Raw genomic sequence first — 115343 nt, 5'->3', positions numbered from 1 at the left:
CGCTGGTTTTAGACGTCGCCAGCACGATATTGTTGCCGTGATTGTCTGTTTCTAAAGGCAGCTCAGCCGGGATGTCAAACTCATTCTCAGGATAAAATTGGTCTGCAACTTCTTTGGCACCGGGTAAATTATTGGCTATGGCATTTTGAACTTCACGCTCATGAAGGTAGTGACCAATAGATTCGTAAGTGCCAGAGGCTATATCTGTTGCAAGGAGGTGTTTTTCGTTGGTGGGAAGTGAAGCATAGTGTCTATCGAATGACTCAGAAATTAAAGTGCTTTCAGTTGCGGATTTATCATTCCCTGAATAGGCGTCGTAAAGTTTTCCAACCTCCATTGGCGTGAGTAAATACAGTGGGTCATTGGCTAGCACGGGTTCCTCTTCTTGCGCATAGGAAGGCTGCCCGCAGGCGCTCACAAATTCAGAGGCAAGAGACATAGTGCTTGACGATAATTCATTATTTCCAACCAGAGCGAGCCAGCTTTCCTGGTTGATGGCATTAATTAGCCCATCGGCAATGAGATTTATTTTTGTTGCCACGCTCTCGCCTGAGTGGCCTTCAATATACTGATTAAGCCTATCTTCATTAGTAATCAATTCAGATATCTGATCGATATCTAAAGTTGCCATGTCGGGGTTGATCGTTTTTAAATTATCGACAACTGAGTGATGCTGACTAGAAGAGTGCTGAAGCCAGGCTTCGATTGCTGCATCTCGATCAACAAACCCGGCAATATTGCCTGATACTGCTTTAAGCAACTCTTTCGGTGATTTAAACGTTCCAATAAGATTATTTTCACCATCCTCAATTTTTCTAAGGTTCCATCTAGCTCCTTCTCTGGACGCGATTTGTGTCTTTCCATCGGTATCGATAACCCCCGCATAGCCGTACTTGTCCATCCATCTTTCTAGAGGTCCAAGTACCGAATATATGGCGTCAATGGATACTGGGCGTAGATCATTTTGAAGAAGATGAGATGATTCAATGGGCACTGGGGTGGCTATGACTTCCGAGGTATATTTCGCGTAATGCGTTATATGCGGAGGTAAGGTAGGCTCTTGATTTGATGGGTTTGCGCGTAGTGCATACCTATTCGTATACCGACTAGCAGACTTATCGTTTTCCTCATAATTATCTGAGAATACTAAAGCTGATTTTCTTGCGGTATCAACACCGATAACTTTTGCTTTATCGTCAGGCAACTCAGCTAATACAGTTCTTTCGATCGGGGCTATATCACTTACAAGTCCGATAGCAATCTCGACATTATTTCTGAGCTGAGAAGCACTTGCTAGCTCGATGGCTTTGTTGGCCGAATCAAGGAAGTCACACTCATTGTTTATAAACTGAGAAATTGCTCTATGTGCGTAGTTAGGAAGCGTTAGCCCTTTGGCTTCTAGATTGAGCGCTGTATATATGTAGCTATATTGTGCAATGCGAAGTTTAGATATTGCTCTTAAGTCTTCGATGTGGCCGACCAAGCGATTATCTTTTTCCCTTTTCGAACCACCTCCAGATACACCCAAATCACTCAACGCCTGGGTGACCTCCGCCTCACCTAAATCAGATATCTCGGGCTTGGTTAATGAGGCGAGCTGTGATCTAACATTCCACTGGGACTTAATTTGTGCAGCAAGCCCAGCTTCTGAAATATTGGGGTCAACCGATAACCCATGCACGTCGGCAAGCATTAATAGCGTGTCTTTACCATATCTGTCAGAAAGCTCATCCGAAGATATCGTATTGATATCTTCTTTTAAGATCGGGTGCATTACATTGTATGCATCAAGGGAGGAAACCCAGTCATTAAATGGGGGTAGATTTTCGGGTGTCTGCGTATCGTCACTGGAAAACAGTTTTTCGATGCTTTCAAATTGTGGACGTAAAGGCTGGGTTGCGTCAAACTCATTGGGGATGTAGCCGCCAACTCTACCTAAGGATAGTTGGGTGCTTGATTTGTGGTGTATCGTTTCAAATATATTCTCATAAAACTGTGCGAGCGATTGATAGCCCGCGGCTCTAACATCAACAAACGCACCGTGCCGATCTACCTGGTTTGTTTTGGGGTTCCAATAAGGATTATCCTCAACTAAATGGCCATCAGTTCGAAAAAGCTCATCCACATATTCATCGTAGGTGAGTTCACTTTTTGCTAGTCGCACTGTTACTTCCTGTAAGTCAGTGTATCGTTTGTCGGGGTCTTTTTGTTTCAATTCCTCATCAGAGCCAAGCTTACTAATAAGTTTGTCGTATTGAGAGCGAACATTATTTAAGCTGCTATCTGGTAAAGCTACGCCTAACTCTGTCTTTAGAAGAGTTATCATGCCCTCGAACGGTTCGCCTCGTTTGGCCCACTCTTTTATCCTTTCTCCAACGTCATGGGATCTTGGATCGTTCTCTTCAGGTGAATCCATTGGTTCGCTACCACCTGATAGAGGAGTGAACAATTGCTTCCTAGAGTTAAAATCATTCTGAAAGGCCTCTGCCGCGTCTTGGTAGGTCAAATAGGTTCCAAGGTTCCTAATAGTATCGGCGCCGGGTTGAGATTCAATCTCGTGAATCTGAAAAAATGTATGTGGCCCAGTATCAATCTCTCTCATCTGCAGAGCATTGCGATTTCCTTTTTCTTCAGCAATAAGTGATGTAGAAACTGCGCCTTTGGTTCCTTGAGGGTATAGGTTGTCATCGAGGCCGTGACGATCCAATATGTATTGGAATTTATCAAGAGCTACATCTTTGAAGATGTTAAAATCATGATGAAGCGTCTCTAAGTGACCGGCGTTATCTTTTTGAATAACCAATTCATAAACTGCATTTCCGTTAATATCGTATGCGTTGACAACTCCATGAACGTCATCTCTTGAAGATTCTACAACTACTTCTTTTGAGACGGAGCCCCCCGAGTCTAGATGATGCTCTTCAGCTCCTGAAAATAGTTCATCTTGTGGGCTATCGCTGTTTACTTGTTCGAATACATCAGAAACGCCGCGATAAAATTCATGAATTGAGCTGTAATTTGTTAGGTACTCAAGATCTTTGGAAATGACATCATAGTCAACTTCGCCTTCCATTAGATATGGATTTTCACGTTCTCCGTCAAAAGATTGTTTTCCTGAAAAATATTTCTCGAATGTTTTCCAGTGCGTGACTCCATTGGCCCCAAAATACGCGTCCATATAATCTTCCAATTTCCCTATGCGCTCTCGCGCCACGTCACCATATATAGCGTAGAACAATTGGCTAGTAGAATTTATTGATGTAGGTTTCCATCCTGGGATTACTACATCATCTGACATGTATTTTAAGTCTTGCCTATACTGAACATCATTAAATGTTCCTCGAGACAAATCATGGTAAGGGCTACCCTTCTGGGTGATAAATAGATCGTAAAGATTTTCCTCATCAAATCCCTTTTCCACTACAAGTTTTGTAATTTCTAAAAGCTTTATGATGCGATCGACTTGGGCAGAATCTTTTCTCTCTGGCTCCACGTCGTCTGGCGTAATGACACCACTGGGAGCCGCGACTTCGATCGGTGCTTCTAAATCTTCATCGTCCGTGTTATTTAGATCTTGTGCTATCTCAGAGAGAATATTCTGATATACGCTTAACGCTTCACTACGGTCGATATCTTTTTGTCCGGGCTCGCCCAATATAATTGGGAAAAGTGAAGCTATATCGGCGCCCAGTTTTTCCGCAGACGTTTCCAGGGCAGTTCTTTCTTGATCAGATAAGTCCTTATAGCTATCGATTGGAGCACGATGTAGAGAAAATTCTAAATGGGTAACCAATTCGTTTAGACGCTGAACGGTTTCATGCGAAACTGATGTGCTGGCAATTCCCGCGTCCAGCATTGCACGTATTGAAGTGCATGCTTCCTCAAGTGCTTTCGTATGGCGTACGTCGGGTTCTAAGTGGGAAAATGCCTTGTTTACGCGGCTATACACGGAAGAGAATGCATAGTCATTTTCTAAAAATATGTTGCCTGAATCTTGGAATTGTAATGCTACATGAGTAAGAACTATTTCCCCACGACTTTGCCCTGAGAGTCGCATAGCTTCATCGATGGCACCATGGTTTAGTTCTGGCTCTGGTATCTCTGGTTGTTTTATTGCAAGTTCCAAATCCTTGTTTGAGGTCAGGTATGGCTTTAACGATTCCCTTATGTATGGCATTGCCCGTGAGTCGGGTATAACTAACCCAAATTGAGACTTCTTGTAAGTAGGTTGAGCATATTGAATTGTTTTCGATACTTTTTGGAGTAAATCGTTGTCGGTAAAATCACCTCGCACCACAAAAAGTGTCCCTGAATCTTTACCTCTTGATTGTCCGATATATAATTGTGGAGCTCCAGTTAAATCATGAAGATATGTATTAAGCAGGCGCATGATAGGGTAGGGGGCTACCCAACCCCCTAAATGTGAGTTGTACGGAAGATGACGGTCACCTACTATCTTCTTTAAGGCCTCTTCGATTATTAATGAGTTATCTCCTCGAGAGTCAACAACCAGACAGGACTTTTTTCCAGACGCACCCACATGCTCCTTTAATGATACAGGGTACTTAATATTTTCCTTGCTATTCTCATTGGTGTTGTTTGATGAAATAGAATCTGGAATATCTTGTGCAAGATTATCTTTAATTACTTTAGATACATTATCTGATCCGTAAGCGGAAACTGCCTGTGCAACTAGCTGTGCTCGAATTCGATCTTTATCGACACCGTGATTACCATGAGAAATAATTTCATCAGTAGCTGCTTCTATATGAGAACTAAGCTTATCTAGCCCAATGACTTGTGTTTTAATCTTGTGGAATTCGAATATATCTGCTGGTGGAACACGTATGTTCCGGAACTGGCTTCGAACCACATCAAGTCCAGCCAATTTCTCAAGATCATTAAAATCAGTCGGCTGAGCTTCAATATTCAACCCGCTAAACGATGGTACGGTATATTCAGCACGGTGATCTCGAGCAGCATCCAAAGCAGCTGCGAAACCTACATTACCCTTGCTAGGGTTATAAAAATCGTTATCGGATGCAATAATCAAACGAGTATTCGGATATTTTTGTCGATATAGCCCAACTACATGATAAAGGTTGCCCTTATTTAGACAGATAGCTACTGGCAAGCCTGTAGCTGCATGATCGGTTCCGGAGTCAGCCACTCCCTCGCAGAATATTATCGGTTTTGAGGGATCTATATTGCCGATGAGCTTGTGCGTGCCGTATGGCAAATCAGTTGCATCGTCTTTAAACAGTGTGCCTTGAATAAAATTCTTATTAGTTTTCTTACCCTTATCGTCGCTCCAGTGGTTTTCATATATTCGTTGCGCGCCAGTGAAATTAAAATTCATGTCGTGAACGGAAATTATTGAGTAGCGACCATTTTTATCTTCCCCAGAATGGGCTCCTAATAGAGGTAGTAGATGCAATATTCCTTTGTTCGTAAAGTACTGATTTTTGCCATCTTCCGGAGGCATGGTCGGTATTTTCCTAGCCCAATAATTACGAGAGTTTTGGTCGCTTTGTGCCTGAGTTTCCGCGTCTCTTTTTGCTTTTTCTCGCCGGTCTTCATTTTTTTTCTTAACGGCCTCCAATTCATTTTGGCTCGTGTTTGGTAGTACTCCATTTTTACTATCGCGAAGATACTCGTCGTGAAGGTAAGAGTAAGCATCAAATGTTATTACGTCGTCTTTAAGGGTTTTTTTATTGAAGAAATTAATCTTAAACCAAACAATCGAGTCATCATTTCCGCCAGTGCCCTTTTTTTCATATACATGGGCGGCCATGGCAACGCTACCTCGGTGTGATTTATCGATAGGGCGAACTGTTGATGATTTTACAAGTTTACCTTTTTGGTTCGGTGCTCCTAGGTCGATGGCATCTCTGGCACTACTCCAATCAATGCCGGCTTGCTCGGCAAATTCGCTAATATATCCGTCAAGAGAATCCATTATTGAATATGGGTCTTTACGGAATTTCGCTTGTTGCCATTCGGAAAAAGTAACACGCTTTGGTGTTGTCGTACGATTTGGCGTGGCTTTAGGTTGAGTCACGCTCACGGGAGCAGGATTACCTACGCTTTCGGTTGCTAAATTATTTAATCCCTGGACATTGGATGCTTCTAGTATCCCAGTGAGCCCCTTAACAAGAGAAGCACGGCTTCGTTCTGGTACGAGCATCTGGCCATTTACAACCTCAGCGCCGACACGCTTGTAAAGTGAATCAAGTTGGTCTCGAAATTGAGAGTTAGATGTTTCACCACTTACTGTCAAATATTGACCGGATTGAGTGGTGATTTTCTGGACATAAAGAGGAGCCGATCCAGTTAGGTTTGAAAGCGATGATTCAACATCTTTCTTATATCTAAGTGGAAAAGAATAGGCTAACTCTCCCCGAACTCGGAATGGTTTAACACTGCTGACGGCACTTTCAATTTGATTTTGATACTTATCTAGTGCTTCCTTTGAGCCCCATACACGAAATGATTTGACCTCGCCGTCTCCGTTAACATGGTCCTTTATCGTTAACGGATATATTGTTTCCAGTTCTCGTTTATCAATCGAATTGACTTGGTTAGATACGGCATTGCTAGCTTCCAAGATTGGCTTTATTGCCACGGGCATTCGCACTCCTGGCACGTGGTTTCCTAGAACGCCGGAGGGATGGTTAACAATTTTATTTCTAGGAAGGGGAACCTGGTTTTTTATTATTCTATTGTTAGCCATTTTCTCGACAGTTATAGCAGCTAACGAATAGGATGCGATCGTGTTATTTTGCTTATCGGTTGTTTTGTAATTGGTAAGTGCCGCAAGATCAGCAACGCGTTTAGGGTCTCCAAAATCGTTGATTAAAGTTCGTGAACAACCGACTATTTCTACATATGAATTTGGATCGCTAAAGGCCGTTTGCGCTGCGGTGAGGACTGCTTGCAGTAGATTTTTCTGGCGGCCGGGCAAAGCTTTCTGATTCCAATAGAAATTCCACGTCTGTTCCGGCGTATTGTCACTCCTACCGAAAAATTCCCAACTGGAGGCACCAAGTGAACCATCCGGTGCTGTATGGCCAATTCTGATCATAAAGCCGCGACTACCATCAAGGCCCAGAGCTGTCTTAGAGCGCTTATCTAGCATGGAAAGTGCGGTATCACGCATGTCTTGAACTGAACGCACTTCAATCGGTCGCTGATCTAAAACGATGGCATCTACATACGTTTGCTTTCCGGAGCGTTGATTTCTAATTTGCTTTGGTACAGGCGACACTTTAATAGGTGTCACATATACGTCTTCTTGCCCAAGATCTTTGGAGATAGGGGTTGCCCATGATGCTATAGTAAAACCTGATTTTTCATCTTTCTCTTCGGCGCCGTATACCGCGATAATCGACTGAGGAGGAGTATATGTACGGTCCCTTTCATTCGATAAAGATTTAACCCAATCGCGGCTAACATTATGCTTTTTCGCAACGATGACACCTTTACCGTCGGGGTGTCGGTTACCATAAATATAGCCCTTTTCTTTGTCATAACCTCGTACTGTTACTAACATCCAATCATAGGTAGTTTTTTTTTGAGTCATTGTTCTACCTTCTATACCTTTAGTGTATTTTGCTTAGGTGAGGGAATATCCGATGCGCCGGATAGAGATTTTGCGTTAACCAAATTTGACTGCGATAATTGTTCGTTCACACCCTTAATCAGTTCAGTGGCAGAGTCTCGAATATCCGAAATAGCTTCGTGGATAGGGCCTCTTGTTTTTGGGTTTACAATGACCTTCATTTGCCTTGTGTAGAAAGCTGAAAGATCTAATCCAATGTCTTCTGCGACTGTTTCAATAGCTTTTTTATCGGCCGATCCACTTTCATAAAATTGATTGATATCACCTCCCATTCGTTCAAAGGCTTTACCAAGAAGTTCAACATTCAGCTCTGGCTTTCTTAAGTGTGCCGGATCGATTCCCATATTTTTCTGCAGGTATGAGGCCGCTGATTCAGCATCGAAATGGTCGTACTTTCTTAATAAAGCACCTAAATGAGGTGGAGAATAATTGTCCGATATATCGTACCCACGCATTGACTCGACAAATTTATTGATGGATTGTTTTCTCAGCTCCTCAGCCGCTTTTACAGTTTGGGCGGCGGCTATAAATTCTTTAGCGTTTTCAATATAGGTTTCTCTTTTTTCATCATTTAAAACAAGGGGGGGGTCTTGATGTTGCATTGGTTCGCCATTTTTAAGAACAGCTCCCCAATGGCGTTGACCTGAGGCAATTATTTCTTTGTAGATTTCTGGCTGCTTATCTACTTGATGCACTTCTATATGAAATTGATCTCTCGGCAAGCTCTCAAAGTTTTTTACGATATCTGTTAATGACTTTTCAGCCGATTTCGATAGGCCAGCAAGAGCGACAAGTGTTTCTGCCATATTTGGGCTAATGTGCACCTTTGCTAAATTCAGTTGATGAGGCGCACGTCCGACATTATTAGCGACTAAATCGTAATAATGCAGTCTGATTTGATCTGCTTGGGATATCTCGTTCGGGGAGTCGCTGAATTGTATGTCGAATAATAGCGATTCGTTTCCTAGTCTACCTACTAGGGCTGGCTTTCCAACTAACCACTCGGCTTTACCACCAAGACTTGGTTTTGCCATGAGGCCTTCAGTATCTAAGTCACGATCAAGACCATACCGTTGCTGAAGTACTATGCGAGCTATACTTGTAAGAATCCTTTCCTTTTCTGACTCCGGCCCATTGGGCGGAGTTATAGTTTTTAATCGCTTACGATCATAAACCTCATTGGCGGAATCTGTAGGGAAATATTCTTGTCTGTCGTCCGCAATAAGAGTGCGCATATCTTTTGCACCAAAACCCGAGACCTGATTAAGTAATCTCTCAACTGCCGTATCAGGGTACAGCTTCGATGCGACTTCAAGCCATTTCATCGCATCATCTGGCTTTACCGCACCTGAGCGAACAGACGACAAGCTAAGAGCATGTTCTTTATAGTTTTCGACAGTCTGTTGCCAGTTTTCGATGACTGGGGTGATATTGCTTTTTTCGACGACTATACGTTCCATAACTCAAGACCAGTATTCAATACGGATTGCCATATATTTAATCTATCAACTCCCAAAATAAAAGCGAATAGACTTAAGTGATCATTGCTCTATATATGCAGCAGCATCACTCATCTAGGTTTTGGATAACCTGTCTAAGTTGCTCTCGACTAGTTAAAACAGAGATCTGAGCAACCCCCTTGATCTTGTAGGCGAATGTAGGTGTGGCGACGCGTTGAGTAGAAACTAAGATATTCAAGTTGCTAAGAGCGGCACTATGCCCTCGTTTTTGTGCGTCTTCTGGTGCTGGCGGTATACCTTTGACTAATTCGTTGACGGGACCACGGCTTGATAATAATTTCAGAAATTTAAGACGCGAATCATTTTTGGTGGGCATTAAAGTTAGTGATGCTCTGATTAGGGCATCGGGACCCAGGGCGCCTACCGGAAGATACCTGACTTGTAATTCGCCGGAGTTTATATATTCATCTAAGTACCCATGAACCTCTAAACATGCGCTACAAGTTAAATCATAAAACACATAAATAATGTTATTGCTCGTCCCGTCGCTAATCCAATCAGCATTTTCAATGCGGTTAAAAATGGCCTCTTTATCTACCACTGTATTGTTACGAGGCAGAGCGGCTGTCTGAGGCAAAGTATCGTCACCAATAGTTGCAGCTAGCAATTTATTGTGATCCCGTTTTGCAGCGGATGTTTTTTCCACTCTAGTGCTAACAGCATTCTGAGTTGCCGCTTTTATGTCTTCGGAGCTTCCCCCGGCTCTAATCGCACTTGATATTTTCTCACGCATTTCATCTCTTGATAAGGAAACCTTTGAAGTCATAGATGCTCTAGAAGCAGCAATATTGCTATGCGACTTCGTAATTTGAGATCGTGTCATGTGAGGTGAATACAGGGTGCCTTCGATTATGTGCTGCTGGTCGGGTAGCATAAAAAGATTCTTCAATTCTCCATCATTTTGGGATCTCGCAATTATCACCAGCGATCCGGCGGGTCCATGTTCAGTTTTTTCAATCACCATGTCACCGCCAAAGTAATGAACAAGCAGCGCCGCGGCTTTCTTTTGCTCAGTAGAATGTATAGAGCGCGATAGCTCTGATTGCGGTATCTGAATTGGTGTAGTTTTGGTCTTGCTATCACACGACATAAGAACTGCGGATGATAGGAAAAAAATAGGAACCAGAAAAATAAACTTAACTGTGGATTTTGTTAGTTTCAAAATAAATATCCTCATGATGCGTTTGAGCTGCATGTATGACAGCTATGCAGAACCGTTATGTAGATAATAAATAAGAGAAAGGCATGTGACGCATATAAAAATGTCGAAAAGTGCAGTTTTTTATTGCCGCCAGGGGTTGTGTTCTAAATAATCTTTGTCATCTACAAGATGCTGAGAGATTTACATGACTGACGTAACCTTAAATGAATTTTCATTTGCTCTTCCTTCAGTGATAAAGATTACTAAAACGGGATTGATGCCAACTATTGACTATCCGCATGAGTTTTTCGGTATGTCTGATAAAGAACAGGTGTCAGTACTCAATGGTGTTCTATGTGCTATCCAGCGGCATGTAGGAAAAAATATAGATATGAACTCGTCAAATTGTTACGGGAATAAGGGGTTGGTACCAGGGTCCACAGTCGTTATTGGTTTGGCCGTCACACTTATAAAATCTGACGCAATGCGAATCGAATGTCAGATCGTTTTTCCTCAAGATTGGTTGGAGTACAGCAAGGAAAGTAATCGAGAGATACTTCAATGTGTATCGTATTTACTTCAAGGAAGTGCCGTGACGATAGTTAGGCGCTCCGAACGATTGGAGGTTTCGAATGGAAGATAGTTTAAGTCTGCAATATAGCGAAGAGGAAATATCGGAGATACAAAATCAAAATGTAGAAACGGCGAAGCGAATTCGACTGTATTTACTTGGTACGGCGAGTCTTGGTTTTTATACCGCACTGATTGCTTTGTATTTATTTGTTAAGGCTTCAGGTTCCTTCGAGCTAGTCACTTTTTTGAACGACCACAACGGCTCAACAGAACGCATTACTCCTTATCGAAATCCAGATGTAACTGATCGGCAGGCAATGCATTGGGCTCGCGATAAAGCAAGCGAGCTCTTATCGTTGAGTTTTAATAGCTATGCAGATCAGATTCGCCGACGGAAGCAATACTTTGTTGGTGACGGTTGGATGAAGTACCAGCTTTCCCTAATCGAAAATAAGGTTACAGAAACTCTGCGAGAAGAAGGCCTTATTATCACTGCTATAAATCAAGATACACCGAGATTACTGCAGAGTTACTCGTTAAACGGAAATAAGAATTGGAGAATAGAAATGCCGATACTCCAAACAATACAAGGGGCTTCCGACACGCCTAAAACTGTTAAGAAGATTGTATCCATAACGGTTGAGCAGACGAGACGAGACGAGGCTATAGAAGGTTTGAAAATACGTGTATTTGGTGTAATCCAATAGAGGGGATATAGATGTCCGAAAATATTATTGATGCTAAAGAAAAGCATGCGGAAAAACGAGATAAAATTGAAGAGGGAATACGAGCAACCGCTCCGAGAGGAATCCCAAAGTGTACAGCACCGTCTTCGTCACATGTGGTGCTAGACAACAAAGAGTGGTATCGAAGCTTTGCGAAAATATCGCTATATGCTCTTCTTTTTTCAACAGTTTGTGCTGCTTCGGTATCTTTTGCGTTGGCGTATGTTATGGCGCGACCGCCGGAGGCTCTAAGCTATCTAATGGATGAAGATGGGCGTGTAGTAAAACTGGAATCTATCAGAAAGCCATCTCTTACCAATACAGAAGTTTCAAATTGGGCTGCAGATAAAATACTTGATATTCATAGCCTGACATTTACCGACTATGACGACCACATCCAAACACTCCGATCGAATTTTACAATCAACGCCTTTAATGAATATCAAAAAGCACTCAAGTCTTCCAAGAGTTTAGAGAAAATCCGCTCTGATAGATTGGTTATGTGGGCAGAACCAAAAGAGGCGCCAAAAATAGTTAGCGCCAAAGAAACCGGAGGCAAATTCACATGGGTGGTTGAAATGAAAATCACTCAGTTTGTGGGTGGCGGCGAATATATTGCCAACGGTACAGAAATGCTTGCAACGATTGTTATCGAGCGGACATCTCGAACTCGAAATCTTTCGGGCGTCGTAATTTCCAAATATTTGGCCAAAGAATTGGGCTCCGAGTGAGGAAGGTTGCAAACATGAATAAACAGATAAAATATTTAGCGTTGGGTTGTTTATTGGTCGTGAATATTTCCACAGCAGAAGAAGGTGGCCAAGGATACGATGATTTGCACAAGATTACATCTGGCAAAACAGCAGCAGACGATGTGCCAACTGCAAAGCTATCTGAACGGGCATTTGAAGCTCTAATTGAAGAGATGTATCCAACAACTCCAAATCAGCTAAAAAGGCTTCAAGAAACAAAAAAAGCCTTGGACAACGTGCTTTACGACAATAAGCAGCCCACGGCGTTAACCGATATTATTCCTGTGTCGACTAAACCAGGAGCGAAACCAATTGTAATTAGAGTAGCTCCTTTCCATACCTCTACAATTAACGTAATTGATTCGACAGGACAACCTTGGCCGATAACATCAATCATGCATGGAAATGACACCGATTATGCCGTTGCAAAGGTCGATGGTCATGCCTACGCAAATATCGTGAGAGTTGATGCAAAACGTGAAGTCGGCACCACTAACTTAAATATCTCTTTAGCGGACCTTTCGACAACAATTACTGTAACTATGCAGAATAACACTGACGAGTATCACCCTTCCCCAATTTTGCAAATTGATAAGGAGGGTCCGCAAGCCAAGGCACAGCCGGTATTTACAATTGATAATGTCGCGTCCGATTCGGTTCTAAAGGATATTGTTTTAGGTATAGCTCCCGAAAACTACGAGAAAATGGAAACTTCAGATTCTAATGTTGAGGCATGGCGTTTTAAAGAGAGTTTATTTATCCGAACTATTTACAGCCCGTCGTCGCCTCTGCCTAGAGGGATACATCATGGCCCCTCTGGATACACTGCATATCGACTAAATGATATGCCAATTTTAGTTATGACATCTTCTGATGGATATGAAAAGAAAATTACGATTAAACGGGGAGTGAAGTAATGAGCGATGAACCAATCAAGCAAAAAACAGTAAAAAGACGCGGAATAAGTTCTCCAGAAGCACGCGGTCCGATTCTTGTTGGCGTGACAATACTTGTTATTGTGGCTGTAGGGATATTTCTTACATATGGGTATCTGAAGCCAAATACCGAGGTCAAAATCTCTACGGGTGTCGTTGATGCATCCTCTGTGCAGGTTGAAACTGATGCAAAAACATCAGAAGTATACAAAGCTGCAAAGCGATCAGAGAATAAGCAGCGATATGACCAAGCACAATCTAAGGACGGTGGGGTAGCAATACCATTTACTTTTGATGAAGAGCCGAAGGCCGGCGAAGCAGGAAAGGATATTGAAAACTGTGGGTGCACAATTGATGAAAAGCAATTGGAAGACGCAATACGCCGCATTGGATTAGTTTCCGGTGATAAGTCAGCGCGTGATTTACTTCGTGTAGAAAAATCAGATATCTATATATCCACAAGCGGACAATTAATGGGCGAAAACGGAAAGCCTTTAGTTTTTCGTTCTAGCCCGATACACATGGATACGACCGGAGCTCTGCTTGATGAGAAAGGTATCGCATTTTTAACGAAGGATAAAGAACCACTGTACTTATCAAGTGCTGGTGAAATGATTGATCGTAAGACACAGAAAATACCTCTTCTAGGAGACCTAACTATGTCTTCAGGTGAATTATATATGTCTGACGGACGGCTAGCTATTCGTCCTGGAAATATGCAGCGAGTTGCTCGTTCAGATATCTACATCACCTCTGAAGGCCAGCTAGTAACCATGGATGGAAAGCCAATTCGCCATTCCGGCGCATATGTGTATCAAAATGATGAAAGGAAACTTTTAAATCGCAACGCGATGGATGTGGCTTGGGAGCAGCAAACTGTTTATCAAAATACAAATGGGCATCTTGTAAATGTCTCAGGTCAACAATTTAAGCAGCCCGGGGTATTGTTTTCCTATGAAGGCATCATGATTGACAATGAGGGGAAATTAACACGCCCGTTAGTAAATATTGAAAAAATTGGGAACAGTGACATTTTTAGAACCAAATCCAACTACTTGGTAGATGGGCATGGTTTACCCATAACACACTACGGTTCAGAAGTGAGAGTTGGACCGGGACAAAAGCTGCTAACTAAGTCTGGCCAGCCAGTTTTTAACCGAAGCCGAGCTGAGGTGTATTTAACAGAGAAGGGAGCGCTAAGGGTAGATGTAGGTAAAGGCGGTATTCAATCTGGAGTGTTAAAAACGTCAGAAGGTGTTGCGCTAGATCGTCATGCACAGATGATTACACGACGAGGTCGCTTAGAGCGTCGCGGAATGTCAGACATATATCTGACATCAGATGGATTACTATCCGATAAGGACGGTAAGCCCATCATGTTCAATAAAAAAGATACGTTTTTAGATTTCGGATCAGTGCAAAATAATGGAAGTCAGGGGCTGGAAACTTACGATCGTATTAAGGTTACAGACCAATACGGTAATCGGATTTTTCTAACCTTAGAAGGAAGGCTTGTAGATTCTCAAGGGAATGCCGTAAAAGATGTTGGGATCCTATCATCATCCGATGGTGTTTTGCTTACGTCTTCAGGGAAAAAGATAGTCGAAGAGCAAGATATGGAGCGGGTTGTTACCAAAGATGGCCAACCAGTAACGTTTAATGGTAAGGACGTCTTCAAAGGGAAAGATGGGCGTCTATATGATGCAGACGGAAACCCAATTCTTGCACCCGATGGCCGAGCTGTATTTATGGACGACAACGGGAATATCGTCGATGAGACTGGTCGTGCGATTGATAACGTTGACCTAATGGCTGGCGAGCGCGTAGTTAAAAACGGTGAGCTTGCCACTAGAAAGAAACTCACCACCAATAATGGCGAGCGAATCCATTCATAATGGAAAAGAGGTTTATGTTGATTCTAGTGGGCGTGTCATAGATGCCGACGGAAATGCTGTTCTCACAAGCGATGGGCGTGAGGTTTTTATCGATGAAAATGGAAATCTTGTTAATAAAGATGGGGCAATGATCGATGAAAAACTGTTAGATAAAATTGAAGTACGAAAAGTCAGAGATGGTGAAGTTTCTTCAATAAATCAGCTGACGGACGCCAATGGGCAGGCGGTATTTACAATTGATAATGTCGCGTCCGATTCGGTTCTAAAGGATATTGTTTTAGGTATAGCTCCCGAAAACTACGAGAAAATGGAAACTTCAGATTCTAATGTTGAGGCATGGCGTTTTAAAGAGAGTTTATTTATCCGAACTATTTACAGCCCGTCGTCGCCTCTGCCTAGAGGGATACATCATGGCCCCTCTGGATACACTGCATATCGACTAAATGATATGCCAATTTTAGTTATGACATCTTCTGATGGATATGAAAAGAAAATTACGATTAAACGGGGAGTGAAGTAATGAGCGATGAACCAATCAAGCAAAAAACAGTAAAAAGACGCGGAATAAGTTCTCCAGAAGCACGCGGTCCGATTCTTGTTGGCGTGACAATACTTGTTATTGTGGCTGTAGGGATATTTCTTACATATGGGTATCTGAAGCCAAATACCGAGGTCAAAATCTCTACGGGTGTCGTTGATGCATCCTCTGTGCAGGTTGAAGCTGATGCAAAAACATCAGAAGTATACAAAGCTGCAAAGCGATCAGAGAATAAGCAGCGATATGACCAAGCACAATCTAAGGACGGTGGGGTAGCAATACCATTTACTTTTGATGAAGAGCCGAAGGCCGGCGAAGCAGGAAAGGATATTGAAAACTGTGGGTGCACAATTGATGAAAAGCAATTGGAAGACGCAATACGCCGCATTGGATTAGTTTCCGGTGATAAGTCATCGCGTGATTTACTTCGTGTAGAAAAATCAGATATTTATATATCCACAAGCGGACAATTAATGGGCGAAAACGGAAAGCCTTTAGTTTTTCGTTCTAGCCCGATACACATGGATACGACCGGAGCTCTGCTTGATGAGAAAGGTATCGCATTTTTAACGAAGGATAAAGAACCACTGTACTTATCAAGTGCTGGTGAAATGATTGATCGTAAGACACAGAAAATACCTCTTCTAGGAGACCTAACTATGTCTTCAGGTGAATTATATATGTCTGACGGACGGTTAGCTATTCGTCCTGGAAATATGCAGCGAGTTGCTCGTTCAGATATCTACATCACCTCTGAAGGCCAGCTAGTAACCATGGATGGAAAGCCAATTCGCCATTCCGGCGCATATGTGTATCAAAATGATGAAAGGAAACTTTTAAATCGCAACGCGATGGATGTGGCTTGGGAGCAGCAAACTGTTTATCAAAATACAAATGGGCATCTTGTAAATGTCTCAGGTCAACAATTTAAGCAGCCCGGGGTATTGTTTTCCTATGAAGGCATCATGATTGACAATGAGGGGAAATTAACACGCCCGTTAGTAAATATTGAAAAAATTGGGAACAGTGACATTTTTAGAACCAAATCCAACTACTTGGTAGATGGGCATGGTTTACCCATAACACACTACGGTTCAGAAGTGAGAGTTGGACCGGGACAAAAGCTGCTAACTAAGTCTGGCCAGCCAGTTTTTAACCGAAGCCGAGCTGAGGTGTATTTAACAGAGAAGGGAGCGCTAAGGGTAGATGTAGGTAAAGGCGGTATTCAATCTGGAGTGTTAAAAACGTCAGAAGGTGTTGCGCTAGATCGTCATGCACAGATGATTACACGACGAGGTCGCTTAGAGCGTCGCGGAATGTCAGACATATATCTGACATCAGATGGATTACTATCCGATAAGGACGGTAAGCCCATCATGTTCAATAAAAAAGATACGTTTTTAGATTTCGGATCAGTGCAAAATAATGGAAGTCAGGGGCTGGAAACTTACGATCGTATTAAGGTTACAGACCAATACGGTAATCGGATTTTTCTAACCTTAGAAGGAAGGCTTGTAGATTCTCAAGGGAATGCCGTAAAAAATGTTGGGATCCTATCATCATCCGATGGTGTTTTGCTTACGTCTTCAGGGAAAAAGATAGTCGAAGAGCAAGATATGGAGCGGGTTGTTACCAAAGATGGCCAACCAGTAACGTTTAATGGTAAGGACGTCTTCAAAGGGAAAGATGGGCGTCTATATGATGCAGACGGAAACCCAATTCTTGCACCCGATGGCCGAGCTGTATTTATGGACGACAACGGGAATATCGTCGATGAGACTGGTCGTGCGATTGATAACGTTGACCTAATGGCTGGCGAGCGCGTAGTTAAAAACGGTGAGCTTGCCACTAGAAAGAAACTCACCACCAATAATGGCGAGCGAATTCTTCATAATGGAAAAGAGGTTTATGTTGATTCTAGTGGGCGTGTCATAGATGCCGACGGAAATGCTGTTCTCACAAGCGATGGGCGTGAGGTTTTTATCGATGAAAATGGAAATCTTATTGATCAAAACGGCAACGTAGTGACCGAAGAGCTACTTAAAACGGAAACAGGTAGAGCCGTCTCGTCAAGTATTGTAGCTGGTAGGGAGCAGGTTGTTACAAAAAATGGCAAAGCAGTTAAATTTAATGGACGAGATGTGTTTAAAGGTCACGATGGCGCTCTATATGATGAGAATGGTAATGCCATCACCACAAAGGATGGAAGACGTGTATTTATGGACGATGAAGGAAATATGGTGGATGAAAGTGGGAATATTGTTGAGGAAGATCTTCTAACAGTGGCAGGCGAGCGTTACGTAAAGAGCGGCGATCTTCTTACCAGAAAGCAGCTTACCGATAGTTCTGGTAATTCCATTCAATATCAAGGGAAGGACGTTTTCATTTCTGATGATGGAAAATTGGTAGACGAAAATGGAGTTTCGATACGTACTGCGGACGGCCGAGATGTTTATGTGAACAAAAATGGAGACCTTGTTGACGAAGATGGAAATCTCATTACTGAGGACCTTCTTACGACTACTACCAAGAGTAAATATGATAACGGTAAGACTGAAGTTGTTCGTCAAGTTACCGCTGCTGATGGAAGTCCGCTGCTGTTCAATGGCAAAGAAGTCTTCTCGGATGATAAAGGGCGCCTTTTAGATGAGGATGGAAATGTGATACGCACCTCTGATGGGCGTGAAGTCTATATGGATAAGAATGGAAATCTTGTTGATAAAGATGGGGCAATGATCGATGAAAAACTGTTAGATAAAATTGAAGTACGAAAAGTCAGAGATGGTGAAGTTTCTTCAATAAATCAGCTGACGGACGCCAATGGGCAGGCGGTCTTTTATGAAGGAAAAGAAGTCTTTACTGATAGCACTGGACGGTTAGTCGATAAGAACGGCAATGTTATCAAAACGAGCGATGGGAGAGATATCTTTCTCGACGCTGATGGAAATATTGTTGACAAGAGTGGAAAGAAAATTACGGAGGCAATACTGACGGACTCCTCCGGTAAAGTAATTAGCGAAGGCCTAAAAAAAGGTCGAGAAAAGCTAGTAACTAAAGATGGAAAAATCATTAAGCATAACGGTAAGGACGTTTACAAATCAAAAGACGGCTCTCTAGTTGACGCGAATGGCAATCAGTTGCTGACTGAAGATGGAAAACGTATTTACGTAGATGACCAGGGTAATTTAGTTGATGAAGATGGTAAGCGCGTTGATGACCAAGGATTTACAGCTGAATCAATAACTAAGGTGAACTCCGGTCTTAAAAAAGGTAAGGAAGCATCCCTTACTACCGGAGGTGTCACTTCAATTAAACAGCTCACCGCCAATGATGGATCACCACTAACTGTTGATGGTAAATCTGTCTATATAGATGAACATGGTCGTGTTGTAGATGAGGATGGCAAGGTAATTACCACCTCTGACGGACGTGAGGTGTTTATTGATGAACATGGAAATCTAGTTGATGAAAATGGAAATAGAATTGACGAAGATATTTTGTCCAAAGTAGAGGCAAGAGGCTTAAAGCAAGGGGAAGTTTCCAGCGTTCGTCAGATGACAGATAGTAATGGGAATGCGATTTTCTTCGATGGGAAAGAGGTTTTTCAGGATTCTGAAGGCCGGCTAGTTGATGAAAATGGAAATGCCATAACAACAGCAGATGGTAGGGATGTGTATGTTGACAAAAATGGCAATCTCGTGGACAAGAACGGAAACCGGATAAAAGAAAACCTACTAACAGATGTGACGGGTGAGTCCATCAGCTCAGGGATAAAGTCCGGCCGTGAAAAACTAGTATCGAAAGACGGATCTGCAATTACCTACAACGGCAAAGATGTATTTAAGGCAGCTGATGGTTCATTAGTAGATAAAGATGGAAATCAAATTCTTTCAGCTGATGGCAAAAAAATATTTGTTAATGATGACGGAGATCTTGTTGACGAGAATGGCGTTGTTGTTACTGATGATTCATTCGTGGTGGAAGAGCGTACATATGTTAAAGAAGGTTTAAAAACCGGAGCCGAGAAGGTTGTTACCAAAGACGGGAAAGACCTACTTTTCAACGGAAGCAAGGTATTTAAAGATGCTGATGGGTATCTGACTGATGCTCAAGGTAGAAAAATACTAACTCCTGACGGAAAGCGCATTCTTGTTGACTCAAAAGGTCGCCTGATTGACGAAGATGGAAAGCTGGTAGATGACCCGAGGTTTGAATCTGTTAAGACTGAGAATATTAATTCTGGTTTTACTGCTGGCCTTGATCAAATAACAACTAAGGACGGAAAATCTGTCAAATACAAAGGTAAGAATGTATTTAAAAAGGCAGATGGTTCGCTTGTTGACGAAAGCGGTAACGAAATTACCACTTCGGATGGACGCAAAGTTTATATGAACGAGGATGGAGAGCTCGTTGATATTGATGGAAATATCATAAATGAGGATTTGCTGACGGCTGATAGTAAACCTGTAACCCAAGGCCAGCTGACGAGCGTTCCTGCAACAGAGATGAAACGAGTAGGTGATACAGATTTATTTGTGTCCCGTGACGGAACCCTACTAGACGAAAGCGGAAAAGCCATTACCTTCAATGGGAAGAAAGTAAAAGTTGGGAAGAATGGTCAGTTGTTTGATGAGAATGGGAACGCCGTGACAGACAGAAATGGTAAACCCGTTTTTATCAATGCTAAGGGTGAACTCGTCGATAACAAAGGAGAGTTAATTAATGACTCGTTATTAGCGAACGGTAATGGTGTGTTAATTGACTCCACAGGTAAATCGGTTGCTAAATCGATACGCCAAGTTGGCGATTCCGATATTTACCAGACTGAAGATGGAAGGCTCGTGGATAAGGAGGGTAAGGCGATTAAGTTCAACGGCGAAGATGTCTATGTAGGTGACGACGGCCGCTTGTATTACGAGAATGGTAAACCTGTGACTGATAGCGAAGGAAACAGTGTCTATATGGATCCAACAACGGGAAATATCGTTGATAGGAACGGAAATGAAATCAAGGGGAGTGTGTTAGCAAATAGTGACGGCACACTAATTGATTCAAGTGGTGAGCTTGTGAACTCAGGAGGAAAATTAAAACGGATACCAGGAACAGATCTTTATAGAACCGAAGATGGACAGGTAGTAGATAGTGACGGGAAGCCAGTGAAGGTGAATGGTGAACCTGTCTTTGTTGATGATGAAGGAAAATTGGTTAATAAATATGGTAACGCAATTAAATTTAAAGGTAAGGAAGTTTATACGTCTGAAGATGGTAGGTTAGTTGATCGAAATGGACAGCCTTTAATTGATGATGAGAATCGAGCTATCCATTTATCTGAAGACGGCGGCTTTGTAAATGAAGACGGCGAATCAGTTGATAAAACAACTGGTAAGGTTGGAGATAAGCCAAAAACAAACCGTTCGGGGTTTAGTAAGACGGTTAATGGAAATGATCAAAAGCCCACTATTAACCAGGCTGTGGCTGCGAAGCCAAAGGCTAGTGAAGCATCCCCACCTCCAAAGCCTGGCACGTCGACTGGTAAAAAGCCGAACGAACAGGGTGGCGGTATTCGCTTGGATGCGGCTTCAGCCGAGCGCTTACAAAGACGTTACGCGATGATTAAGGCTGGCATGAAAAATCAAGTTACCCAGTCACTACAAGTAATTGGAAGAGATGTTAATCCTGGTTATGTTGGGGTGGGAGGGACATCAACTTCTGGTCTCTCAGAGCAGGAAATTGCTTCATTGACTGGTGGCGGTGCATCACAAGGTAATCCTGAATCCGATGAAGGAAAGCCAGGAAAGCCAGAAAACTCTGTCGCTTATCAGAAGGCGGGCACCATGTTGTATGCAGTTACTTCCTATCAGATTAATAGTGATTTTATTAAGGAAGTAGTAGTTGATATTGTTGGGTTGCCGCCTAAACATCCTTTATATAACTCCTCCGCGATGGGTAAATTTGAACTGGTCTATGACCGAATGGTCATCACGTTCGACAAGGTTTGCCCTAGGAACGCCGAGTGCGTCCCAATGAAGGGTGTAGCACTCGATCCGGCAACATCCGCTGCGGCAATGGCTTCTGACGTTGATCATCACTATTGGTATCGATATGGAGGACTTTTCCTTTCTTCGTTGTTGGAGGGAACATCTGAAGCTATGAGTGAATCTGGCACTAGAGAAGAATCAACCTCCATTACTGGTTCCAAGGTTACAACAACCGGGTTAGATGGAGATAAATTAGTATTAAGATCATTTGGTAAAGTAGGTGAACGTTTTGCTGATGCATTCGCAGATAATATCAATAGGCCTGCGACAGCTTGGTTAGATCCTGGAGAGGAGATGGCTATCATGCTGTTCGACGACATATTGGGCAGTGACAAGTAGTTCTAAACATGAAAATCTCTACTTTTTTATATTATTTTGTTGATAGAGCGTGACCTCGTTGCGCATTATCACTATGTAATATTTTCTAATTAACAAATATTGGTGCCGACATGACTAATCCAGATATTGGTGAATCAGGTTTCGAAAAATCGGGAAGTAAAGTAACCCGAATAAAAAATGAAGCAACTTCAAATAATCAAGAGCAGGATCATATTCCACAAAGCTCAAAATCATCTTCATTTGGTGGCGGGAGCGAATACTTTACTAAACGCAATTTAATTGGTGGTGGCGGGTTAACGCTAATTGTTGCTTTACTTATTTTTGGGTATCAATTCAGCCAAACCAGCTCCCAGAAAGTGGAGACCAATCCTCTTGTGGCTAAAACTGAAGTACAAAGCCCATTCGGTGATTCTGTGGCTCAGAAATCAGTGCCAATTAATCAGGAGATATCAGGAGACTTGCAGCGTGACAAGCTCGCTACATTGCTTCTGGAAAACTATCCAACCAAAAGTGAAGTCGAGTCCAAACTCGATCAAATACGAGGCGCAGATGTATCTCAAGAAGAGCTGGATGTTTTTCTTTTGGCAGTAAAAAATAATTCTGACTCTATTAAAAGATTGGAAAATGTATCGCCTGCGGCAATTAATCGCATGAATCAAGCTTTGTCTGATGTTAAGTCTACTCTTGCGGTCATGAAGAAAGACGTAAGTGAGTTGAACGAGTCCATATCCGAGCACGGTTCGAAATTGGATAAGTTAGAGAAGAATTCTGGTTGGTACCACAACAGAATCAGCTCTCTAGAGGGAAATCCAGTCGTATCTAATAAACCAGATCGATCAGTAAAAAACGAATCAAAGCCCATTTCATCGAGACGGCTAGAAATGACTACCGAGTCGTCTTGGCTTGTTAATGGAGCTTCTGCAAATTTGGCATTCATCTCTAATATCGAATCGGGAAAAAAGCTGAGAGTAACACGTGGATTTGATATTCCTGGTTGCGGACAAGTAACAGACATAGACCCTAGCAACCAAAAGGTTACGACAACATCCTGCGTAATTAAAAACTAAAAGGATATTCGAGATATGGAGGACTTAGTAACTTACCTAACCACCGCTGCTGCGAACCTACCCGGTATACAGGGAGCGATATTCTTAGTCGCAGGCTTGGCCGGGCTGGTTTCGGTTGGGTTGTCGTTGCTTCACCAGGTTACGGCTGGTCGACGCGGGCAAGGTCCATTACCTGCCACTATTGCAGGACTTATTTTTGGGAGCCTTTTGCTTTCATTATCTACTGTGGTCAATATATTTTCTGTCTCAATATTTGGGGCGGTAGCGGACCCGAAAATTATTAGTAGTTATACGCCTGTAACAGGCGATAACACTCGTATTGCAATCCAAGCGATCGTAGCGATAGTTAATGTGATCGGTTGGGTGGCAGCCGCCAGGGGCTTATGGCGCTGGCGTGTCGGACCCAAATACGACCAGCCCGGCTGGTTTGGTTCGGGTCTGACATTTGTGTTGGCTGGTTCAATCGCGACTAATCTTTATGTTTTCGCTGATGTGCTAGCTGTTTCAGTAGGTGCTATTCCGATAGGGACGAACTATTTTAGTTTCTAGCTACGGTATTGCACCGCCCTCTGGGGTTAAATTTCTATAATCAATGAAGGAAGTCGCTTTGAAAGAGCTCTTAAACTCATCAAAGCAAATTGTTACAAAAGTAAAAACCGCATACTTTGATATCGGTTGTCGCGCTCACGTGGCGCTTCTTACCGTTACGGGCATGCTCTTCTCCGCATTTCCGGAGTTGGCCGAGGCTACTCCGACTATCGGGGATCTTGGGAATAATGTTGGTGATCAAACAACGGGGCTATCGAGTGGTGCTATTCGGCTGTTCGGTTTTGTCGGACTTGTGATGGTCGGCGTTGCATTTATGAAAGGTCGTACTGCGAAGAGTCAAGGCGAAAGTATAGGTGGTTATATCGCCATGGGTATTATCGGTGCGATACTATTTTCAATCGTTACTATCGTTTCAATCGTTAACGTTTCTGTTATTGGTTCTGATGCTTCGACAACAGTTCAAGGTCAAATCATAAAATAAACAACACGGAGATAGAGAGAGGGGCCCGTGCCTCTCTCTTGTTTGAATGATGCTATGTTCACTATAAAAGCAATAGATTTTCCTACTCTCGCACCTGACAAGAGGGATTCCTTAAACTGGAAGCCATCTCCAGAACAAAAGTCAATATTAGAGAGCGGTAGCTACCTGTGCCAGTGTTGCGGCTTACAGTCTAGACCGCATCGTGAGTATCCTTCAGGTTACGTTGAGGTTGTAATTATAGATGGTGTAAGGCATTTACTGTGTACGATGTGTGCACAATCACAGTATTTGAGTCGTCCAGTAAATGGTAAGAAAAACCATGGGCTCGTAATCTATTGCCCAAGCTTGTCGCAGGGCCAAATAATTAAATGCGCACAATGGGCCTATATCGCGAAATATCGGCACAACAAATATGAAAAGAATGCAAACGCTCTTATTGGAATGATCACAAAAGATCTTATCGCTCCAGTTGAGAAAATTATTCCAGGATTTACCTCTGGGGATGTTATTGAGTTTGCAGATATCTATAAAAATATGTCTCCGTTACTTAAGAATAATTCTGATCGACTCTTTAAAGATCTACGATACTGGCCAAATGAAGTTGTATTCGAAAAACAGATAAAGTTTTGGAATGTTGCTGCGTTCCATGAATTAACCGATGACTTGGAGGCTTCATGCAAAGTGGGAAGCTCAAACAAAAAGTCGGCGTAGTATTATTTGATAATCAGGACGAACCTTCAGCGGCCTGGGCATGTTCTGAAGCGGAAAAGCCTCATTATATTAGCGGACCAAATGACCTTAACCTTAATACTATTTGGATTTCTAACCTGACATATCGAATATCACAACGGTACTCTGTATCGTCTGGGGTAACTCTATATTCAAATGAATATATTTCAGTGTCGCTATCAGAAATATATAGTGAATTAGATCTTTCATCACTATCTATACATCGGGCAATCAATGTTTTAACCAACATATGTAATGCCGTCTCAAACTTCTTTTCTATCTATAGTGGAAACTCCACGCTACCACCTGCATCTTTGTATAGTGGAATAAAAGGCTTTTCAGGCATTAACCGACATCCATACTCACGTTCGATATCCAAGCATTTGTCCAGCGCCCATGACTCTCTTCTGCATGGAATTAGCAGCGGAGATCAAGCAGGTGGAGTGTCGTTGATATTTCATCGGTTTGAATATGCAAGGAATGTATTGAATAAAAGAATCCCTTTGGGACGCTGGAATGATGTTTCTAATCTAGTTACCACGATGTCAGCGAAACAGTTTGATAGGTGGATAGGCCAACTTCAGCGCCCAGCATTGATTTGTTTAAGTTACGACGAAAACCTAACTGATAGTCTTTTCAGGAAATTCTATTCATCCACTCTATGGATGTCTCAAGAGGAGTTTCAGGTCCATGGGTGTAACCGCCAGGCCACGATAAAACATGTTTTGGTGTGTGATGGATACGGGAAAAACCCTATCACATTACCTAAGTGGGGACGCTTTTCAGAGAGCTCATATTCTTTTGGCGTGTTCTGTCAAAACCTTTGGGCCTCGCTGTTAGTTGGAGGCAAGGGGGATCCCCTATCTGTTTGGATGCTGTGTATAAATCGCCTCAATTGTTATCAAAAAGCATGCGAGCTAGAAGGGCAAAGTCAGCATAACGTGATTGGATATGGATTAGGGCGATTAACTCTTGATTCTAGGTCTTCATTAACAGGGAATTCAGTTGATCTAGCATTGAAGCTCAATCTTATATCTAGCATGTCTGCTAGTGGGTCTGGATTTATAAGGCCGGTTCCTGACGCCCCTACAAATATTGAGATTATGCAGATAGCCATGGAGCGCGGTGCTTTAGATTTTTTACAAGAAACAGATGTAGCTGCGGTTGTAAAAGCTCAAGACTCTTTTGATTCAGAAACATCATACATATACCAAAAACCGAAAAGCGGTTTTTTGATTTGAGGAAATATAATGCGTTATTCACAGCCCGATACCTTTACCGATAAATTATTTTATCTTTTTGATTCGTCTTTTCAATGGGCGAACCGAATGATTAAGTCGAGTCCGCGCTCTTTTATCGATATTGAAACGATAGAAGATAATGAAACTATAGTCATGAATGATGGTTCGCTAGTTACTGCTGTAACAATTGATGGAGTATCAAAATGCGTTCTCGAAGATGAGTTTGAAGAAATTCTTGATGAGGCAGAGCGAAAGCTTATGGCCTATATGTCCGACGGATGTCATTACCCATCGTTCTATTTTATGCGGGATACGGATGGAATTGATACAGAATTAGAGACTATTTATGGCCCGGTAAAGCGAGCGACCAAATCCATTGGCCTTGAAATGGATGATCTTATTGACGAGCAAATGCATGTTCTAAAACGATATTGCCAGAAGGAGAGAGCTATATTATTGCTTTGGACTAATATGAATGGCCTTTCGAAAGATGAAAAGAGGGTAGCAGGACGTGTTAAAAAATCTGAAAGAAAGGGAATGCCACTTGCTAATGACGCTCAAGATCTTGGTATGGGTGCGGGTGTTATGTTGACACGACATAAGTCGTTTGTATCTGAATTCTGTCAGGATCTTAAAAACGTAAATGTTTCTACTGACGTGATGGATGTGCACGATTTCCTGAGGGAAATTCGAATGAGCATCGATGCGCAATGGACTTCCGATGATTGGCAGCCATCATTGCCGGGTGACCCAATCCCGCTTAGGCTTGATGGAAAGTACAAGCCAGATGTCAGCGGTATGCTTTGGCCCAGATTAACTGATCAGTTATTCCCTCGCGGTGCTGAACATTTAGATCATGCAACTGTAAAAGTAGGAGACACTGCGTTTGCACCAATTACCATTGAAATGATGCCCAAGTCACCAGAACCATTTCAGTCCTTATTCAAACGTTTAAATAATGAAAAAATACCATGGAGAATGAATATTTTAACCAGAAGTGATGGAATGAGCGTTCTCGGTTTTAAAGAGCTTTTAGCGTCGTACATGCAATTCACACCTGGTGCGCCGGAGAATGAAGATATAGTTGATGTAAAACGAAAGCTTTTAAAGATTCGTAAAGGTGGTGAAGAAATAGTTAAGCTTCAAATCTCATTGTGCACATGGGCTCCTTCTGAAGATAAAGATCTGCTTGATATGAGGCGAGCGGTGCTTGCTAGGTGTGTTCAAGGCTGGGGGACGTGCGATGTTGCGCCGGCCGAAGGCGATCCCCTCGAAACGATGATGTCGTCGACTCCTGGGGCAGTTATGGGCTCTGTTGCGAATACAGCAGCAGCCCCACTGTACGATGCACTTAAAATGGCCCCTCTCACAAGGCCGGCAAGCCCTTGGAAAACAGGATCCCAACCACTACGAACTCCTGATGGTAAGATCATGCCGTATCAACCTTACTCAAAACTGCAGTCTGCATGGACTACCTTGATATTCGCTCCTATGGGATACGGTAAATCTATGTTTATGAATTACAGTAATATTTCTCTCATTCTCAGCCCTGATAATACGGAGCTTCCATTTATTTCTATTCTTGATATTGGGCCTTCAAGCCGGGGGTTAATATCATTATTGCGTGGTGCATTGCCGAAAGAGAAACGGCATTTGGCAATGTATGAAAGATTGCTTAATACGCGAGATTACGCAGTAAATGTATTTGACACTCGATTAGGTTTGCGTAATCCGTTGTCAAACCAGAAGGCTTTTTTGGTTAACTTTCTTAGCTATCTTGGAACACCTGATGATAGTTTATTGCCACCAGATGGTGTTTTGGGTATGGCAGACAAACTAGTTGACGAAGCTTATAAGCAGTTTGCTGATAGAAAATCGGCAAAGATTTATCAAGCTCAGATTCTTCCCCAGATAGATGAGTTACTGGATACCCTAGGGTTTAAGCACACTAAAGGTAAAACAAAATGGTGGGATGTCGTTGATTTTCTGTATTCTAAAAAATACACACATGAAGCTACGCTTGCGCAGCGATATGCTGTACCGAATTTACGTGATATAGCTCAAACCACTAAAGATCAAAAGATTGTTTCAATCTATGGCAAGGCAAGCGTAGCTTCAACCGGCGAATCCTTACCCCAATTCTTCTGGAGAAAGATTACTGAGGCCATCAGTAAGTACCCCGTTATTTCTGAAGAAACTAAATTCGATTTAGGTGAAGCTCGTATTGTAAGTTTGGATCTCGATGAAGTCGCAAAGGGGCAAGGTGCGGATGCGAAACGAAGAACTGGACTCATGTATATGGTCGCTTACTATGTTTTAACTAACCGCTTCTTTACGGGGAAAGAACATTTAGGTGAAATGGACGGCGAAGTCGGATTGTATAAAGTAGATTACCGCCCCTATCACAAGCGCTATGTAGAGAGCATCAAAAAGATGCCGAAACGTTTCTGTATAGATGAAAAACATCGTGTCCGTGGCCTAGGGATGGTCGAGGCTCAGCTCGACGAATCTATTAGGGAAGGTCGTAAGTGGAAGGTTGAAATTATGCAGGCGAGTCAGTTACCGGATGACTTTTCTGAAGAATCTGTTCGCTTGGCCACCAATATATTTATTCTAGGTGGTGGTAATAAAGCAAACTGCGAAAAAGTTGCAAATACTTTTAAGTTATCGCCAACAATGACGCAGCATTTGTATGAATCGCTAAGGAAACCAAATAAGCATGGTGCAACATTACTGAGCATCTTGGAAACAGAGAAGGGTAGCTTCGAACAGTTACTCATGAGTACTCAGGGACCCACATTTTTGTGGGCGTGCAACAGTTCCTCTGACGACGCATTTGTTCGTGATACTTTGAGTGCAGAGATTGGAGATATCGAAGCACGATCGTTACTTGTCGAAAAATACCCGGCAGGAAATTTGGATGAAGAAATTGAGAAGCGGAAAGTTATAGTAGGGCTCTCTCAAAGGAAAAAAGCGTATCAAGGAGAAGATCTAAGTAATCGCGAAATGGATTCTGATGAAACTCCCAAGGGAATTTTAAGTGATATCATTCAAGACTTGCTCGCCTTGCATCACGCGAGAAATGAACGTGTTGTGGCATAAATCTATAACTAAACTACTTAGATAATTATTAGAGGGGCCTATCAATAAAGATGGCCCCTCTAATTCGTCTTGCTTCAATATAAATTGATTGGTGATCTGCAGGCGTTAGATTAGATTGCTAGTTTGCGCTCAAGTAATTCATAGGCCTTAATTACTCCGGGTAGATTGGTTATACCGGGGTCAATACATTCATCAAGGTATCTTTTAACAATATGCCTTTCATCGACTTCTAGTGGCTGTAGTTGATTCATTATACGTACGGTAGCAATTGTCCAGTCAGTCTTTAAAGACGTTAGCGCGCTAGCCGCACTTTCATATATAAACTGCTTTAGTTCTATATTATTTTTACTGTCTAGGCGTGTAATCCATTTTGTTAAGTCTTCTACAACCTGGTCGTTCCACCCTAGCGCATCATAGTTTTCCCAGTTGCGGGAACTATCAATAAACACGCATACACTTGCTAGTGTATGAATCAAAGATTTAGATAGAGTTGTCATGTATGGCCCCTTTGCGAACTCTCCATCGAGGAATTCCACTCGATTTAAGTTCTCGTAAATATGTTCGAGCTTTCTTCCATTCTCGTGGTCTCGCTCGGTTTGTGATTAATACGCAGTTTTCAAGTATTCTGTTTCGTTTTTCTAAGCAGAAGAACAAGGTGAATCCACCGTTATGATGAACAACAACGGGATCTTTAATTCTCCCTTCTTGCGCGTATCTTCTCACGTCGTTTAGCTGAAACCCGTGTTCGAATCTAAGCATTTAAGAATCTCAATTGATGGTGAACTAGATGTGCTTAATAGGCAAAACATACGTCGGTTGTTACTCAATGTCTAAAACTATTGTTTAAAAAGTCAAGATTGTCTGATATTCGCGCATTCAAACAAATCGTGAAGTGTAGGCTCCGTGTAAATCTGCGTGGTTAGTATTTTTGTGTGGCCAAGAAAGGCTTGAACGACGCGAATATCGTGTTTTTCAAGAAACAACATATGCCTAGCCCGTGTGTGCCTGATTGTATGAAGGGTTGAGGAGCTAAAGTTAATTGCTGTTTTCGTCACTTCTGTTGAATACTGGCCTTTCATGCGGTTTTCGGCTCGTTTAAATAAGGTTTTAATCCATTCGTCGGCCGATCGTTCGGTTATTGGAGGTAGAGCCTCAACTAGCTCTCCCGCGGAATTTCTTATAAATGGTTTATAGGGTGGAAACAACGGTAACACGTCATAATCTATGTGTGAGTTTGAGTTAGGAGTTCGAGGTAACTCTGGGAGGCCGTGAAAGGCCCGATATTTTTTTAGTGCAGATAGAAGCTCGTGGTGCACTGGGATTTCACGCTTTTTAGCTCCTTTTCCGTATATAACTAACTTCCAACAATTAAACCTTTGGTCGAACTTAAATGCCTTATGGCTATGAGTGCGAGCTTCCTCGCTTCTGAGGCCCGCATAGTAAAGCAGCTTAATTACAAATTCTGCCCTGTAGTATTTCATGTTTTGTGCAGAGCTTTTACGAGGCATCGCGTCTATTGTTTCTAAAAGGCACTTCCACTGAGTTTCACTTAACCCTTCGGGTATCTCGGCCGGTCTACACGGGTAATTGTCTGATGAATTTACGGAGCGTAAGTCAGCCTTCGCAGCCTTGGATGCCATAACGCTAGGACGGAACTCACCCGAAATAGAAGCGGTTGGATCTCCCCGAAGATAGCCTTGCTTAACTAAAAACGAGAAAAAGCTCTTTAGGATAGAGGAAGCGTTTTGTATTGTATTGACCGATGGCTTAGTGCCAAAGCGGCTATTAGAATTTATTGAAGGTCGTTTTTTGAAAGGACGCCATTCCGGGTCATAAATCTTGGTGTTTCCTCCGCTATTGCCACACCATGAAACTGGCGGGGCGATACAAAAACTAAGATAGGACTCGATATCTGTGGGTGTGACAGACTTAATGCCTTGCTTTTTTGCGTGGTAGAGCCACAAATAGAACCTAAAGAGCTCTCTAGCGTACCGTCTTTCCGTTGATGGTGAGCCGCTTTTTCTTTGTAGAAAGGAGTTATACGCATCCCTATCATTATTGGGTGTCCAGGGTAGTTCATTGCTACCTGAATTAGATGAGTCTCCAGCCGGCTGTATCTTTAGCTCTGTCGCTAGTTGGGTTTTGAGTTCGCTATTCCAGCCCACCATACTTTTCAAACACGCTTCTCCCCACGCTCGTAATTAGAACCCAAATGGGTCTATGTGTTGTTGGCTCCATAGTTTGGCCGCTTTGGCCAATGTATGGTGTCAAATCACGGCCAAACTATGGTGTTCAGAACATTCAGTACACTTTGCGGCCATTACATGGCGCTAACCGCCACCTAAGGCGAGTGGTCGCGCATAAGATGTAAATGATAGCAAAACTACTGAATCACATCAATAAACCCGCTGTTAAGTACCATTAACAGCGGGTAAATTACTTATTACCCATTTATAGTATGGAAAACATACCAGTATATTCATACCGTGTATTATACTTGTTGAATAAGTAGAGGCCTAGCCGGCAAAGCTGCTGCGGACATATAAAAAAGGTCGATAATTGTGTGCCCACTGATAACTACGTTGCCGGGGGGATCATAATCTGACTAGGAATGCTAGTGGGAGCCCACTAGGGCAAGATAAAAATATATTGGATCGGGAGAGGGTGCGATGTTTGAATTTGATGAGGTGGAGGGCGTTGTTCAAGCTCTACGCGAGATGGCAATGGCCGTTCCGTGGTGGTTTTGGGCAATCCCTGTATTGCTATTGATAGTATGGGTTACCTCCAAGCCTGTGAAGCATGCATGGAGAATACGAAAAGCCTCGTGGGTATTACGTGTTCTTTGCGAAATAGGGTTAAGCAAGGGGCCGGGGGCCCAGTTTGGTTTTCTGAGATCCCGAGCTGTCGACCCCTATACCTTTGAGGAGGCTATTTTAACGGCACTACAGGAACGAGGCGTCAAAATTAGACGTAATAGTCGATATACCGGTGATGGCGGGATTGATGGTCAGGCATGGATCAATGGGCGGCGGGTTTTAATACAGGCAAAGCTTTATAAGGGCCATATTAACCCTGCGCATGTAGAGGAGTTTGTCATTCTTTGTAAGAAAAATAAATCTTTAGGGCTCTTTGTTCACTCAGGAAAAACAGGGCCTGCCAGCAGACGTAATTCGTCCGAGTCCATCGATATAGTTAGTGGAGACCGCCTTTTAAAGCTTTTGTCTAAAGACCGTATGCAATTGCTCCCAAAGAGTTTGAAGTTTGATCTGTAATAGCTAACAAAATTAAGAGACCCATATGAAAGCCACCGAAGATTCCATTTTTTCAGCATGCGACCAATATATAGCTACTAAACACCGTCATCCAACTGCGGATGAACTAGTGAAAGAAGTTGGCGGAGGGAAAAAAGAAGTATTAGCTCTCCTTAATAAATGGAAAGCTATGCGTTATCTCCAGGAGCACGGGCTGAACGTGCCTGTGCGTTGGATTTCTCTACTATCCGATTTTTTTAAGTCTATCAATGAAGACGTAGACGCGGAGCGGTCCAAGGCAAAAGAGGAAGCGATTCTTCCGATTAAGCAGCTTTCAAATGAGCTGAGCCAAGAGAAAGCATGTCATAACGAAACCGCGACCAAGCTTGGAGAGGCGCGGGCCGAAGTGGAGGTGCTCACCTCACTAGCTTCAGATCTTAATAGCACCATAGGTGCCCTTAAGCAGCAGATAGAAGATTTAGGGGATCAGAAAACGCAACTAAATGCCGAAATCTCCGAAAAATCCTTGCAAGTACGCCTTCAAATAGATCAGATTAATGACCTAAAGAAAGAGAATGAAAAGACGATCGGTCGATACGAAGTCCGCTTATCTGAACAGAAAGATGAATTGCGAGATTTGTTAGAAGTTGGCAAGAAAAGTGATGCTGTCAATGCAGAACTTAAAGAAGAATTAAAAGATGCTCTTGCAGCTGAAAAGGAAAAATATGGTCGCTTATATCGTGAATGTGAAGAGCTTCGTGAAAGCGTGTCTGTTACCCGAAAGAAGAATGAGCAGTTAGAGTTTCACAGGGGCGAGCAGGAAAAACTACTGCAAGACAAAACAAAGCTTGCTGATCGCGTACCTTTGCTCGAGCAGAAAATTGAAAGCCTTGAGGCGCTTATTGTCAAAGAGAGAAGCGCGGCAGAGAAGGGTGTCAATGATCAAATGAAACAAATGGCCGATCAGATCAAAATGTTGACTGAAGGCATAGCTAAGAAATTAGAGGATAAAAATGAGCGAATTGAAAATGAAAGCGACAAGTCAAATTGACTTTCCTGAGTCTTTGCTTGAGGAACTTGTCTCTGCGAAACGAATATTTCTATCAGTATCTCCCGTGATTCTCTATTCTGAAATAGTATCGTCCCTCGACGAGTATATGGCGAACCGAGGGACGCCTTTAGAAATAATCTCATTCGAGAATTTAGAAAAGTTGGAAGGTATAAATGATCTCCCCGCGCTCATAGCATGCGGTGATATATCGTTGAAGCAACTGCCTTCATATGTGAGAGGTTTGGTCACAGAAAAGAATAAGCTTCATCTGGCGAAAGTCATATCTACGACTCCTTGGTTAGCACTTCGTGTTTCATCTCCAATGTCTGCAACGTCTTTTGATTTTGAGTTCCTATCTAGCGAAACCCTTCCACCTGAGGGAATTGATCTCTGTGATGTTTCATGGACCGGCACAAATGAAATGAAAATGCGATTCGAAAATGCTGTTTATTGTAGCGAAAATACTGCTGTCAAAAGAAGTTATCCTGTGGATAGAGATAGTGACAATCTAGAATTTATCGAATAGGTTTCATCATGAATAAAACTGTATTGATATTTGTAATGTCCATTTCTTGCCTAGTAGTGCCAGCGTACGCGGAGGAGCATAAAGATAGTGATAGTAAATATCCTGCGCCAGTTACACTTGAGACGCTATCCGAAAACGAAAAAAAAGACCCTAGTAAAGTCGGAGAGGCACTGGCAAATACATTTCTTCAGATGATGGAGGTGAAAACCTACTCAGATGAAGATTTGCAGCGGTCTAGTCGGGTCCTTACCATGATGACCTGTATTCAATTCAATAGAAAAGAACAGTTAGATTCAAACGATCCAAATAATTCTATCTGGAGAGTTACTGCAGAGTGGCTTTCACCTGATGAAATTAAAAAACATGAGGTTCTTGAAATAACCGCAATTAATCGTGATTTAGCCTCTGGTTATGCCCTTTGCTCTTTGTGGGAATCAAAGCATATCCCTATTAACCGCTTTACTGGATTTAGTGTCGACCGGATTCAGCCGCCAAATAAAGGCGATAACGAAATACCACAATGAATAATCCTTATTTATATCCGATGCCTGTTAGATAGTGCGAAAATTTAGGAACTATAAACTATGAAAACGTTGATTTTATTTGGGTTATTTTTTGCAAATAACGTATTTGCTGGCCCCTTAGAATGTGGAAGTCACCTGGAATATGGTGTTCCTCATAAATCCGATCAGCTCATATGTCGAGACGGCTATGCGGTAGGATTTAATTACAAAACAAAGTCGCCGGGATGGGTATCATATAACCTGACTAGAGACTCCGTTGCCACAAATGTGGTAGAGCGACGCCCGCTTTTTTCCGAAGATCGTGATATTCCAGAGCAATATAGGGCGATACTTCAAGACTACAAAGGAAGTGGATATGATCGGGGCCAACTAGCTCCGGCTAGCTCTCTCGATTATTCCTATGATGCGATGAAAGAGTCTTTCTTGTTGTCGAATGTTGTTCCCCAATTGTCAGGGTTGAATAGATATTCAGCGGGCCATTATGGCGCATGGGCAGCACTAGAAGAGTTCGTTAGAAGTTGGGCAATAGAGCGTGGTGATATTCATGTTATTTCAGGCCCAGTGTACATCAGCGCCAAAGCGGCAACTTCATTCATCGGACGCGGGGTAAGGGTTCCATCGCACTTTTTTAAGATCGTATATGATGCAGAGTACAAAAGTGTAATAGCATTCTTGGTGCCTCATATTGCTAATACGGCAAGTCGACTATCCACGTATATTACGAATGTAGACTGTATTGAGCATGTTACAGGCTTTGACTTTTTGTCTGGGCTTGACTCTAAGATTGAGGACGATATAGAGAATGGTAGAGCTTATGACTTTAAACACTGGGTAATGAGAGACAACAAAAATGAACCTGGGACTTGTACAGACGCCATAAACAAACTGAAAGCTCGCTCATTTTGAACTTTGCATTTTCTGTAAGGGTGAGCCGTGAAGCGCCTTCGTTAAAAGGAGGGTCAGCAGTTCACCGAGACCATATCAATAACGGAGATGCCAATCTTGGCTGAGCCAGAGTTCGATATAGGCGAGTGGCGTCAATTCAATAACGCATATTGGCAAGCCGACCCTTATCTATTTTCAACGGAAATAGACTCTCTATCAATCTGTAATAGTTTTATAGAAAGTCATGTTAATAAAATCGAGACGCCATTCAGATTAATAGATTCCTACCGCTCATATTTGATTCAATCTATTAAAGATGTTGACTATCAGGTAAATGCGTTGCTGAAGGGGCGCAACCAGTTTGAGCAACAGATAACGTACTCGATTGATTCGTCTATCACTAAAGCCCAACCTTGGCGATTTACTTGTTATCTTCAAAAATATATCAACAGCCAAATGAGTGAAGAGATAATTCACAGTATTGACCCTTGTCGTGTCTGGCCTATTGTTGAATCCATGTTGGAGCAGGCTTTTGAAAATGGCGCGTTATTTAGAATTGAGAAGTATATTAAAGTCGCCCACGTGCTGATGGATATTTCATTTGATATTGGGTGGGACTCGATTTACTCGAAGGCATCATCCTTGAAGCATATTGAGGGTTTGACAACGAATCCTGAAAGAGCTGCAACTCTTCGTGAGATTTCTCTTTTTATTGGTAGAAACTTTTGGAGTCGAAACTTCTTCGAAGCGGCCGAACAGATTATCTATATAGGGTTTCCGGATATTCCCCACGTGGTTGGGAATATAGAAAAAGGTGAGTTAGAGAGGATTTTGACAAAAATGAATTCGAAGGAGGCTGTTCAAACGCTATTTAGCGCACAGATGGCTCATTCGAGTAAGAGCACTAGTTGCAACCAAATTGTAGAAGGGGCCTTGCGAATCATCGGAGGTCGAAGAACTGTGTAAATTGCATCATATTAAATGCGTTTCTGCAGATACGAGCAACTTATCATTGATATTTGAGAGTGTAACACCGAACCTTATACTGGTGATTAAAAACTAAGGGGATTTCATTATGGCAGAAGTAGTTGAGCACCAAGACTCTAAAAAAGATTCGATAGATATTAGAAATAAAGCAATAAAAAGCTACGAAGAAGCATACCGATCTGCCCTAGAGCTACGCAATAGTTTTTCTAAAAAATCCGGCTATGTTCGAGAAAAGCAGCCTGATGAGAAAGCGTTTCATAAGGCTAAGGAATCCTTTGGCGAGTTCAGGCCGTTCAATCGCGATGTCATGGAGAAGAACACGAACAACGGTCAGGGGGCTGATGTCGTACTTCCTAACGGACAAAAGATCCACCTAGAGAATCAGGCGCAACTCTACGATAAGATCGTTGCGTTCAATAAAGAGCGAGGTGAGTTCTATGACGAAAGCCATATTTCAGCTACAAATAAAAGCGATTATCAGCGTTTAGTCACCGTCAATACTGATTTAGATAAGGCCCGAGAAGATGTCCTTGGATCTTTTGAAAAGCGAGCATATGCATTTAAACGATTATCTGCGGTAGAGGACTCACTACGATCGGAAATGTTTAAAACCCCAAAGCCGGATGAGCTAAAGAATAGCAAGGCTAAAGTTTCTGAATCAATAGAAAATAAACCACTAGTTGAGTCGGCAGTATCTGAACGTAAAACCGAAATTGCAAATCCAGACCCTGACCCGGCTCCTAACCCCACAGCAATAAAACTGGATATTGAGGACGGCACTAGAGTCGCAATTGCGGATCTGGTTTACCAGGATTCAATACCCATTGATTGGGCCAAAACCCAAAATGAAACCGCCATTTCTCACATGCGACACACCATTGCCTTATCTTTTTTGCAAGAAGATCGCTTTAGCGTAGAGCGAGATCATTTTTATAATGAAATTCATAAGCGTTCAGGAAAGCAAATTGAAACTAGCGAAGAAGCGGCTAATTATCTATCTACAGTACTCGATTCCAAGGAAAGCGCATCGATTTTGCGTGATGCGGCACCTGGAGCTCTCACAGCTACAAATGAGTATATCAACAACGTTGATATAGATAGATCACTTCAAGATGCGGGCTACCCGACCAATCGAGTCACTCCTGGTTTCCGCGATGATATGATGGTTGTTCAGGCTTTTTCCAGTCGCATAGGGGGGGAGGAGGGCGAAAGAAGCTTCTTGGCGACATTAAAGGATCAGAAGGATAACTACTTAAAGGCGTTGGGAGACCCTAAGGTCGGATTGGCTATTTCCGGCACTATGCTTGGGATAGGTATTGTCGCTGGTAGTGGGCCTGCCGCGCTCGCTTTTGGAGGGGCAAAACTGGCGATACAGTTCACCAACCATCTTTTAGATACGGAGAAGGGGAGAGAATTTCAAAAAGCTGTCTATGGGACGGCGACTAAATTCTTAGAAAGTGTAGGGGTTAAGCCTGAGGTCATACAGGGTGTGACAGATTCGATTAAGGATCTTTGGGAGAAAACAACCGGTAATCGTTGGGCAAAACTTGCGATGATGGGAGCTGCGGCAGCAGCATTTGTAACATTCGGGCCATCAGCATCTGAGTTGCACGCGGTTGCAGCCCCAGGGGTAGCAGATATTGCAAATCAATTACCCGACGCATCAACTAGTATCGAGAGCGTTGCCACGGTAGACACTTTTGAACCCGGGAGTCATACCGGGGAGTCGATACAAACGGGACCTTCAACTGAACCGTCAGTTGATTTACCGCCGGTTGTGGATCTTTACCAAATTAAGTCCGGCGATACCCTCTGGGATATCGCCAAAGATTCATATATGTCTCAGCATGCAGGGCAGTCTCCAAATGATATTCAGTTGATAAATATGGTCAACGAAATAGCAAGCCACAACAATATCGACAATCCAAACTTGATCAGTTCTGGGGCAACACTTGAAATACCTCAGGGATCTACGCCTTCACCTGAAGTGGTTAGTGGCCCCACTGAATGGCTTAAGGAAAGCGGTCCGGCGGTATCCAATCGCCTGGATGGTATGAGCGATCGACTTAAGGATTGGAAACCCGAAGGGCATGACGAAGGGCATGACGCAGAGCCCGCTCCATTACCACGAGGGTCAATGAGAGTTTGATTTTCCGATGCACTTTGCATCGGTTATAAATAATTAGTGATGGGCAATAAGATGAGTAATCAGCTTCAGGCGGAAGTATTACACACATTAATGGAGTCGAATGATCTCGAGACTCGGTTGGTATATGCGGAAGAACCTGGTATTGATAGTGATGTTGTTGAATTAGGAGAGTGGGCGTATGTTGAGGTACGCCCGGATACTATGAATGTTTGGCTCATGGACCAAAATTTGAAGTTTAAGCTCGCCCACCAGCTCGATTCTTATCAGGCTGTTATTGATGTATTTCATTCACCAGATTCTTTTTGTCTCTAGCGGGACAAGTCCGCTGGCACTTCTATTACCCCATCTGAAATTCCTTGTGCAAGAGACTCCAGCAGCTTTGCATACCTATAAAACCCAGGAAACTGAAGGGTAAGATAGTCCATTTGTGGCGCAGTAGTGCTATCCATCAACATCTTGAAGGCTTCCATATAGTCGTAGACTGTAACGAGTAACTGCTCGTCACCAACGGACGTGGCCGGGAACTTATTCACATGGTCATCAATAAGTTGTGCAAGATGTCTTTGCTCTGCAGTAAGGTTCATCGCAGACATTACATTACTCCTCGCTGTTAATTTAGAAAACAAAGCTCAATTAAACATATTACCGCAGATTCGGCATATTTTACCGTAACTAGAGGATCAACAGTCTCAGCTCCCGCATAAAGTTGCCGGACTTCCGGTATTTTATCTGTTCCGAGAAAAAGCAATATATTTCTATTTATAACTTGCCTTTCTGGAAGTATATTTCCATTATTGTACTTTCTGGGCGCTATGTTGGTGCTCGCATAAACGTAAATACACAAGGTGTGGTGGATTTGGATGGCAAGAAGAAAGTCTGAGGCGCCACCTAGGAACGATTTTGAGGTTCCAATGGTGATAAAGGAGCTCGATTCTAAGTACTTGGCTAATCGCTGGTCGAAAACCGAGCGCAGAATTGATCAGCTGCGCGAATCTCCTAAGCAGCTCCATATTGATGCTATTTCTGGCATCCCAAGTAGGCGGAAGCGGACAGCGGTCTATGAGCAAGCGGACATTGATATTGCGTTTGAGTTCGAAACGACAATGACTGAAAAGCGAATAAGCCCGGAGTTCTTGGCGGAACGATGGGACCTAACAGTTCGTCGAATCAACCAAATACGAAAAAGCCCCGAACTTATGCATCTAGATGCGATGAGAGGGATACCCAAGTATCGAAAGCGCACCGAATCCAGCGAAGAGGGGATATGAGCATTGAAAATATTTTTGAAGAAAGTTTTGTATGCAATATTTGGGTTGTTCTTACTGCTCATAGCAATAGGGATCATTGGAAGCTACAGCACGGATTGGGCGGCTATTGTTTTAGTTGTTGGGTTTCCCGCGGTATTGATTATCGTGTTTAAATCTAAGCTTGGCGCAAAAACACCTCAAGCAGAGGACGAAGAGATCTCGCATACATCTGTGACGGTATCTGTTGCACAGACCCAATACACAATTCCTCAAAGAAATAAATCAAAGTGCCGATTTCTATCAAAAGGAGAGTCCATAGTTATTCATGGCCATGACATTGAAGGATTGGTTTATGTCGGTTCAACCTCTGGGCCTATGGAAGAGCCGGCCGTAATTAATCCAAAGCTGGTAGTCCAGAAAGCGAAGGTCACCGATCCCCTTGGATATTGGCCGGGTTATTCCTCAATTTCACCCACACAGCGTTTTAGATACTTAGAGTGGTTGTCTGGAGATCGGGGGAACAATGAGACTCTTGGAGAGGAAATGGGATATGTTTTTCTCTATTTTTACGGGTTTGAACGGTATGTACTTCGAGATGCCAAAAACGACTCAGACAAAGATCAAAACTTACATGACGTTGTTGTTGAAATAAAACGTCTGAGAGGGCTTTTCGCTGGCAATCGCAGCTTCGATAGTTACTCAAACCAACTATTAGACACGATCTATATTCTATTCTGGCCCGATCGCATCAACGAACGAAAAGTGGCCTTTCCTCCAACTAATCCACTTGCTGCAAAATATGCGATCGCAAAAGTGGGAAACAACTCGGAGTCTGGCCCTCTTGACGCCGATTGGGCTCTGCACTGGCTTCTTGGGTATGGTCCTGTAAGCCGAACGAAGACAGTTCGCGAGCACTACCCAATTTTACGCTCATTATTCAGGGCAGTTTACGATACGGCTACAAAAGGCGGCGTGACGGTTCCGTCATGCAAAACTAAGCTGAGCCTGACGATAACTCCGGCGTCAAATGAGCTTCATGATGTTGCGGAACTTCCGGTACCGGCCGAGTGGTGTGACCCAACGGGATTGAAGAGACCGATGACGGCCTTGGTTGCCATCTATGAGGAAGTTATTCCGTCATTGCGATTACTAGCAAAGTCCGTTGCTAAAAAAGATACAGCAGGAATACTGGCCGCATGGCCTCCGGGAATTCCAACTGACTCGGTTCCCAAACTCAAAAAGCTGGTTCAAAGCATTACCGCTTTCTTTGAAAAGCACAACATGCCTGAATTGGGAGCAATCGCATCCCTTATGGGCATTGAACTTAACGATAAAGCAACAAAATCGCAATTGAAGCAAATCGCGTCAGCACTTGAAACCTGCGGGTTTAGTATGGCGCCTGATCCATTGATCAATTCAGTGACCCTAAAGTATGCCGATAGAGTGGCTGTGTACAAGTCTTCACGTATTGAATCTCTTTCACCTGAAGGCCTTTGGGTTGCTCTTTGTGTTCAGTTGGGGAGTTTACTTGCTATGGCTGATGGTGAGGTTCATACACGTGAAAAAGCCATATTAGTTAAGGTTATCAATGCGCATCCAAACGCCTCTGAAAGAATCTATCTTATTAATTACTTAGAGTGGCGGTTAAGCCACCCGCCAAGTACGGCTGGACTTAAAAAACAAATCGATCAATTAAGTGATGCTCAGCGCGATGAACTTGCGAAAACCCTCATAAGTTTGGCTTTGGCTGATGATCATCTTTCTAAATCCGAAATAAAACAACTTGAAAAACTCTTTAGTCAGCTCGGTCTAGAGCCAGAGCTAGTGAGTGGCATGCTTCACTCATCTTCCTCTAGTAGCGTGAATAATATCGCTCAAATATCAGCCCCAACAGTAAATGAAAAGGCGCCACCTGCAGGTGTTGTACTTGATGAGGCTGCGCTAAAGGCACATAGCGAATCCACACAGGAAATTCAAAGCGTACTAAGCAAGATATTTGTTGAAGAGGAAGACCAAGATAGCGATACCGAAGTATTGGGCAAACAGTCGAATGATGGTAATGGTCATTGGTATGGAAAATTGCTAGATCACAAACACCAAGCCTTGATGGCCTGGCTATTAACCAGTGATGAGTGGCCAATGAGCACTGTTAAGACTAAATGCCAAGAATTAGAGCTCCTATCAGATGGGGCCCTTGAAACAATAAATAACGCTGCCTTCGATGCTTTAGGGGATGGCTTATTAGAGATTGGAGAAACTGTCGAGATTTATCACGACGTTTTACCAGCCTAAATTTACGGGGAAGAGCAGCATGTCAGCACCAAAAATTCGTCCGAAAGTCAGAGACGGTATCCTCCGCGCATTGAGTGCCGGAGTCGTCCCCTCCCAAGGAATTCAATATATCCAGGTTGGGCGCGCGCCAGAGATTAAAGCAATGATTCGCAGTATCGAATCAATCGCTGATGGGTCGTCTGTTTTCAAGATGGTGGTAGGTGATTATGGTTCGGGTAAAACCTTCTTCATGCACCTGGTAAGAAAACTTGGCTTTGAAAAGAAGCTGGTAACAATGCATGCAGATTTTTCTCCGGAGAGGCGGTTAGTTGCGAGCGGCGGGCAAGCTAGAAATTTGTACTCTGAATTGGTGAGTAATCTATCTACCCGTAGTAGACCTGACGGGGGTGCTCTACCTGCGATCATTGACATGTTCGTCGGGGATTCTCTCGCCGAGGCATCGGAGGAGGGGGTAGATGTCGAAACACTTATCGATCAGAAATTGTCGCCACTAAGAGAACTCGTTGCTGGCTATGACTTTGCTCGGGTTATTGGTCATTACTGTCGGGCTCATGAACAGGGAAATGATGCCCTTAAACAATCAGCATTACGTTGGTTGAAAGGGGAATTTTCAGCGAAAACGGATGCAAGAAACGAGTTAGGAGATGTCCGCACGATTATTGAAGACAAAACAATTTACGATGCCATTAAGCTGCTTTCCAAGTTTTTGCGAATTGCTGGGCAAGGTGGACTTTTGGTTATGCTGGACGAAGCCGTCAACTTGTTCAAAATTACACACGCACAGTCACGCACCTCAAACTATGAGCTTGTACTGACAATCCTCAATGATACTTTACAGTCGAACTCCAGCACTGAGGGTTTGGGGGTATTGATTGGCATTACTCCAGAAGCGTTATTTGATCCGAGGAGAGGGCTATGTTCCTACGACGCTCTTGCCTCGCGACTGTCACCAAATCGATTCGCGGAGCAATCAGGCTTGGTTGATTACAATCAGCCCACTATTCATCTTCAAAACCTCACCCCCGAGGAGCTCTATTTATTACTCTCCAATATTCGGAATGTTTTTGCTGCAGGTGAACAATCCACACATTTGATCACCGATGAGGGGCTTAAGGCATTTATGGATCATTGCCAGAAAACGATCGGGTCAGCCTACTTCAAAACACCACGGGAAACGATTAGAGGGTTTGTAAACTTATTATCCATGCTTGATCAATATCCAGATAAGAGCTGGACTGATTTTATTGATCAAATACAGATAGATGCTGATCCGGGTGATGATACGACTGACTCAGATGACCTAAAGAGTTTTACGTTGTAAGGCTATGGGTGATTCAAGCAGTTTTGACTTATTGAGCACCGGGGTTCAGCGCTGGGTTTACAAGCAGGGATGGAACTCCCTGAGAGCTGTCCAGGAGCAAGCCACACCAATCATTCTTCAGGGCGAAGGCGATCTTCTTATAACTGCTCCTACGGCCGGCGGCAAAACTGAAGCTGCTTTTTTACCAATCGTGAGTTGGCTGCAGGACTCTCATTCGGATGCCGGTTTCGGAGCGCTCTGTTTGAGTCCGTTAAAAGCCTTGATTAACGATCAGTACAACCGTCTCTCCCTGCTCTGTGAGAGCGCACGCACATCTATTACTCCATGGCATGGGGATGTTAGTCAAAGCGTAAAGAAGCGTGCTTGGAAAGCTCCTGATGGCATATTGCTTATCACCCCAGAATCTCTGGAGGCGATGTTCGTCAATAAGCCACATGAACTCAAATCAAAGATAGGCCATTTACAGTTCATTGTTATAGATGAGTTCCATGCCTTTATTGGTACCGAGAGAGGAATGCAGTTACTGAGCCTGATTACTCGTCTTGAGGAATGTCTGGGTAAGTCACTCCGCAGAATTGCATTATCAGCGACCATTGGTGATCCGAATATGGCATTGAAGTACTTAAGGCCTGATGGATCGGTCGAGGGTATTCACTTGGATGTCACTGGTGAAGGACTAAATCTAAAATTACAGATCAAATCCTACCTCCCCAAAAAAGGTGATTTGCCTGCTATACATGAAATGTCATTGGATCTTTTCAAGTGGTTGCGCGGTACTAATAACCTTGTGTTTGGCAATAGTCGTCGAACCGTAGAAGAGGTGACCGATTTGTTAGCCAAGGCGTGCGAAACCTCCAGCCTACCGGTAGAGTTTTTTGCCCATCACGGCTCTTTAAGTCGTGATGCAAGGCATTTCATTGAACGACGTCTCAAAGAAGGGGGGAAGCCCACCACGGCAGTGGCCACATCTACGCTCGAACTAGGTCTGGACATAGGTGATGTTGTTTCAGTCTCACAGATGGGGGCTCCGTCAAACGCTAGCAGTGTTCGACAAAGACTTGGCCGGTCTGGAAGGCGCGAAGGTTCCCCATCGATACTTCGTGTACTTATTGAATCTCATAGTAGAAAGAAAAACCCGTGTCCCGTTGACCTATTAGAAATAGAGCTGTTCCAAGCGGTTGCAGTCATTGGGCTTATGCTGGAGCGATGGATCGAACCTCCCGATCAATCAGCATTACATCTTTCAACGCTCATCCAACAACTTCTATCTATGATCGCGTTTACCGGTGGGATTACAGCTTCAGTCGCATACAAGGTTTTGTGTAAAAAGGGGCCATGGAAGGGGATGGATGCTTCTGATTTCGCTCAAATACTTCGAGATCTAGGGGAGGCGGATGTTCTTAACCAATTAGCTGATGGCGAGCTGATTGTTGGTTTAGAGGGGGAAAAGATTGTTAGCAGTCATACTTTTTACACTGCGTTTGAGGTTCCAGAAGAATATAGATTAGTTGCTGAGGGTAAAACGCTTGGTACATTACCTGTTACTACTCCCTATGTCGTTGGGCAGCTTCTTTTATTCGGTGGTCGTCGCTGGTCAGTACAGTCCATCGATGTAAGTACAAACACTATGATGCTCTCAAGGGCACGAAAAGGACAAGCTCCTACTTTCGGGGGTGAGCCTGCACCGGTCCATCGGGTTATTCGGCAAAGAATGTTTCATCTGTACCAAAATAAAGAGGTTCCTGCGTATTGCGATGACATATCTGCGGAGCTTATGGGGGCGGCCCGCACATATTTTGAAACTAAGTCGATTAATACCACCTGCCTGGTTGAAGATGGAGAGTATGGTTATTGGTTTATTTGGGAAAATGACCGAATACTTGAAACTATCAAGGTTTGTTTAAGCCTCACAGGGCGAGCTGCCGATCGAATGGGGCCGTGCGTGGTCCTAGAAAGGCCCACAGAATTAAAAGTTTTATCATTAGAGTTGCTCGAACTCTTAAATTCTCCAGATGGCATTACCGAACAAATTGAATGCCAGCCGCTTGGTAAATTTGATTGTCATTTGAGCGACCCCACAATTAGGCATGCATTTGTCACCGAAAAGCTAGATGTCCTTAATGCCTCACGATATTTACAATCCCTTATAGATGAACCTAAGAAATAAGGCATAAAGGTGCATATAGTTTATGAATGATTGGGTAAGGCGTAATTTAAAGCGTGGACTTGAATGGTCTGATGAAGACACATATATAAAAATCTCCCACACCCATTCGGGTGTAGATGTTCGCTTATTTCCTGATAGGCAAAAACAATCATCAATCCCACTACTGACAAGTTAAGGCTTCGATCATATTCATATATGCGATCTGCAGGGGCAGGCGTTAACTCGGAGTGGCATGATAAAAAATATGGGACTTTGCTCGTAAATCTACTTATTCAGGCATACAAACTTATTTTCCCTGTAGCGGAACATCACAAAATACGTGTGTACGGAGAAACACATTGTGATCTAAGGGAGGATGATCCTTTGGTCCTAGAGGATTGTAAGCGGAGAAGTCATTTCTGGGGTCGATTTGGGCTTAATGTCGAATCTCCGGAAATGCGTAAATCACCTATGTCTTGTACTTTAGCTGATTTGAACATAGTGGAACGGGATATCTATCCTGGACTTAAAACGTCATTACCACTCGATAATTTTCGGCTTGAGATTCACACTCCAATTTTTCTAGAGGATGATATCCAAAAACTCCACAAGCTTGATATCCATGATTATGACGTGAAGCGAGTGATGAAAAGCCGGGCAGAGGTTAATTCTCATAGCAAGACAATGTATAAGGAGTTTAGGTTTGCTACTTGCTTTGTCTCCGCCATTTTTTCCTACGGACTTATCCAATTAACCCCTAGTGACCAGCTCTTAGTGGTTAAAACCATTTCTTTTTTTCTATTTGTATTTATAGGATATTTTATAGGGCTACAATTTACGCCGACGTCCTGGCTTCGCTTTATGCCTGCAGCTATTTCTGTTCGTAAGGCCGAGCGAGATAAACAAGATGCCTTGGAGTACTTGTCTTCAAAGCTGACGGTGTTATTGAATGGTGATAACCGTTTTATCGACAGACTTTACCGAGCATTAAAAGATCAATTAGATGGTTTCCCGAAAGATCAATCATTGTCTCACGTAATATACAGTATGGATGGAGGGAAGATTGATGATCATGATTCCCCCGCGGTTGCCAGTATTGTTTTGTACATTGAAAAATCAATTAAAGAATTGAATCAGCTTAAATCTACAGAGCATGTTACCAAGGGAGATTTTCTATTTGGCGACGTGTCCTCTATGAGCGTTAATGATTTAAATTATTACAATGGTCGCCTAGGTCAACAGTTTGGCCATCATATCAATCGCTTACTATCTTTAAGGGACGGAAACCACTTAACTATATACGGGACGCCTGACAAATCGATCGATGAGGTTTGGCTTACCTTGAGAGATCAAATAGCCTACATCGTTCTTTATGCTTGCGACCTGTCGGATGGCAACAAGAGGGTGGGAGTGAAGGTATACCTTCAGGATGGACTGCTTGATATTTCTCGAGTTTGGTGCACAAGGAAAGAAGAATACTTTACCTATGCAATGCGTGCTCTCAGTCCTCTTTTAACTGTTAAAGATAGTGCAGGGCATTTACTGATTTCGAAAACATACGTTTCTTGGTCATCCTCGTCGTTTGATAAGCCCGCGGCAGCCAGTCAAATTTTGGTAGAGTTTGCAGCTGAAGTCTCGGACTTATCTGGGTCACGGTTTAGTGACCAAGAGATTGAATCATGCACGATGGGTATTCAGAAACGCCTAATAGGTAATACGCCTGCAACTGAAGAGTATTCTTTGTGACACTGATAGAAACAGTCCAGCCAACCCTTGATAAGGTGTATAAACGTTTGGCAAAGGAGGGGCTGCGTGATTTAACGTTACTTGAGTATGATCGCTATCTTAATGCATCGCTCTGGGGGAAAATAAAAAAGTGGGTTTTTGAGCGCGATCAGCGGACATGCAAAATATGCACAGCGAACGGTAAGCGTATCGAAATGGACGTCCATCATCGTAGCTATGATTTGGAGGTCCTAGAGGGTAAGAACGAAAAGATGTTGGTTACGCTGTGCCGGCGGTGCCATAACCTTGTAGAAAAATACCCTGATGGCCGTAAGCGCTATGATTTGGATGAAAAGGATTTCGAATATCTGCGCTTAATAGATGTTCATTCGATTATGCTTAAAGAAGGGATTCCGCTGAGGCTTGAGTCCAAAGTTACAAAACAGTATCAACAAATATCCTTGTTACACGATCCACGTGAAGCGTTGTTGTTTAGGACGTTGGATTCCTGCTTAGAGGAGTATCAGCGATTTCCGATAAGTTCATATTTCGTGGGTATTTTCTTGACCTTATTGATCAATTCCTATACATATAGGAATTGATGCTTTAAAAGGTTATTTCCGTTATGAGAGAAAAGCGGTATTTTCCCGCACCACGAGGTGAAGATGGCGCGCCAGCCTTCACAAAACCACATCTAAAGCATGCAGTTATGGTTGCTAAAGGTTCAGGTCGAACACCAGAAAGAGACGCAGCATTGATATTGTGCTCTGCAACGACAGGGTTACGCGTTTCCGAAATCGCAAATATTGAAGTGAGGCACATAATTGCGGAAGATGGATCATATTTATTAGAGGGTTGGATACCTGGTGAATTCACCAAATCTGGAAGATCAGGAGCAATCTTTCCGAGAAACAAAAAGTTTCAAGAGGCGCTTGATAATTACTTCGAGTATCGGCTTAAAAAGAAACATATGATTACTGATGATTTAAATAAATATAAAGGCCTAAAACCTAATAGTAAGGTGTTTTTGACGGAAACCGGAAGAAGGTTTGCGATGAGCATTAAGAAGAGGACTAAAGGGGAAGGCAAGAACAAGGTAACGACTGAATACAAGGCATGTGATGTTTTGGAGAGAGCTTTTAAGCGATTTTACAAAAGAGCATTTGGTGAGGACACTGACTACAGTTCACATAGTGGGCGGAAATACTTTGCCAACGAACTAGCAAATATTCTTGATAGGAAGGCTGAAGAGCATGAATTCTATGATGATATTGTAGAGCTAATGCGTAGCCAGAATTTAACATCTATTCAGCCCTATTTGATGCCAACCAAAGCTGAGGTTATTAACGCTTCTAAGAAAATGTATTAGGGTTCAAATTAAATGAGTAAAGATAAAAATTACGATTACACAGCTAAAGACAGAATGAAAACTCGTGAACAGAGAATTCGTGATGCTGGCCTGTCGAATCTTAAAGTAGTGATGCATAAAGATGATGCTGTCGAGGTGCGCAACCTAGCAAAAAAACTTTATGAAAAAAGAGGCATCAAATTCAACACGTAGGTTGTCACCGTAAGCGCTTACGGTATAATTGGACCCATGTTAACTTAATGGGTAATTCACCGTGAAAGAAACGTTATTCACAAAATATATGCGCGGCTCAGTCAATAGCTATTTGTCAAAAACCGCCAACGGAATTTGTTTCGATGGTATATTTCAAGGGGCGTGTATAGGGCAAAATATTACAGGGTACATATTTGGTGCTACTCCAAGATTTGCAGATGGCGATTGGGTAGAAACATCTGAAGTGGTTTGGGTAAGTAATATTTTATCATGTGGTTGGTATGCAGAAACAAAAACCGGCAGCCGGTATTTATTGTCTTCAGTTGAGTACAACCCGACTCTGCCGGAATCATCTAGATCCGTTGAAGCAGCAATGGAGCAAAAGCGAAAACACATCATGATGAATGAGCAGTATTTCAGACCGTTGATTTGGAGTGCTGGCAGCTAAGCAGAGATACGACATCTTAGATGCGGCTTAAACTTAAAGGAAATTAGGGAAAGAAAAAAATGTCTATCTCATCTACGTTAGAGGCCGATCAAATATTTTGTAGCACCAGAACAAAAATGTTTATGAGGCTTGAAGACCCAGAAAATACATTTGATATTTTTTTGAGGCAGAATGCTAAACAGCTCTATTCAGCTTTGTTGCCTCGTTATCCTGCACGGTACGAATATATGATAGATCATTATATGATAGATAGAAGAAACAAATCTCCATGCGGTATAGAGAAGCTGTGTCGTTTTAAACCCACCACTAGGAAAATAACTAACGGAAAGTAGGTATGGTAAATAAACAAAAATCATGGCTCATTGTAGTAGTGTTGGCACTATTCCTTGTACCTATTGCAATTTATATAGGGAATTAGAATGTTACGAAAACAGCTATCAATTTTCTTTCCGGCGTCCGCAGCTAGCGGTGTCGGGTTTAGCCCTTTCGCGAGAAATAAGTATTTAGAAATTTTAGAGAGAAACGGAATCGACGCACACTACTACCTTCCGAGTGTTGGCAGTAGAGGTAATGATGAGCTTTGTGAAGCGCTTGATGCATTAGCGCATGCGGGTTACATAATGACAGACTCTTCTGGTTATATAGTCGGTACCGTAGCCAAGGCAAGGCTATCTAATAATGAGAAGGCGAAGCAGTGAAGAGCTGAATTTAAAGTAATCGAATAGATAGGAAAGAACGGTAACAGGCAGGGATTGGAATTTTATTCAAACGAATGGGTTTTTCAAGAAAGCCCTGAATCCGTGATTAATTTAGATAATAAATTGTACTCTGCTCGAATCGAAGCGGTACCAGAGTATAAATGGGAACCTAAAACGCAGATAAGATAACGGAAACCATTATAGATAACAAAGAAACGAAAGCTCGCGACCTATTGTTAGGCTTAGTTCAGTGGAGTGAAAAACCAAAATTTAGCGGTGTCCAGGTTCGCGCAATGAAGGCTGGCATGCCAGTTTTACTGGGTAAGAACGCGGCCTTTCGTGAGTGGCAGCGTCAGTTGAGGCGCGGAGACAAACTTCCCCGAGGAAAGTTTTTCAAGGGTAAGGTGGCAGGAAAAAAAAGAATCGTCTTCGATGAAGCCCACCGAGCTATAAAATCGTACAGAGTTAAATCTTAATTTGGAGTTGTGGGAATAATAATGACTATGTTTACCGATGTTTCGCTCAGGTTAAAAAAAGAAATATACCTTCATTTCCATAGCGAACGTAAAGGTGCAGGGGTGTGTCTTAGCAACGCTATGATTAGCCCTGAAGAGAACACAAAAGTCATCAAGGCATCAACTAGAATTGCTAGAATTGCGCTAAGGGCAATTGATTTTCTTGAGCAGTCTGAATACGGACAAGAAATCAAAGATATTGACGACATCAATTCCTTATATGACATCTTGAGGCATGACTTCGTTTTCAGGCTGCCGACATCAAGCCTAGCCAAGCGCGTTATGCTTTCGTCTCGCGATGATGTAGAGCGTCAAATGAAGGATCTTGGTTTTGCAGCTGGCATTATTCGCCACCACCTATGTAAAGCTCTTAAGATCGATCCGTGCATGACTAAGCATGCGGTTAACAAAATAGCTGACAAACAAATGAAGTTGGCCGCAGAAAGCGTTATGTCTGCGACGGCACAGAAGGTATCTGCCTCTCCTATGAATGCTTATTTTCTGGAAAGAGCAAGGGATATAAAAATAGGCTTCTTGTCTTTATTGGATGCCAGTCAGAATCTGGGCGAAGCCAAAATGAAACCCCGCTGCCTATTTGATGCGATTGAATATAGACGTGACGCTAAGCTCAAGGGCGGTGATCGGTTTGAACCGCTGATTGACCGTTTTGTCTCTATCTATAGGCCAAACAACGAATCGACTGATATGGACAAAATCATATATAAGGCGGCTCTAGTTGAGGCTGTACAACTGGCAGAAAATTTATAGGAAACTAGTTAAAGGAAAATAACAATGCCTAATATTACAGATGAAGTGCCACAGCAAAAAAACGAAGATGTCGGGTTTAGCTTAGCGCAAAAGATTTCGATCGGAATATCCTTAACAGCCATCGGAATGTCCTTAACAGCCATTTTGATCAGTGTAATCAGCCTCCTTATTCTGCTTTAGCACTTAAAGGAAAAATATGTCTTGTACAGGAACATTAAGTGTTTATATGAAGTCTAGCGATCAGTATGCTTGCATATATATGCATCATATTGAAAAGAACAGAAACTTCTATATTGACACGCTTAGCATTCTGAAAAGTGATTATTCCAAATATACTCAGGCTATACAGCTACTTTCTTGTGGTGACAGGAGTACGCTTGACGCACCTTATGAGAAAACTTCGAGCCCCGCTTTATTTGATAGTTTTGGTGAGCTAAAAGAATTTTCTAGCGGACTTGGATCAACTCACTATTTGTTCGCGAACAATACGTGGATTCGACAAGAGGGCTGGCGATGAAATACTATGGAAGCGTGGTTCTCGATAAGAATCCAATCGATAATCTTTGCAAGCTTCATCGGGGTATGCCCGACAGCTTTAAAGAATACTTAGCTCTATATATTAACCCAAGGCCCGCGGGGGTCGTTCTAATGGGAACCACACCTAAAGAGCATCAATTCCCATGGGCGGGCGTGCAGAATAGTGCTCTAAAGGTTGAGGCTAAGTATAACAGTGGTAATTATATTGCGGTGCTGCTCAGGCATCCAGCTGTGGCCACAAGCCCAGATTTTATATCGATATTTGATCGTGTAGAGGTCGAGTACAAGGCTATCCTAAAAAGAGCAAAGTGGTTATCGCCATTTGCTTCTAACGAAAAGCTACCGATAAAGGCAGTTCAAAAAATCGCTCCAGCGCTTGAAGAGCTTGAAGAGCGCTTTTCAGATTGGTTTGTTTCTAACCGTAATTTGGTTGTTGCTGTCCTATCAAAGATAGCTGAGCAAGATATATGGAGAAACGGCAACGCCAAAAAAGACCTGGAAAGAAACTCTATTAGTTTTGAATAAGTCCAGCATATAAAAATAATAACCACCTTAGAAGGAGGGTAATCTCAGCGACTGAGGCTGCATTGATTGGAATGTTGTACCCGAACACCCAGCTTTTTGATATTACAACTTGAAGGAAAATAGTAATGAGAAAAGTGGTTGGAATAACTCAGTCAATCAATGATTTTAGCGGCACCAAGAATAAGTTATACAAGCCAGCATTCAGGGAATGGCAGTATAAATTAAACCGCAATGATCAATTGCCACGCGGAAAATGGTTTAAGGATAAGAAAGCCGGTAAGCCTATTATGATCATGGATGAGGCGCACTTGTTATTGGGTAAAGGCGCTCGCATTAATCCGATGATGTCTAGTTATAACCTATAGGAATTTAGGGAAAGAAAAAAATGTCTATCTCATCTACGTTAGAGGCCGATCAAATATTTTGTAGCACCAGAACAAAAATGTTTATGAGGCTTGAAGACCCAGAAAATACATTTGATATTTTTTTGAGGCAGAATGCTAAACAGCTCTATTCAGCTTTGTTGCCTCGTTATCCTGCACGGTACGAATATATGATAGATCATTATATGATAGATAGAAGAAACAAATCTCCATGCGGTATAGAGAAGCTGTGTCGTTTTAAACCCACCACTAGGAAAATAACTAACGGAAAGTAGGTATGGTAAATAAACAAAAATCATGGCTCATTGTAGTAGTGTTGGCACTATTCCTTGTACCTATTGCAATTTATATAGGGAATTTGAATGTTACGAAAACTGCTATCAATTTTCTTTCCGGCGTCCGCAGCTAGCGGTGTCGGGTTTAGCCCTTTCGCGAGAAATAAGTATTTAGACATTTTAGAGAGAAACGGAATCGACGCACACTACTACCTTCCGAGTGTTGGCAGTAGAGGTAATGATGAGCTTTGTGAAGCGCTTGATGCATTAGCGCATGCGGGTTACATAATGACAGACTCTTCTGGTTATATAGTCGGTACCGTAGCCAAGGCAAGGCTATCTAATGATGAGAAGGCGAAGCAGCGAAGAGCTGAATTTAAAGTAATCGAATAGATAGGAAAGAATGTAATGAAGATAGATTAAATTTTAAAAAAGCATTTTATATGTCGCTTATCTTTCAGATGTACTTGTTTGGCGTTACGGGATTAGTTTTTATATTATCATTAATTCCGCATATATTACTTAGGTTAATAGATCTTCCTACATCCATCAATTCTCGGTCAGTTAGCTCATTGATCGCTCGAGTGATCGTCATTGGAGTGTAACCTAATATATTGGCGAGTTCTTTGGCCGGTAAACCCGAGCAATCATTGCGTAGAATCTCTCTAAGTATCACTGCTTGCGCAGGTCCGCTCAATTTTGTTTTTTCGGCGAGCTTGGAAGGCTTGAAGTATTCACGCAGATCGAGACCTAGCATTGGAATGTAAAGCTGATTCCCCGGTATTAGGAACGGAACCCTATGCTCTATTAGTCTCTTGCGGTTATAGGAGCTAACCACTTCAACCAGATAGATCACGTCACCCTTATAGTGTTTGCTCACAGCAAGCCAATGCTTACGTACTACCGCTGGAGTTTCACCCTCTTGCGTATTGCTCATCAGCAAGCAAGAATGATTAAACAGGTCCAGCTCATAGTACTGATAGGAGCTCTGTAGGAAAAACGGTAGGTGGTCAGCGTTCGTCCACAGCTTAGGTTCTGCAATGGTGCCAGAGCCTATTGTGTCCTGCAGATACTGCCTAGTTTTTATGAGAATATTGTCCGTAGCCATGAGATGTAGGGGGCTCCGGTTAATAACCTTGATATTGCACGATAACTCGGGCAATGTTACTGTACAATTGTAGTGTTATTATTGTCGTTTGGCTAGCCCCTTTAAATGGACTGAACGCATTCAAGCTTCCCGTCGGTTATTCCCTTTCGGCACAGTTCAAAACGGGTTGAGTTTGACGCAACCCCTATCCACATGTCATCTCCCCAGTCTCCCAAGACCGCACGTATACGAAGATTATTGCTTGAATGAATTTTAGGGCGGTGTGTGTGACCCATGATAATCAGCCCTGCCTCAGGGTGACGCTCAAATGTATCATCCACTAATCTTTCAGAAGCATCGAGCAGGGTAGAAGTCTTATTGGCCTGGCTTTTTTGGCTTGCCATCCTCATTGAATCGGCAATGTTCAGTCTCAGCGATCGCGGCAGGCGCCGAAAGCACCACTGTACAAACGCATTGCGAGTGATCGCACGAAATCGACGATAGCCTTTGTCGTGGGTACAGAATATATCCCCATGAGTAAGTAAACATTTTTCCCCGTTGGGGAGTTTCCAGAGGCAAGGATCTGGGAGTAGGGTAGCGCCCGAACGTGCCGCAAACCGCTTTCCAACGAGAAAGTCGCGGTTCCCAGCCATGAAATATACGGTTATTCCACGAGTTACGAGGTCTTTTAGTGCAGTTTCCGTCTTATTCGACACTTCAGTAACCACATCATCACCCACCCAAACCTCGAAGATGTCTCCAAGTAACATCAAGGTGTCACCTCGCTGCGGGGTAGCCGCACACCAAGACAGGAAGCACTGAGTATGTGCCGGCCGTGACTCGCAGAAATGAGTATCTGAAATGAAGTAGTGCATTCCCCGTAACCTAAGTCTGATACTTTGTTGTGAATTTACAATATTGTACTTTTGGGCCCACGATAATAAATCGTGTACACTAATTCTAATGTTCATGACTTCCTAGCTAGGGGTTCTACGGATAATCCGTCCAAAAACGACAAATATCGCAGCATACTTCAGTCGCAGCGTGCGACCGCGGCAAGCGACGGAAGCACCATTGCACGAGGACATTGCGCGTGATCGCCGGTAGTCGGCATCATGGATGCAAAACACGTCCCCGTGCGTCAACAAACAGGACTCACCATTGGGAAGCGTCCAAGGACTGGGGTCGGGGAGTAGGGTTGTTCCGGTACGTGCCGCAAACCGCTTACCAACCAAAAATCACGGTTACCAGCCATGAAATACACAGGTATATTGCGCTGAACCAGGCCTTTTATTGCGGTTCCGTCCTTTTGGATGCTTCGGTGGCCACGTCAGCGCCCACCTAGACCTCAAATATATCGCCCAGCAGCAAGACAGTGTCGCCGGCGCGAGGTACATCGGCGCACCAGGACTCAAAACCCTGCAAGTGAGCCGGTCTTGATACGCAAAAGTGCGTGTCCGAGATGAAGTAGTGCATCTGAAGACCCCAAATCAATTAGTGTTCACAATTCATTATTTCAGCCAACTTTGAAAAACATGCCCAATATACCATATGTTTGGGCATGTATCATGCTAAGATATGGCCATCAAGTCCGTGCCGCCTTCCTTTTCCCTTGACCCATACATCCTCCTTACCGGAAAGCCCTTAATCCCTGATTAAGTTAAGGGGCAATATTAAACCTTCTTTTCCACTTAATGCCTTTCGTAGCGCGCTTGCGCGCGGAGAATATTTTTCGCGCGCGCCCTCACACACCGCGCAGATGCCCAGGCAAATGCACGGATAAAGAACAACTAATTGACATATGGTCGGAGGTCGAAGCATGATACATGCCCAAGCTTTTAAAGAAAAAGGGTTAACCAGTAGGTGGAGGATCTTCTTCGGTTGAATTTCTATGCAAATCGACAAGCTCTTATCGTCTGCTAACCTAGGCTAAACCATTTAACTCAATAGGGGAATACTTATGGATCCCAACACATCCTCTGAAAACCGCGTCATAGACTATGCCGATTACTACCAGTTAATCGCCGTACTCCAAAAACTAAAGGAGGCGATGGCCAACGTAAGGCGATCTACTCTCCAAGATGCGGAGAAAGGGTATCCGGCCATCACGTACATCCCACCAATAGACACCTTGCATGAAGAGGTGAGGTACTGTCACCCGTGGCTAGAACTCGGTAGTTTCAATACGTCTTTTAAAGAACATGAAATAGCCCTGCTCGGAATTGAGAATGTTTGGTTTGACGATCGCGCAAATAGCCGGCGTACTTTCGACTTCCCCGGGCTTATCATTTGTAGCCAATCCACCATCGATGAAGTTAAACATCTCAACGACGCTAAAAACGAGTTTAAGTCTTGCGTGCTCGCACTAAAAGAAAAGTACAGTGACTTAACTGACACCGATGTTGAGGAAGAGTTGTTTTACCGAGAAAGAGAATGGGCTGCGCTTGACTCAGTGAAGAAGGTGTTTCAAAAAGCACAGATTGCGCGGATCTTGATTAAGCATGTTTACCGGAATGTGCACACCATCACCGGCGGAAAATTGCTCCGCGCCAAACCCTATTACAATCCAAAACAAACCACCCGTGCGCGCACAGTGGAAAAACAAATCGCTCTGCTCGAGAAAAAAGCCAAGGCGAAAACCAAAGAAGGTGAGCCCGTGTCCCAGAAGCTCATTGAAACGATCGAAGCACTCAAAGAACTTGATCCCACCATCGAGATATCAGAACGTCACGAACCTTATGAAGTCATTACATTAAACTACAAAATTCTGCCTCCAGACAGCGACAAAGGTACCTGGTCAAAACTGTATGCCCAGCTGCCCGTATTCTGCCTAGGCGAACCGTCCACTAAGCTGGAGTCATTGGTGGATTTTTCATCGCTAGCAACCCCCTATGATAAGCGTGAGAGTGATCGTAAAGAAAAGTCACATCGAGCAGACAAAGTATGGTGGAATGAGGAGCCTTTCAGCGACGCATTTAATCTCTACCTGCCGCTACCCGATCGAGAGCAGAAGAAAAAAGACAGGGAGGAGAAAAAACAACTAAAGGCAAAGCTAGCATCAAATCAAGTTCCCTAAACCTCATACGTGCAACTACCTTGCGCGTATGAAGGGAAAACTTTCAAAAAGTTCACTTTTTCATTGCATGCCATCGTAAAGATTCCTATGTTGGGGAGAATATAGACATTTCTCCTACACAGGTAAACGACACCAATGAAATCTCTTCTATTTTTTATAGCCGCCTCTTTCTTCACTATCTATGCGCAAGCTCAAGATAGTTATGTAGATCTCCGCTCTCCCAATATTAGCGGTAAGGTCATAGACGTCCCGGCGCCAAATGTACTTCAAGTGAGGACAAAAAAAGACGGCGAATATAAGACATTCTTTGTCGAAATTATCCATGTGGATTTTGGAGATCAAAAGAATCTTAGTTGTCGGTCCCATAAGAAAAATTCTTCTGTTCTGCATAAGCAAGGCTTTCGAACTACTGAATACATCAACCCGGATATCAAGAAGGCCTGCGCCCAAATGGACGGATGGCTCGATGGTAAAGATGTTCACATTGAAATTACGGAGTGGTCCCAGCCAATAACCAAAGGATTTATTTTCGTTGGATCCACCAATATTAATTATGAGCTTATTGCGCGCGGATGGTACCGAGCTGATTACACGCAATCACGTGACGCCTCTCTGGTTCTGTTAGAAAAACAGGCTCGATGTCAACGTGTCGGGATCTGGGGGTCGAAAATGGGCATACCAGAAGAAGATATGAAGTGTCAGGATTAAGGGATTTTCATAGCTTCTATGGAAACGCCATATCGTCAATCACTCATCAATATGCTTCGTCCGGAATGTACCGATATTCAGGCGCCGGTTAACGCATTGAAACGTGAAATTGCCAGTCTCAACTGCGCATTACAGAAACGCGCTCGGCTGCATATCTATTGGCTAGGCGCTTTCGTATCATTTCTTCTATTTGTTGTTTTATCTTGGATATCTGTGCCCACATTTGCCGCTCTCGTAGCGGCTTTTTTTCCTATTTTCTTTGCGCATATGATTGCCCCTCAAAGATTCAGTAAAACATTTATCGGATACATATCACGTCGTCAAGAATTTACAAATCTCCACGATGCTATTCAACGGAACGCTCTTGAAATTGAACGACTAATAAGCTGCGCCAAACGCTATCAGGTTAAGATGGAGCCCGAGGGAACGCCAGGGCTATTGGCAATCTATTCCGATATCATCAACAAGCCATATTTTAAGTGCTCAGTGCCACGACCCGATCGTTCCGCTGCGGTATCTCTATCCATTAAAGGTAAGGGGAACGAAATAGATATTATGCTCTACGGTGCAGTCCTCAATAGTTTGAAACAGTTCGACTTTGAACGATATATAAAAAGTAAAACATTGGTTGGTATAGATTTCCTCCGCGCGGGATCACGCTCATCTATTGCAATTCAATGCACTTATCTGATTGCCGAGCATGTCCTTGGAAACTCAAAACCATCTTCCGAAACCGTGAAAAAGGCCATTATCGTCGGGAAAAATGCTTTTTTATCCGCTTCTGACTCGGGTTTACCAAGCAGCTGGACAACCCCTCAATCAAAAATATTTAACTGCGCGGGACGGTTTCTAGACAGCCTAAATAAAAATCATATCAATACGAATGCGCTTGCTACCGAGTACCTTGGTTTGTTTCAACGAGCGATCACTTTAGATAAAACTCTCGCTAATCTCATTCCGGATATTCCCGAAGTAGCGTAATTAATTGGAGAATCTCTATGCACGGCCGATGGTTTAAAAGCGTAATCTGTATGCGTTACACATCAAAAGAAGAAGTATCTCAAGCAAAATGGGAGGGCAAGCTAAAAAAGCTACAGCATCGCCCAATCAAACCGGCACAGCGGGATTCTGTTGGTTTTTCTTCTGTCTTTGGATATTTATCGCCAGAAATGATGAGTCACGAGCTCCAACATTTTTTGTTCATTTCATTGACCATCGAAGAAAAAAAGCTACCTAAAAATAAAGTCAAACGTGCTGTAGAGATTAAGATTCGAGAAATGGAGAAAAAGGAAGATAAGACCTTATCCAAAGAGGAAAAAGCATCGATTAAGGACCATGTTGAATCCGAAATGCTAAAGGACATCGTTGCCGATGAATCGTATATCAACGCTTTTCTAGACACGAAAAATGACCTCATCTTTATCGACGCCGGTAGTGACGCAAAGGCAAAAAGACTCAATGAGTTCCTATCAAAGGTCGATGACGGTTTTGAAGCTAGCGACTATTTCCAGGCGTCGCTACATGTCTATTTAACAAATTGGCTATATAAACCTGGTGAATGCATGCCTAGTGATGTCCATCTTAACGACGAAGCTACTCTTAAGCATGATAAAGAAAAGTCTCAGGCCGTTTTTTCAAAGCAGGACCTTGAGAGTGAAGAAATAATAACGCTCATCAATCACGATAAAACCGTAGTTCAAGTTTCTCTTGTCTATCAACACAAGCTTGCCTTTAAGCTCAATGCCAAAGGGCAATTAAAAAAATTAAGAGCTACAGACCTACTCAAAGGTGAAATAGAAAAACCTGAGAATATTACATCCATTATTCAGGAGTACGAAGCCGATTGGATAATGATGGCCAATCAGCTTATGAAGCTCTACCAATGGTTTGAGAAGGTTTTTGAAGTTAACAACGATGGCAATAATTCCAATAATGGCCGCGACCAAAAACAAGAGTCCGCGGTCGCCACTCTTTCTAAGTCAGATCTAGAAAAAGAGAGCATCGAGCAAATGAGCAGTTTGAAATCAGCTTAATTACCGGATCCTACACCGAGGAGTGATCTATGATGCAAGAACAACAGTCACCACTAATGTTAAAACGTTTACGGTGGTATGACTCACTGGAAAATGAAGGTAAAAGCTCACTGGCCTTCGAGCTTGACGATAAGCTAGATAAGGCTTTGAAAAATAGCGGGCTTATTTCAGGGGCCGGCTGGGGCAAGGTAAAAGTTACGTCAGCTGGCAAGTCCTACCTTGCCAGCCAGCGAAAGCCACAGCTGTATACAGCAGCAAAAACAATTTCGAGCATCTCAACAATCGCTCTAAAACAACCGCAGCGCCCCCCGGTTAAAGTGCACTCATTGGCAACCGAGTAACCGCTAGTTCTCTATTGGTTTTCTTTGCTGCAGGAGTGTGGTCAATGTCTGCTGATTTGCACGTATTTGTTTTGATACCACCTTTCCTTTAGGTGGCGCTTCACCGGGCTCCACAGTATTCATCATTTGAAGGATGACCTGGCTAGATAAGGCAGTACAAAGCTTCACCCAATCGTCAAATGTCCGGCATCGTTTCATTGAAGGGCTCTGTTTTGATTTATCCTCAAACTGAGCCTTCATTTCTACCATATCGTTGTCTTTGTTTGGCAGTGTAGGAACACACCCCAACCACCCAATCGAACCTATATTAGCCTGAATCATGATTTCCTCCTGAACAGGAAAGATGCTGGTTTAATACAGCGTAACATGTTACGCTGTATTTGTAAAACTGTAGAAAACCGCATTTTTTTGTAGGAAGTGAGGCTCCCAGCAATTTAAAATGAATTTTATTATCAATTACGAGCCATTTAAGTTATCTCTAGATTGGAAATGACCATGCCACGACCAAAACCTGATCCCAAAGTTGCCTTAGAACGAAATCGCAAGCAAGCGCGGAACCGTGTGAGTAACGCCAGGGACGAAAACCTTGAACGTGGGGGCGAGAACCTTTCCGGTCCCATAGATGCAGATACTGCTGAAGATCTAAATTATATCGTCCAGCAACAAAAAAAAACCAATGCTCAAGCGAGTAAAATTGGTGCGGTTAGGTGGGCGATCAGGAAAGCCGCTGAAATTCTTCGCACAGAAAAAGCAAAGGTTGAGGATGATTCAAATGATTAAGAGCAAGAACCTAAAGACAATTGTCTTTTTCATTGGCTTGTCTATCGCTATGTCCGCTTATCTCGCATTGATGGGTAAATCAAGTAATAGAGCCACTGCAGTTGCTATGCACGATTTTACTCTAAATGCTCTAAGCAACTGGCACCACATTGCTGACACCTTAAACATCCCGTTATCCAATACCAAGCCGGATATGCTGCATCCAGTGGTGCGAAAAGGCTTCTCTGCATTAGATCTCGTTATCTATGGCCATGAGATTGTTGAACCCGAATATCAAAAGTACTACCAGGAACTTTCAATGCCACAAATGATTGGCCAGCTTTTCATTCCTAACGATGAGAATGGAAAGCTCCGCTATATGGTCGGCGGCGTGCAGCTGCTCAGTATTCAAGCAGGTAAAGAAGACGCCGCTTTTTTCATAGATGTACCAACGCAAGTAATCAATGAGGCAAGCTTACTTTACGACAGCATTCCTATTTCAGGTGGAAGAGATGGGTCAGGAGTTGTGAGATATGATCGCCTTGATGATGGACGTTATGTTATGGGTTTCTTCATAAATCAAACTAATGTCGATAATCGAGTAGCAAAATATGACGGCTAGATTATTCGTATCAACATACGTACCTATTATTATCATATCCGCTCGTTCTTTTAATTAGAAATGGCAATCATTTACAAAGAAAATAATGCCGTCGAACCTTAAAGGAAAGTATTTTATGTCAATTGAATCTTGCATAACGGGAACGCTAATAATTCTATGGATGGTTATCGATCAGCTGCTCTTATCAGTTGGATTAGTTTTATTTCTTTCGGCTTTGCTAGTCATAGTCTTCACAATATATGGCGTGTCATATGCAATTAAGTATTGGGAGACCAGTTCAATTAGTAACATCGAAAGTTAAAGGAACATCTCTATGAAATTACCGAAAGATCTACCTGGCGGATGGAAATTCAAAAATACGTTTGCGCCTAAACCGCTTGAATCTGGCCAAGTATGGCGCAAAACCGGTCCTATTGATGCTATCAAGATAGTTCGGGTTATGATGCCAGGGCATCAAGAACATGACGGCGGAGCTAATGGTGTAAGTGTTAGAAGTACCATCATTGGTAAAGCGGGCGTTAACTGGGCTCGTAAAACATGGTTTTGGATGGGAACAGAATCGCAGATCCTTGAGCGCTTTAAAGAGCATGGGTACGCGCCAGCCTTTTAAATGAGTTAATTAGAAGGAACATTGTTGTGAAATTGGTAGCCTTTTTATTTCTAACCATCCCCACGCTTGCAATAGCGCACGGCGGTAGTGTAGATAATAATGGTGGCCATAATGACCATAAAAATGGTGGATATCACTGTCATCGCGCGTCCTGTGCTGAACAGTTTAAAAGATCAGATGCGGCGGTTGAAGAAGCTACCAATGCAGAACGTAATTTTTCGTATATATACAGAAGGGAAGACTGGAAGCATTGGTCAGACGTGGACAACGACTGTATGAATACACGACACGAAGTTCTTAAAGATCAAGCTGATGGACAAATTAAACTGTCGCCAGACGGCTGTTATGTTTCTATGGGTGTATGGAATGATCCTTTTAGCGGCAAGACGTTTACTCGCGCTAGTGACCTAGACGTCGATCATATTATTCCGTTGAAATGGGCTAATGATCATGGAGGCGGCGAGTGGCCGAAAGCGAAAAAAGAAGAGTTTGCAAACGATCCGATCAATTTACTTGCTGTCGACGATGGTCTAAACAAATCTAAGGGAGCCAAAGGCCCAAATGAATGGATGCCGCCTAACTATGCATTTAGGTGCGAATATCTCAGGCTTTGGCTTGATGTTTTAACAAAGTACTCAGAGTTGCAGATGGCAAGCTCAGAAAAGCGAGTGTTTGATCGTCAATTAGGTGCCTGTAAATATTAAAGGCAAATAACTGTGGATAAAGTTAATTTTGCAAAAAATATAATTTCCGAAAAATAGTATTATTTACTAGTCCGATTGTTAGTGTACTCGCATTTATCTCAATAATTATTTGTATAGTTAAGCCGTATGTTTTGGATGTTACATTACTTTTTGTAATGATCTTTCTGTTTCCAACTGTAGCGCATATATATGTAAGAAGGCTTGAGCCAAATAGTCTTGAATTTCAGCAAAGTAAACCCCAAAAGATAATAGAACACTACGGTTGTAAATATCGAAATGATTGGAGAATTACATCTCTTCTAGGGACACCAAACCTCGATTGCGTAGGTTTTATGAAGACCAATTGTAACGGCCATTACAACCTTAAGTAATGACCATTAAAAAGAGATAAGCTAATTTGAACTCGGAACTACCGGTTTTTTCTTTTCGATACTTAGTTTATAGTTTTTTAGCATTACTTGTTTCGCCCGACCAAACTCTTCATCTAATCGTTTCTCAGCATATTTAATTGCTTCAGCTTGATCATCATCTCCAAGCACATCTTCTATGTACATATTTGCGTTATCAATTGTAGATGCAAACCACTTCATGCTGGTATCGAACGTTGCGTCGAAAACACTTTGTTTAGAAGACCAATAATCAACTCGCCATTTGCCATCAACCGGAACAATAATGGTCTTCAGTGGAATCGATGCAACCTTACCATCGCGGCTAAGCTGTAACGTCGTGTCTATAAAGTAATAGCCTCCTTGCTGCTCTACGGCCCCTAAGAGGGCGGTATCACTCTCAGACTGACCGATAATACCTATTTTAATTTTATCGCCATCAACCATAAAAGGTTTTGCCGATGCAGGATTACTACCAAGTGCAGCCGTCCAAAACGCACGTGCAACCGAGACTGGATCGTTTTCGTCCAAAACATCATTGCACGCAGTTAACAACATCGTCGATATAATAAGTAGGATCATGAACACATTTTTCATTGCTTTTCTTCCCAAGGAGACAGATTAATATTTACTCCATGTTGGTCTTTGCGGTCCAGGTAAAGCAATAAAAATCTTACGAAAAATGGAGTTTTTAAGTTATCCCGTGATTTTTCTAGAAAAGCGTAAAAGTGCCGCCATCGCAGGCTTATGATTTTTATGCTCTTCTTCTATCTGCATATTCACTCTATCTAATTCTCGTGCCAGCTGTTCCCGCTTCAAGAGGAGTCTCCCGAAAGATGTTGGGATAAAGTGGCCAACGGGGTCTTGCTCTAATAATCGAAGCTCACAGAGCTTCATCGCGCTCGGATAATGCGACGCCACAACAGTCTGAGCTTCATCATTGTCTCCTTCTGGAGCCTCAATCAGCGCAGACATCACCGCGATTTGCGTACTGGATAACTTAAGCATTTAGCCCCCTGAGTGCTCAAAACCATTTATCTTGCCCTGTGCTAGTCTTTTTTAAAAGGACAAACTGGCGATTTTATGTTTGATTGCTGTTTATTAACCTCAAATATCGTTTATGATTGATTTGCATTTAATTGATTTAACAATTTTGGCTCATCTTCGAGTACCATATAGCGCTTGATTCTTCATAGACATTAAGTGTCAAAAGGAGACTCTTAATAGATACTCTCAGCTCAGTGCGGAGCTACTTTGGTTATGCCTTATAAGTCCCTTATCTATAGTGTAGCGTCTATTTTACTGACTCTATCCTCTATCAGTGTTTTTGCCAGCACCCCTATAGAGATTCCATTCTCTAATACGCACACCAAAATAGAAAACCACCTTCTATATCGAATAGACAACCCTTATAACCTAAAGGAATTAGACGCTTTCGTAGATTCGAAGGATTGGGCCTCTTACTCAGAGATGTCGGAGCAAAAACACGATCGTAAAAAGGCTATATGGCTAAAAGTAGATTTGTCTCCAAAAGAACATACGCACCCCCACAATTTACTCCTTGTCGTAGAGAGTTCCTACATAGACAAAATCGATATCTTTCTCTTTTCCGGTAATGACAACATTGTAAAGCGCTCCGCGGGTGCAAATGTTCCACCCGAACAAAGGTCAATTAAGAACCGCTATATTCTCCAGCCACTAATATTGGAGCCTTCTCAATCATACAGCTTGCTGATCAGGACTACAGGGGCATTTGTAAGTGAGCTTATTGATACAACAGCCATTTGGGTACCTGAGCATTACTATCTAACCAAACATACACAACAAGCACTCAATTTTGGCTGGCAGGCAGGAGTCCTCGGGATTTTAGCCCTACTGCATGCTATAGCCGTGTTTACTTACCGAAAGTCACTTTGGCTCTACAGCTTCACATTCATTTTTAGCGCGCTTACAGTGTTAGCGTTTAGAGATGGATATGTCTTTACGCTGTTTAATATATCCGCAGGAAAATGGGCTTATAAGGGGATTTGGGCGTTTATGATCATCCACTCCATAGCTGCAATCATGATGTCCAGACGGATACTTTGCCCCTCGAAAGCGGGACCACTTTTATGCAGCAGAGTACTAATGGGTGCTGTTGTTTTGAACTTACTGGCCATTCCCCCAATTTTGATAACTACCTATGAGGGAATATCTCAAATTGGGAATATCCTCTCGGGGTTTAACCTTATTATTTTTACTTTGTTACTATTTTTTGCGACCTACCAGTGCAGAAAAAAGAAACCTGGATTAGGAGGGTACCTAATTGCTTGGAGTGTATTCACCTTTACATGTTGGGCCACATCTCCGTTTTTCCATCACGGGCTTAATGCTCTCCCAATACATGCATCAAACATGGTTGTTGTAAGCATTGTGGCTATTTCAATTTGGCTCTACTTATATGCTGTTGGGTCCACTATTAGAAAGCACAATTCCTTACTACATACTCAAGAGCATATCGCTAATCACCTGAATTTCATTTCATACCTTACCAACGAGGTTCGCGCCGCCCTAAACGGGGTAATAGGAACTTCTGACATCCTAAGAGGGCAACTGTCGCCGGCCAACCAGGACTTGGTATCCACCATCCAGCGCTCCGGAAGAAGACTTCACCACCTAACTAACAATATTCAGGATTTCACAATACTCGGGCGATACAGTGTTAAGGCTGAAAGCTCTCCATTTCAATTAGACAGACTACTTACTCGGCTTACACATGAAAATCACGGCGTGAACATAGAGCTTCGTTACGCCAGTAACACAATTTTTAATCTTATTGGCGACTCAACTAGATGGATACATACGTTCGACACATTGATGGACTGTTCTACCTCTACCAAGAGTATTAAGCATATCGAGATAGACGTATCCATGGCCGATGTTATCGATCGCAATACAGCCGTTCTAAATATTCAATGGATAGCCACGTCCAATATTAATTATTCACCTAAGCTACTCGAGATCTCATCACTTGGTGTGATTTCTCAGAACAATAATGACCAAAGCAGTTATGGGCTCCAGTTAGCGCTATTTCTCTGCAAAACCTTTATCCAGTCAATGTCCGGATCATTCACTCCTAGCTATCGAACAACGGAGAACACACTAGTATTCGATATTCAATGTAGGGTAGATATCGATGCCGAAGAGAATTCGCGCCTTCGCGATGAGATAAAGAAAATTAGGGAGCACCGCATTGCTTTATTGAATGATATTTCGACTACTCCACTTTCGTACATATCCAGTAAATTGGTGACCGCAGAAAATGGTGATGAATCTGACTTGCAGTTACTTGATGGCGAGAAGCTCACGGCCAATGAAATCCGGGAGTTTTCCTCTAGCTCAACTTACCATAATCTAATGGTGTTAAACCATCGAGGCAATAATGATCCTATTCAGGGTCAGGATAATGCTATTTTCGTTGGGCCCGGCACTTCCGTTCGAGATATAGTCTCGCTTATTTCTAGAGCGCTTTCTGACAAGCTCAAGCTAATTGGCAAGGCAAAAACTCTGCGCGCCCTAGTAGTTGAAGACGATAACGTCTGCCGGCAGATCATGGTAGCTATCCTCGAAGACAAACTTTCTATAAATGTGGATTGTGCTACAGATGGGCTCCGCGGCTTAGAGATGTCTACGAAGAATGAATACGACCTGATTTTCTTAGATTGCGTGTTGCCACTGCTTAACGGTATAGCGTTGACGAAAAAGATACGGGAGCCTTTAAATCCCAATTTCACTAAACCAATCATCGCCGTCACTGCACATAGGAAAAATGAAGTTGAACAAGAACTTTCAGAGGCGGGCACGACTGATATTATCTATAAACCAATAGACATAAACACTATGACGGATCTTGTGGACAGGCTATCCGCAAATATTCGAAGGTCCTAGCTAGTAAGCCGTTCCACGCCACATCTTCTTTTGTTCTGATGGCGGCGCTATATCTACCGTTCTCTTCGATCGAGTGCTGTCTTTGGGAATAACAGATCCTCGATACGTTTGAAGCGACGTTGCCTTTTTCTGAGGAGTATATTCAATACCAAACTGTGAAAACTTCTCAGAGGCTTCCGCCGGTAAGATGTCTAAGAAATCCGTTGTCTTTCGGAATAGATCTTGGTCGGAACTATGAAGTGAGTTCTTTACCATTTCGTATATTTCATTCGCACTTTTCCTCCACTTCACCTGCTTTCCTGTCACTAACTCATATTTAAGCGCAAGAGCAAGAAGGGCACTCTCAGATGCCCCGAACAGCCCCAACGCATTATGTTGAGTATTCATAACTGCCTCCAGTTTTAGTTGCCAAAGAATGTGGGCTCTCTACCAAACTGTATTTAGGCGTCATATCTTGGAATATGAAAGGTATAACTGCTGAAATCTATACTTTACCAATCCAACCTAGTTGATTTGCCCCCTTCGTGCTTTCGGGCTGCACCTTGCAGAAAGTTTCTCTAGTTTTCAGAGTTTTTTTGTTGCGCGAATAAATCTTCACGCGCGATCATTTGCAATAGGCAGATATTTACAGAAATAGACCAACTATGAGGGGAGTGATCGATGCCACCAGCAATCGAGCAAAAAGAACAGGCAGTGGATGATCAACGATCCTTAGAGCGAGAACGATTCATCAAAGAGCAGCGGAGGAAACCAAGCTATTTGATTTCTTTGGTGTTCTCCGTGATGAAATATTCGCTAAAGATGGCTTTTTTCACCATCGCCGTCATACCACCAGCACTCTTTTATTGGTTTTCACTTATAGCCAGCCAATACCAGCTGACCTCAATTAAAGATATTTTGACTCATGTGGCGCTAGGCCTTCCTGTTGATAGCCCTGTTAGCAGTATCGATGGCATAGGGATAGCTATATGGGTTCTACTTGCGTCCCTGCTCACAACAATAGGATGGTTTATTTTCAGTTTCAAATCTCCGCTCCATAAATCGGCTGACAACCACATGATGAGGTGGGATACCCCTACACCTGAAGAACCTAGACCCATCATCGAAGTGCCGCACAAAGAGAGTACACCATCTGACGATGATGCTTTAGATCAGGCGCCCAGAGCCGCTGCCCCTAGCCGCTGCCCCTAGCGATTAGCTGTATGCAATACATGGTCTACGTTGATTAACGATCGCCATAGCATTTCAAAAACGTCTTAAATGGCGTTATTTAACATCGGATATAATCGGGCTGGCTTGCACAACGGCAACTCTTTTTGAAGATGACATGCGGTCTACCGCAATAAACGAAAGTAGATATTGTAGAAATCTAACCAATGTACACAAGGTAGCTTTATGATCGAAATATTTACAATGCTGTTGGCAATATTAGGGATTTCTAGTGTTGTAATTTTTCATGAGCTTGGTCATTTTTTGTTCGCTAAGTTGTTTTCGATGCCTATCAAATCATTCAGTATAGGGTTCGGTGCGAGCAAGTCATGGTTAAAAGGCGGCATCGAATACCGTCTAGGCTCTATCCCATTAGGGGGTTATATTTCCTTTCTCTCACGCGACGAAATGACAAAACGAGGGTTTCCAAACACAGTCAAAACGTTTAATGAGTACATCTTGTGGAAGCGTATTGTCGTACTCGCAGCGGGCCCATTAGTGAATTTGCTGTTAGGAGCCATTCTGCTCTTTTCACTCCTCCCAAGTGAAACCACTAGGCTAGTTCCTAAAATTGCTAACGTTTCACCATCCTCCTATGCTGAGTCGCATGGTATTACACCTGGTGATACCGTACTGGCCGTCAACGGACATGATATTAAGACACGTGACGACGTAATCACGCAGATCAAACTTAGCTATATGGACAAAGATATTAGCTTTGTTATTTTGTCTGCAGTTACCGAAGAATCATACTCTCTAACCGCACCAACTAGCTTGTGGAAAGGGGAGGGGAGCAAGGGTTTAGGGATAACATTTATCTCCAAAAACGATACCAATGGCGACCCTGCTTTAATAATCCATAAAAAATTGACCGTATTCGATCGCATGGTGTGGACGAGCGAATATGCAGAAATGATTTTCTCAACACTAATCAAAACAATAATCCAGTTACCAACAAATTCGGAGGCTCGAGATCAACTTGGTAGCCTAGTAATGCTTGGAGCCGAAGGTACCGAAGCCGCTAAACGAAGTTGGCCTGAATATTTGTTATTTCTAGCCGGGGCCAATTTCATGATTGGACTTGTAAACCTACTACCGTTCCCATTTCTGGATGGTTCACAAATACTTCTTAGTACTATACAAGGTATTACTCGAAAACCACTCCCTGCTGTTTTTGAGAAAACATATTATTTCATTGGAGGAGTTGCTCTAGCGTCGCTCTTCATCATCGGATTCTTGAACGATATCAATAGATACTTTCTTGGGTAATCATCGTGACAATATTACCGTCACATTTAAAACTTAATATTTATGTACGCGTTTTTATAAACGTATATAAAAGGAAAATCATATGTACCGGATGCTATTACTGATTAGCTTCTTAGTTATTGGAAGCTCAGCACACGCAAGAATATTTTCAGGCTTTTCAGAGGCTGATATCACGCCCACCGATTCAGAGGGAATGTCATCATGCATGGGAGGGTATGGCGCTCCATTCCAACGATGCGGCATATCACAAAGCTCTAGCTCAATTATGATTGGAGCTCTATCCATCATCGACTATAACGATATAATAATATTGGTTTCTATCGACTCTGTAGGAATAGGGCACTCTCTAAAAAGTGACATTATTCAAGCTGCTCGAGAGATCTCTCAGGGCAGACTATGGCATGCTAATATCCTTATATCCGCAACACATTCACACTCAGGACCCGACTTTCAGGGGCTTTGGGGAGGAGTCGACCCTGGTTACCGGGAACGTGTAGTGAGGACTGCAGCGAGAGCTATCCTACAGTCATACCTCAATAGAACAAAGACAGAAATCGATTTTTGGACATCAGACGCCAATATAGAGAATCGACGGGGCTTAGATGTTGTTGACAGCACAGTCGAAATTTTAGACTTTAGATCAGCTAAATTTGGACATCGAATCGCGACATTGGTTAATATGAGCGCGCACCCGACTATCGTGGATGAAACTAATTTCACATGGAACTCGGATTATGTTGGCCACTTAAGGGCAACTGTAAATCGCAATTTGAATACAAACACCATATTCTTTAATGGGATACTCGGTGATGCACAGCCAGCAATAAACGGCAATCGTGGCCTAATAGAATCGGAAGCCTATGGTCGCTCCACGGGAGAACAAATCTCTAATTCCGCCGGCATGGCCCAAAAGTTATCTGCACACGATATTTCATACTCGGAAACAAGCTTCTTACACCCAATCGAAAACCCTTTGATTTTCGGAGCACTACAGCTAGGAATACTAGATGCGAATGTAGATTTAGAGAACAACATTCATACTCAAATAGGTATAATAAACATTGGTAGTTCATTCTCAGCGATAGTATTTCCAGGTGAGGCGCTAACAAACATAGGCTTACCACTATTAATGGAATTGAGCAAACCGAATACAATGTTTTTGGGGTTGACAGGCGACTCCCTCGGGTATTTTTTACCGAGAAGTGAATTTGGATCAATCCCAGGCAGAACTACAGAAGAAAATGCTTCGATAAGCTCATCGATAGGCGACTCGGCCATTGGAGCATTTAGTGAGGCTCAAATAGATCTATGCACGCATAGATGGAAAAAATGTAACTAATTCTGGAGAGATCTATTTTGCATGCTTTAACCACAATACCCGCTAAATATATCATTCTTGTTTTTACTGGAATAACTCTTGTATCAATGAGCATTGGCATTATTCCTATCGAAGTTATGGTATTGCTAGCTGGCTTTGGGGTTTTACTATATTTTTACCCTCGCCTTATACAAAACGAAAAATATATAAAAGCTACATGTGTATGGTTAGGCGTAGTGCTTTTTGGCCTTGCCATTGGTCTGTATCGGCCTGATAATTTCAATTACCCTCTAATTCTTGATGCTGTGATTTTACATGACAAAGGTAATGAGTATTCGTTATATTTCAATACAGGAAAAACGATTGCAGGTTACATGGCATTATGCTTTCTTTTTATTTTGCCGGCACTAGGAAAACCATACATCCTTCTTACAACTACAAGAATAGTAGCCGTTGCGGTAATTCCATTAGCCGTTCTGTTACTAGCCTACTTTTCTCTCGACCTCAATTTTTATTTTAAAAACCTAAATTACATCTTGCTATTTGGTGCCATAAATTTACTTGCCACGTGCGTGTCTGAAGAGGCATTTATGAGGCTAATCTTTCAAAAAGAAATTGGACGACTTTTAGGCGTCTACTGCCGGAAACCACTTGTAGGGGAAAGTATTTCTTTATTACTAACTACATTATTGTTTACGGGAACTCATATTGGTCCATCCTTGGACATAACCATCGTGTATGCGATAGCTGGTTTTTCATATGGGCTTATTTACGTGCTAACAAAAAGTATTTGGTATTCAATATTCTGCCACTTCGCAGTCAACATATTACATTTTAGTTTATTAACGTATCCCATCATTTAACCGATAAAACGTCCTGCTTTATTGCTAGTAGAAGTAGGACGCCTTTAGTGCCAACATGTACTTATCATTATAATCTAAAGTATTAGATAAAATTTCACTATCAACAGAATACAGCGCTGATGTTTTAGTGTTAGTCCAATACCGCGCTTTTAATGAAAATTCCAGTCTCTCACTAAATTCGGGTTTATAAGTACCCGTTAAATCTATTCGTTTATATCCACCTTGCACTCCTTCTCTTGAATCATCCGATGCGTAAGAAAACATTGAAGACAATATTAGCCGATCGGAAAGTCTCTGTGATAAACCAACAAATCCCGAATACCTACTATATAAGGTGCGCTCAATAATATGTGATGCATCGTTTTCAAGGTATGCCAGGCCCATGTAGACATTACTATTTCGTGTTGGACTGTAACGTGTTTCTAGTTCAACCCCTCTTAATATAGCCTCCCCATTATTACTCGGTGCAAATGAAGATAGCTCTAACTCTTGAGATAGCAAACGAGACAATTCATCTCGGAATAGCTTTACATCTAACACTAGTGATTGATCTATTAAAACTCCATGATAAGCAAGCTCATGAGAAATAATTTTTTCCGCATCTAGGTTGCCAGGGGATGATGCTCTAACATAGAAAGTTGGATCGTCTATACCGAAATCACTCGTACTTGCATCATATGCTCGGTATTTCCAGTCCACTGTTTGCTCCCACATATCAGGAGTGCGGTATGCTCGACTATATGTATAGCGAAACGAACTTGAATTAGTCGGATGATAGTTAATCGACGTTCGCGGTGAAAAAAGTCCGCTGAAGAATTCACTGCTTTCATAGTTCCCACCGAGATTAAAGGTTACTTTATCATTTGGTAGCCACATTCCATTTACACTTAAACTATGAATATCCTGCTCTCTATCCCCATTAAAATAAGTATTAGATTCTGCCTTATCTTTTCGAAAGCTGTAGACACCCGAAACTCTAAACTCTGGAGTACTATATTGACTCTCCATTTCTAACAGAGAGGTACTTTCATCATAGTTATTGTCTAAAGTTGCGCATACAACATCAGTTTGACTAATTCCGAGAGATGCCATCCGTCCAAAAAGCCCGCTTATAGCAGACAATTCCTCTTCATTACTAATACTTGGAGGTTGATTATTTACGAGTTCATTGAATATGTTTGGGCTAAGCGTATATAAACGATATGTCTCATCAAGAAGAGTGACTGCAGGTCGACAAGACTGCCAATCCTGTCTGGTTTCACTTTCCATATAGCTATAGTTCGCTGCCGAATAAAAATTCCCTTTTGTATGATCTAGCTTTGCACTGAAGTAATGATCAGTATATGTGATGTCAGGCTCTTCGAGTTGTATCGAGTCAACGAAGTCGACTTCACGCTCTGTATTAGTAAATCGATAGTCCAATTCCAAACTAGAACTTCTCGAAAGATCTAAACTTGCAACTGCTTTAATATATGTTCGATCCAAGTCACCTCTAAACTCTTCGTTAGCGTTACCTATATAGCTAACATCATATCGGCTGGTGGTATCAGGCCCAATTTCTTTCGTATCACTTGCCGCTAACGATATCCTCAACTTTTCAAAATCTACAGCATAATCACCAGTCAATACGTGACCGCCTCTTGAATCACTTTGAACAGAAAGTGTATTTTTCTGTTCAACAGGTCCTTTGGTAATGATGTTAATCACAGATAAAAAGGAATTGGCTCCGTAGGTAGCGCTTGCGGGCCCACGAACGACTTCGATTCGGCTCACTTCATCAATATTAACTGGTAGGTTATCCCAGAGTATCTGAGATAATGCCGGACGGTAAATAGGTCTACCATTAATCATCACATTCATTCTTTTGACTGAAAGTGCATTCGTTCCGTGGTAACTGGCAGATGCATAGGTAGCCGCGGAATGCCGATAGTTAATCAGAACACCAGGAACCAATCTAAGGGCTTCAAGAATAGAATCAGCCCCCATATCACGAATCATCTCGCTCGTTATTACAGTTATGCTATTAGGTGAATCTTTAACAGACTGCTTAAGTCTTGCTGGAGTAATTACCGTAAGCTCTCCTCCAGATTCCAAACCACCAAGTTCAATAGACTCAAAATCTGCATAGACAGGCCCGCATACAGCAGCCAATAAAACACTTAATATATTTCTTCTCACTACATTTTGCATATGTTCGCTCTCAAATCGTATCGAATATTTGACTTAGAATAGACGCTGGCAATGTTAATTATGATTCAAGATAAATTAAAGATATTTCTGCGGTTTTCGGCATTTAGTGCGCAAATGTATATTTAAACAACTAATTTTTTTAAATGTGTGAAATTGTCAGAAACTAATTGGGAGATATCCGGCTTACTTTTCCCGAGCAGATCTATCATCCCATCTATCGTTTTTTTACAATCCCATGGCATCAATATTTCACCATCTATTTTACAAAATGGACCATCTGTCTCTAGCAATATCCGATTTAAAGGAATGTAACGAACCAGCTCAGCCCCCCCTTTAGAACTGATCATATTCGGCCCAACTGAAAACCAACATCCAAGGTCAATAGCTCGTCTCAACTGCCTTTTTGAGCCTGTAAACCAATGCAAGATAGGCGCTCCGTCTATGCCTTTAAGCTCATCCAATACTTGTTCTGTAGCATACCTACTATGTATAGACATAACTCGTCCTCCTGAAGAATGTACATTAGACAATATATGCCTGAATACCTTCAGCTGTATATCCATGCTATTTTTAAACCCCTTTCCTCCATCTAAGCCTATCTCACCTACGAATGGAGTGGTTGGGAGTATCGCGTCAAATAAACCTAGCTCATCAAATCGCTGGGCTGCTAGTTGCGGGTGAAGTCCGAGTGCCGTATAGATACTATTCTCAAGGCCTTGCTCAAGCTTTTTAGTTCCAGCCCATGCCTTCGGAGTAGTTGTAACGGATAAAATACCTACACCCCTGGCCACAGTTTCTTTTGCTATTGCGAAAGGGTCTTCATACAGATCTAAATGGCAATGCATATCTACTATCACAGAATGCCCACCAATCGAAAGTATGCCTCCACTTCCTCAAGGCCACCGGTAAAGACTTTTGAATATTCGTCTATCTTATCTGCCGGTAATGGTCCGCTTTCAGACACCCATAGCGGTATATTCCGTGAATCACGCTTACTAATTGCTATACAGAGAGCCATTAGATCATCCCTTTTATCTGGCTCGGTCATAACTCGTGTGACATCAGGGTACTGATATTCATTCACTTCGTTAATATTACCTGCCAATAATGATGCGCGCCGGATAGTGCAAGGCACGCAGTATCCACATTGTTGGTTAGAGCGCTTCCAATGGCTACATGAGACTGTTTGATCAACTACCGCTTTAAGAGTGGATTGATCCTTGCACTCGGAAATCATCTGACCCTTCGTCTTAAACTGATAAGGATTGATTATCTCACAGGAGATTTCTACGGCTCGAAATATCTCCTGTATAGATGAAATAAAATATGGGTGGGTCGTACGCGTGCTTAACGATCCAATTCGACGAGATGTTAATGGTGCGTTAATTGAAATAAAGCCGTTTTCTGGAACAATCAGCTCAACTCTTTCAAGTCGATTGATTTCTTGAAGAGCGCCCGCGGCCACAGCAGCAAAAGCAATAAAATTACAACTCCGTGTCCGCATGCTAATGTCAGTTTCACTGTTTGCGGAAATTGGGTGCGCATTTATTGAAAACCTAGCAAACCTGCCGTCCAGTGCCTCGGCAACCGAATCTTGCTTAGTCTTATCACCCTTGTAAGAATGACTGACAAAAAGGGGCTTTCTTCCATCCTTGAGTAAATCTATTACCCCGACAGCTGAATCTAGGCCGCCTGAAAATAGGCATACAGAATCAAGGCCGCGTAGCCTTATTAGCTGGTATCGATCTCTTCGGCGGTACGGCTGGGGAGTTAACGTGCCTCCCTCTTTGAAATCGAACTCCCAAATATCACCGCTTAGAAAATGGAATGCCGATGCCAGCCTCTTTGAAACATTCCTCCATCTATCAGGCTCAGCAAGTGGTAGCGCTATTCTAATAGCCCTTGTCCAGCCATCTTCAGAGTCTTCTCGCCTAACGAAGGTGTCCGCTGCGGTAACGGCCAGCGCAATTGATAGAAAGTCCATGGACTGCGTAGTAATCTCTACACCCAGCCGCTTAATTCTTTCCAAGGCAGGACTCCCAATAGCCGAAACATCGGCTCGTTCTGCACTTGGCAACCCGTATAGCTGGACTGGGATAGTGTTTTCAGACGCAGCTGGTAGTTGAGTATGATCTTCATTGAACACTAGAGTGATCATCGATATTCCTCCCATTCCGTCCACACATCCATGATTGCCGTCCGCTCAAGGCTAATAATTTCCTGCCTACTGAACGGCCGTGTGCCATTGCCCATCTTGGGACCCATATGCTTATCAACGACGACCTTAATTAATTCCCGTAGTTCTGACTCGGCTCTTAAAGCCTGGGCAGGTGTTTCTGCCTTGTTCCATGCTTTACCACCGTCCATTACAATTTGTAAAAAGACACTTTCTGCTAAAAACCCGATCATAGTGTCAACAATAACGCTATCGGTAATACACGCTGGATCAAATACCTCAACCCCATCAAGGGCTTCAGCCAGAGCATGAGCCATCGAGGCTCTTATTTTATCGCCGTCACCATCATCTGGTGACAGAACCTTGGAAATTTCCGAAATCGCCTCATCGCATGACTTACCAGATAAAGACTGGAGCGAGAACTGTTCTTGTCCGCCATTTATGTCCGTCGCGCCACTGCTTAAGAGGCCATATAGGCCGCCCCCAGCTTGTGTAACACTACCTAACCTACGTGCAGCACTAGTACCGCCGCCACCGCCACTGGCTCCGCGCGCGTAGTGGCCAACCGCGACTCTTAAATTTGACCCGTCACCCCCAGACACAAAACTGCCTAGAGCCTGTCGAAATGGCTTAAACCTCTGCGGTGCCGGTTCAGGTAATGGTTCCGAAGGTTGATCGTCTGCCCATGGCGGAACCAAAGGCGATCGACCACCTGGCCCAGGGTTTGATTGTGAGGTTCCCATTAGCTCTCCTTGTACCAGTTTTCATCTTTAAGAAGTGTTTTCATCCACGGAGACATGCGCTCTCGGGTAATCGACAGTATGAAGCGTGCCAGTATTGTTGCGGCATCAGGCGATCGTCTCGCCAATAGACAAGCACCGGCAAAACCATGGGGCTTTTTAGTCCAGCTCGTTATCTGTCTTAGGTTATTGATCAAGCCTTCCATCACAGGAACAATCTCAAGAGGTGCAATCGCGGCAACAGCATCGGTGGCTGCCGGCGAGCTGGTATTAAGCACATCAGCCAATACTTTTAGCAGCTCTTCTGCCTGAGGAGACAAACCGTCTGCATAGGAGCCTATTGGCATAGTCTCTCGAGATAGATATATGGCAGCCCTAAGGTCCATGCCACCAAGTGATGGGGGCAGGGAAGACCAATTAACCACAAAATCTTTTGAAACCGGGCTTAAGTTCCAACTGTCCGGGCAAGTAACATCTTCACCAGATTCTAAGTCCTGCAATAGCTTTGGAGTACCTTTTTCACCATCGATCATGCGATATAAATCCGCGGTGGCTTCAGCGCCCATACACCGTTCGAAAATCACCAACTTAGTTATCACCGCTTCATCGATCGGCATATTCCTGCGCTCAGCAACCTGTGAACGCATGCGCACCACATTGAGTAATCGTTTAACGATACGAGGGTTGCCATGAATAATGGGAGAGTTAGCCAGGATCGGTGCGATTCGGTCAGCTCGATCATAAGCCATGGCCAAAGCACCATCGGAATCACCACCTGCAAACTCTAAAGCTTTCTGTTTCGGGATTGCTTCCTCTTTCCAGGATTCTTTAAGTGACCGCTCTAGCTCAAGGCGAAGTGTTTCGAGCTTGTCCTTCGGTACCTCATGAAACACTGCATATAACATAAACAGGTACGACCTAATTTCTCTAACACCGGCCTTGGGTACTCGTATTGGAATTTGGATCAACTTATCAAGATAATCGATTTGATGACGCTCTGAGGCGCCCTTAAAGTGGTTCGCAACGGACGATCGGATCATGCCTTCATCCGCGGCGACTACGAACGCCGTGTTTGGCAAAAACAAGAACAAGCGTATCGCTTCCAGAGTATGAATGGCATTGGATGGCAAACAGCGGTCTAGATTGTCGATGACAACAACTAATGGTTTGTTTAACCCATCTAGAATCTCGCCATATTCCTTTCTAAACTCGGCTATTTGTTTAGGCGGGGTACTTTTCTTTTCGGCCTTTAATAATCCGCCAAGCTCCTTTTTCGCTTCTTTCGCAGCCTTATCCAGCCCTTTGTACTCATCCTCATCTTGAATGCCGTCAGACAGCCCAGCAACGGCGCCAATCCCTCTTGACAATAATCCACCCGTTGGCATCCCTGAAACTAATGCAGCTCCTTCAGCCAATAAGCCTAGCGCTCTAAAACGATCTACTCGGCCTAAGAGGCTTTGCGTTTTCTCGATAAGACCCTTATTGCCTTCTGCCTCTTTTTGAAGGTGGGTGGCGATCACTTCCAGCAAAGCAGCCCGTGCATCATCGAACCCCTGGTACAGCCAGGCGTCAAACTGAATTACCACCCAATCTTGGTTCGACTGCTTTAGATCATTCTCTATAAGTTTGAGCAGAGACGATTTTCCCGCACCCCAATTCCCAAAAACACCAATAGATACTGGCAGCATGTTTGGTGACTTGAGCACATCAACAGCTAATTGTGAGACTTCCCCAAAATTCAGGTAGTCGACATCCGATTCTGTATCTGACCACATCCGCGTTCTGTCCTCTTTAACATGTAAAACCTGGAACTATTGGGGTTAAATAGACGAAGATCAATCTCTACGAGCAAATTAACCGCACGTTTGGCGTTAATGTCGTCCAGATCCTCTTTCTAGCCATGGTAGGGCCTTTAGGGTTTTAAGAAACACCCAACTTCATTGGAGCAGTGGACATAAACCGAGCTGGCTGGACGAAATATCTGAGCAATTAAAGCCATCACTTACCCGTCACTCTATAAGCGAGTATCAATCTGCCGTTAAGTACAATTATGGGTTGACTCAATAGAAATATATTTCCATCATTGTGATACTTAGAATCGACAATATAGTGGGATACAGATATTCGTTGGGCAAGAACACGGTGGCTATTTCTATGTATTTGAATGAAGAGGCCCTTTCGAATAGAAAGTCTCCGGTCGAGAAGTCTTACTGTTTCGTCCTAATTGTTATCCTCAGGGGTGTATCACATGGGAAATCATGAAATAAAAAGTGATATTGAAAAAAGCGTCAATTCAGCCGATAGATTGAAGGCTGTTGTGGACGCCTACTGGTCAATGTCGGATCCTCGGAGTTCGGATATGAATTTCCTAAGAGAAACATTACGAAATAAGCTTGAAATTCAAGATCCATCCGATGCACAACTTAAAATTGTCTTTGACTACCTCCCCGCGCGAATAATTGGGATTATTATCGCTTGGGGTCTAAATGACTCGGTCGTACAAGAAGATATATCGGAGCTCGTCGATCGCAACAAGTCAGAAATTTTAAGTGCATGTAATATACCTCCACATGATCATAAAAATAATTAGATTCCCTTCGCGCTAGGGATAAACATCGAGTGATACTCGATAGTATTGGCAACTACTATTAATGGGAAATATGGTGCGATTAACTACCGAGCAGATCAAAGCAACTGAACAGATATTTTGGCCTTTTGTCATTGTTGTTGGCAGCAAGATTCGTCATACTTCGATAGAAGTTAAGCGGAAGTTTTGGCGCGACAATGGGATCATGAGTTTCCTTGTTGTTTGTCCAGCAACAATTTTAGAATTGTTTTCATTTGACTGGTTGCCACAGTCTATTTATTTCATACTCGTCGCATTTGGCTTAGTTTTCTATGTTCTATTTATTATAAAATGGCGATCTTATCTATCCAGAATCGATGTACAAGATACTTGAAGGAAATATATAATGCCTGAAAAACGATACATAACTGCCGTTTTTGAGTATGACGAAGGTGCACTGCTTCCAAAAAAACTAACGGAAGCATTTAAATCTGAATCAATGATGTTTGAAGATACACGAATCACGGCCATCTCTCTCGAAGATGAAATTAGTCGCGCAGAGAAAATGGAAGACAGTGTTTTGCCTAATACAGAAGACATTGTGTATGCAGAAGACGGAACGGCTATTCATGTAATTGATAGGCCGTCACCTGAGCTTGAAAAGCTTCTGGCGAAGGCTCGATCAGCACCATCAAAGTCTTAAAGGAAAGATGGTTTCTATCCAAGTTGCACACAAAACCAATGATGTTACTTTTATTTACAAAATTAAAACTAACACGTAGGAGAATAATCATGTTGAATAATTGTTCATCGGTCGAGCTGCCAGCGCTGAGTCTTATGAAAAGGTTGTTTATTGGTTCCGTTTGTGTATTAAGTCTGCTCCCAGCTTTGTCATTACAAGCCCAGGTGCCAAATGAATATGTTGCTAAAATGGCTGAGCAGACGGCGAGTATGGCATGTAGAGCTGAAAAGCAATTGAATGCTTATAACACTGGATATGAAGAAGCCATTCGTTGTCTCTCGAATAAAAGCAAGGCCGAGTGTTTAAGCATTTCAAGAGAAGTCGATTCCAAAGATTTCGTTGCCGGATTTGATTTAAGCAGTTGCTCTACTGCAGTGAAATTGTCGCAATCAGAAATCTACATCGCTCCTCCTGTTTACAAAAGCGAACTTGATGCAAGATTGGCGTCAGCAACAATTGACCAAGGAATAGAGTCAGTTTTATTGCGCCAAAATGAATCAGGTGGTGCAGATTTAATTCTTATTTCCCCTGATGGGCGGCGGCGTCAAACATTACACTCAGAAAATAATTATTCCGATGCGCTAAAACCTATCGGGGGTCAATTTTCGGAAAGGATAGTATTTTTGATTGATAAAGACCCTGATAACAAGTATGCAGAAACGCTGAAAAAAATTATTTTGTCGATACTAGAAGAAAACAGATAGGAAACTAAAGATGCCAGAAACAAAGTATATGACAGTAGTTTTTGAGTATGAAGACGGTGCAGCGCTACCGTTAGAACTTACAGCAGCTTTCAAGGGTGAGCGTTCAGCTTACAAAGATACAACTATTACAGCTATTTCATTCGAAGATGAAATTAGTCGAGTCGAGCAGCTAGAAAATATGGATGTGAGCGAGCTAGAAAAAGCACCAGGCTGGGCAGGTGACGACGCTGTTTATGTAGATGGAGCACCCGTCATGATGGGTAGGCAACCTTCTGAAGAGCTTCAGAAGCTTTGGGCTAAAGCTCGATCCGTACCATCAAAATCTTAAAGGAAAGTAACATGCTTACATTGAGTACAATTAATGTTCTCTAGGGCCTATATTCAACAGAACAATGGCACGTATGGAGTAGAAGAATCTCTAGTCATTGCTGAGCTTGATAAAAGGAATATCCCTTATGAAGGTATTGGTAAAAAACAAATACTCAGGAGAAGCTTATCTCTAGATAAAGAGTCGTTGATTGTAGGTGACGTAGACGTTATGTACGGAGCTATGAAGCAGCTCGGTATAGTCATACCGAATGCTGAATCTTATCCTTCGTCTTTAGAATCGTTAATGTTTAGAATTGCTAAAATAGGCCGGATAATTGATTTAGAGTCACTTCTTCGCGACGGGAATTCTATTTTTTCAAAACCTGCGAGCACTCAAAAGAAATTTACAGGTAGAGTGTTTGAAACGGAGCAAGATTTATATTATCTAGGAGGCGTTTCTAGAAAACTGGATGTGTGGTTAGCTGGACTAGTTAATTTTGTAAGCGAATTCCGAGTTTACGTTGTCGAATCATCAATTAGAGCAATCGAGCACTACGAGGGTGATGTATCAACTGCACCTTCCATTGACGTGATCCAAAAGGCAATTGATTCATTAGATTCATCAGGGCAATCATACGCCGGTTACGCTATTGACTTTGGTGTATTGGATTCTGGCGAGACAGCATTGGTCGAAATGAATGATGGTTTTGCGATTGGAGCATACAATGACATTTCCAGCTCAGATTATACAGATATGATTTTTGCTAGATGGGCTCAATTGCTATCAACAATATAACGGAAACTAAAACTTTACAACGTGGGAACAAAAAGGTTGAACGAGCAGGTTTCACGGAATGTAGGAGGTTGGAAAGTGGCTCAATACGCACGGGTTAGCAAAACAATGCTACGAAAACTCAAATATATTGAACAGGGTATCGAATATTACTTTTATGGAGATCGCACTATAAAGGCTTTAATGGATAGAGGTCTGATATATATTGATGGTGATTCTGAGACTGACCCTGATGAAGGCCCCTTATTAAGATTAACTGATGTTGGGCGCAAAGCTCTTTCAAAATAGTGTGTTGAAATAGGACGGAAAATTGAAATGTTATTTAATTATATAGAAAAACAATGGAAAGCGGGAAATGTTCGAGCTGGTCTTCCAGCGGTAGGACACGGCGACACGATTTATCTTGAGGGTAAGGGATTGTTCGTTACTCTGGCGCTCTTGTTCTTGAGTGATTTTGAGAGAACAAAAATTTCTGCTTTAAGCAAAGCTGAAGCGATTGAAAAAGTACGACTAAATACATAGGAAAGTAAACAATGAATAGTGTCAACGGAACAAGTATTATTACAAATGGGCGTAATATCACCGTTTCCGGTGGCAGTGTAATCATTGATGGTCAATAGGTCACTCCGGATGCCAAGCAGATTATGATAATCTGTGGATGGAGATTGACTAGTATTATCCCGCAATAAGCAACGTAGAGTACACCTCTACGCCTATTACAGTCCTACTCTGTTAGTCCAATCATCAATTTCATACCTATCTAATTGGGGTACGGTAAAACAGCGAATTCCATCATTATGGATATTCTCATAGATGTCGTAACCTAATTCCAGCGACTGTCTAATGTCTATTTTATTGTAAGTCCCATTCACTGAAACACCTATTGAATAATCCGTGTTTACTAGTTTTCTGAAGGCGGGCATAGCGCTTGTCATGCATGAATAAAAATGATGGTTTGTTGGTGCCGCCCTGTAATCTGAGATGACAACTGGATCCACAGGGGTTGAACATTTATTTTCCAGAGCAACTATATGATTCCAGCTTGCAAAGTTATAAAACGAGGCTATAAGCTCCTGTGCATGACCAAGTGATACTTTAAGGTCGAGCGAGGAGAGCGCATTTTTCATTGCGTGCGCCTGGTTATTCAACGATGGGTAGGGGATGTAGTTACCGCGCGCATATGTTGGCTTGTCGTCAATGAGGCTTTGGTTTGTTGGGCAGCGGAAGTAATTCGAAAATATACTGTGGAGCTCAAGCTTAGATATACCCGTGGATCCTTTCCTTAAGATTTTAATGGCTTTGGCGAGTTCGCTATCATCAGCCTGGTCTTGGAAGTGTATTTTTGATATCAAAGCAACGTCTTTATTCGCTTCACGATAGTAGATACCATTCTCAGTGTGAACTTTGTCAAATTCGTATCTATCTTCCCTCTCAAACAGTTCTTCGACACGCAATATAGCCTTATCAAGAGAGCGTACACACTCAACGTCATCTTCAGGACAAACAATATGATTTTCACCAAAATATACAATGTGGTGCCAATCAGGAGGGCTTGTTTTACTTTGGATCATTCGAAGTACGTACCGAACACTTGGATCTTCAATATGATCCATGATGGCTTGACCGATTTTCGTTTTATATAAACGTGCATTCGTACAATCTAGAGGCGAAATGGGGGTAAGCCCGGGGTTCCAAATTTCATATGGAAAGGTCACACCAAGCGACGTTGCTTTGTCTACAACCCGAAGAATTCCACCAGTGTAAATGTTATTGAGGGACATACTGAACGCTCCTAATTCAAGCGGAACATAAGGTTAGCGCGTTAGCCGTTCCGGTTTGATTTAGAAACACTAAATTTGAAGTACATTCCCATCTTTACCATACCGAATATCGGAGCGCTTTAGCGGGCGTGAGAGACCTACACCCAATATAGTGACTAAGTGATCTAAAATAAACGGTGTTTTGGACTAGTCTGATGAGGATTTTAAGCTTCACGTGAAGTGAAGGGATGCTGTTTTAGATCTCATAATCTAGCAACGCATTAATATAGAGCATAAGAAAACACACACTCCCTAACCGTATTATTCATGATTTCCCATGCTAGGAATAATAATTCTATACTTTCCGCGTTTTGCCGGATGCCGCACGCTCTCTATCATCCGCATGCACATATTCTTTATCAGTCGTACTTAGCTTGCCATGCCCTAAGTCAGCCGATAAATCTTTAAGTGCTCTGCTATCCACATCCATCGACGCTCCTGTGTGACGAAGCCAGTGTGTAGAAGCGGCAAGCAGTACCTTCGCATCATCCTCAAATCCATCTTTAGCCATCTTCTCACTGGCTAAATCGAAAGCCTCCTGGGCCAGAATCGTAATCGCACGAGCTTGAAGCCCCGGGTTATGCTTTCGAATCGGCTGAAGTAGGGGGGTTGATTCACCAACTGCTGGCAAGCCATCCAGCCCTCGACTTAAGCGGTACCGCCTCAAATAATCAAGAAAATCTACGGGCACACTAACTTTTCGCTTTTTGTTTCCTTTCCCGAAGGCAGTGAACCACCAATCATCATTATCACGATAGAAATCACCCATTTTTGGAGTCCACTTGGACCGATACGACAGCTCGCTAACGCGCAAATACAAACTTTTCATTGCCGCAATAATGAATAACTGCCTTTCCCAAATCGAGTTTTCGTCAGCTTTTTCACGCGTTGACTCCAGCACATACTCCCACTGCAAAGCGGATAAACGCTTTACCGAATCATTTGTCACATCAACAATCAAGTGGGGCGATGATTTTTTAACGGCGGAAATAACATTACCGAAGGCATAATCCTCCTCAACCAAGTGGTTATACAGAACGCTAAGATTAGAAAAAACTTCTTTAAAGGACTTCTGAGCCAAACCGTAATCACTAATGTCTGGCCTGATATCTGTACCTGGTGAGGTTTTTAGCAACTCCTTTCTTTCTGCTTTACTGCGTTTAGCAACAAAAGGCCTCCAGTTCTTGGCAGGGATTTTATTGCCATTCGATAAAAGAAATCGGCGACAAACCTGAGAGCCAATCCAACTTTTTGGAGGGTTAGCAACAAAATCTATATAGGCTTCTATATCACGCTTTTTCATCAAGGCTATTGATTTGCCATGAACACTCCACGCCCAGAGTAAAAATCGTTCAGACTCACTCCTGAAAGCATTGAATGTCGCTTCCGACCGCCGGCACTTACTCCAAAGGAAATCTCTCACCTGACGGTAATCATCCGTGGCCGCGGGGACGCTCTCGGTCATCGTAACTACATATTCTTGGACAGCGGGAATGTCATCAGAGAATAGCTTGCTGCGCTCTAGGGCATAGAATTGTTTGTATGAGTCAAATAAAGGTATTGCTTCAAAGCGCGGAGGCATATGGCACCAAATATTTAAAAGTGAGTACCTCCAAATTATAGCACCTTATTACCAATAGTAGACACTATTGGTAATAAGGTGCTATTTCACCGAAATGTTGGAGGCCTGCCATTTGATATTTAACTAATCTTCAAACAGCATCATCGCCAAAAGCTCACTGGGTCCTGTCCCGCCCAAAACACATGAGGAACCGTCTGCATTTCACTCCCGCTTGGGCCTCTAGATATGCGGCTTACATATTCTGGGAAGATTGGGCCCACTATATCCAGATATTTTTCTCTATCAAAAACAAGTTCCTCTACAGGTTCTGAAGTCTGTTTAGACTGGAGTGTGACAAAACTATCCTCTCCATTTCCCTCGCTAGTATTCTTATAAACAAACGCATCAAAGCCGTTATCAATCGCCCAAAGGCGGACCCTTAATGTTAAGTCAACCCAAATCACCTCATGATACATTTCATCCTTACTGTAAGTATCAAGAGCAATTAAGCGCCGCTTCCTCTTGGATAGCTCAGACCTAAATATTTCATTTGATTTACCCAAACGTGACAACTCTTTGATTTTCTTTAGTGGTATTAGTCTATGAACGGTATCGGGGTAGATAATCCCGTCAAACGGAGAAAAATGGCCTTGAGCTCTTCCAGTTGTTTGCATGTTAAATTTTCATTGCCTTTAAATATCTCCATCCCACCACTCCCGATGGGATCATCGTCCCAACAATCTAAAAGCTTTAACGGTGCAGAAATCGAAACATCGTACTTCTTAATTGTGTAGACCTTAGCAAACTCACTAAACAGCGCTAACGATTTATCCAATGATTCAGTTCTCTTTGGTACGCCATAACAGTTGCATACAGTAAACGCCCCGTCGTCTCTATACATTCTAAGCTCCTGAGCAGAGAACATACTCTCTATACGTCTAGCAGCCGCTAGCTGAGATCCAAGGTGTTTTAAAACGGATCGAGAACTTACTTCAGAACCTTTATCAGCATTAAATAAAATCAAAATGTATTCCCCATAAGCGGTCGATGGCTGCCAATCTTTTCGAGGTAGATTCTCGGCCATATATTAATTGAATAAATGTGCCCATTTTACTCCCCGACTGGTGTTATCTCAAACATGAACCCTGAGTGTTGTTGGCACCATAGTTTGGCCGCTTTGGCCAATGTATGGTGTATTAGTACACTTAAGTTGGCCATATTCACATGCCACTTTTGTTGTTCAATAGTTCCTCCACACCTCCTGTAGTTTTTATGCAAAAGAAATAGCTAAAAACTACCGCCCTTGCGCGGCCAAAGAAGTAATGCGAAATTTGGCCAATGTATGGTGTCAAATCACGGCCAAACTATGGTGTCAGAACATGAGTCTCAGCTTCTCATTTGTCGTTTCATCAAATGGTATTTCACGCATCTTTTCACGGACCGATCTAGTTGTGCCCCCTACATGCATCACACTTACATGTTAACGAGAAAGTGTTGTTTTTCAATAGATATCAATTGACACTCTATCCATGTTATCTATTGAATGTAGATAATTAAAGGCACATACAGGGTACAAAGATGTCCATACAATCCGCAGAGACAATTAATATAGATAAATATTCAGATCGAGAATCTCTATCACTAGACGCCTGCAGACACATGAATTCTGATATAGAAGCTCTTATTTCAGCTACACGCGAAGGGACATCTATGATATTTTTCTACATCAAAGTGTCTACATCTACACCAATAAACACCCTACTTCCCATCAGCCACATCAAAGATTTTACTAAACATCTTCTAGAAGTATTGGAATCTATATCTTTAACACAGACGGGCCTTATTTTTAGTTGTGAGGCTGATGGATTTCTATTGGTGTTGCCGGCACATGATCGTGCAGTCGCTTCTAAGATACCTATACAAATAGCATCGAAGTTTTCCGCTCAATTTACGATTCATAATCGTTCGTTAACAGTAAAAACGAGCATAGGTGCCTCGATTTTACCTAAAGATTCTAGCTCCATTGAGGAGTTAATCAGGCTCGCAATGTTATCCGCTCATTCGGCAAAAGAATCTCAAAGATCTTTTAAGGCGTACTCCCCAGCCCTTGATGAGATATCAAAACGTCACAATCTGCTTTTATCTGGCATGTCCACAATATTAACGCAGCCGTTATCTTCTGAAGGGCAAAACATTCAAATGCATTTTCAGCCTAAATATTCTGTACGAACTGGTAGTATTGTTGGTTTTGAAGCGCTATGCCGGTGGAATCATGATGCGCTTGGAAATATCGCCCCAGGAGAATTTATTCCATTAGCTGAAAAAACAAAGCTAATCACTCAGCTTACTAGGGTAATACTCCGAAAAACCATGCTTGAGATATCGGAGAATTCGAAACTGAATATCAAGCTGCCAGTAGCGGTTAATATATCTGCTCTGGACCTAATGGATCCAACACTGTTACTCGATATTCGCGCATTGCTTTATGAATTCGACATACCTTCAAATCTACTTGAAATTGAAGTAACAGAAACCAGCATAATGAAGAATGCAAAAGTTGCAGCTCATCAGATTGAGAATTTTCGGAAATTAGGATTGAGCGTGGGGATTGATGATTTTGGCACCGGTAACTCTTCTTTAGCCTATCTTTCCAGCTTCCCAGTGAGCCATATAAAATTAGACCACCTATTAACAGGCAATATAAATCACAAGCGTACTGAAATAATTATCGAAGCCATAATAAATTTAGCTGCAAAATTGGGTATTGGGGTAATTGCCGAAGGCGTAGAGAATGTCGACACGTTACACAAGTTACAAGATCTTAGCTGCCCACTGGTTCAAGGCTACCTGCTAGGAAAACCGAAGCCGAGATCACTCGCACTATCTTCGATGCTCGAGGACTTTACTAGAGTTGCAGGCTACCTAAACCAATCCAAGCTACTTCGCTCTCAGTAATCCCTCTGCGCTTATAGCTGACGGGCTGTAAGAACAACTAATAGGAGTTACATTTGAGGCATCTCTCGGATCAGTTGCCCCACTCTCCTTTTTTACCGCAAGATCTTCAATTTGAGTAAAGATATTTGGATAATTTTGCTTAAGTACCTCTGGGGCTCTTTCGAGATCGTACACTCCTCCGTCAGCAATTTTAAAATATCCATAACGACGTCCATTAGCTCGCTCAATGACAACGTTCATTTTTCCCAGAGCATCGATCATAGCGTAGATACATCGCTTAGGAAGCCCAGTAGCTGCAATGATGTCGCTTTCCTTCGGTTTTGGGATACGGTTAATTGCAACTAAAAGCGCTAATTTTCTATTATCATCTCTTGCCGCCATTTGTGGTTTGCTCATAGATTCAACCTCTGTTGTCATATTTCCATACCTCTGGCTTATCTAAAGACTGAAGCGAGCCATTAAAAGCCCTCTTCAGCAGGAGTGTAGATTTTTTCTTCCTGTGAAGGTTTTTTCTACATTGAGAGACATTCTAGCCGCACGTTGGGAGGAGTCAACAGGGAATTTATGGTTTAGTTGATTTTAAACCTAACTAAATGTATTAGGTGCCAGTTTCTGACAATCAATACATTTTACTGAGGTGTTACCTTGAATGAGTACGTATATGTTGCTGAACAATCTTCCTATGAACCTCTTTTATTCCAACTTTTTCCTGTATCTCAAAATCCACCAATGTTTTAACTACCAGGTTCAGCACAGCCTCTAAATCATAGCTAGAGGCTCCAAATCCAAGCTCTTTAGCCTCTTCCGCAATGATACTAGCTGCCAGCGGCATCATTTCTTGATTGTCCTCTTCCTCATACTCTACCCCAAAAGGGCACGGTGATACCTCATCACCATACCGAAGCCAAGAAACCACTCTAGCAGGCAAAATATCTTCACCCGAGTCGATATGCTTCAAAAAGCATCGAACCACCTCGAATAATGAGGTCTCTTTCGGGGGTTTGTTCTTCGTGAGCCAGTCTGTCACTGCTGGACGACTGGCGCCTAATAGCTCTGCTGCAAAGCCTACTCTGCCATCATTGAGAGAAGGCGCATCGATATCGCTTAAATCAATCATCAAGTTAAAGCGACGTGAAAACCCAGCGTGAATCTCAGTGATTTCAACGGATGGGGAGGATTTAAACTCTTGCTTAAGCGCGTCCATGCGAACGACGTTGTTATTCATTTAATCACCCTAGTTTGGCCAGTTACATCTTCGGCGCCGATGATGACGTATGATCTGCATTTGTTTATGCAATCGTTATCCACGTAATCACCCTAATGTGCTACATTATAATATATTTTCTACGTGAGCTAACAATTTTCTACATCGGATGAACAAACTACTAATCCCTGCTGATGCATGGAGTATATAATTGTTTTTAAACGCACATTTATTGACTTATAAATCAAGTGGTTAGACAAATTGAAGATCAGCGGCATCTTCTCAGTGGTTTTGAGAAGATTTTTTCTACGCCATCTAGCTCGAATGCTAGTCTTGGCACTGCTTTGTATGTGTTCACCCCTTTCTTGGGCGGTAGACGTGTACTTTGCCATTCCGCACGATTTTAGCCCCAACGCCAACCAAGCAGCTAACTCTTTAAAGTCCCAGACGGAAAAAAAGCTCCTAAAAGGCATAGAATCTATTTCCAGCAAAGCCGCTGCCTCAATGTCTGGTGATTCAAATTTGCTTATCGCAATAGGGCCTGAAGCCCTCAGCGAAGTTCTTAGCGGCTCCGGTAACTCCCCGGTAATAGCAGTACTCGTATCTAAACGCTCTTTTGAGTCAATTATCACCGAAGCAAAGCCTACCAAGCGCTCAATTTCAGCAATCTACTCGGATCCCGATCCTGCCAAGCAAGTCGCACTCGCAAAAGCCATATTTGGACTTCAAGCTAAAGGGGTACTAGTTCAGTCGCCAGCGTCCGAACACTACCTCCAAGACTTTATAGCGGCAGCTGATGCGTATCATGTAAATTTAAAAATTGTAGACCTCAACAAGATAAACTCCACTGAAAACTTCATAGAACTTACACGCTCGAATCGCATTCTTTTTCTCATTAAAGACCCACACCTATTCGACGCTGTCCCTTTAGAAAAAGTACTGCTGTCTAGTTATGACATTAACCGCCAAGGAACCATTGGGTACAGTAGAGGCATCGTAAAGAACGGAGGTGCTGCCACAACCTATTCGTCACTCGCGGACATCGCAGAATCTATATACCAACAATCACGGAATGTTGACAGTAACAAATCTTTGGCAGCACCGGACTTTACTCAATCTTTCCAAGTCTCGCTTAACAAATACGTACTCCGCTCTCTTGACATAATTGGTCTTGATGAGGACGCGGCTCATCAAAAAGTGCGCGCGCTTATGAAGGAAAGGGCTCGCCCATGAAGACCCTAATTAAGCTACTAAGACAGCGTATATCCATCAAAGGAAGATTGCTTTTGATGTTTCTAGTTCCGGGAGTGATTTACTACCTCTTTTCAACGGCACTCTCTTTTTCGCATATGCAAGGGCTGTCCAAGGCGCGTGTTGGTGAGCTGCGGATTGTAGTTGAAAGTGCAATCGGGAAAACTTCGGCACAATTTTTAAACCGTGGACTCAAAGAAGATTTAGGCGAAGTACTCAAAACACTTGTTGACGAAACCGCTGTCGCAGGAATCGCTGTTTATGACGTTGACAGTACGCTATTCGCAAGCGCAGGGGATCTTGAACCAACTATACGTACGACCGTATTTGAGAGAGATATTTTTCATGCTGCGGTAGTCCCTGATTTCGACGAACTCGACTTTAACGAAGGAGTTGACAAAGGCCGCCCCGAATTTATAGGGAAACTAAAGGTCATAATCGATGTTGATAGTACTGAGGGAATCTCTTGGCAAGCAGCAATCGGCGACTCACTTCTACTTCTCATAACAATATTAATTTGCTCCCCGCTCTACTACGCTCTCTATCAGTCATTTAGCGGTCCTCTTGGGAAGATACTAGAAAACATTTTGGATTTCGAACGAGAAAACCTTGGCTGGATTAAGGAGGAGGATATTGGCTCAGATGAGTTCACTCGAGTTAAACAAGCTTTAAAACGGGTTGCCACCACGGTTATTGATCAAAGACGACAAATAAGCATGGCCAACACCACCCTTGAACATCGAGCCCAGGAGCTGGAAAAGCAGGTTCATATTGCCACAGAAGCGCGTGAAGAAGCCGATAAAGCAAACGCTCAAAAAGACATATTTGTTGCCAATGTTAGTCACGAAATGAGGCAGCCGCTGGTTGGCGTCGTTTCCGGTGTAGACCTAGTTGAGCAGTTTATTCTGACGGCGCAAACACGCTTAATGAAATTAAATAAGGGAGCCACACCAGAACAATATCAAGCATTGACAGAGATTCGCGCTGATTTAAAGGAGAGTATTAAAAGCCTTGATTTCTCCAAAAAATATTCCAAAGAGTTAACGGTGATGGTTGATGACTTGCTCGCATCCATCCAGGATATGTATCAAGAATTCCCTCTTAGAATCTCTGGATTTGTTCTTTACGACTGCATTGATGTACTCCTTAAGTCACACCATAACCATGTTACGGCGAAAGGCTTGCACTACTCTTATAAAATCAACGGAATAAACTCTGACTCCACACTGTACGTAAAAGGCGACTGGGTTAGGATTAGTCAAGTCGTCAATGCTCTGGTTGACAACGCTGTGCGATTTACAGAGAGTGGAAGAATATCAGTACTATGTGATATTACTACTACCGGCTCTGCCGCGAATATTTCAATTATCGTGAGAGACACCGGCGTTGGTATTAGTGAGCATGAACGAGATTCAATATTCAAACTCTTTCATATTGGTGAGGATCCGGTAAATAAGAAATACGCTGGCTTAGGTACGGGATTGACAATCGCTCAAAAAATATCAATTCGGCTAATGGGATCACTCAAACTTGAAGAAACGTCCTTAGGCGAAGGATCAGAATTTTCATTCAATATATCGCTCCCACTTACTTCAGCATCGGAAGTTGTATCCAAGGAGGAGATAGCCCAAGTAGAAAAACCACTCACGCTACTATATGTCGAAGATTCAGCTATAAACCGTTTGGTATTCCAGCAATACTGCCAGCTCTCTGGTATTGAGTTAATTTTAGCCAAAGATGGAAAAGAAGGCATAGAGAAATACAACTCACATCACTTTGATGCTTTAGTTGTAGATTGTTTTATGCCCACCATGAACGGGTTTGAATTTACCAAAACAATTAGAAAATGGGAGACTGATGGAGATAGCGGTCATATTCCTATATTTGCACTAACAGCCGAACCATCCACAAGAAACCGGGAGCGGTGCTTTGAAGCAGGGTTTGACGAGTTTCTTACAAAACCCTACACCAACGCGACATTCAAGTTTATCATCGACCGCATTGGCCGCATTCAAGCTAAAGCCTATCGTTCGTAACGAAGACCTCGGCTCCCAACATGACAAAATTCCAGATCAAACAGGTTTGCAAAAATAGAAACCTGGTGAACAAATTCATTTAAATAACTAACCTTGCTAAAAGTAAGGCTTTTTATTGGCGCTCCTTTTATTCCAAGCCATGCTTGAGAATATTTTCTTTCTCTCGATTGATCTATATAGAAAATCATTTCGATAACGGGCTTCCCGTCGAAATTAGCTAACCTATATGGCCTATAATTATTTACTCTAAGTCCTAAGTTCTTTTTCGCATACTTAACTAGATTCGAGTTTTGTAGTTCGTCCAGATCAATTGGTAAATAATTTGCAACCAGCTTATCAATCTCAGACTTTTGCGCAGCTTGTATTTCAATTACTTCATTATAAAACCCATTCATCTCACTAAAGGTAGCTCCTTTGCGCTTCAACCTAAGCATCCTAGCAAGCTCGGCGGCCATTAAGGTTTCAACCAACGTAGAGGCATCCACCCCCAAAGTGTCCGCAAAGATTTCAGCCACCCTAGCTTCATCATTCGATACTGGTAAAACGTAGGCTTCAGTTTCTTTTCTAAGATTTGAGTTTTCTTTAAGACTACCAATAACCTTAGCCTGGAAAGAGTTTGAATAGCACTTCTTGAATCTTCTATTCATCTCACTGTTCCGCTGGGTTAATAATAACTTCACTAGAGGAGTATCCAACGACTCTCATAGCCCCCACGTACCAGCTACCGTCCTCAGTTTGTGACGCTGAACTGTACAGCTTTGACTTAGGCTCAACCAATGGCTCTCCATTCTCCATGCCTCGAACATTGAACAAATCCGTGAACCGAGCATCTTGGATCAACTCACGATTGTAATTACTGTAAGGCTTGAAGCTTAATGCATCGACGTATTCATCCTCTCTATAGAAGTAGCCACTCTCGCCCACTCTAAGAATGTCTGCATTTTCTATATCATTGACTAAGCTTCCACTATTGACCGGGCTTAGATATACAGGCTTAACATTGGTCTCAGCCCACTGCAAAGTTGTCCCATCAATACTAATCGAAGGCTTATTATCTAGGCTATACGAATAAAGTTCATTCCCAGTAAATGGGTCTGTGATATTGATATTCCTCTCTAGACAACCCCAATTACCCAGAACAATGCTGTTCTTAGTAGTAATCTCGCCGAAGTTTGGGATTCGTAATCCTTGCGTGTAGCCAAAAATCGGTCGCAACGACAAATAGGAGGACATACCTAAAGTACCTATTATTCGTTGTTCCAGCGATTCAAATTCATCAGAAGGCAAAATATCAGGTAGGATCTTAAGTGTTTCAGCTAACGCGTGGTGTAGTAGGTTAGAAGCAAAATGCTCCTCGGACTGTACAAATGTATCAGCAAGCACCTTGAGTAGCTGCCTTGTCTCCCCCCCAAATTCCAACTCTAGCAGGCTGTCTTTTGTATCATTTTTACCGCCTAACTTCTCTCCGCTGGATTTGACCGATATCACAGCTCTATAAAGCTCGGTTGCTACATCTTTCATTTGGTGCGCACCCTTTGAATGTCTTTAAAACATAGTATGCCATTTCCCCCTATATTTCAGTTGCTTGACCGTATTTTTAGCCTATTATCAGCTCTAGATATTTCAAACTGACGTTATTTGTCACTCTTCTGTCATACAAATACGATTTCCGGCGCCACCCCCGTGGACACCCTCTCACCAAGGGTACCTTGGCCAAGCCCTGTAATATGATCAACAACACGCAGGCGATCAAGGTTGCCCCAGTCCGCGATCCTATAGTAACCATGCCTACGCCCATTAACGCGCACGATGGAAACTCTATGTTGATCAGCCAGCCTCTTGAAAATTGCATGCACTGTTCTTTCAGGCAAATGGCACTTCTCCACTATATGCTCAAGCGTGGGCTTTTCTGACATCTCTATGGCCGCTAGGACCAATTCGCAACGTAAAAAATGCCGCGCATTGACATCGGCAACCGTACAGCTTTTCTGATTATCGATCATAACTATCTCCATCCCAGTGGTTTACTTTAGAATCAAGATAACTATAAAGAAAAAACATCTATACCTGCTGTTGAACTGCATCATATATAAAGCAACATGCACTCCTCGCTAGAAATCTCCACTTTTTGCTCTTTTTTTATTGCATTAACCTCCCCTCAAAACCAATTATATATCTTGCCAAATAAATAGATGACACCATTGTGTCCAATAGAATCGGGTTTTGCTATGAACGATGACTCTGAAAACGATCTTGACCTAGACAGTTTCCTTCAGCGGAATATCTTCGGAGAGGATCCTCTTCCACACGAACGGCACCCCAAGAATTTTCTTAGCTATTTTGGTGAAGTTCTCGCTCGATACAGAAGGAGCTTGCCGAGGGATCAGCGCAGTACCAGCAACTTCGGCAAAACCGTTTTGTCGCAATACTTTGGACAGCCAGTAGATAGAAATAGAATCAGCCGAGCCGAAAGAGGAGACATAAGTGTAACTTTCGGTGTTTTTGCTGCCTATCTAAATGAGATGGGTGCTCTACCCGACATTATTAGAGTTCTTGATCGAGGTCACTCAGGAAGCTTGCGATATTTGTTTTTGGTCGAAGAAGAGCTAGCTCCGGACATTGAAAAGGCAATGGCAAAATCTGCTGAAAAATTACAGGCTCGATCTGAGCAGGAGAAGAATCGATGACTGGTCATGACAACCGAAAATTATTCATTCGTCTTTCTATGTGGGAAAACGACATTCAGGACTATCTGCCGGTTGGCACCCTTGTCTACGACAATGATCCTTCACAAAAAATTGGTTTTGTTGGATTTGTTTATGATCGCGGATATGTGAATGCCGGCTGGGCCGCGGTTGACCCTGCGCATCTTGATCCACAAATTGATCACGGTCGATTTCCTATCAAAGAAAGGGATGGGCGAGTTCATCATTATTTTGCAAGTTTCCTTCCTGGTGAGTTTGGCCAGCAACTACTAAGTGAAGTTGATAAACGATGGGAAACGCTCACTGAAGCTGAAAAACTTTATGTCATGACTTTTGCTCATGGAGATTTCGGTGCACCACAACTGAATCCTCAAAACTCTCAGCACAATGAGCCCATCAGAGATTTAGGAGAGCTAAGTCGCCTAGTAGAAGCGATCCGTGAATTTCAACGAGGAGAAAGGACAAGTATTATTACCCCACAACTTCAGGGAGCGCTGTGCTCATTCAGAGGCCCAAAACCTAAAGTGGACTATGAAGACGAAGTGGACGGCATAGCCCGCCGGTTTGTTGCCAAGCTGAATACAACGAGTTATTACAACGATGCACGAATTGGAGCTACCTTTACCTCAGTGGAGAAGGACGCCTCTATTAACACTTGTGAAAATAGAGTGGTCCCACTGGATTGCGGGGAAGAGGTTTTATTCTCATACAACTACGCTCGCACGGAACGATTCGAGAAGCTCGAAGAGGATTCCAATCCAAATCGAATTATCATGAAATACAATCGAATTTCATTTAAAACGCTCCTGGCTGACGACCCGAAACTAGGTAACGTTCAGCGGCCTAATTACGGTCACATCTGTTACGCAATTGATAAATTCAGTGCCGACCCAGTTACAGATAAAGAAGAGTTGTTTCGCCGGGCGATATTATCCGCAGCAACGAATCATACGAACAATGGACTTGAAAATATTGAAATGTACGACCAAGGAAACGGTAAGTGGAGGCTAAGCCCATCTTTTCATAATCTTCCTAATCCTTATGCCGATGTGCAATTCGAATGTGGTTTTGGCGATGGAGTCATGACGGGGAATCTACTTCGATTCGATGAAAAGTTTGTGGTGACTGTCGGTAAAACGATGGGGTTTGATGCACTTAAATCACTTGCGCTTTCATCGCCAGTCCTGGGCGCCTTGACCAATTTAGAAAGAACAATGTCTATACATAATTTAAGCGAGGATGACAAAAGTACTGTTAGGGAATCCGTCAAAATTAAGGAAGTTGCATCATTACACCAACGCATCAGTCAAAACGAGACTGTTCAACATGCCATATCGGATGGCCAAGCACTACCTACAGTTTCCTTTGATGATGGAATTGAGGCCCCTAACCACAAAGGTCCTAGACTAGGTTAACTTATGGTAATATCGACCTTTTTGGAGGAAAAACGATTTCTACATTACTGAATCATGGAATTGCGGAATTACCCAAAATATACGGGCTTTCAGAAAAAGATTTTCAAAGCATGGGATTTGGCCCTAAACAATCTCAAAATCTTGTAGCCGAACTGCAGCGCTCATTACGAGAGCCAATAGACGATTGGCGCTTTATAGCTAGCTTCGGTATACCACATTTAGGTCGAGGAGATAGTCGTAAGTTACTTAATAACTATGAGCTTTCAGAACTACCCAACCTGACGTCCTCCGATATTGAATCTCTTGATTCATTTGGACCACTAAAAAGCCCCAGAATAGCCACTGAGCTACGCGCAACCTGGCCACTAATTGAATCCATGATGAACCTAGGCTTTAAGCTCACGGGAGCTACAAGCACCTTAGAGGCAAGCCAGACATCTCCTATCAAAGGTTTGAATATCGTCTTTACTGGAAAAATGGTGACCGCCCGGAATACCCTTCAAGATGAAGCAATTAAGCTTGGCGCCACACCTCAATCCACAGTAACAAGCAAAACAGACATGCTGGTTATGGGTGATAATGTAGGATCGAAGAAAATTGCCGCGGCTGAGGGACATGGAACAAAGATACTTAGCGAGCAAGATTACCTAAAGCTAATTTCTGAGGACCTAAGTATTTCTGAACCTGAGCCAGAACCGCAGCCTGAGAGCACAAACGAAAACCAGCTAAACCTTTTCGCTTAGGGAGGGGAGCCAATGAAACCAACCTTCCTCCTAATCGACGCTTCCAGCTTTATTCACAGAGCATTCCATGCTGCACCAGCGCGTCAAACTGCTACTGGTGAGCATGTCGGAGCGCTCTATATTTCAATCAAAATGCTTAGGAACCTTGTGAACAGTGTAAGACCCCAGTATGTAACAACTGTTTTTGATCATCCTGGTATTACCTTCAGGCATCAGCTTTACCCAGAATATAAAGCCAATAGGGATCCGAAACCACCTGAATTGGTGTCTCAGATCGATCGCCTCCGCCTTGTATCTGGCGCCATGGGCTTGAATCCATTGATGATTAAAAATGTAGAGGCAGACGATGTTATAGCAACCCTCGCTGGAGATGAGGCTCAAGAGTCTGCCCAATGCCTGATAGCAACGCGAGATAAAGATCTAGCTGCCGTTGTTAGTAAGGATGTATCGTTAATCGATAAAGATGGTGGAATTACTGACGTAACATCTGTCAGTGAGAAATATGGGGTTCCTCCGCGCTTAATTACGGACTGGTTGACACTTAAGGGGGATGACTCTGACAATGTTCCCGGAATTCAAGGCTGCGGCGATAAAAAAGCAGCCGCCCTACTTAACAAGTTTGGCTCTTTAGATAAGATCATTGAATCTTCCAGAGAAATTAAAGGCGTGCTTGGGGAACGCATCCAAAACAATATAGATCAGCTAAACAAGATGAAGGCTATCATAGCTTTAAAATACGACGTTCCTATCATAACCGATCTGTCGTTCTATTCGCGAAGAAACCTTAATGCAGAAGCATTGATCGAGTGTTTTGACGAACTTGAATTTAGTGACATGAGCGCAAAGCTTTCAAGTTATTTGGTAAATAGACAATCTAATTCTACCGCCAACATTAATACTGGTTAGCTTCCTCCAAATTAACTTCAGATTCGTTTTCAAATCCCATACGCCGAGTAAGCATTTATTCGGCAATCCATCCTTTAGCTTCGCACCTGCTAGGTAGTGGTTCCATCTTGATCGCCTCCAATCGTTTAAGCTCGGCTTGAAGCACAGCGATATTATTGCGTTTAATCTCAGCTAACCGGCCATTCTTCCGCAAATTTTCTATAGCTTTTTGCTGTGACCGTATGTGATATTTGATAGATTCAATATCGCCATGGGAATGACGTATCAGAAAATCCGCACTACCAATCGTTTCTATCATCACATTTACCTAGTTGCTTTCTTTAAGCTCAGCTATGGATAGCTCGGCAGCACCAGCTACTGAAAGTTCGTTTTGAGAGTACTCGTTATCTATTTCGCCATCGAGACCAGATACCCATTCTGAATATTCATCACGAGCGACATCTTTGCTTATTGATGCAGAGACGAAAACCTGCTCCCAGACTGAATAATATTGATCTACGTGCATCGTAATTTACCTATACTTTTAAACCTAACAGCGTTCTCCAATCGAACAATGTTTTTCAGTAGGCATGCTACTGTAAATAACACCACCAAAAAATCCGAGGTTAGCTGCGATAGATAGTGCTAATACTGATTTCTTTATGTACGATTTAGTCACTTGAGAAGCATAATTTTGAACAAGAGGAATAGCTATTATAATCATTGCGAAAGCTAGAGCTGGGGCCTCCTGCCATGGGTATTCTTTTTGATATATTAGCCCAACACAAAACATTCCAAGCACATAAGCAAGCAAAGTTATTGGAATATCTTTCAGTTGATAATTCATAGTAATATTATTACTCATTTATTTTTATCATCCATTCATTGGCACGGAGTTTCTGTTAAGCCAAGCTGGTTAACTGTCGTATTCCACTCTGAATCTGTTAGGTCGAATGCATCTGCGTCAATGTCATCAGGATTGTCAGAATTAACAAGAGTAAAAGTGATGCAGTCACCATGATTAATATACTCAGTCACAATGTAATAGCTACCTTCCTCATCCCGATACAGACCGTTTTCCTTAAGGGTGACAGCGCTTGGCTTTGTCTTACCACAATCAGCACAAATCCAACTATCGAGTGTTTCAGTAATAAACGCGCTTTGACATGCCGGGCAGCGCTTAGGGGTTTCAGTTATATCAGTCATTTAAGATCCGCTTAGTTTGTTTGCACAAATATTGTAAGTCAAAATATTATCGGCCGACATGTCTCCACGAATGAGAAGCATGTATTTATCCGCACACTTTCTACAACACATATTTTTGACTTTATGATTGGTATAATGCCTCCCGAAATCTATAGAATATAGTTTCTATATCAGGAGTATTTTTACCGCCTCTAATGTTCGCTCTATTTCCCGATCATTCTCTGCGCTATTTTCGGCGATCATCCTGGGTATGTTATGTAAGGAATCCGCTAGCTCCTCAATAAGCTTAAGGTTCTCCGGATTCCTGGCCATTGAACGTATCCTTACCATCGCATGAGACATGATGTTTAGCACTTCTTTCTTCTGCCTACATAAAACAATATCTTCCTTCATGCTGACCTCGACAATCTATTTGAGAAACTATGCGACGGAGAGGCATCAGCTAACAACATGCGTCTATTGGGTGGAAGACTCACTACTTTTTGAAGCACTATACCAAACCAAAACTTCGCTACTTTTCTTCACTCACACTTCCACTAAAGGACGCTTCAACAACAGCAGCTTCCGGCTTTCTAACTTGAGGCATTTCACCAATCGTTATATTCAATCCAGTTAAATCAAAACCAGTAAAAACCGGATAGCCTTCAAGCGCCTCGACAACCACTGCAGGGACATCGCCCCCCACAACAGCAAAAGGTTCCGACACGTAATAATCAACGTGCACATCCCAGTTAACGCTATTCCAGCCTTCTTCCTTAGCTATACGCTCAATATTTTCTTTTAATGACCCTTTCTTAATAAGTACAGTAATTTCACCATCTAAGCTCTTTCTATCTAACTGAGAATAGAATACTTCTCGATCCTGCATTAAAACCGTCATCTCTTCCGGATCTAGAATTAACGCACCGTTCGGGGCAACATGTTTTATACGAACAACACTTCCATTCGATTCCAAAATATTCAGCTGCTCTTCGGACATCAACAGTTCACCGTTTTCGTCATAATAGAACACCTGGCCATCTATTCGTTCGGCTTTGCTTGTTACCACATCAAAAAAAGAGCAAGCACTAAGCGCCAGTAAAGAAGCTGCCAATGTCATGGATTTAGCTATGTCACTAATAATGTTCATCATTGATACCTTTCACGTTTAAATTAAGAATTGTCAAAAAGACCGGTTTTCGCTTTGCTTCTTTTATACATTTGGGCAGACTGTATTTCACGATTTATTCGCACTTTTCGGCACTTTTATTCCGTTCGTGCTGCCGAACTGCATGTTTAAAACAGATGAGGATTACCATGAAATACAAATTGCGTTTTTCTACACTTTCACTAATTTTTGGGATGGCATTCAGTCAATTTTCATACTCGACTGACAACAACGAAAATTGGGATGCGTACTTAAATACACTCGACCCATATGCGAACGAATCCGACAAGCTTAAGCCGCAAAAATCAAAATCAAAAAAGAAGAAGCCCAACCACGTTATAAAACCACGAGATCTACCTCCTAACGCAACCCCTCAGCAAATTTCTGATTACAACCAGCGAATGCAAAAGTATCTACGAGCAAATCAATATGAAGAAGTAGAGGGACTGTTTGAGACCGTAGAAAGTATGGGTTATACCCAAGAGATACAACAACCTGAAAAATCTGATTTCACCATTAATAGGTCCGAGACAAAGATAAAGGGATATTCCGAAAAGGAGACTAATTTTAACTGGGGCGGAAAACAATCTGGTTATCAATACAAAGATTTTGAGTTTATATTCGAATCTACGAACCACAGTCACGTAGAGAAGATGTCGGAAATAGTCACAAAACTCTCTACATCTGGTTGGGAGGTTGACCTAAATCGGTCTTTCCAAACTATAGATGGAAATGGAGACTCAGCTACGGCATACACTACCACTCATATGCGATTCCGTAAGAGCAAATAGACTATTTTAACGCAAATTGATATTCCGTGGAGATTGGCGCTTCGCGCGCTGAACGATAGCTATATTTCTACCACCTTTAACATCGAGAATCGCTAAATATGCGTACGGCAAAAATCCTTAATGTGTCTAACCAAGAGCCATGCGACGACCCGGACTCTTTTTTTACAGGACCACAATGCACCGTTGTGAAGCTCGAAGCGGTTAACTGCTCCCTCGAGGAGTTTATGGAGTGGTTCCTTCTGTCGGATAGAGGTGATCCTTTCTGCCATACGGAGGGAGGTATGGTAGATATAGGTGGCTCAATGATTGACCTGCGAAAAGGGTCATGTATAACCGTCACCTTTGATGAGTGGTTCCCCCAGTACTTAAATCTATTAGTTGCCAGAGCAAAGTCCGATATTGATAGGTTGACCCAAAAAGCTCTAGATTCCCTTGATCTGCCAAAGACTTACAATGATTAACTTGTACACATCTTGTACTTATTAGTGATTGGTAAAATCGTTTAAAATTAACCAGGGAAAATGCTCACTTTAAGTTTTTATGGTATTATTCGTACCAACCCTACCATACAGGACGACTATGAAATGAGCCGAAAACCATCTGAAGACAAGATCAAAAAGATCCATGAAGCCGCAGACGCTATAGTCGCCGATGGGAATGAAGCCCCTACAAATGACGAGGTTAGGGAGAAGGCTGGGGGTGGCTCAATTTCCGATATCAGCTTTGCAATGCGCATGTGGCGCGACAACCGGAAAAAGGAAGACCAAGATGCTATCGAGATGCCGCCTGAGCTTAAGTCCGTGGGCCTGCGTTTAGTTACGCAAATCTGGAGTCATTTGAACGAAGATGCCAACAAACGTATAGAAGAGGCCGAAAAGAAAGCTACGACAAGAACCCTAGAGCTTGAAGAAGAGCTTAAACAATGCCTAACTTCCATGTCAGAACTTGAAGAGCGTCTCAACAAGACGGCTGCTGAGCTCGATAGCCAGAAAATCAAACTATCGCAAACGGAAAGTGACTGCCGCAACCTTGAAAAGCAAGCTCATAAGCATGAACTGGATAAAGAAAAGGCACTGACAAAGCTTGAAAATGCACAAGAAAATGAAAAAAGCCTCAAAGAACAATTATCAATGCTTCAGAAGGAGCTGCTCACCGTTGCTCGCTCCGCTGCTACAAAAAAAGCCTCTAAAAGCTAGGGTGTCTTTGAGGCCTGATACTCTTCTTCCGCTCGCTTGACGCTTCTCACGTGTAGAACCTCATCATTTAGCACCGTATCGATCCAAGTCCTACTCACGCCAGCTTCCATAACGGTATCCACAAAGCCGCACGGAAGGCTGTTATAAGCCTCAGCAGTCGTTTCGAACGGCCCATGAATAGAGAACCATAAGCTGGCAAAGGATGCCATTTCAATGTCATTCCGCGGGTATTGCCCGCAGTCTACCGTTAACGCAACCGCGGCTTTCATCGCCCATGTGGGCACTTTTTTATGGTCCGGCAGATCTCTGCTTTCGCTCCACATAAAAAACTTTCTCTTTGGAACGTCTTTTACCTGCTCTAACCAACCACTTTCAACAGCATAAGCCACGAGCTTCTGAATGCGTTGCTCTATCTGAATGTGATTATAGGCATACCGGTACTTATCAAGAAAAACTGGCCTAAAACGCAACGCGTCCTCACGCCTTTTCTTTCGTTGCCGGCTCTCCTGAGAAACTTTATGTGGATTAAATGCTGATTCCATATCCCATTCTGATGTGTCAATTTCAAAGTCTTCGATACCCATATCATACAGTATATCGTGAGCCCGATCTGGGTCTTTGATGTACATGACCTCAGAACGAGAGTTTACTAAGACGCAAGTTAAATCTGTCGCTTTACTGGAAAATTTACCACGCACAAAGAAACCACGATCACGATAACCTTTTAGAACAACCTTTTCGATCTGCTTGCTCTCAACCGCCCTTTCAAAATCTGCCGCTTTGGCCTGATATACGTTCTCACTATCTTCAAACAAGCTTAGTCGCATAGTCTTTCTCCTGAAGATCAACAAAGCCCAACGGCATCTTTAAAAACCATTCATCAAATCGTTGAATTAGGTCATAAGAATCTGTAGACCTTAGAGCATACTCAGTCGGTACAACTTTCTTGGAGTGGACGATCATCCATCTAGAATTAATGCTAGTAGTGGCATCAACAGCAAGCTGTGCAGTATCTGCAATTACATCTGCAACCTTTTGATAAAAACCCATCTCTATCAAGTCTTTGCAGCTAGCGATCTTCCGCGCCAATTTTTCTGCATTCATCTTTGATTCGTCGCGGGTTACGTCATTCACAGCTTCCTGAAAAGACCGATCTCTGGAGCCAAAGTGCTCTCTTATTGTGGGGTCATATCTTGGCCTATTGCTCATTAATGATTTATAGGCCGAAACAGCAGCAGCTCCAGCAGAATCCGTTGTTTGATTGACCAATCCACGCTCTAGCTGAATAAGGCGTTTATGGTCAAGATGATAGACCTGGTAAGGAAATATTGTATTCATATGTTACCTTCTTCTCATAACTGATCTTGAGGCGAGCTGAACAAGACTCTTGTTTGCTTTTTTCTGAATAATTTGAATTTCGCCATACGTTGTATTGCCGTTGCAATACGTCTCAAGTCGATACTCCTTCGATATTTGTGGATACGTTTTTGCAAAATTGGATAGTCGCTCGATATTCACTGAACCTGCAGGAATCCGCCTGATCCTAGGTGAAAGTTTCAAGTACAGGAAGGCCGCAGACCAGAAAACGTACATAGCTAGCCCTAGGAGAAACATCGGGCCAGGAGAGATTACAACCCCTTGATTTACCACCTTGGCGTTCAAGCCGAAAAATATCAGCAGTATTCCGAGCAGTGCAAACAGCATTGACCAAGCTACCCATTTTTTTAGAGGATGACTAACCTTTAGTGCTGACCAACTCAATTTTGCCTCCTATCAATAGAATTCGTTACACCGCATACCTTCCCATATAACCATCACTGTTTTCAGCACATTTGTTTTAAAAAGTGCAGTTTTTACTTTACCGACAACAGGTGGCTATTGCATCGTAGCAACACATACCCAGCGCCCCGGTAACTCCCGGTAACTCCCGGTAACTCCATGAATGAGCAAGCAACATCCGAACAGATCACGGTAATTCAAGCTCCTCTGGATACCCATATTAAGGTTATTGCTGTAGCCGGATCAGGGAAGAGCTGGACGATGCGTAGACGAGTCTCCTTCTTGCTAGAAGCCGGAATTCACGCTCAGGAGATCATGGTGCTAATGTTCAATAAATCAGCGCAGCTCGAATTCGAGCTAAAAATGAAAGAGCTTACCCCAAGACGGCGCCTACCACAGACCAGAACCTACCACTCCCTAGGGTTTCGCTTATGCGAATCATTATCAAAAAAAGGGTATCTTCCCAAATTCAATCTCAATACATCCGCGTCCGGTCAAGCCCTACTCGCTAAACAAGCATTAAAAATGTCTGTGGGGACGATCCAAAACGGTATTTGTAACCCGAATAGGCCGAATATTATTGAAGCGTTTATCTCTTATATTGATTTAGTAAAATCTGGCCTAACAGATCCTGAAGCCGTATTCGATAAAGCAAAGATAGACACCAAGTTAAGTCCATTTATTTCTGGGTACAGCAATTTTGAAAAGCTACGTATTGAGAGGAAAGAACGTTTTTTCTCAGATCTAATCTACGATCCAGTTAAAATAATCTCTAATTCTCCGGATGCAAGGGCCTTTGTTTCGAACAGACTTAAGCAAATAGTTATTGATGAATATCAGGATATCAATGACATATCTCAAGAGCTTATAAAGCTTCTAGCTGGAGAGAGCGCTTACGTCACCGCAGTAGGCGATGACTCGCAAACGCTCTATAGTTTCCGTGGCAGCCGACCGGAATACTTAATAGATAAATTTGATAACGATTTTTTAGAACCCGCGGTGTATACCCTTTCTGAAACGTTTCGATATGGGCACACAATTTCGATTGCCTCAAACAATGTGGTAGCAAACAATACCAATAAAGTGGAAAAGCTTTGTATATCATCTAGCACGACTCCAAAGTCATCCATTGAACTCCATACCGAACCAAATGTTAAAAGCGGGCCAATACCTCAAACAGCGCTTATTAAAAGTATTCAAGATGAGTTAGATCGGAAAAGACCTCTATCCGATTTCGCCATACTTGTACGTCTATTTTCTATGACGCCACCTATCGAACTCGCATTGATGCGTGCGGGTATTCCTTACCGGCTAGAGGGTCGACTTCCTGTCTTCGACCTGCAGGAAGTATCTGCCCTTACCAACCTGCTTCGTCTTGCCGCTAACACCCTATTTACTCGGCCCAAGGATTATGTAATAGAAGCGCTAACTGGAATATTTTTACTACCGCATCCAGGAATCTCGCTCTCTAATACAAAACAAATCGTAGAAGCGATATCTCAATCTCCAAATAACATTATTGAAATCGTCGCCAATGCAGTTGCAGAATTGCCAACTTTTATGAGCTCCAGATTAAATAGAAAGGCTGATGCAATACACACATTGATGATCCGAAATGATTGGACGGCTCAAGATGCATTAACGACATATTTGGAGATGACGGAATGTAGAAAATGCATACAAGAGATGTCTCTCAACGCAGAAGACGCTGAGGTAGTCGTCGCAGCGATAGATGCTTATATCGACTTTTGCGAATCAAAGAGTGTTACTACATTAGTGTTAATTGATCTAATCGAATCCCTTAGATCTGAGCAAAAATCAAGAAGCGAAAATAGAAATACAGTGCTAATTACTAGCGTGCATCGGTCTAAAGGTCTTGAGTGGCCAGTCGTATTGTTACCTCGGCTCGCCGAAGGATATTTTCCATATATTCGTGACGACGGCAGTGTCGACATTCAATCTGAGCGTAGATTATTCTATGTTGGGATGACTCGCGCGATTGAAAAGTTAGTTCTTGTCGTGCCGCCTGACGAGCATTTAGCTTCTGCGTTTCAGTTACGTACCTCCGCCGTTCCTGTTGGACTGCATGGCAATAACAAACGAGCCAGTCGATTTATCTATGAGGCAAATCTAAGACTAAGTATTGAGCTTGGGCAAACCCTTTATTCGTCGACGCCATATTGCGATATTGAAACGGCTAGCGATCCTACAGTTATTAATAAGTATTTAACACGGGTCGGAGCCCAATTTAGAATCACTAAGACATCATAATACAAACTATTAAGCAGAGGATAGAATACAGTGGAAAACGATCCGTTCGACCAGCTTGAAGACAACGACGATAACACTCCAATATCGCCAGCTCGAAAAGCGTTGCAAGGCACACTCCTTGGTATGTTTTTAGAAACAAAAGAGCGGCGGTACCTGGTGGCCATTCTTTTATATCTCATCGCCTTTGTACTTTTTGCTGGTGTAATTGTTTACGGGTTTAGCGCATTTACTAACGGCAACGTAATGAAAGATGGAAACCATAATTTTTATGGAAAGCTATTTACCATCGTTTGTTGGATAGGAGCTTGTATCTCCACGGGGGCTTTCTGCGCTAGACGTTACGCAATGGGTTTTCAGGCAGGCCTTGTTACGGCTTTTGTTATAGTTCTAACAATTTACAGGCCTTAGATCTAAAACCGAATAATTTGATAGATAATTTTTTTTGGAAGCTAATTGGACATGACCAAACCAATTTACCCAGGCGTATCAGACAATGTCAAAGAAATTCAGAACCAACTTTGTGAGCTTAGGGCTGGCTATTGGGACGTGATTTTTCACACTAGACTTACATTAGAAGAGAAACGTGGATTCACTTCATACTTTAGGTCTGCAGATAAATACGTAACAGACCATGGAGGTGAAAGTATTTTAGATTCCTTTAATAAAACCTGCAAAGATTGCGGTTTCGAAAAATTAATAATTGGTAAATAATTTCGTCAAAAATGATAGCCATTTAAAAAACATATCGTTCTCGCTTGCTGTTGAACTTTAGGTAACAACAAGCGAGAAACAATCTTAGTGAGGCAGTTGACTCTGATCTTGTTTACTGGATTTTGATGGGAGATATTTTTCACGTATTGCCGTTTCAATTTCCGCCCTAGTCTCGGGATTATCAATAAGAAAACCACATACGTTTGCCTTTCCTTGACCAATCTTATCTCCTTTATATGAGTACCAGGCACCGGATTTATCAATGATCCCATCTTTCACAGCAAAATCTACTATTTCTGCTTCACTATTTATTCCTTTATTATAAATAATCTGGAATTCCGCCTGCTTAAATGGGGGAGCAACCTTATTTTTTACAACTTTCACTCTTGTCTCATTACCTATGGTATCGTCTCCCTCCTTAACCGCACCGGTCCGACGAATATCCAATCTTACTGAAGCGTAGAATTTTAAGCTGTTCCCCCCCGTGGTAGTTTCCGGATTACCAAACATTACACCAATTTTCATTCGAATTTGGTTGATAAATATTACTAAACAATTGGCGTTTTTAACATTCCCTGTTAATTTTCTCAATGCCTGAGACATTAAACGTGCTTGAAGACCAACGTGGTGATCACCCATATCCCCTTCAATTTCTGCTTTCGGTGTAAGCGCTGCAACAGAGTCGATAATGACAACATCTACAGCACCCGAGCGAGTAAGCATGTCACATATTTCCAGTGCTTGTTCTCCGCAATCGGGCTGAGAAATAATTAAATCGTCAATATTTACGCCTAATTTCTCTGCATAAATTGGATCTAACGCGTGCTCAGCATCAATAAATGCACATGTCTTTCCAGTTTTTTGCGCCTCTGCAATAACGCTCAAAGTTAATGTGGTTTTACCGGACGATTCAGGACCATAGATTTCGCAAATTCGTCCATAGGGAAGTCCTCCCACGCCTAGGGCGACGTCTAAACCTAACGCTCCAGTGGAGACGGTTTCAACGTTTAAAGCCGATCGATCCCCCATTTTCATTACTGATCCTTTTCCAAACTGGCGCTCAATTTGACCTAAAGCAGCCGCTAAGGCTTTGGACCGATTATCGTTTTGGCTAATTGCACTTTTCATAACTTTCTTCTCCAGTGTAATGCGGTTTCCCGCTAAGATGGTATTGAACCAAGTAACTAACGTATATCACCTAGAAAGCATGTCAAATTCGATGGAAACCACCGTAGTGCATTGAATTTATTAACTATTTAAAAATGTAAATATTCAGAGAGGTCAGCATGGCCAGACGGAAGATCAGCTTAAACGAATTAGTGGGTAATCTTTTTAATGTTCCTGTACCCCCGATGCAATCTGGAAATCCGGATGAGGCAAAGCCGACTACGATTAGGCCTGATGCCCGGGCTGTCCACTTCTATGAATATCACGCACAAAGACTGGGCGGGTTAAGCATGCAAGACATGATGGCACTTGCACTCAACGCAGTTGCTGCGGCTACGAGTACACCGATTAAAACAGAGTTTGAGTTAGTGGTTGACCGGTTCAAACATCTCTTTCAGGCTCATGGCATCCCCCAGATACACGCCAAACACATTATTGATAGTTTAGGAAACTGCTTTCCTTTGGGGGGGATGACCAATAATGACATTCTCCTGGAGAGCTATTCTCCGTCAGTCAAGCAGGCATTAGCGGATATCTTTGGTGTTCGTACAGATTGGCTCTCAGGCACGGCCGACGCAGCAACGGGTGTTGAGCCAATATACTCAAGAGATTATGCATATCCAATTTGGAATAAACTACGAGCTCCTCTAGAGCTTAAGGGTGTCAAACTTCTATCTCGATCTTTACTTGCGGTAACGTCGGAAAGCGACAACGGAATGGAAATAGAAGGTCAAAGCTACCCTTTCGACGTTCTATTGTTTACGGTTCATGAGTGGCAAGTCGACGCCCATATGAAATTTAAAACGTTTCATTTGAATGGTATATTTTCTATGGCGAATAAAGAAGCTAGGACGTGCTTACAAGCACTACTGATCGCTGTAAATCATTTGGAAGACTCCATTCAACTAATTGGGGCGTCATACAGTCAAGATGCAATCACTAACATGAAACTAGGTTTACTTCCTGTTGATTCTTTTGAAAACGGCTTCCCGTCCCTATGGAATCCCATAGATCGACTATCTAAAAATATCGACAGCGAAACTGAAATGCTTTCCGAATTGTTATTATCAAGCTAAATTTTCATCGATATTTAATGTAATGACTTTCCTACTTATTGAAAGACGCTGTTTTGGCACCCTCAAAAGCCATACTTTCACAATCATGTAGACCAATAGAATGGCTGTGATATCCAGACTTCAAGATTACTCAAATATAACTCCACAAATACACTTCCCTACTTATTAATCTTGCTCGAGAAATTACTCATAGGTAAAGTCACTTGCATTCGCTGCACCTTCAAGAAGAGATTAATCACGTTTCTTTCAATCAAATATCGACTCGCGCCACAAAGTCATGGAGTGCATCGCCGTCGGATTCACCATTCACTTCAAGGTATTTTGCCGCCTCATCTAAAAGATTTTTATTCTCGGCGAGCATTTCACTGACCTCGGCCGTTATGCTTTTTTTAATTTCAACCAACGTATTTGAATTTACACGAGCCTCATATTCATTCGTGACACTATGAAACCAATGATAATCACTAACAAATGCTGATAGCATATTTCTCGCTTGCCTCTCCCATCTTTGATTATCTGTTTGAGTACCAACCTGGCAATCTCCATAGGTAATTTCTTCAGCTAATGCCCCGGCTAACGAAACCTTCATTGCCGCTTCATGAGCATGTATTGTACAGATGAAATCATCGTCGAATTCATAACTAACACTACCTAAAGTAGGTTCTTCAAACACCTTAACCTGTGCCGACAGCTTATTAGGTTTTCTGTTGAAATACCGAGTGGCTAGAAGGTGGCCGGCCTCATGATAAGCAACTCTCGAAACTCGTTCTTCTGTTAATGGTTTTTTTTCTCGAGGAGAGGATAGACACGCTGCAGCCATCGGCATTCCATCATCAAGCGACCGCGTACATTGGCGCCCATATAAAGCACTGATAATATTTACCGAAAACCAATATAGTATCGATAGAATAAATGCGGTATTAAATGATTTAAGCAGTATCTCGGTATGTGGGCTGGTAACCGCTAGGATGTGCTTATTAAACTGTTCGTCGCCTAAAGCAGCTGTAATGAATACCGCACCAAATAGAAACATGCATGTTGATACCCCTCTTGGAAGTACTTCCGCCAAAGTTACCATAATATTTTTCAGCCAAGATTGTCTGATCAACATCTCTCTCATCCATTTAGTCCTGGTTGCATTAAAACATCTTTTTTTTCTGGGCTCGATGCAAAGGTAGATCTAAAACGACTTGTAATTTTTCTCGAATAAACGACTGTTGGTTCGTTAATTAATTTCTCAAATACGTACGCTACAACAAACATAGCTGGTAGAGATAATGCAATTGCAATTACAGCCTTATAATAATGACTGTCAATAGGCAGGGCCAGATAAACATACGATGTAAAACTGCTTATAACAATGTAGTGGGTAAGATACAAGGGGAAAGAGATCTTCCCAAGGGCTATTAGATACGACCCACTAAGTAACTTGCTTATTTGTTTTGAGTAAGAGATTCCAAAAACAAGGAAGAATGCACCCCATGTGTTGTATAAATATTCATGGTAAGGGTTAAACTCATTAAAGGTCACAATACTATATGGATTTGTGTATAGGCCCCGAATCATATATCCACACAAAAAAATCCCAGTGCAAATTGCTAAAGGCGCCCATATTTTCGCGTACTTAGCTAGAAACGTGTCAGCTCGCTTATTGTTCTTGCAATCACATATAAGCATCCCAAGGATAAAGCCTGTGTACATAGTGGGGAACAAAATGGTCACGAGCCCGAGGTACATTGCTAACCTTACAAGAAAAGCATGCTTATGATTTACAAATGAAAGAAACACCATGTGAATGATAAATATTCCAATCGATGCAATCATTTCTACGCTCATCGTCCAGAGGGGTGGGTTGTACGCATAATCATTCAAGAATAGAGCGCTACCGAAGCCTTGCTTAAACAAATCTGACAATAAAGGTAAAGAAGCATATTGATCGACTTCGTTGGAGTGAGTGATGCCCAAAACCTCTCCGAAGTATATTCCGTTAATGGACATGACTATCCACACGAGCAGCAAACTCCCGGTTATAGGTACTGCTAACCGAAAATACCTCGCCACCACCTTGCCTACTATTTCTTTATACTCTCCTCGTTTTTTTGAGAAAAAAGATTGACTTAGAACATAACCAGATAGAACGAAGAACACGCACACGGCCCATGCTCCATTGTGAAATAGGTTCATTGGGGGGAATGAAAGACTACCGAGTACACCCCCATTCCGCATGGCCGAATCGGAAAAAGCCATCACAAAAAATAGCTTCAATAGATGCTCGTTAACTACTACAAGTGCTGCTAAGCCCCTTAGCCCTTCTAAAGATCCAATTTTATTCACTTCAGCCCCTCTATTCATGCGGTTTACGGCAGTATAAGCATCATCAATACCGCTCTCCGAGTAAAAACTTCTGAAAAGTGCAGTTTTTCATTTTCCACCAAATTTGCACCGGTTATTTACTAGAGCTACGTTCGATCTCAATGAAGTAAATCCCTTATTTTGGAGAATGTTCATGGCTAAAAACCTTATTGATTTGACACTTTTTGATTCTATAGATGCATCAGAGGTATTAGTGCTCACCCCTAACCTGAGACTGCAGCGAAAGTTCAGTAAAGCCTACGGTATGGCACAGCAAGAAAAGGGGATGTCTTCATGGCGATCTCCTCAGGCATACGCCTTAGACTCATGGCTCACCGATCAGTGGTGTGAGCTTCAAGATCAGGGATACACCCCCGCCGCCAGTAAAGTCCTTGTGGATCAGAACCAGCTACACGCCTTATGGTCTTTGATTATATCTAACGATTCCACCCACCAAATGGATGTTATCAACCCAAGTTCTTTAACCGCTCCGGCCATCAGCGCTCAACGCACTATGGATATGTGGGATATTGAGAATTACGACTTCTTGGATGGGCAGACTTTAGAGACGGAGTCATTTAGACGATGGCAATCCGAAGCATTGATGATGATTGAGAGGCGTCACTGGGTTACTCCAGAAGGGCGAACTAAACTTATCATCAAAGCCATTCAAGACGGGCATATTCCAATCCCCCCTCAGACCGTTCTATTTTCCTTTGACGAGATACCGCCGTTGTTTGAATCGCTATTTAATGCCATTCAAAACATTGGCGCGGTAATAACAACGATCGATAGCCGCGCCACTCCTGACAACCTGTGTAAGGTTCCAGTCAAAGAACGTGCGGATCAGTATACCCTTGCCGCTCGTTGGGCCAAGGCCGCTCTTGAATTAGACGAAAATGCAACAGTCGCAATTGTTTGCCCTGAGCTTTCCGATCACAGGGGGGAAATGGAGGAAGCGTTTGCCCGAGTGTTTGAACCTCAATACCTTCTACCTCAAACACCCAGGTACACCCTACCCTTTAACTTTTCTGCCGGTGTCCCATTAAGCGGGGTACCACTCATTAAAGATGCTCTCGATTTCCTTAGCCTAGGTAAAGCTAACGCCTCACTGTCATCGATATCTGCTTTGCTTCGTTCGCCATATATTGGAAGCTCGGAAGCTGAATTGGTAACCAGAACCAAGTTTGATCTGAAGCTAAAAAATGGTCACTCAGGCACCTTGAACCTAGACGGGCTCTTACAGACAGGGAGCTGCCCTGCAGAATTTGCCAAACATATTGGAAACTTCCTTATACATACGGTCAATGCACCCCATAAGCAAAAGCCATCCCAATGGGCTTTCCATTTTGGAAAGGCACTTGAAACGCTTGGGTGGCCAGGTAATCGAAATCTGGATTCGGAGGAATACCAAGCCCTAACTCATTGGCATGACCAGCTTGATCTGTTATCTAAGCTCGATTTAGTTCATACCGAATGCAGCAGAAATAAAGCGTTAAGTCTCTTACGCCAATGCATTGGCCGAACTGTCTTCCAACCTGAGACTGCAGACTCACCAATACAGATACTTGGTATTCTCGAGGCGGCTGGCTTAAATTTTGATTACGTGTGGGTAATGGATCTAAATGATGACATTTGGCCTCAGGCACCAAAACCAAACCCCTTCATACCTATTTCTTCGCAAAAGTCATTAGGGATGCCCCATTCTTCCGGAGAGAGAGAGTTGGCCTTTAGCAAGCAGATATTAGACCGGCTAATATCGGGCGGCAGAGAAGTCATTATGAGCTATGCGGAGTGGGATAATGACAAAGAACTACGTTATAGCAGCCTAATACATGAATTCAAGACCGTCACTATGGACGGCCTACCTCTTGCCTCTGTCGATGACTATGGTCAGTTACTCTTAGGCGCGGCAGAATTCTATCCAATACAAGACGGTCAAATCCCGATTGCTGACTTAAGCGAAGTAAAAGGTGGTACCGGGATCTTCACGGCGCAAGCCGGTTGTCCGTTCAGCTCTTTTGCAAAATATCGCTTAAAATCTTCGGAGATGCCATCTATATCGCTCGGGTTGAATCATCTTGAACGAGGCGACCTGATACACCACACGTTAGAATTCCTTTGGAAAAAGCTAATTTCCCAGGAGAACCTTCACAATTTAAGCCCTGAGGAACAAGACCTCCTTGTGAACGAAGCAATAGACTTTTCGGTTTTTTGGTTAAAAGGAAAACGAAAGGATCTCGGAGACCGCCTTATTTCCATCGAAAAACAGCGCTTGTATCATGTTATAACAGAATGGCTTGTAGTTGAGAAAAAGCGAGCTCCATTTATTGTTTCTGAGTGTGAATCAAGAATCAAAACCTCTGTCGGCGGACTTCCAATTACAGTTAGAAGAGATAGGGTTGACGAAATAGATGGGAAGCGATTTCACATCGACTATAAAACTGGTAGAGCGGCCATATCGAATTGGGCCGGCGAACGCCCAGACGCCCCGCAGATCCCTCTTTACGCTATCACCGATGATAAACCCAACACGGGAGTAGCTTTTGGTTTGGTGCGCCGTGGTGAGTCCTCCATTAAAGGCATTTCTGAAAACGGAGATGTCTCTGCTGGAGTCATACCAGCTGACGCCCTGAAAGTAGACTTACCCCACACCTGGGATGCTATAAAAACACAATGGAAAGTTAGCCTGGAGAGCCTTGCTAAAGAGTTTATTGATGGCGTGGCTACCGTCTCACCGAAAAACAAGAATACGTGTGTCAACTGTCACCTCTCAACCCTTTGTCGCATATAAATAGAATATCCCTCAGGAGGACATTCAAATGAAGCAAATAGAAATAAGAGCGTGGGCTGTTCTAATTATTGGATCGGTTTTACTTT

General features: G+C 42.7%; 111 protein-coding genes (2 of these 111 cut by a window edge). 73 read left to right on the top strand and 38 right to left on the bottom strand.

The features are described from left to right. From H5647_RS21565 to H5647_RS21555, 3 genes are all read right to left on the bottom strand, one after another. Positions 1–7582, bottom strand: partial view of a hypothetical protein gene (locus tag H5647_RS21565; RefSeq protein ID WP_045861761.1) — the 5' portion only. 6650 nt of this gene lie to the left of the window's left edge; 7582 of the gene's 14232 nt are visible here — the first part of the coding sequence; it begins with the start codon at positions 7580–7582; the stop codon falls past the left edge of the window. An 11-nt stretch (positions 7583–7593) separates the two neighbouring features. Next, positions 7594–9081: a hypothetical protein gene (locus tag H5647_RS21560; RefSeq protein WP_045861760.1), complete on the bottom strand. Its 1488-nt coding sequence runs from the start codon at positions 9079–9081 to the stop codon at positions 7594–7596. Between the two features lie 106 nt (positions 9082–9187). Further along, positions 9188–10303 (bottom strand): thioredoxin domain-containing protein, encoded by a 1116-nt coding sequence (locus H5647_RS21555; protein ID WP_162926478.1) that lies wholly within the window; start codon positions 10301–10303, stop codon positions 9188–9190. Positions 10304–10595: 292 nt separating this feature from the next. Here H5647_RS21555 and H5647_RS21550 point away from each other — a divergent pair, with 292 nt between their 5' ends. The 13 genes from H5647_RS21550 (at position 10596) to H5647_RS21490 (ending at position 29246) form a co-directional block, all read left to right on the top strand. After that, positions 10596–10925, top strand: a complete 330-nt coding sequence (locus H5647_RS21550; RefSeq protein ID WP_162926477.1) for a hypothetical protein — start codon at positions 10596–10598, stop codon at positions 10923–10925. After that, positions 10915–11562 carry a DotI/IcmL family type IV secretion protein gene (locus H5647_RS21545; RefSeq protein WP_045861757.1) on the top strand — a complete coding sequence of 216 codons (648 nt, stop codon included), beginning with the start codon at positions 10915–10917 and terminating at the stop codon, positions 11560–11562. The genes H5647_RS21550 and H5647_RS21545 overlap by 11 nt, the downstream gene beginning before the upstream one ends. Positions 11563–11573: 11 nt before the next feature. Beyond that, a complete protein-coding gene (locus H5647_RS21540; RefSeq protein ID WP_045861756.1) occupies positions 11574–12311 on the top strand; it encodes a DotI/IcmL family type IV secretion protein in 738 nt (245 codons plus the stop codon). A gap of 14 nt (positions 12312–12325) precedes the next feature. Continuing rightward, on the top strand, positions 12326–13249 hold the full coding sequence (locus tag H5647_RS21535; RefSeq protein WP_045861755.1) for a DotH/IcmK family type IV secretion protein: 924 nt from the start codon (positions 12326–12328) through the stop codon (positions 13247–13249). Then, on the top strand, positions 13249–15162 hold the full coding sequence (locus tag H5647_RS21530) for a hypothetical protein (protein WP_045861754.1): 1914 nt from the start codon (positions 13249–13251) through the stop codon (positions 15160–15162). The genes H5647_RS21535 and H5647_RS21530 overlap by 1 nt, the downstream gene beginning before the upstream one ends. Further along, positions 15140–15682 carry a DotH/IcmK family type IV secretion protein gene (locus tag H5647_RS21525; RefSeq protein ID WP_045861753.1) on the top strand — a complete coding sequence of 181 codons (543 nt, stop codon included), beginning with the start codon at positions 15140–15142 and terminating at the stop codon, positions 15680–15682. Before H5647_RS21530 ends, H5647_RS21525 begins: the two co-directional genes overlap by 23 nt. After that, positions 15682–22077 carry a TrbI/VirB10 family protein gene (locus H5647_RS21520; protein WP_045861752.1) on the top strand — a complete coding sequence of 2132 codons (6396 nt, stop codon included), beginning with the start codon at positions 15682–15684 and terminating at the stop codon, positions 22075–22077. The genes H5647_RS21525 and H5647_RS21520 overlap by 1 nt, the downstream gene beginning before the upstream one ends. Before the next feature lie 110 nt (positions 22078–22187). Beyond that, complete coding sequence (locus H5647_RS21515) at positions 22188–23144, top strand: hypothetical protein (RefSeq protein ID WP_045861751.1); 957 nt, start codon at positions 22188–22190, stop codon at positions 23142–23144. 15 nt (positions 23145–23159) lie between these two features. Then, positions 23160–23693: a hypothetical protein gene (locus tag H5647_RS21510; protein ID WP_045861750.1), complete on the top strand. Its 534-nt coding sequence runs from the start codon at positions 23160–23162 to the stop codon at positions 23691–23693. Positions 23694–23751: 58 nt separating this feature from the next. Then, the gene (locus tag H5647_RS21505) at positions 23752–24174 is read left to right on the top strand and encodes a hypothetical protein (protein WP_162926476.1); all 423 of its coding nucleotides are present in this window, start codon (positions 23752–23754) and stop codon (positions 24172–24174) included. A gap of 54 nt (positions 24175–24228) precedes the next feature. Next, positions 24229–24885, top strand: a complete 657-nt coding sequence (locus H5647_RS21500) for a hypothetical protein (protein ID WP_162926475.1) — start codon at positions 24229–24231, stop codon at positions 24883–24885. Further along, positions 24849–26144 (top strand): hypothetical protein, encoded by a 1296-nt coding sequence (locus tag H5647_RS21495; RefSeq protein ID WP_162926474.1) that lies wholly within the window; start codon positions 24849–24851, stop codon positions 26142–26144. Before H5647_RS21500 ends, H5647_RS21495 begins: the two co-directional genes overlap by 37 nt. Before the next feature lie 9 nt (positions 26145–26153). Continuing rightward, complete coding sequence (locus H5647_RS21490) at positions 26154–29246, top strand: hypothetical protein (RefSeq protein WP_052692303.1); 3093 nt, start codon at positions 26154–26156, stop codon at positions 29244–29246. Between the two features lie 110 nt (positions 29247–29356). Here H5647_RS21490 and H5647_RS21485 read toward each other — a convergent pair whose 3' ends face one another. Together H5647_RS21485 and H5647_RS21480 are read right to left on the bottom strand one after the other, a co-directional pair. After that, entirely contained in the window at positions 29357–29743 is a 387-nt protein-coding gene (locus tag H5647_RS21485) for a hypothetical protein (protein WP_045861746.1), read from the bottom strand. A 354-nt stretch (positions 29744–30097) separates the two neighbouring features. Further along, the gene (locus H5647_RS21480; RefSeq protein WP_045861745.1) at positions 30098–31414 is read right to left on the bottom strand and encodes a tyrosine-type recombinase/integrase; all 1317 of its coding nucleotides are present in this window, start codon (positions 31412–31414) and stop codon (positions 30098–30100) included. Between the two features lie 501 nt (positions 31415–31915). Between H5647_RS21480 and H5647_RS21475 the strand changes: the two genes are divergently transcribed. From H5647_RS21475 to H5647_RS21440, 8 genes are all read left to right on the top strand, one after another. Continuing rightward, positions 31916–32518: a restriction endonuclease gene (locus H5647_RS21475; RefSeq protein WP_052692302.1), complete on the top strand. Its 603-nt coding sequence runs from the start codon at positions 31916–31918 to the stop codon at positions 32516–32518. Positions 32519–32543: 25 nt separating this feature from the next. Further along, positions 32544–33548 (top strand): coiled-coil domain-containing protein, encoded by a 1005-nt coding sequence (locus H5647_RS21470; RefSeq protein ID WP_045861744.1) that lies wholly within the window; start codon positions 32544–32546, stop codon positions 33546–33548. Further along, positions 33511–34074, top strand: a complete 564-nt coding sequence (locus H5647_RS21465) for a hypothetical protein (RefSeq protein WP_045861743.1) — start codon at positions 33511–33513, stop codon at positions 34072–34074. Before H5647_RS21470 ends, H5647_RS21465 begins: the two co-directional genes overlap by 38 nt. A gap of 8 nt (positions 34075–34082) precedes the next feature. After that, on the top strand, positions 34083–34598 hold the full coding sequence (locus tag H5647_RS21460) for a hypothetical protein (protein ID WP_045861742.1): 516 nt from the start codon (positions 34083–34085) through the stop codon (positions 34596–34598). Positions 34599–34658: 60 nt separating this feature from the next. Next, entirely contained in the window at positions 34659–35504 is an 846-nt protein-coding gene (locus tag H5647_RS21455) for a DNA/RNA non-specific endonuclease (protein ID WP_052692301.1), read from the top strand. 96 nt (positions 35505–35600) lie between these two features. Beyond that, the gene (locus H5647_RS21450) at positions 35601–36449 is read left to right on the top strand and encodes a hypothetical protein (RefSeq protein ID WP_162926472.1); all 849 of its coding nucleotides are present in this window, start codon (positions 35601–35603) and stop codon (positions 36447–36449) included. 109 nt (positions 36450–36558) lie between these two features. Next, on the top strand, positions 36559–38619 hold the full coding sequence (locus H5647_RS21445; protein ID WP_045861740.1) for a LysM peptidoglycan-binding domain-containing protein: 2061 nt from the start codon (positions 36559–36561) through the stop codon (positions 38617–38619). 51 nt (positions 38620–38670) lie between these two features. Beyond that, entirely contained in the window at positions 38671–38931 is a 261-nt protein-coding gene (locus tag H5647_RS21440) for a hypothetical protein (protein WP_045861739.1), read from the top strand. Here the strand turns inward: H5647_RS21440 and H5647_RS21435 are convergent. Next, the gene (locus H5647_RS21435; RefSeq protein ID WP_045861738.1) at positions 38928–39212 is read right to left on the bottom strand and encodes a hypothetical protein; all 285 of its coding nucleotides are present in this window, start codon (positions 39210–39212) and stop codon (positions 38928–38930) included. The two genes, H5647_RS21440 and H5647_RS21435, sit on opposite strands and share 4 nt — an antisense overlap. Before the next feature lie 267 nt (positions 39213–39479). Here H5647_RS21435 and H5647_RS21430 point away from each other — a divergent pair, with 267 nt between their 5' ends. The 15 genes from H5647_RS21430 to H5647_RS21360 all read left to right on the top strand — a co-directional run bounded on the left by H5647_RS21430 (position 39480) and on the right by H5647_RS21360 (position 53453). Continuing rightward, entirely contained in the window at positions 39480–39887 is a 408-nt protein-coding gene (locus H5647_RS21430) for a hypothetical protein (RefSeq protein WP_045861737.1), read from the top strand. 3 nt (positions 39888–39890) lie between these two features. Next, positions 39891–42158, top strand: coding sequence for a TerB N-terminal domain-containing protein (locus H5647_RS21425; RefSeq protein ID WP_045861736.1), 2268 nt, complete (start codon positions 39891–39893; stop codon positions 42156–42158). A 19-nt stretch (positions 42159–42177) separates the two neighbouring features. Then, entirely contained in the window at positions 42178–43479 is a 1302-nt protein-coding gene (locus H5647_RS21420; protein WP_045861735.1) for an ATP-binding protein, read from the top strand. 31 nt (positions 43480–43510) lie between these two features. After that, a complete protein-coding gene (locus H5647_RS21415) occupies positions 43511–45646 on the top strand; it encodes a DEAD/DEAH box helicase (RefSeq protein WP_200911676.1) in 2136 nt (711 codons plus the stop codon). A 435-nt stretch (positions 45647–46081) separates the two neighbouring features. Further along, positions 46082–47371 (top strand): hypothetical protein, encoded by a 1290-nt coding sequence (locus H5647_RS21410; protein WP_162926471.1) that lies wholly within the window; start codon positions 46082–46084, stop codon positions 47369–47371. After that, entirely contained in the window at positions 47368–47952 is a 585-nt protein-coding gene (locus H5647_RS21405) for an HNH endonuclease (RefSeq protein WP_045861732.1), read from the top strand. The genes H5647_RS21410 and H5647_RS21405 overlap by 4 nt, the downstream gene beginning before the upstream one ends. A 23-nt stretch (positions 47953–47975) precedes the next feature. After that, positions 47976–48719, top strand: coding sequence for a site-specific integrase (locus tag H5647_RS21400; protein ID WP_045861731.1), 744 nt, complete (start codon positions 47976–47978; stop codon positions 48717–48719). 12 nt (positions 48720–48731) lie between these two features. Continuing rightward, a complete protein-coding gene (locus H5647_RS21395; protein WP_045861730.1) occupies positions 48732–48911 on the top strand; it encodes a hypothetical protein in 180 nt (59 codons plus the stop codon). A gap of 61 nt (positions 48912–48972) precedes the next feature. Continuing rightward, the gene (locus tag H5647_RS21390) at positions 48973–49359 is read left to right on the top strand and encodes a hypothetical protein (protein ID WP_045861729.1); all 387 of its coding nucleotides are present in this window, start codon (positions 48973–48975) and stop codon (positions 49357–49359) included. A gap of 419 nt (positions 49360–49778) precedes the next feature. Further along, positions 49779–50057, top strand: a complete 279-nt coding sequence (locus tag H5647_RS21385) for a hypothetical protein (RefSeq protein WP_045861728.1) — start codon at positions 49779–49781, stop codon at positions 50055–50057. A 497-nt stretch (positions 50058–50554) separates the two neighbouring features. Next, positions 50555–51340, top strand: coding sequence for a hypothetical protein (locus H5647_RS21380; RefSeq protein ID WP_045861726.1), 786 nt, complete (start codon positions 50555–50557; stop codon positions 51338–51340). Positions 51341–51364: 24 nt separating this feature from the next. Further along, a complete protein-coding gene (locus tag H5647_RS21375) occupies positions 51365–51520 on the top strand; it encodes a hypothetical protein (protein ID WP_162926470.1) in 156 nt (51 codons plus the stop codon). Positions 51521–51853: 333 nt separating this feature from the next. Further along, positions 51854–52402 carry a hypothetical protein gene (locus H5647_RS21370; protein WP_045861724.1) on the top strand — a complete coding sequence of 183 codons (549 nt, stop codon included), beginning with the start codon at positions 51854–51856 and terminating at the stop codon, positions 52400–52402. A 125-nt stretch (positions 52403–52527) separates the two neighbouring features. After that, positions 52528–52767, top strand: a complete 240-nt coding sequence (locus H5647_RS21365) for a hypothetical protein (protein WP_045861723.1) — start codon at positions 52528–52530, stop codon at positions 52765–52767. Positions 52768–53147: 380 nt separating this feature from the next. Then, positions 53148–53453 carry a hypothetical protein gene (locus tag H5647_RS21360; protein WP_045861722.1) on the top strand — a complete coding sequence of 102 codons (306 nt, stop codon included), beginning with the start codon at positions 53148–53150 and terminating at the stop codon, positions 53451–53453. 64 nt (positions 53454–53517) lie between these two features. Here H5647_RS21360 and H5647_RS21355 read toward each other — a convergent pair whose 3' ends face one another. Together H5647_RS21355 and H5647_RS21350 are read right to left on the bottom strand one after the other, a co-directional pair. After that, positions 53518–54168 carry a helix-turn-helix domain-containing protein gene (locus H5647_RS21355; protein WP_052692300.1) on the bottom strand — a complete coding sequence of 217 codons (651 nt, stop codon included), beginning with the start codon at positions 54166–54168 and terminating at the stop codon, positions 53518–53520. A 101-nt stretch (positions 54169–54269) separates the two neighbouring features. Next, positions 54270–55022 carry a UDP-2,3-diacylglucosamine diphosphatase gene (locus H5647_RS21350; protein ID WP_045861853.1) on the bottom strand — a complete coding sequence of 251 codons (753 nt, stop codon included), beginning with the start codon at positions 55020–55022 and terminating at the stop codon, positions 54270–54272. A gap of 1085 nt (positions 55023–56107) precedes the next feature. On the opposite strand from H5647_RS21350, the gene H5647_RS21345 reads away from it, so the two are divergent. The 5 genes from H5647_RS21345 to H5647_RS21325 all read left to right on the top strand — a co-directional run bounded on the left by H5647_RS21345 (position 56108) and on the right by H5647_RS21325 (position 60305). Further along, the gene (locus H5647_RS21345) at positions 56108–57223 is read left to right on the top strand and encodes a hypothetical protein (protein ID WP_045861721.1); all 1116 of its coding nucleotides are present in this window, start codon (positions 56108–56110) and stop codon (positions 57221–57223) included. 135 nt (positions 57224–57358) lie between these two features. Further along, a complete protein-coding gene (locus H5647_RS21340; protein WP_045861720.1) occupies positions 57359–57931 on the top strand; it encodes a thermonuclease family protein in 573 nt (190 codons plus the stop codon). An 18-nt stretch (positions 57932–57949) separates the two neighbouring features. After that, positions 57950–58912, top strand: a complete 963-nt coding sequence (locus H5647_RS21335; protein ID WP_045861719.1) for a hypothetical protein — start codon at positions 57950–57952, stop codon at positions 58910–58912. 17 nt (positions 58913–58929) lie between these two features. Further along, positions 58930–59964 (top strand): recombination-associated protein RdgC, encoded by a 1035-nt coding sequence (locus H5647_RS21330; protein ID WP_045861718.1) that lies wholly within the window; start codon positions 58930–58932, stop codon positions 59962–59964. Positions 59965–59993: 29 nt separating this feature from the next. After that, positions 59994–60305, top strand: a complete 312-nt coding sequence (locus tag H5647_RS21325; protein WP_045861717.1) for a hypothetical protein — start codon at positions 59994–59996, stop codon at positions 60303–60305. Between the two features lie 3 nt (positions 60306–60308). On the opposite strand, the gene H5647_RS21320 is transcribed toward H5647_RS21325, so the two are convergent. Continuing rightward, complete coding sequence (locus H5647_RS21320; protein ID WP_045861716.1) at positions 60309–60626, bottom strand: hypothetical protein; 318 nt, start codon at positions 60624–60626, stop codon at positions 60309–60311. 174 nt (positions 60627–60800) lie between these two features. On the opposite strand from H5647_RS21320, the gene H5647_RS21315 reads away from it, so the two are divergent. From H5647_RS21315 to H5647_RS21300, 4 genes are all read left to right on the top strand, one after another. Beyond that, the gene (locus H5647_RS21315) at positions 60801–61085 is read left to right on the top strand and encodes a hypothetical protein (protein WP_045861715.1); all 285 of its coding nucleotides are present in this window, start codon (positions 60801–60803) and stop codon (positions 61083–61085) included. Beyond that, positions 61078–61686 carry a hypothetical protein gene (locus H5647_RS21310; RefSeq protein ID WP_045861714.1) on the top strand — a complete coding sequence of 203 codons (609 nt, stop codon included), beginning with the start codon at positions 61078–61080 and terminating at the stop codon, positions 61684–61686. The genes H5647_RS21315 and H5647_RS21310 overlap by 8 nt, the downstream gene beginning before the upstream one ends. 313 nt (positions 61687–61999) lie before the next feature. After that, on the top strand, positions 62000–62296 hold the full coding sequence (locus H5647_RS21305; RefSeq protein WP_045861713.1) for a hypothetical protein: 297 nt from the start codon (positions 62000–62002) through the stop codon (positions 62294–62296). Between the two features lie 26 nt (positions 62297–62322). Further along, a complete protein-coding gene (locus H5647_RS21300) occupies positions 62323–63000 on the top strand; it encodes an HNH endonuclease (protein WP_045861712.1) in 678 nt (225 codons plus the stop codon). Positions 63001–63392: 392 nt separating this feature from the next. Here the strand turns inward: H5647_RS21300 and H5647_RS21295 are convergent, their stop codons facing one another. After that, complete coding sequence (locus tag H5647_RS21295) at positions 63393–63983, bottom strand: hypothetical protein (protein ID WP_045861711.1); 591 nt, start codon at positions 63981–63983, stop codon at positions 63393–63395. A 99-nt stretch (positions 63984–64082) separates the two neighbouring features. After that, entirely contained in the window at positions 64083–64394 is a 312-nt protein-coding gene (locus H5647_RS21290; protein WP_045861710.1) for a hypothetical protein, read from the bottom strand. Between the two features lie 252 nt (positions 64395–64646). On the opposite strand from H5647_RS21290, the gene H5647_RS21285 reads away from it, so the two are divergent. Next, on the top strand, positions 64647–67313 hold the full coding sequence (locus H5647_RS21285; RefSeq protein WP_045861709.1) for a response regulator: 2667 nt from the start codon (positions 64647–64649) through the stop codon (positions 67311–67313). Here the strand turns inward: H5647_RS21285 and H5647_RS21280 are convergent, their stop codons facing one another. Further along, complete coding sequence (locus H5647_RS21280) at positions 67314–67700, bottom strand: hypothetical protein (protein ID WP_045861708.1); 387 nt, start codon at positions 67698–67700, stop codon at positions 67314–67316. It abuts the gene before it with no gap. A 273-nt stretch (positions 67701–67973) separates the two neighbouring features. On the opposite strand from H5647_RS21280, the gene H5647_RS21275 reads away from it, so the two are divergent. The 4 genes from H5647_RS21275 (at position 67974) to H5647_RS21260 (ending at position 71972) form a co-directional block, all read left to right on the top strand. Then, entirely contained in the window at positions 67974–68504 is a 531-nt protein-coding gene (locus H5647_RS21275) for a hypothetical protein (RefSeq protein ID WP_045861707.1), read from the top strand. 204 nt (positions 68505–68708) lie between these two features. After that, positions 68709–69791, top strand: coding sequence for a M50 family metallopeptidase (locus tag H5647_RS21270; protein ID WP_045861706.1), 1083 nt, complete (start codon positions 68709–68711; stop codon positions 69789–69791). 82 nt (positions 69792–69873) lie between these two features. Next, a complete protein-coding gene (locus tag H5647_RS21265) occupies positions 69874–71130 on the top strand; it encodes a hypothetical protein (protein WP_045861705.1) in 1257 nt (418 codons plus the stop codon). Between the two features lie 17 nt (positions 71131–71147). Further along, a complete protein-coding gene (locus H5647_RS21260) occupies positions 71148–71972 on the top strand; it encodes a CPBP family intramembrane glutamic endopeptidase (protein ID WP_162926468.1) in 825 nt (274 codons plus the stop codon). Positions 71973–71996: 24 nt separating this feature from the next. Here the strand turns inward: H5647_RS21260 and H5647_RS21255 are convergent, their stop codons facing one another. The 5 genes from H5647_RS21255 to H5647_RS21235 form a co-directional block, all read right to left on the bottom strand. Continuing rightward, on the bottom strand, positions 71997–74162 hold the full coding sequence (locus H5647_RS21255; protein ID WP_045861703.1) for a TonB-dependent receptor plug domain-containing protein: 2166 nt from the start codon (positions 74160–74162) through the stop codon (positions 71997–71999). A gap of 122 nt (positions 74163–74284) precedes the next feature. Beyond that, complete coding sequence (qatD, locus tag H5647_RS21250) at positions 74285–75016, bottom strand: Qat anti-phage system TatD family nuclease QatD (RefSeq protein ID WP_045861852.1); 732 nt, start codon at positions 75014–75016, stop codon at positions 74285–74287. After that, positions 75016–76320 carry a Qat anti-phage system QueC-like protein QatC gene (qatC, locus tag H5647_RS21245; protein WP_045861702.1) on the bottom strand — a complete coding sequence of 435 codons (1305 nt, stop codon included), beginning with the start codon at positions 76318–76320 and terminating at the stop codon, positions 75016–75018. Before qatC ends, qatD begins: the two co-directional genes overlap by 1 nt. Further along, positions 76317–77081: a hypothetical protein gene (locus tag H5647_RS21240; protein WP_045861701.1), complete on the bottom strand. Its 765-nt coding sequence runs from the start codon at positions 77079–77081 to the stop codon at positions 76317–76319. Before H5647_RS21240 ends, qatC begins: the two co-directional genes overlap by 4 nt. Then, complete coding sequence (locus H5647_RS21235; protein ID WP_045861700.1) at positions 77081–78853, bottom strand: KAP family P-loop NTPase fold protein; 1773 nt, start codon at positions 78851–78853, stop codon at positions 77081–77083. The genes H5647_RS21240 and H5647_RS21235 overlap by 1 nt, the downstream gene beginning before the upstream one ends. Positions 78854–79437: 584 nt before the next feature. On the opposite strand from H5647_RS21235, the gene H5647_RS21230 reads away from it, so the two are divergent. The 7 genes from H5647_RS21230 to H5647_RS21200 all read left to right on the top strand — a co-directional run bounded on the left by H5647_RS21230 (position 79438) and on the right by H5647_RS21200 (position 82714). Continuing rightward, on the top strand, positions 79438–79668 hold the full coding sequence (locus H5647_RS21230) for a hypothetical protein (protein WP_162926467.1): 231 nt from the start codon (positions 79438–79440) through the stop codon (positions 79666–79668). A 382-nt stretch (positions 79669–80050) separates the two neighbouring features. Continuing rightward, positions 80051–80347, top strand: a complete 297-nt coding sequence (locus tag H5647_RS21225; RefSeq protein WP_045861697.1) for a hypothetical protein — start codon at positions 80051–80053, stop codon at positions 80345–80347. A gap of 89 nt (positions 80348–80436) precedes the next feature. Then, complete coding sequence (locus H5647_RS21220; protein ID WP_045861696.1) at positions 80437–81090, top strand: hypothetical protein; 654 nt, start codon at positions 80437–80439, stop codon at positions 81088–81090. 10 nt (positions 81091–81100) lie between these two features. Further along, complete coding sequence (locus H5647_RS21215; RefSeq protein ID WP_045861695.1) at positions 81101–81418, top strand: hypothetical protein; 318 nt, start codon at positions 81101–81103, stop codon at positions 81416–81418. A gap of 33 nt (positions 81419–81451) precedes the next feature. Then, the gene (locus H5647_RS21210; protein WP_045861694.1) at positions 81452–82195 is read left to right on the top strand and encodes an ATP-grasp domain-containing protein; all 744 of its coding nucleotides are present in this window, start codon (positions 81452–81454) and stop codon (positions 82193–82195) included. A gap of 75 nt (positions 82196–82270) precedes the next feature. After that, positions 82271–82480, top strand: coding sequence for a hypothetical protein (locus tag H5647_RS21205; protein ID WP_045861693.1), 210 nt, complete (start codon positions 82271–82273; stop codon positions 82478–82480). Positions 82481–82507: 27 nt separating this feature from the next. After that, entirely contained in the window at positions 82508–82714 is a 207-nt protein-coding gene (locus H5647_RS21200; RefSeq protein WP_045861692.1) for a hypothetical protein, read from the top strand. Between the two features lie 194 nt (positions 82715–82908). Here H5647_RS21200 and H5647_RS21195 read toward each other — a convergent pair whose 3' ends face one another. The 4 genes from H5647_RS21195 to H5647_RS21180 all read right to left on the bottom strand — a co-directional run bounded on the left by H5647_RS21195 (position 82909) and on the right by H5647_RS21180 (position 86597). After that, positions 82909–83973 carry a hypothetical protein gene (locus H5647_RS21195; protein ID WP_045861691.1) on the bottom strand — a complete coding sequence of 355 codons (1065 nt, stop codon included), beginning with the start codon at positions 83971–83973 and terminating at the stop codon, positions 82909–82911. A 334-nt stretch (positions 83974–84307) separates the two neighbouring features. Continuing rightward, positions 84308–85594: a site-specific integrase gene (locus H5647_RS21190; protein ID WP_052692297.1), complete on the bottom strand. Its 1287-nt coding sequence runs from the start codon at positions 85592–85594 to the stop codon at positions 84308–84310. 140 nt (positions 85595–85734) lie between these two features. Next, positions 85735–86136, bottom strand: coding sequence for a hypothetical protein (locus H5647_RS21185; RefSeq protein WP_045861690.1), 402 nt, complete (start codon positions 86134–86136; stop codon positions 85735–85737). A 32-nt stretch (positions 86137–86168) separates the two neighbouring features. Beyond that, positions 86169–86597 carry a DEAD/DEAH box helicase family protein gene (locus H5647_RS21180; protein WP_162926466.1) on the bottom strand — a complete coding sequence of 143 codons (429 nt, stop codon included), beginning with the start codon at positions 86595–86597 and terminating at the stop codon, positions 86169–86171. A 554-nt stretch (positions 86598–87151) separates the two neighbouring features. Here H5647_RS21180 and H5647_RS21175 point away from each other — a divergent pair. Then, a complete protein-coding gene (locus H5647_RS21175) occupies positions 87152–88528 on the top strand; it encodes a putative bifunctional diguanylate cyclase/phosphodiesterase (RefSeq protein WP_082087213.1) in 1377 nt (458 codons plus the stop codon). Here the strand turns inward: H5647_RS21175 and H5647_RS21170 are convergent. Both H5647_RS21170 and H5647_RS21165 read right to left on the bottom strand, forming a co-directional pair. Next, entirely contained in the window at positions 88511–88945 is a 435-nt protein-coding gene (locus H5647_RS21170; RefSeq protein ID WP_045861687.1) for a winged helix-turn-helix domain-containing protein, read from the bottom strand. The genes H5647_RS21175 and H5647_RS21170 overlap by 18 nt on opposite strands. A gap of 223 nt (positions 88946–89168) precedes the next feature. After that, the gene (locus H5647_RS21165; protein ID WP_045861686.1) at positions 89169–89753 is read right to left on the bottom strand and encodes a hypothetical protein; all 585 of its coding nucleotides are present in this window, start codon (positions 89751–89753) and stop codon (positions 89169–89171) included. Between the two features lie 327 nt (positions 89754–90080). Between H5647_RS21165 and H5647_RS21160 the strand changes: the two genes are divergently transcribed. Both H5647_RS21160 and H5647_RS21155 read left to right on the top strand, forming a co-directional pair. Continuing rightward, a complete protein-coding gene (locus H5647_RS21160) occupies positions 90081–90965 on the top strand; it encodes a hypothetical protein (RefSeq protein ID WP_045861685.1) in 885 nt (294 codons plus the stop codon). Further along, positions 90962–93019 (top strand): response regulator, encoded by a 2058-nt coding sequence (locus H5647_RS21155; RefSeq protein WP_082087212.1) that lies wholly within the window; start codon positions 90962–90964, stop codon positions 93017–93019. The genes H5647_RS21160 and H5647_RS21155 overlap by 4 nt, the downstream gene beginning before the upstream one ends. Here the strand turns inward: H5647_RS21155 and H5647_RS21150 are convergent. The 3 genes from H5647_RS21150 to H5647_RS21140 form a co-directional block, all read right to left on the bottom strand. Then, entirely contained in the window at positions 93007–93666 is a 660-nt protein-coding gene (locus H5647_RS21150; RefSeq protein WP_045861683.1) for a hypothetical protein, read from the bottom strand. The genes H5647_RS21155 and H5647_RS21150 overlap by 13 nt on opposite strands. 1 nt (position 93667) lies before the next feature. After that, a complete protein-coding gene (locus H5647_RS21145; protein WP_162926465.1) occupies positions 93668–94507 on the bottom strand; it encodes a hypothetical protein in 840 nt (279 codons plus the stop codon). A gap of 164 nt (positions 94508–94671) precedes the next feature. Then, a complete protein-coding gene (locus H5647_RS21140) occupies positions 94672–95022 on the bottom strand; it encodes a helix-turn-helix domain-containing protein (RefSeq protein WP_045861681.1) in 351 nt (116 codons plus the stop codon). 189 nt (positions 95023–95211) lie between these two features. On the opposite strand from H5647_RS21140, the gene H5647_RS21135 reads away from it, so the two are divergent. From H5647_RS21135 to H5647_RS21120, 4 genes are all read left to right on the top strand, one after another. Then, positions 95212–95706, top strand: coding sequence for a hypothetical protein (locus H5647_RS21135; protein WP_200911685.1), 495 nt, complete (start codon positions 95212–95214; stop codon positions 95704–95706). After that, positions 95703–97139, top strand: a complete 1437-nt coding sequence (locus H5647_RS21130) for a HipA domain-containing protein (RefSeq protein ID WP_045861679.1) — start codon at positions 95703–95705, stop codon at positions 97137–97139. The genes H5647_RS21135 and H5647_RS21130 overlap by 4 nt, the downstream gene beginning before the upstream one ends. Positions 97140–97249: 110 nt before the next feature. Next, the gene (locus H5647_RS21125; protein WP_052692296.1) at positions 97250–97882 is read left to right on the top strand and encodes a BRCT domain-containing protein; all 633 of its coding nucleotides are present in this window, start codon (positions 97250–97252) and stop codon (positions 97880–97882) included. Between the two features lie 12 nt (positions 97883–97894). Further along, positions 97895–98788 carry a 5'-3' exonuclease gene (locus tag H5647_RS21120; RefSeq protein ID WP_045861678.1) on the top strand — a complete coding sequence of 298 codons (894 nt, stop codon included), beginning with the start codon at positions 97895–97897 and terminating at the stop codon, positions 98786–98788. A gap of 55 nt (positions 98789–98843) precedes the next feature. Here H5647_RS21120 and H5647_RS21115 read toward each other — a convergent pair whose 3' ends face one another. From H5647_RS21115 to H5647_RS21090, 6 genes are all read right to left on the bottom strand, one after another. Beyond that, positions 98844–99086 (bottom strand): hypothetical protein, encoded by a 243-nt coding sequence (locus H5647_RS21115; RefSeq protein ID WP_045861677.1) that lies wholly within the window; start codon positions 99084–99086, stop codon positions 98844–98846. Positions 99087–99095: 9 nt separating this feature from the next. Next, the gene (locus H5647_RS21110; RefSeq protein ID WP_045861676.1) at positions 99096–99293 is read right to left on the bottom strand and encodes a hypothetical protein; all 198 of its coding nucleotides are present in this window, start codon (positions 99291–99293) and stop codon (positions 99096–99098) included. A gap of 24 nt (positions 99294–99317) precedes the next feature. Beyond that, positions 99318–99632: a hypothetical protein gene (locus H5647_RS21105; protein WP_045861675.1), complete on the bottom strand. Its 315-nt coding sequence runs from the start codon at positions 99630–99632 to the stop codon at positions 99318–99320. Between the two features lie 17 nt (positions 99633–99649). Next, positions 99650–99973: a hypothetical protein gene (locus H5647_RS21100; RefSeq protein WP_045861674.1), complete on the bottom strand. Its 324-nt coding sequence runs from the start codon at positions 99971–99973 to the stop codon at positions 99650–99652. Between the two features lie 165 nt (positions 99974–100138). Next, on the bottom strand, positions 100139–100366 hold the full coding sequence (locus tag H5647_RS21095) for a hypothetical protein (protein ID WP_045861673.1): 228 nt from the start codon (positions 100364–100366) through the stop codon (positions 100139–100141). Positions 100367–100484: 118 nt separating this feature from the next. After that, on the bottom strand, positions 100485–101072 hold the full coding sequence (locus H5647_RS21090) for a hypothetical protein (protein WP_200911684.1): 588 nt from the start codon (positions 101070–101072) through the stop codon (positions 100485–100487). Positions 101073–101269: 197 nt separating this feature from the next. On the opposite strand from H5647_RS21090, the gene H5647_RS21085 reads away from it, so the two are divergent. The 3 genes from H5647_RS21085 (at position 101270) to H5647_RS21075 (ending at position 103107) form a co-directional block, all read left to right on the top strand. Continuing rightward, positions 101270–101911 carry a hypothetical protein gene (locus H5647_RS21085; RefSeq protein ID WP_045861671.1) on the top strand — a complete coding sequence of 214 codons (642 nt, stop codon included), beginning with the start codon at positions 101270–101272 and terminating at the stop codon, positions 101909–101911. Positions 101912–102135: 224 nt separating this feature from the next. After that, positions 102136–102372 (top strand): hypothetical protein, encoded by a 237-nt coding sequence (locus tag H5647_RS21080; RefSeq protein ID WP_162926464.1) that lies wholly within the window; start codon positions 102136–102138, stop codon positions 102370–102372. A gap of 123 nt (positions 102373–102495) precedes the next feature. Beyond that, positions 102496–103107: a DNA-binding protein gene (locus H5647_RS21075; protein ID WP_162926463.1), complete on the top strand. Its 612-nt coding sequence runs from the start codon at positions 102496–102498 to the stop codon at positions 103105–103107. Here the strand turns inward: H5647_RS21075 and H5647_RS21070 are convergent. The 3 genes from H5647_RS21070 to H5647_RS21060 are packed head-to-tail and all read right to left on the bottom strand — an operon-like array spanning position 103104 to position 104868. Beyond that, positions 103104–103934 carry a hypothetical protein gene (locus tag H5647_RS21070; RefSeq protein ID WP_045861669.1) on the bottom strand — a complete coding sequence of 277 codons (831 nt, stop codon included), beginning with the start codon at positions 103932–103934 and terminating at the stop codon, positions 103104–103106. The genes H5647_RS21075 and H5647_RS21070 overlap by 4 nt on opposite strands. Continuing rightward, positions 103915–104445 carry a hypothetical protein gene (locus tag H5647_RS21065; protein ID WP_045861668.1) on the bottom strand — a complete coding sequence of 177 codons (531 nt, stop codon included), beginning with the start codon at positions 104443–104445 and terminating at the stop codon, positions 103915–103917. Before H5647_RS21065 ends, H5647_RS21070 begins: the two co-directional genes overlap by 20 nt. Before the next feature lie 3 nt (positions 104446–104448). Beyond that, positions 104449–104868: a hypothetical protein gene (locus H5647_RS21060; protein WP_045861667.1), complete on the bottom strand. Its 420-nt coding sequence runs from the start codon at positions 104866–104868 to the stop codon at positions 104449–104451. A 177-nt stretch (positions 104869–105045) separates the two neighbouring features. On the opposite strand from H5647_RS21060, the gene H5647_RS21055 reads away from it, so the two are divergent. Genes H5647_RS21055 through H5647_RS21045 form a run of 3 tightly spaced genes read left to right on the top strand, consistent with a single transcriptional unit; the run spans position 105046 to position 107868 of the window. Then, positions 105046–107157 (top strand): ATP-dependent helicase, encoded by a 2112-nt coding sequence (locus tag H5647_RS21055; protein WP_045861666.1) that lies wholly within the window; start codon positions 105046–105048, stop codon positions 107155–107157. A 30-nt stretch (positions 107158–107187) separates the two neighbouring features. Further along, on the top strand, positions 107188–107565 hold the full coding sequence (locus H5647_RS21050) for a hypothetical protein (RefSeq protein ID WP_045861665.1): 378 nt from the start codon (positions 107188–107190) through the stop codon (positions 107563–107565). A 51-nt stretch (positions 107566–107616) separates the two neighbouring features. Then, complete coding sequence (locus tag H5647_RS21045; protein ID WP_045861664.1) at positions 107617–107868, top strand: hypothetical protein; 252 nt, start codon at positions 107617–107619, stop codon at positions 107866–107868. Between the two features lie 84 nt (positions 107869–107952). On the opposite strand, the gene recA is transcribed toward H5647_RS21045, so the two are convergent. Next, entirely contained in the window at positions 107953–108996 is a 1044-nt protein-coding gene (gene recA / locus H5647_RS21040) for a recombinase RecA (RefSeq protein WP_045861663.1), read from the bottom strand. A gap of 158 nt (positions 108997–109154) precedes the next feature. Here recA and H5647_RS21035 point away from each other — a divergent pair, with 158 nt between their 5' ends. Next, positions 109155–110111 carry a hypothetical protein gene (locus H5647_RS21035; RefSeq protein ID WP_045861662.1) on the top strand — a complete coding sequence of 319 codons (957 nt, stop codon included), beginning with the start codon at positions 109155–109157 and terminating at the stop codon, positions 110109–110111. Positions 110112–110361: 250 nt separating this feature from the next. Here the strand turns inward: H5647_RS21035 and H5647_RS21030 are convergent, their stop codons facing one another. Continuing rightward, a complete protein-coding gene (locus H5647_RS21030) occupies positions 110362–111144 on the bottom strand; it encodes an FtsH/Yme1/Tma family ATP-dependent metallopeptidase (protein ID WP_045861661.1) in 783 nt (260 codons plus the stop codon). A gap of 83 nt (positions 111145–111227) precedes the next feature. Continuing rightward, positions 111228–112445: an acyltransferase family protein gene (locus H5647_RS21025; protein ID WP_162926462.1), complete on the bottom strand. Its 1218-nt coding sequence runs from the start codon at positions 112443–112445 to the stop codon at positions 111228–111230. 193 nt (positions 112446–112638) lie between these two features. Between H5647_RS21025 and H5647_RS21020 the strand changes: the two genes are divergently transcribed. Beyond that, positions 112639–115257: a PD-(D/E)XK nuclease family protein gene (locus H5647_RS21020; protein ID WP_162926461.1), complete on the top strand. Its 2619-nt coding sequence runs from the start codon at positions 112639–112641 to the stop codon at positions 115255–115257. A gap of 28 nt (positions 115258–115285) precedes the next feature. Then, positions 115286–115343, top strand: the 5' end (the start) of a protein-coding gene (locus H5647_RS21015) for a hypothetical protein (protein ID WP_045861658.1). Its footprint extends 200 nt past the window's final position; 58 of the gene's 258 nt are visible here — the first part of the coding sequence; the start codon lies at positions 115286–115288; its stop codon lies off the right edge, out of view.

Origin of the sequence: Teredinibacter purpureus (assembly GCF_014217335.1) — a bacterium.
Classification (GTDB): Bacteria; Pseudomonadota; Gammaproteobacteria; order Pseudomonadales; family Cellvibrionaceae; genus Teredinibacter; species Teredinibacter purpureus.
The sequence above is the reverse complement of the archived record's forward strand: the minus strand, read 5'-3'. Positions and strand labels throughout refer to the sequence as shown.

What these genes read in the sequence shown, in the direction of transcription:
- H5647_RS21560 (WP_045861760.1), bottom strand. Translation starts at nt 9,081, where the DNA reads ATGGAACGTATAGTCGTCGAAAAAAGCAATATCACCCCAGTCATCGAA.
- H5647_RS21550 (WP_162926477.1), top strand. Translation starts at nt 10,596, where the DNA reads ATGTCTGATAAAGAACAGGTGTCAGTACTCAATGGTGTTCTATGTGCT.
- H5647_RS21545 (WP_045861757.1), top strand. Translation starts at nt 10,915, where the DNA reads ATGGAAGATAGTTTAAGTCTGCAATATAGCGAAGAGGAAATATCGGAG.
- H5647_RS21540 (WP_045861756.1), top strand. Translation starts at nt 11,574, where the DNA reads ATGTCCGAAAATATTATTGATGCTAAAGAAAAGCATGCGGAAAAACGA.
- H5647_RS21535 (WP_045861755.1), top strand. Translation starts at nt 12,326, where the DNA reads ATGAATAAACAGATAAAATATTTAGCGTTGGGTTGTTTATTGGTCGTG.
- H5647_RS21530 (WP_045861754.1), top strand. Translation starts at nt 13,249, where the DNA reads ATGAGCGATGAACCAATCAAGCAAAAAACAGTAAAAAGACGCGGAATA.
- H5647_RS21525 (WP_045861753.1), top strand. Translation starts at nt 15,140, where the DNA reads ATGGCGAGCGAATCCATTCATAATGGAAAAGAGGTTTATGTTGATTCT.
- H5647_RS21520 (WP_045861752.1), top strand. Translation starts at nt 15,682, where the DNA reads ATGAGCGATGAACCAATCAAGCAAAAAACAGTAAAAAGACGCGGAATA.
- H5647_RS21515 (WP_045861751.1), top strand. Translation starts at nt 22,188, where the DNA reads ATGACTAATCCAGATATTGGTGAATCAGGTTTCGAAAAATCGGGAAGT.
- H5647_RS21510 (WP_045861750.1), top strand. Translation starts at nt 23,160, where the DNA reads ATGGAGGACTTAGTAACTTACCTAACCACCGCTGCTGCGAACCTACCC.
- H5647_RS21500 (WP_162926475.1), top strand. Translation starts at nt 24,229, where the DNA reads ATGTTCACTATAAAAGCAATAGATTTTCCTACTCTCGCACCTGACAAG.
- H5647_RS21495 (WP_162926474.1), top strand. Translation starts at nt 24,849, where the DNA reads ATGCAAAGTGGGAAGCTCAAACAAAAAGTCGGCGTAGTATTATTTGAT.
- H5647_RS21490 (WP_052692303.1), top strand. Translation starts at nt 26,154, where the DNA reads ATGCGTTATTCACAGCCCGATACCTTTACCGATAAATTATTTTATCTT.
- H5647_RS21485 (WP_045861746.1), bottom strand. Translation starts at nt 29,743, where the DNA reads ATGACAACTCTATCTAAATCTTTGATTCATACACTAGCAAGTGTATGC.
- H5647_RS21480 (WP_045861745.1), bottom strand. Translation starts at nt 31,414, where the DNA reads ATGGTGGGCTGGAATAGCGAACTCAAAACCCAACTAGCGACAGAGCTA.
- H5647_RS21475 (WP_052692302.1), top strand. Translation starts at nt 31,916, where the DNA reads ATGTTTGAATTTGATGAGGTGGAGGGCGTTGTTCAAGCTCTACGCGAG.
- H5647_RS21470 (WP_045861744.1), top strand. Translation starts at nt 32,544, where the DNA reads ATGAAAGCCACCGAAGATTCCATTTTTTCAGCATGCGACCAATATATA.
- H5647_RS21465 (WP_045861743.1), top strand. Translation starts at nt 33,511, where the DNA reads ATGAGCGAATTGAAAATGAAAGCGACAAGTCAAATTGACTTTCCTGAG.
- H5647_RS21460 (WP_045861742.1), top strand. Translation starts at nt 34,083, where the DNA reads ATGAATAAAACTGTATTGATATTTGTAATGTCCATTTCTTGCCTAGTA.
- H5647_RS21455 (WP_052692301.1), top strand. Translation starts at nt 34,659, where the DNA reads ATGAAAACGTTGATTTTATTTGGGTTATTTTTTGCAAATAACGTATTT.
- H5647_RS21445 (WP_045861740.1), top strand. Translation starts at nt 36,559, where the DNA reads ATGGCAGAAGTAGTTGAGCACCAAGACTCTAAAAAAGATTCGATAGAT.
- H5647_RS21440 (WP_045861739.1), top strand. Translation starts at nt 38,671, where the DNA reads ATGAGTAATCAGCTTCAGGCGGAAGTATTACACACATTAATGGAGTCG.
- H5647_RS21435 (WP_045861738.1), bottom strand. Translation starts at nt 39,212, where the DNA reads ATGTCTGCGATGAACCTTACTGCAGAGCAAAGACATCTTGCACAACTT.
- H5647_RS21430 (WP_045861737.1), top strand. Translation starts at nt 39,480, where the DNA reads ATGGCAAGAAGAAAGTCTGAGGCGCCACCTAGGAACGATTTTGAGGTT.
- H5647_RS21420 (WP_045861735.1), top strand. Translation starts at nt 42,178, where the DNA reads ATGTCAGCACCAAAAATTCGTCCGAAAGTCAGAGACGGTATCCTCCGC.
- H5647_RS21410 (WP_162926471.1), top strand. Translation starts at nt 46,082, where the DNA reads ATGCGTAAATCACCTATGTCTTGTACTTTAGCTGATTTGAACATAGTG.
- H5647_RS21400 (WP_045861731.1), top strand. Translation starts at nt 47,976, where the DNA reads ATGAGAGAAAAGCGGTATTTTCCCGCACCACGAGGTGAAGATGGCGCG.
- H5647_RS21395 (WP_045861730.1), top strand. Translation starts at nt 48,732, where the DNA reads ATGAGTAAAGATAAAAATTACGATTACACAGCTAAAGACAGAATGAAA.
- H5647_RS21385 (WP_045861728.1), top strand. Translation starts at nt 49,779, where the DNA reads ATGTTACGAAAACAGCTATCAATTTTCTTTCCGGCGTCCGCAGCTAGC.
- H5647_RS21380 (WP_045861726.1), top strand. Translation starts at nt 50,555, where the DNA reads ATGACTATGTTTACCGATGTTTCGCTCAGGTTAAAAAAAGAAATATAC.
- H5647_RS21375 (WP_162926470.1), top strand. Translation starts at nt 51,365, where the DNA reads ATGCCTAATATTACAGATGAAGTGCCACAGCAAAAAAACGAAGATGTC.
- H5647_RS21370 (WP_045861724.1), top strand. Translation starts at nt 51,854, where the DNA reads ATGAAATACTATGGAAGCGTGGTTCTCGATAAGAATCCAATCGATAAT.
- H5647_RS21365 (WP_045861723.1), top strand. Translation starts at nt 52,528, where the DNA reads ATGAGAAAAGTGGTTGGAATAACTCAGTCAATCAATGATTTTAGCGGC.
- H5647_RS21360 (WP_045861722.1), top strand. Translation starts at nt 53,148, where the DNA reads ATGTTACGAAAACTGCTATCAATTTTCTTTCCGGCGTCCGCAGCTAGC.
- H5647_RS21355 (WP_052692300.1), bottom strand. Translation starts at nt 54,168, where the DNA reads ATGGCTACGGACAATATTCTCATAAAAACTAGGCAGTATCTGCAGGAC.
- H5647_RS21350 (WP_045861853.1), bottom strand. Translation starts at nt 55,022, where the DNA reads ATGCACTACTTCATTTCAGATACTCATTTCTGCGAGTCACGGCCGGCA.
- H5647_RS21345 (WP_045861721.1), top strand. Translation starts at nt 56,108, where the DNA reads ATGGATCCCAACACATCCTCTGAAAACCGCGTCATAGACTATGCCGAT.
- H5647_RS21340 (WP_045861720.1), top strand. Translation starts at nt 57,359, where the DNA reads ATGAAATCTCTTCTATTTTTTATAGCCGCCTCTTTCTTCACTATCTAT.
- H5647_RS21335 (WP_045861719.1), top strand. Translation starts at nt 57,950, where the DNA reads ATGGAAACGCCATATCGTCAATCACTCATCAATATGCTTCGTCCGGAA.
- H5647_RS21330 (WP_045861718.1), top strand. Translation starts at nt 58,930, where the DNA reads ATGCACGGCCGATGGTTTAAAAGCGTAATCTGTATGCGTTACACATCA.
- H5647_RS21325 (WP_045861717.1), top strand. Translation starts at nt 59,994, where the DNA reads ATGATGCAAGAACAACAGTCACCACTAATGTTAAAACGTTTACGGTGG.
- H5647_RS21320 (WP_045861716.1), bottom strand. Translation starts at nt 60,626, where the DNA reads ATGATTCAGGCTAATATAGGTTCGATTGGGTGGTTGGGGTGTGTTCCT.
- H5647_RS21315 (WP_045861715.1), top strand. Translation starts at nt 60,801, where the DNA reads ATGCCACGACCAAAACCTGATCCCAAAGTTGCCTTAGAACGAAATCGC.
- H5647_RS21310 (WP_045861714.1), top strand. Translation starts at nt 61,078, where the DNA reads ATGATTAAGAGCAAGAACCTAAAGACAATTGTCTTTTTCATTGGCTTG.
- H5647_RS21305 (WP_045861713.1), top strand. Translation starts at nt 62,000, where the DNA reads ATGAAATTACCGAAAGATCTACCTGGCGGATGGAAATTCAAAAATACG.
- H5647_RS21295 (WP_045861711.1), bottom strand. Translation starts at nt 63,983, where the DNA reads ATGAAAAATGTGTTCATGATCCTACTTATTATATCGACGATGTTGTTA.
- H5647_RS21290 (WP_045861710.1), bottom strand. Translation starts at nt 64,394, where the DNA reads ATGCTTAAGTTATCCAGTACGCAAATCGCGGTGATGTCTGCGCTGATT.
- H5647_RS21285 (WP_045861709.1), top strand. Translation starts at nt 64,647, where the DNA reads ATGCCTTATAAGTCCCTTATCTATAGTGTAGCGTCTATTTTACTGACT.
- H5647_RS21280 (WP_045861708.1), bottom strand. Translation starts at nt 67,700, where the DNA reads ATGAATACTCAACATAATGCGTTGGGGCTGTTCGGGGCATCTGAGAGT.
- H5647_RS21275 (WP_045861707.1), top strand. Translation starts at nt 67,974, where the DNA reads ATGCCACCAGCAATCGAGCAAAAAGAACAGGCAGTGGATGATCAACGA.
- H5647_RS21270 (WP_045861706.1), top strand. Translation starts at nt 68,709, where the DNA reads ATGATCGAAATATTTACAATGCTGTTGGCAATATTAGGGATTTCTAGT.
- H5647_RS21265 (WP_045861705.1), top strand. Translation starts at nt 69,874, where the DNA reads ATGTACCGGATGCTATTACTGATTAGCTTCTTAGTTATTGGAAGCTCA.
- H5647_RS21255 (WP_045861703.1), bottom strand. Translation starts at nt 74,162, where the DNA reads ATGCAAAATGTAGTGAGAAGAAATATATTAAGTGTTTTATTGGCTGCT.
- qatC (WP_045861702.1), bottom strand. Translation starts at nt 76,320, where the DNA reads ATGATCACTCTAGTGTTCAATGAAGATCATACTCAACTACCAGCTGCG.
- H5647_RS21240 (WP_045861701.1), bottom strand. Translation starts at nt 77,081, where the DNA reads ATGGGAACCTCACAATCAAACCCTGGGCCAGGTGGTCGATCGCCTTTG.
- H5647_RS21235 (WP_045861700.1), bottom strand. Translation starts at nt 78,853, where the DNA reads ATGTGGTCAGATACAGAATCGGATGTCGACTACCTGAATTTTGGGGAA.
- H5647_RS21230 (WP_162926467.1), top strand. Translation starts at nt 79,438, where the DNA reads ATGAATTTCCTAAGAGAAACATTACGAAATAAGCTTGAAATTCAAGAT.
- H5647_RS21225 (WP_045861697.1), top strand. Translation starts at nt 80,051, where the DNA reads ATGCCTGAAAAACGATACATAACTGCCGTTTTTGAGTATGACGAAGGT.
- H5647_RS21220 (WP_045861696.1), top strand. Translation starts at nt 80,437, where the DNA reads ATGTTGAATAATTGTTCATCGGTCGAGCTGCCAGCGCTGAGTCTTATG.
- H5647_RS21215 (WP_045861695.1), top strand. Translation starts at nt 81,101, where the DNA reads ATGCCAGAAACAAAGTATATGACAGTAGTTTTTGAGTATGAAGACGGT.
- H5647_RS21210 (WP_045861694.1), top strand. Translation starts at nt 81,452, where the DNA reads ATGTTCTCTAGGGCCTATATTCAACAGAACAATGGCACGTATGGAGTA.
- H5647_RS21200 (WP_045861692.1), top strand. Translation starts at nt 82,508, where the DNA reads ATGTTATTTAATTATATAGAAAAACAATGGAAAGCGGGAAATGTTCGA.
- H5647_RS21195 (WP_045861691.1), bottom strand. Translation starts at nt 83,973, where the DNA reads ATGTCCCTCAATAACATTTACACTGGTGGAATTCTTCGGGTTGTAGAC.
- H5647_RS21190 (WP_052692297.1), bottom strand. Translation starts at nt 85,594, where the DNA reads ATGCCTCCGCGCTTTGAAGCAATACCTTTATTTGACTCATACAAACAA.
- H5647_RS21175 (WP_082087213.1), top strand. Translation starts at nt 87,152, where the DNA reads ATGTCCATACAATCCGCAGAGACAATTAATATAGATAAATATTCAGAT.
- H5647_RS21170 (WP_045861687.1), bottom strand. Translation starts at nt 88,945, where the DNA reads ATGACAACAGAGGTTGAATCTATGAGCAAACCACAAATGGCGGCAAGA.
- H5647_RS21165 (WP_045861686.1), bottom strand. Translation starts at nt 89,753, where the DNA reads ATGAATAACAACGTCGTTCGCATGGACGCGCTTAAGCAAGAGTTTAAA.
- H5647_RS21160 (WP_045861685.1), top strand. Translation starts at nt 90,081, where the DNA reads ATGTGTTCACCCCTTTCTTGGGCGGTAGACGTGTACTTTGCCATTCCG.
- H5647_RS21155 (WP_082087212.1), top strand. Translation starts at nt 90,962, where the DNA reads ATGAAGACCCTAATTAAGCTACTAAGACAGCGTATATCCATCAAAGGA.
- H5647_RS21150 (WP_045861683.1), bottom strand. Translation starts at nt 93,666, where the DNA reads ATGAATAGAAGATTCAAGAAGTGCTATTCAAACTCTTTCCAGGCTAAG.
- H5647_RS21140 (WP_045861681.1), bottom strand. Translation starts at nt 95,022, where the DNA reads ATGATCGATAATCAGAAAAGCTGTACGGTTGCCGATGTCAATGCGCGG.
- H5647_RS21135 (WP_200911685.1), top strand. Translation starts at nt 95,212, where the DNA reads ATGACACCATTGTGTCCAATAGAATCGGGTTTTGCTATGAACGATGAC.
- H5647_RS21130 (WP_045861679.1), top strand. Translation starts at nt 95,703, where the DNA reads ATGACTGGTCATGACAACCGAAAATTATTCATTCGTCTTTCTATGTGG.
- H5647_RS21125 (WP_052692296.1), top strand. Translation starts at nt 97,250, where the DNA reads ATGGGATTTGGCCCTAAACAATCTCAAAATCTTGTAGCCGAACTGCAG.
- H5647_RS21120 (WP_045861678.1), top strand. Translation starts at nt 97,895, where the DNA reads ATGAAACCAACCTTCCTCCTAATCGACGCTTCCAGCTTTATTCACAGA.
- H5647_RS21115 (WP_045861677.1), bottom strand. Translation starts at nt 99,086, where the DNA reads ATGATAGAAACGATTGGTAGTGCGGATTTTCTGATACGTCATTCCCAT.
- H5647_RS21110 (WP_045861676.1), bottom strand. Translation starts at nt 99,293, where the DNA reads ATGCACGTAGATCAATATTATTCAGTCTGGGAGCAGGTTTTCGTCTCT.
- H5647_RS21105 (WP_045861675.1), bottom strand. Translation starts at nt 99,632, where the DNA reads ATGAGTAATAATATTACTATGAATTATCAACTGAAAGATATTCCAATA.
- H5647_RS21100 (WP_045861674.1), bottom strand. Translation starts at nt 99,973, where the DNA reads ATGACTGATATAACTGAAACCCCTAAGCGCTGCCCGGCATGTCAAAGC.
- H5647_RS21095 (WP_045861673.1), bottom strand. Translation starts at nt 100,366, where the DNA reads ATGAAGGAAGATATTGTTTTATGTAGGCAGAAGAAAGAAGTGCTAAAC.
- H5647_RS21090 (WP_200911684.1), bottom strand. Translation starts at nt 101,072, where the DNA reads ATGACATTGGCAGCTTCTTTACTGGCGCTTAGTGCTTGCTCTTTTTTT.
- H5647_RS21085 (WP_045861671.1), top strand. Translation starts at nt 101,270, where the DNA reads ATGAAATACAAATTGCGTTTTTCTACACTTTCACTAATTTTTGGGATG.
- H5647_RS21080 (WP_162926464.1), top strand. Translation starts at nt 102,136, where the DNA reads ATGGAGTGGTTCCTTCTGTCGGATAGAGGTGATCCTTTCTGCCATACG.
- H5647_RS21075 (WP_162926463.1), top strand. Translation starts at nt 102,496, where the DNA reads ATGAGCCGAAAACCATCTGAAGACAAGATCAAAAAGATCCATGAAGCC.
- H5647_RS21070 (WP_045861669.1), bottom strand. Translation starts at nt 103,934, where the DNA reads ATGCGACTAAGCTTGTTTGAAGATAGTGAGAACGTATATCAGGCCAAA.
- H5647_RS21065 (WP_045861668.1), bottom strand. Translation starts at nt 104,445, where the DNA reads ATGAATACAATATTTCCTTACCAGGTCTATCATCTTGACCATAAACGC.
- H5647_RS21055 (WP_045861666.1), top strand. Translation starts at nt 105,046, where the DNA reads ATGAATGAGCAAGCAACATCCGAACAGATCACGGTAATTCAAGCTCCT.
- H5647_RS21045 (WP_045861664.1), top strand. Translation starts at nt 107,617, where the DNA reads ATGACCAAACCAATTTACCCAGGCGTATCAGACAATGTCAAAGAAATT.
- recA (WP_045861663.1), bottom strand. Translation starts at nt 108,996, where the DNA reads ATGAAAAGTGCAATTAGCCAAAACGATAATCGGTCCAAAGCCTTAGCG.
- H5647_RS21035 (WP_045861662.1), top strand. Translation starts at nt 109,155, where the DNA reads ATGGCCAGACGGAAGATCAGCTTAAACGAATTAGTGGGTAATCTTTTT.
- H5647_RS21030 (WP_045861661.1), bottom strand. Translation starts at nt 111,144, where the DNA reads ATGTTTCTATTTGGTGCGGTATTCATTACAGCTGCTTTAGGCGACGAA.